This window comes from Actinomycetospora straminea (assembly GCF_028737255.1).
Taxonomy (GTDB): Bacteria; Actinomycetota; Actinomycetes; order Mycobacteriales; family Pseudonocardiaceae; genus Actinomycetospora; species Actinomycetospora straminea.
In genome coordinates, this window is the sequence record NZ_JAQZAN010000017.1 from 1 (window position 1) to 112,834 (window position 112,834).

Here is a 112,834-nt window from a genome sequence, read left to right on the forward strand (position 1 = left end):
TGTCCCGCCGGCGACCTACACCCAGGCTTATGTCCCGCCGGCGACCTACACCCAGACCCACACCTTGCCGGAGACCGACACGCAGGTGCCGACCTCGCCGACGGCGGGGAACCCCTACCAGGCGGGCGCGGCGACACAGTTCGAGGAGCCGGGGAACGAAGCCGACTTCAGCTCGCTCTCAAACGTCGTCGCCAGGCTCAATCAAGACGAGGCCCTCGCGCGGGACCTAATCGATACACGTCCGCCATTACTTCCCCGTGAGTCAGCATGGGGCGCGGGCGAGGGCCGTGACTACGGCAACAGGCAGGCAGCAAGGTACAGAAGGGAAGTCGACATGGACGGGGGGCCGACCATCCAAGCTGGCCACAGTGCCGCGGCCCGACATGTGGCCGAATCCAACATCTCGGAAGACGACTGGGACAGGCAACGTATGCAACAGTTGCACAGCCGGCTAGGGCAGGGTTTCGATGTCTCAGTAACCGATCAACACGATGATACTAGGACTAGGACACGACACACAGCCCAGGAAGGCTTGATAGACCAGGCAGTCGAGCAGGTTCGCGACGTGCAGGGCACTCTCACTCCGCAAGGCCAGTTAGACGCGGGAGACCAAGTTGTACTTGGCACGAGCAATGTTCCGCTTGACCAGCGGGCCATCGACTGGATACTAAGGAGCGGTCGAACGTCCAGTCCGGACTTGAGCGGGATGCCCCCGACCCAACCCAATGCTGAAATTGAGAACACTCTACGAGATGAGATTTCGCGCAGTAACATGAAGCAACAACGCCAAGGTGATGAGCGTCTCAGCGAATTGCCACTGCCCGGACCTGAATCGACCTGGCGAAACGATGAGCGGAGTCTTCCGGAGGCCTGGGAGGGCGGTGCGGGCGCCCCCTACTCTGAAGTACTCGACCATCTTGACGATGAGCAATGAAACCGCGGGATGAACGAATGGGTTACCGCCAGCCAGACCGAGCCCGCCGTGTCACAGCGCGTGGTCCGACTCTGGAATAGTGTGCCTGAGTCGCAGGGCAGCTCCTTTAAAGGTTCTCGAGGAGAGGCTCTACGCAGCCAAATCACTTTCGAGCCCGTCGACCATGTCATCGGTCGCTCCCGCGGCCACCAGTTCGGGCTCGGGTAGGTGGGCGCGGGCCGCGGCCTCGGTCAGGCGATGTTGTCGGGCGGCCTGCCGTCTGGCTGGGTGGGCCAGCGGGCGGCCGACCGGGTCATCACCGGGTCGGCGCTACTGGGACTCGCGTGGGCCCGCTGCGTCCTCGAGTCGGCCGGAGCATGTTCGTCTTCCAGGTCTGCTCTCCCGCGTCGGACGGAACAGAGGTGTCGTCAGGCAGCGAGGAACTGGTTAGCCACCTCCACGGCCGTCTCGAGCGCTCCCGGGGTCGCCCACCTAACCAGCGGATAGCCGCGGCTGTTGTGGGTGATGTTGGCCTTGCCCTCGGCGACTGTCTTGGAGCTCGTGAACAGCAGGCTCGTCGAGTTCATGTTGCCGAGGTTCTCGCCGTCGGGCCGCAGCACGCGCAGGTATGTGCTGTTCGAGTCCGTGTCGCTTCGCGAGTCCGGGAGCGCCAACGTGTATCCGAGGGCACGGAACCTGCGAACGACAGCGCTGACGACTTCGACCGTGCTCGGTGTGAACCCTGCCCAACGGCTGATCATCGCCTGGACTTGGGGGTCGTTCTCGCCGGGTCCGGCATCGATCCCGTTGGGTCTCGGCACCTGGTCGGCCGACAGTGCCGCGGACTCCTCGCGATAGGCGCGCTCGTAGCGCGCCACCCAGCTGGCCACCTCCTCGGGGCTGCTGGCTGGGGTGACGGTCAAGGTGATGCCGCACATCTCCGTACCCTCCCGTTCGTTCGACGTTCTACGATACACAACACCGGCCGTGCAGCTCGCGGGGATGCAAGAACCAGGGAGGGCTTGAGCTGCGGTGGCTCGACGTACCCATCTCGTCCGGTGCCCTGCGGGATCCATCTACACGCGGCGAGGACGTCGAGGGGACGGCCGACTGGGCCATCAAGTCAACCGTGAGAGTCGCGCTGCTGCCAGACGTGCTCCAAGAACGCCGTGGGCCGTCAGGTCCCGTTGGCTGATGCGATCCCGGTCGCTTCCCAGACTGGAGCATGACGACGTGGGCCGGACGGCCAGGCCGCGTGAGCCGGCGTCCTCTGTCGGGGCGCGGCCGCGACCGCCCTGCGTGCGGGCGAGCAGGTCGTTGAACCGCTCCCGGATGTGCTTGAGGTCGACGACGTGGACGCTCTCGCGGCTCCGCTTTACCGGCTCGCCGCCCCGGCTTCGACTCGCCACGTCGACGCGCCACATCCGAGCCCAAGGCCCTCGAGACTGCGGCGCGGCAGTCGATCTTCGCGTGGAGCAAGTCGTGGAGAACAGCGGTGTCAACTGGTGTGCGTGGAGGAGGTCAGCGAGGCTCGCGCCGCTAGCAGGGTCGCTGGTAGAGGCTGTGTGAGGTGGAGCACGGGAATCTTTTAATCCGTTGGTTGTGGGTTCGAGTCCCACGGGGCCCACCTGGTCAACGCGTTCCGCTATGGAACTGTCAAAGATCAGCTCACCGCTTATCCGCCGCTGCGCCCCTCGTCGTCGCGGTAGGCACGGTCCAAGGCCTCGGCGGCGGCCGAGGAGACCGCGCGCCGGCCGAGGTGGGTGTTCTGCGTCATCGACACCTGGGCGTGGCCCGACCTGGTCGGTGATCAGCCGCGCGCTGAGCCCCTGGTCGTCCAGCTCGGTCGCCGCCGTCTTGCGGAACACACGGGATGTCATCGAGGCGAACTCCTCCGAGCCCCGCGCCGCACGAAGCGCATTCGACGTGTTCGAGGGGTCCCGCCAACCACCGAAGGAGTCGGCGAGCGAGTATCACCCGTCGGATGCTCGGCGGCCGTGCATCCTGAGCGGGGTAAGGCGGTGATCTCTCGGCCTCAGGAGCCGATCCAGATCCTCACGATCGCTCCACGGTCGACCTCGGCGCCTGGATCGGGGTGCTGACGGCAGATGAGACCGCGGCCGGCGGCAGTGTGCGTCGCGTTCTCCGCAACAGCCAGCACGCCGGCATCTAGGGCCCGGTCATGCGCGTCGGTGGCCGGAACCCCGACCAGTTCGGGCACCCGTGCCTTGCGGACCGGCGTCTCTGAGGACGCGGGGCTGACATCGATCATCGTGGTGCTCTTCCTGACCGGTCGTTCCGGTCTGACGGGGGGGCTCGGCCTTGCAGCCGAGCGCGCTGCTCACCAGAACGTCGGGGCGCTCAGCGGTCATCCCGGGGCGCCGAGCATTTTCGCGGTGCGGGGCGGAGGTGATGCTGGGGTCGGCGCGACGGCGAGGGCGCCGCGGCGTGTGAGTCGTGGGCCAGTCGTGGTGCGACCGCGCAGTGGGGCCTGGTGGAACCGCCATTGGTGGCGGCCAGACCCGGTCACCGCGACCTTGACCAAGGTCGGGGGCGCACAGCGTTCGTCGTGTCTGGTGATCCGCGGGGCCGAGTGCTCTAGTTGACGTTCGCCCCCCAGTTGTTGGTGGTGATCACGATCAGGCCCGGTGAGGCGTTCCGAATGCCCTCGAAGCGCGGTAAGGCGCGCACTCCGAACTGTGCTGCGAGTGTGTGGGCGGCGCCCTCTTCGTCGGTGCCCGGGCGGAAGTAGACGGTGCTCTCGGGAATCACGCCGAAGGGGTAGTTGCCGACCTCGACCACGTTCCAGCCCCGCAGGCGCAGCTCCTCGGCTGCGCGCTGAGCGAGGCCGATGATCATCGAGTTGTTGTACACGCGGACCGACAACGCCGAGACGTCGAGCGGACCACTGAGGGCGGCACGGGGAACCGGACCAGGGCCGGGCAACAGCCCACCCGCACCGCCCGCACCAGGACTGCTTTGACCGGGCGCACCGCCGGGTTCGATCGGCGCGCCCACCACCAGCCCGGGCCCCGGCACTACCGCGCCGGGTACACCGCCGGGTGCCCCGCTCAACCCGCCGGCGCCGCCGGCTCCGGGCCCGGCGCCAGGACCGGGCGGAAGGCCGCCCGGAGCGGCGCCGCCGGGAGCGCCGCCACCGGGAGCGCCGCCACCGGGAGCGCCGCCACCGGGAGCGCCGCCACCGGGAGCGCCGCCGGGTGCACCGCCGGGTGCACCGCTGAACCCGCCGGCGCTGCCGGCTCCGGGCCCGGCACCAGGACCGGGCGGAAGGCCGCCGGGAGCGGCGCCGCCGGGAGCGGCGCCGCCGGGAGCGCTGCCGCCAGGAGCGTTGCCGCCGGGCACGACCGGGGTGCCCCCGATCGGGCTGCCGCCGGGTTGGGCGGCCGCTGGCGGCGAGGTGGGCGGGCCGGTCGAGGAGGTCGAGCCCGGCGTCGCCTCCGGGGGGAAGGCCGGCGGTGCCGCACTGTTGCTCGACGGCCCCTCGCCGACCAGCCCGAGCAGTCCCATGATGGCGGCGACACCGGCGATCGCGAGCAGCACGATGCCGGCGATGCGCCTGCGCGAGGCCTCATCTGACTCGGGCGCTGTCAACTCCTGCTCCCTTCGTCGACGGCGGTGCAGGGCCACCGGCGTCGCGATCACCCGATGGTGTGTCGTTTCGCGGGGCAGGAGACCATCAAGGCGGGCCCGCACGGAGGTGCCGCGCCGGATCCGGTGCGCGGTGCTATATCCCGGTGTCTCGGTGGTCGTGTGACCAGACTGGGACCCGGACCCTGGCGCGCGTCGATCCCGCTCTCGCTGTGGTGACGAACCCGCCCGCTGAGGAACGCCGTCCTTGCCGCCGCTCGAGGCGCTTCGCTCCCTTGCCCCGGTAGCGACAGTGGGTGCCGATCGGGTTGTTGGGTGCGCGCCCGCTCGCCCACCTGTTGAGGTGCTGGATGTACCAGGAGATGTCCGTCCACGAGCTCGCCGCGGGGCTCGAGCGCCGTGATGTCGTGCTGCTCGACGTTCGCGACGCCGAGTACTTCGCGGTCGGCCACATCCCGGGCTCCGTGCTCGTCTCACTGCCGGAGCTGCGGGTCGCCTCCGAGACCCCGACGACGAGCTCTGGGCGCGCCTGTTCGGCGCGCGACGCCCCGTGTTCTACCGTGCATCGTGGGCGATGCCGAGCACAGCGTCGATGCCGTCGCCGTCCTGGGCGAGGTCGGCATCGAGTCCTCCGTGGTGGCCGGCGGAACACGGGCGTGGAGCGCAGCCGGCCGCCCGCTCAACCGCCGTTGGTGACCGACCTCAGCTCTCTGGGGGCAGCGCGGCGAGCTCGTCGCCTGCACGGGCGACGGTAAAGCGCGTCCGTCCGATAAACGGGTTCTATGCCATCAGGACGCCTGCAACGATTAACCGAGCGTTAGTCAGCATGCGAAGAGGATGAGTGGTCACGGTTCGCCGTCGACTGCTTCTCCTCGCCGCTGGTGTCCTGGACGACGCGCTCGAGGTGTTGGACGACGCTGCTGTCTTCAGCGTCGGCGAGGACGGTGGCGCCGAGGCGCGCGGCTCGGCGGGCGACGTCGCCGTCGCGCAGAAGGCGCAGCTCCGAGTGCGCGATGACGTCGACGGTGGCGGTCGGCTTGAGCTGCAGCCCAGCGCCGTGGTGGGTGATTCGAGCAGCATTGTTTGGTTGGTCGCGGCTGAAGGGGTGACTAGTTGGGGGAGTCGGGCAGCTGGCGGAAGCTGCGCGTGCGCGACACTGCGGTCGTGGGCGGCGACCTAGGCCGCTTGGAGTATCGGCTCGGCCCCGAGCCGGCGGTGCTCGCGGCATCGGAGCTCGGCTGCGCGCGCCCAGCTGCGACATCTGGACCCCGGCGACGCTCTCCGCCTGCGGCTACGGACCGACCTCGCCATCGACGACTGCGGCGTTGACGAGGGCGTCATCGAGGTCGCGGCCATGCCGCCCGTCGAGGCCGTCCGCCGAGAGCTGCGGCTCACAGGCTCTGGCGCGGGCCCGCGCTCGCCGACCTGGGGAGGTCCTGCGGCCGTGCGGGTCGATCGGGCGCCTCAGCACCCGGGCCCCCGGTCGCCCGCCAGGTAAAGGGGCGGAAAGTACGTATCGCCCTCACGTCGTCCGCTGGATTCGATCGAACCGTTGGAGACGTCGCCTGTCAGAGGGGGCCGCATGAGCTCGGAGACGCAGGACCGGGTCCAGGCCGAGGGCGTCTCGCCCGCGCGCATCCTCGAGGTGGGATTGGGATTCTGGGCCTCGAAGACGTTGCTGAGTGCTGTGGAGATGGAGGTCTTCACGCTCCTTGCCGGGCGTCGCCTCGGGTTTGAGGAGCTGCGGGACCGGGTCGGTGTGCACCCTCGTTCGGCGCGGGACTTCTTCGACGCGCTCGTCGCCCTCGACTTCCTTGAGCGCCGCGACGGGCTGTACTCGAACGCCCCGGCCACAGACCTGTTCCTCGACAAGGCAAAGCCGTCCTACGTCGGCGGCCTGCTCGAGATGGCCAACGCCCGGTTGTTCCGTTTCTGGGCGGACCTCACCGCGGCGCTGCGGACCGGCGAGGTTCAGAACGAGGCCAAAGGCGGGGACACGTCGTTCTTCGCCGAACTCTACGCCGACCCGAAGTGGCTGGGTCAGTTCGCGACAGCCATGACCGGGGCCAGCCACGCCGTCAACGTGCACCTGGCTACGCACTTCCCGTGGCTTGGCTACAGCACGGTCGCCGACATCGGCGCCGCTCAGGGCGACACCGTCGTCCAGATCGTCGCCGCGAACCCCGGGTTGACCGGCTACGCCTTTGATCTGCCCCCGCTCGCCCCGATCGTCGAGAACCACGCTGCGCGGTGCGGCGTCGCCAACTGTGTCCACTTCGTGCCCGGAGACTTCTTCGTGGACGACCTTCCCAGCGCCGACGTAATCGTCATGGGCCACATCCTGCACGACTGGGACCTTGAGACAAAACGCATGCTGCTCGCCAAGGCCCACGCGGCCCTGCCCGAGGGCGGCGCACTAATCGTCTACGAGGCCATGATTGACGACGACCGCTCGAGCAACGCCTTCGGGCTGCTCATGAGCCTGAACATGCTGATCGAGACGCCCGGCGGCTTCGATTACACGCCCACCGACTGCGCCGGCTGGATGCGCGGCGCGGGGTTCCGCGACACCCGCGCCGAACCCCTCACCGGCCCCGACACCATGGTCGTTGCCATTAAATAGCTATCCCTAGCCTCTGCGTATCCTCCTACCCAACCGCCGTCGGAGGATTTCCAGAGGCGGCCACGCCGCCAGTGACCACGTCGGGCGCCCAACGACGCCGAAGCGTGGGGCATCATGCGGCTCCGCAAGGTCGACGCGACCACCCTCGCGGAAGGCGCTCGAGTCGCCCGCCCCGGGCGGCGCCTCCAGCTGCCTTCCCCTGTTCGACGAAACCGCGACGCGATCGGTGCACGCTTGGTACCCCGTCGGCCCGAGCACCCGGGCGCCCGCCCTCATCGCCTCGGCGTGCGGGCGGGCGCCTGGGACCATGCCGCGCCGGTCCAGGACCTGCTGGCCGCCGGGCCACGGAGTCGTGCGCTCGCCGAGCGCCACCAGAGGTCGGGGCCACGGGGCGCCAGGTCCGTCAAGATGCTGTGAGCCCTTGGACCCCGCCCTATTCGAGAATGCGCGGGGCCGGCGACTGCACGCGTGCGTGAACCGACAACCCCCAGTTATGGCTGGTCACCTCGGCGACGGCGCTTCCTTCGTGGCAGCGGCAGGCGCGTGTTGCCCGTGTAGCTCGGCGGGCACGATGGAGCTCTGCCTCGCAAGAGCCGCGCGTCGGTCCGGTCAACGGCGCGCAGGGTGAGGTCCGCTAGGACCGCTACTTGCCGACGGCGTCGCAGAACCGTTTGGTGTCAGCGAGTTGCTGGTATCGCGTCACCTTCCCGTCCTGCACCGTCCAAATGTGAACGAAGCGAGCGTCTACCGGCCCGCGGGTGCCTCTGCCGGCGTGGTGGCCCTGCGCGAACACGCGGTGCTCGTCAAGGGCGACGATCTCGTCCGGTTCGGCCGTGAAATCCTCTACGTCAGCTAGGATCGGGCCGAACACGTTGCTGACGATCTCGTCTCGGCCGTGATAGACGCCGCCGTAGGGCATGCCGGGGCTCTCGTCCCACTCGATGTTCTCGGTCATCGCCTCGAAGACGGCGTCGACGTCTCCGCGTCCGAACGCCTCGTAGATCGAGCGCACCGTCCTGACGTTGTCCCCGCTCACGTCGCCCTCCCAGTGTCCGAATTTCCGTCCGGACTCATCCCACGTCGCCATCTCGTCGAAGTAGAGCACCGGATGATGGCGGCAATCCAGAGGCACTTCCGTCTGGGTGCCACGGGCTGAGGCGGCGCACCGGGGTGGAGCAGCAAGCGCTCCCACAGTCTGGGGCGCCGGTCGCACGAAGCAGGCAGCGGCTATGGAGGCGTCAGGGTTCGGCGAGGCGGATGCCGTAGCAGGTGGCGGTGTCCTGCCTGCCGAGTCCGAGACGGCATCTGGAGCCGACCTCCGCTACCGACACCTCAAGCGCAGCGCCGACGAAGGTTCTCAGCTGCAGTTGAAGCGTCGGACTGTTGCATCGCCTGTGATCTCCAGGTCGTCGCCACTACGATCTATCAACACGAAAGCCGCACGCGAAAGGAGTTTGGGTTGACGACCACTGTAGCTCCGATAGCAGTAGCTATCGTGAGCGCACTGATCTCACTAACCTAGCCGTAGTAGTTCAGCGACAGAAGCGACGGTCTGACGTCCAACTGACGCAGCTGAAGAACGATCTGGACGCTCGGCGCGAGACAGATTTGGAGGTGCTGAAGAGGCGGCTGGAGCAGGAGAGCGCGGCGGCGACGAAGAAAGATCAAGCGAACGACCTAATGGTGAAGTATGCAAATCCTTTGGCTCGTTCGGCGTTCGACTTACAAAGCAGACTATACAACATCGCTAACGGTCACAGCGGAGGAGCGGACCCGGAGTACTTCCGCATGAACACCTTGTACCTACTCGCCGAGTTCCTGGGCTGGCTGGAGATTGTCCGCCGAGAAATCCAATTCCTCGACCTCGAGGGAGAGGCGTCGGCACGAGGCTTGAAGCGTCAGCTACATGAGCTGCAGCGGCGGCTAGCCCGGACCGGAACGGAGTCTACCGGGGACCTCATGTACCTGTACTGGGGTCAGCAGCGGGCAATCGGAGAGGTGATGATTGTTGCGCGCCCTGACGCACCTGCTCGCGGCGCTGGACCGAGCAGCGAGTGCATCGGATACGCCAAGTCTGTAGAGCGACAAGGTGAACCTAACTTCTCGAAGTGGTTTGACCGAATAGGAGGCCAGATCGATCAGCTGCGGCAGGCGCGCCAACCCGGAAAGAAGATTCAGCTCCCTCATCGCCTAGTATATCTTCAGAGCGACCTTGTCGATCTCATCAACCTATTGGACCCCAACAAAATTAGGCTACCAGGAGAGCGTGGGAAGCTGACGTCGTATGGCTTCCACGCAAACTCCTAGTGCCCGGCACCGGGGCGCAACTTGAGTGCCGGCTGTGAGCTCGTGCAACGGCGTTTCGCCTCTGGGTGCTACAGGCAACCCGATAACCGGCTTCTATGTCGACAGCGACGTTGGCGCTGGCCGGACCCGGTCCGCCACCGGCCTCGAGCCAGCCGGATAGCGTGACCTTGTGGCGGTGCGCGAGAATGAAGCGGAGATTCCTTACGCCGGAGAACGGCCTCGCTTGCTTCGGCCGCCCGTGCTCTAGCCGCCTGTGCTCGCGCCAGAGCAACTTGAACTGCCACGAACCTAGGCCCGTACCGTTCACCACCAGCCCAGCGGCCGCCAATATCAGGGTCCATGTGTTGTTCGACATGTCACCTCTCCCCTTGTCGCGTCCCTTGGTCAGGTGGTGGAACTCCGGGCTCATGAGGCGCTGGCACAGTCGGAGTGGGGCGAGAGCACCTTCCCACTCGAAGCGCCAGCCGATCCCGGACCGGTCACGCTGGGTACTCGAACCGGGCAAGGCGCGTCGCCATCAGAGGAGCCTGCTCGCGTCGAGCCGGCCCATCAACACCTCCGCAGGCCGACCCACGACTCACGCGTGGCCGCCGTCGGCGTCGTCGAGTCCGCCGACTGTGGCCCTGACCCTCGTCGACACCTCCGTTCGCGTCGCGGCACTGTCGCTGGCGCAGCACGCGCGGGTTCGGGCGAGCAGGACGCTGCGGTCTCGCTCGCCGAGGAGGACCAGTGGCGACTCGCCCGCGGCGGTGTATGCGAGATACCAGAGGTTCTACCTTCGGTGGATTGCTGGTGACCGGCGGTAGGACACCGACCGGAGGAGGCGCCGTGGAGATGCCGTTGGTGCAGGTCGAGCCCGCCGCTATCACGGGCGCTGCTGATAGCTCCTCACGGCCCTGAGCCTCGAAGACCCAGGAAGGAAGGATCCCCATGACCCTGCGCCTCCGAGTCGCCCACACCGGCGAGGACCTGTCATTCGCACCCGCCCGGCTGGTCGTGGCGGGCTACACCGCCCGGGATCAGGGGGCCGTGGCTGCTCACATCGCCGAGCTCGCCGAGATCGGCGTCCCGCCGCCGGCCAGCGTGCCCGCGTTCTTCGACCTCGACCCGGCCCTGCTCACCACCGAGGACGTCGTCCGCGTGTCCGGGGCCAACACCTCCGGTGAGGTCGAGCCGGTGCTGCTCCGCGCCGGTGGGCGCTGGTTCCTCGCCGTCGGCTCTGACCACACCGATCGCGACCTCGAGCGTGACGACGTCGCCGCCTCGAAGGCCGCCTGCCCCAAACCGATCGGAGCTACCGTCGCGCGGCTGGCCGACGAGCCGGGGTCGTTCGACCTCGACCACGTCTCGGCGGAGAGCACCGTCGACGGCGTGACGTACCAGGCGTCGAGCCTGGCCGAGCTGTTGCGGCCCGACGAGGTCCTCGCCCGGATGCGTGTCGCCCTGCCCGACAACCCGCTCGACACCGGGGAGGACTTCGCTCTCTTCGGCGGCACCACACCGCTCCTCGGTGGGGTCTTCGTGCCGGGCGCCCGCTGGGAGCTCGCGCTGCGCCTCACCGACGGCACGGACCTGACCCACACCTACGACACCAAGATCGACACTACGGGGGAGGACCCGCGATGACCGCCACCGAGCCGAACACGAGCGCCGGCGCTGGACACTCGCGGGCCGCGTCCGGTCTGCGTGACGGCAAGGCCTTCCTCGCGGCGCTACGCGACGATCGCGAGATCTACGTCGACGGCCTGCGCGTCGACGACGTCACCATGCACCCCGCGTTCGCGCCTGCCGCCCACACCGTGGCCGAACTCTACGACCTGGCCGCCGCACCGGCCTCGGACATGCGGGTGATCGATCCCGAGACCGGGGCGGAGACCAACCGCATCTACCTCACCCCCCGCAGCACCGAGGACCTCGCCGCCTTCCGGCGTGCGGTGCAGACCTGGGCCCGTCACACCCACGGATGGATGGGACGCACCCCGGATCACGTCGGCGCGTTCTTGGCCGGCTTCGGCGCCCACCCGGAGGCGTTCACGAGCGAGGGCCCCCGTGGGCACGACTTCGCCGCGAACGTGCGGGCCTACCAGCGCCGGCTGATCGCCGAGCAGCTCTACGTCTCCTACGCGATCATCCCGCCCCAGGTCTCGCGCGCCATGACGGCCCACGCCTGGGAGGGCGAGCACATCCAGGCCGGCGTGGTCGAGGAGCGCCCGGAGGGGCTGTTGCTGCGGGGCGCGCAGATGCTGGCCACCGGTGCCGCCGTGGCCGATGAGCTGCTGATCTCGTGCATCAAGCCGCTGACCGAGGACGACCGCGACTTCGCGATCAGTGTCGTGCTGCCGCTGGCCACGCCCGGTCTCAAGCTCTGCTGCCGCCGCCCGTACGCGACGGCCGCGTCCAGCGGGTTCGACTACCCGCTGTCGACGCGCTACGACGAGACCGACGCGCTGCTCGTGCTCGACGACGTGCTCGTGCCGTGGGAGCGCGTCTTCGTCGACCGCGACGTCGCCGGGCTACGGCGCCAGTTCTTCGACACCGGTGCCCACCAGCTCGGTAACTGGCAGGCCCAGATCCGTCTCGCGGTGAAGATGGAGTTCCTGGCCGGTCTCGGCCTCAAGATGGCGACCGTCAACGGCGTCGACAAGTTCCCCGGTGTCGTCGAGAAGCTGGGGGAGCTGGCCAGCCTCGCCGCCACCGTCGAGTCCGGGGTCCTCGCCGCCGAGTACACCGCCGCCCCCGACTCCGCCGGGATGTATCGACCCGCCGCGCGCCCGCTCTACGCGGCCATGGGGTTGCAGGCCGAGATCTATCCGCGGGTCCTGGCGATCCTGCGTGACCTCGCCGGCGGCGGCGTGCTCCAGGTCCCCGCCAGCGTCGAGGACCTGCGCAACCCGACCACCCGCGCCGACATCGACCGTTACGTCCAGTCTCCCGGCGTCGATGCTCGCGAGCGTGTCCAGCTGTTCAAGCTCGTCTGGGACGCCGTGGGCAGCGAGTTCGGTGGCCGCCACCACCAGTACGAGATGTTCTACGCAGGAGCCCCGTTCGTGGTGAAGGGCTATGCCTACCGCAACTACGACTTCGAACCCGCCGTCGGCGCCGTCGAGGCCTTCCTGGCCTCCTACGACGAGCACTGAGCATCCGAGCTCTCGAGGAGTCGCCATGCCCAAGCCAGAGCACGAGTTCTTCGACATCGAGAAGGTCCCCGACACGGCGTGCGCGGGCGCCGTGCCGACCCTGACCGAGCGCATCCTGGCCGCCGACGACGCGTCCGGCACCGCCACTCGCATCCTGCACTTCGAGCCCGGCACGGACACCACGCCCAACGGTGTGCAGGTCCACGACTTCTGGGAGGAGGTCTACATCGTCTCCGGGTCGTTGACCGACCTCGAGCTCGGCGAGACCTTCACCGCCGGTATGTACGCGTGCCGCCCGCCGGGAATGCGCCACGGCCCCTGGCGCAGCGACGAGGGCTGCACAACCTTCGAGGTGCGGTATCGCACCGACGGCCCGTGACCATGACCGACGCCACCACCGCCGAAGGCGCATCGGCGTCCACGGTCGATCCCACGGCCATGCGCCAGGCCATGGGCCGCTTCGCCACCGGGGTGGCCGTCGTGACCACCCGTCACGACGGTCACCCGCACGGCATGACCGTCAATTCTATGACCTCGGTGTCTCTCGACCCGCCGTTGCTGCTGGTCTGCCTGACCACCGGCGCGCGCACCACCGAGGCGGTCGTCGGCGCCGGCCGCTTCGTGGTCAACGTCCTCGCCGCCCGGCAGGGGCAGATCGCGCTGCGCTTCGCGCGCCGCGGCGAGGAGCACTTCGCCGGCCTCGACGCCGACCAGGCGGACAACCGCCACGATCTCCCGGTCGTCCCCGGCGCCCTCGTCCACGCCGACTGCACTGTCGACCAGGTCCTCACCGCCGGCGACCACCTCGTGGTCTTCGGCCGGGTCGACGCTCTGTGTCGCAGTGACGCCACGCCCCTGGCCTTCCACGGCGGCCGGTTCGCCGACCTGCGCCCCCACGGCGCCGAGCACGATCTCTGGTTCGCCTGACCCCACAGCGGATCCCGGGCCGACGCCGTCAGCCGGTCGCTGGGTACCGCGCGGCGGCCTGCGGGATCGCGGAGCGATGACGGCGTCCAGCCCACCCGCAGGCTGACGTTGGACGAGTCTGGTTCGTACGGCCGCGCTCGATCTCCTGGCCACCCTCGGGCAGTGCCGCGCGTCATCGACGCTTGCCGCGGACCTCCTCCCACTTCTCCTTGCCGGCTTCCAGCGCGCCACGGGTCTTGGTCTTGGCTACCTGCTTCGTTGCCGTCTCGGCGGCCTTGCCTGCTCCTCCCCCGAGGAGGTCGCCGAGGCCCTTGCCGCCCTTGGCGTGCAGGTCGAGCCGGTTGGTTGCCTCGGCGAAGCGCAGGTAGGTGTCGACACTCGCCACGACGATGCGCGCGTCGATGGTGACGATCTCGATGCCGACCAGGGAGACCTTGGCGAAGACGTCGATGACCAGACCCTTGTCGAGGATGAGGTCGAGGACCTCGGCCAGCCCACCCTGCGGGGAGCGCTGCACGCTGCCCCCTCCGGCTTGAGGAGTGATCGTCACAGAAGACCTCCGCGCCGTCGCGGACCACCGTCCCGGGACCGCCCGACCGGCATCGTCGCAGGACCGCGCCCGCAGTAGCCGGAACTGGAGCGAACTCCGTGCTGGATTCGACCAACTGCCTCGGTGCGGACCCCGCGATATCCGCCCCACGGGTGCAGACGCTGCAGTGGCTGGCTGCACTTCTCGAGCCGATCGTGGCGAGGCGCCGATGGTGGTGTTCGGGCACTTCCGCGTGTCCGGAGACCGGACCGTCTGAGGAGATCCTTGGGCCCTTCGGCCCTTCACCTATCAGACGAACGGCGCGCAACATCTGACCGCGTCGTGGTTCGTGGGGGGAGATGGCATGCCCGAGCTCATCCTGGAGTTTCAGCTCCGAGAGGAGGTCGGCACCATTGACCAGGTGGGCGACGGACCGTTCGGCCAGCGCATGATCGCTGCGCTGAGCGGCGGATCGTTCACCGGCGAGCGACTCACCGGCAGCGTGGTGGGCGCAAACGGAGACTGGCTCCTCGCCGGTCGCGACGGTTACGGGCGGACCGACGTCCGGCTGACGTTGAAGACCGTGGACAGTGCTGTGATCTACCTTCAGTACTGCGGCCTGGTAGAGATGACAGCCACCGTCACCGCGATCGTCGGCGGCGGCGCTGCGGCCACCGACTACGGTGATCAGTACCTGTTCAGCAGCCCTCGACTCGAGACCGGCGACGAGCGCTACGCCTGGGTCAACCAGACGATCTTCGTTGGTGAGGGCCGGTTGCTCCCGGGGCCGGTCGTCGAGTACCGCGTGTACCGAGTGGCGCATTGCTGACCGCTCGGCGCCGCCACCTTCCGGCTCCTGCGCCTCGAGTTCCAGGGCAAGCCAGTCCACGCCGAAAGCTGCGCGTTCTCTGCCAGCCGACGACTGATGTCCGAACTTTCAGGTCATCGAGCACCGCTCGAAGGAAGCCGGAACGAGGGCATCCTGTTCGACGACGGCAAGCCGATAACCGGCTACTCCAGCCTCACAGTCAGCGCAAGATGGTGCGACACTCTGTATCGCTGGGCTGACATCGCAGGCATCGAGCCGCTTCCGATGCCCTGTGCCTGAGTCGACGTCTTGTGCCGCCGGCTACGCCGCTTGATCGCCTGCAGGGAGCTGATCGGAGGCGACCGTGACCGACATCGACTGCCCGCGGGCCCGGACGTGGATGACCCGCTGCGTCGCCCGCGACGAAAGTCTGCGGTCGTCGAGGCCGGGGTCTGCGTCGGCTGCGGAGCGGCCCCGGACGCCCTGATGCGGGACCTCGCGACCCGCTACCTGCCCGCCCTCGCCGCCCTCCCGCGTGCGACGGACGCGGAGACGGCCGCGACCCTGCTCGCCGTCCACGTCGCCGCCTACGCCGAGGAGGGGATCCCGTGACGAACGACAAGCGCGACGAGTGCGGCATCCACCCGACGTGAACGATCCGGCTGGACGAGTGCGAGGTCCCGTGCGTGTGGCCCGCGTGCCTAACCCCGACGAGGACACCGCAGCGAGCTGGTGGCCATTCGCGACGCTACCGTCGAGAGTCGTGTCGCACCGCTGGTTGCGCCGCACGGCGACGGCGTGATGGGACGCTCGCGCTGCTTGGACCACCACTCGACGTGGTGCGGGTCGTGGTGCGAAACGACGGCTACCGGATGCCTGCGGTGCGCTTGGAGTGATCGGCTCCGACACTGTTGTTTCTGGTAGAGGTCTTGGCACTCGGAGCGCGGGCGATCTTCTAATCCGTTGGTCGTGGGTTCGAGTCCCACGGGCCCACCGACTCGAACCTTCGACGCGTGCCTGGCGAGTGCTCTGCTGTCTAGCGGTCCGAGTCGTCGGTCGTGCTCTGCGTCTTCGGCAGGTGGGGCGTGAGCGCGGTGGCGAGAGCGCGCAGGTCTCGAGTCTGGAGCAGTAGGTCGGCGGGGCCGGTGAATTCCGCGACCAGGCCCGCACCGGAGGTCATCGATCGGAACAGGCTGCGTGTCGCCTTGCGGATGGTGTAGTCGGTGTCGGCGGGCCAGGCGATGAGGTGCCCGGTGTCGACGAGGTGGCGCTCGCCGGGGGCGAGGGTGCGGTGGGCGAGGGCACCGAAGGCGGACAGCAGCACGAGGCCGGTACCGGAGGCCTGGAGGACGAAGGCACTCTGGGAGGCGAAGAACGACTTCGCGCCACCCCATCCAGTCTCGATCTCGACGCCGTCGGATGAGGCGAGGTAGCCGTGCGCGGCGATCGCGTAGGGCCGCCCGGTGAGCTCGACGGGGACGACATCGCCGGGAGCAGGTGGGGCGAGGGCGAGCTCGCCGGGACCGGAGAAGCGCGAGACGAACCCGGACCGCCCGCCTGCGGTGCGTTTGACCGCGCCCCAGAGTCCGCCCTCCATCGAGGAGTCCAGGGTGACGTCCCCGCCCATGGAGACCATGGCCCCGGACTCGGCCCGCACGGTGTGTCCGGCCGGCAGTGTGAGCGTGGCGAGGGCGGCCGTGGGGCGGAAGTCGATGCGGTAGCCCAGCCCGTGGGCCTGGCCCTGGTCGGGAAGCATCCTGACTGCGGTGTCCATCAGCCCACCCTCCCGCGTCGCGGCTCAGCCCCGTGAGTGAATCTCGGAGCCGGAGGAGAGAAGGCAGCCCTCGCCGGTGACCACCTCGGTGATCGAGGGCCGACGGGATCGAGAAGCGGGCACAGAGACTCCAGCGCTTGAGTTGACCATCGCACCGAGGGCTCAGTGGCGCCCCAGTCTCGGTGTCAAGAGATCGAGTCGACCCACGCGTACGCCTTCATGGCAATGTTCACGCCCTCGTTCAGCTCCACGACCGGCGTGATCTCCAGTTCGTCGTTGAGGTCTTTGAACTGGGCAGAGAATTCGAGGAGAGTCGCCACGTCGGCGACGTCCAGCAGCAGGAAGCCGCCGTCATTGCTGGCAGCCGTCCAGCCGGCCGTGATCTCGAGACCGGCAGGAGGCGTCCACTTGGCGAAGCGTTCGTAGGCTTGGCGGCCTGCCTCGCCGCCCCTGAATCGGTATCTCATCATCACGAGCATCACAGTCTCCGTCTTTCACCCTCGCGCGAGACGCGCATTCCCCAGACAACGAGCACCCGGTCGTCGGTGTCAGCGCCATGCAAGGGCTGCAGGACGAGATGCTCGCGGCCCTGCCCGGCGCGTTGAGTGCCGAGAAGTCGGCGGCCTGGCGGTCCTCGTCGACGATCGCCTCATCGTCCAGGGCATCCGGGTCGTCGTGAGTGCTCCTCCTCACCGGCCTGCACGCCCGCGACAGCCGCACTGTGCAGCCCGACGTTCCAGGCGACAAGTTCGTCTACTACGTACACCAGGCTCGACGCCGTTGGTGAGCGTCGTGGCCGTCCGGGGAGCTGCAGGCTCGAGAGACCGGACTACGGGTGCAGCCGACGTCGAATGCCCGAGAGTCAGGCTCATCGAGCAGATCCTTGAACCGCCCCGGCGCGTCCGGGGCACACCAGAGTGTGAGCACATCGAACGCGCCCGGCGTCGCGCAGAAGCCCCTGGTGGGATGTCGGCGAACGCCTTGAGGGTGTGGCCGGGGTCGTCGCCCACCCGGCGAGCCGCGCGAGGCGGTAATGCGGCTTCCGGGCCGGTCGTTCCACAGCAAGACATGAGGGTCGGTGTACGGGATCGACCGGGGGTCGCGGCCTCGGCGCCGATCAGGGCGTCGACGACCGTGGTCTCTCCGGCCTGCGGCGCGCCTCGGTCGTCGAGGAGACACCGCCCGCCGGCGGGCGACCGCCGGCGGGCGGTGTCTCCTCGACGGGGCGGTGCGGTCAGGCCGTGCTGGCGAGGTTGATGACGGTGACGCTGCCGTCGAGCAGGTTGGTGGCGTAGCCCTGCCGGCCGTCCGGGGACACCGCGATGCTCGTCGGGCCCCGGCCCGTCGGGACCTCGGCGGTGATCCGGTAGGTCGTGGTGTCCATGACCTGGATGGCGTTCGCGTCCACCGTGGCCAGGTAGGCGTGCTTGCCGTCGGCGCTGAGCGTGATGTCCTGCGGGTGGCTCGGCGTGGGGACGGTGGCGACGACGCGGTTGGTGTTCACGTCGGTCACCGAGACGCTGTTGTCGTCGTAGTTGACGTTGAAGACCAGGGGCTTGGTCGTGTGCCGGATGATCGAGTGCGGGCTCTTGCCGACCGCCACCGTGCCCATCACGGTGTCCGTGGTCGTGTCGACGGTCGTGATGACGTTGGACTCGTGGTTGGCGGCGTAGAGCCGGGTGCCGTCGGGGGAGATGTCGACCCAGTGCGGGTTCGGCGCGAGCGGGACGGTGTTGACGACGGTGTCGGTCTCGGTGTCGATCACGGTCAGCGAGCCCGAGTCGTGGTTGGGCACGTAGACCTTGCGGCCGTCGGGGGTCACGTCGAGCGCGAAGGGGCGCACGCCCGTGGGCACGCGGGCGACGAAGGTGCCGCTCTCGGTGTCCAGCACGCCGACCTCGTTGAGGCTGTAGTCCTGGTTGAAGATGCTGACGTAGGCGCGGGTCCCGTCCGGGGAGAACGCAACGAATTGGGGGCCGCCGTCGGGCACCGGGATGACGCCGGTGGGCTGGTTGCGCGTGGTGTCGAAGACGGTCAGGACGCCGGCGGCGCGGTTGGCGATGTAGCCGTAGTCCCCGCTCGGGGCGATCTCTATGTATCCGGGCGTCGACCCGACCTGGACGGTGGCGCCGACCGTGGGCCGGGCGACGCTGCTCGCGACCACGCGGGGCCCCGCACCCGGGTCGAACGGCGCCCCCACAGCGGCGCCGCCGGAGGAGCTCGCGCCGCCGGACCAGACCACCACCCCGATCGTGGCGAGGAGCGCGATCACCGCGACGACCACGATCAGCACCGTCGTCGAGGTGCGTGGGCGACGCCGCGGCGCGGCGCCCTCGGTGCCCCCGCCCGCAGGGCGGGCGGGTGGCGAGGGCGGTGTGGCCGGTGCGGAGAGTGGGGGCGGCGTGGGCGGTGGCGTCGCGAGCGCCGACGGTGACCGGGGCGGTGGACCGCCGGCCGCGTCGACGTCGCCCGCGCGGGGGGCCGGGATGGTCGTGGTGGTCTCGGCGGTGGCCGCCGGGGTCGCGAGGAGGGCAGTGGCCGCGGCCGGGGGCGCCAGCGGATCGATCGTGGTGGCGGCCGAGGTCATCGGCGCCGCCGCCGCGGACCCGTCGGTCACCCCGCCGTGCAGGGCGTCCCGCGCCGCGCGGGCGAGCTCGCCCGCGCTCGCGTAACGCTCGTCGGGGTCCTTGGCCAGGCCATGGGCGACCACCGCATCGAGCGCGGCGGAGACGCCGGGGTTGACCTGGCTCGGACGGCGCGGCTCGAGGTAGACGTGGGCGTACATCTGGGTGGGGAAGTCGCCGCCGGGGAATGGCTTGGTCCCGGTCAGGCACTCGAACAGCACGCAGGCCAGCGAGTAGACGTCGGTGCGGGGCCCGATGGTGCCGTTGGTGAAGCGCTCGGGCGCCATGTAGTCGAGGGTGCCGGCGGCGGCGCCGTTCGAGGTGGACTTCGTGTGACCCACGCTGTGGGCGATGCCGAAGTCGGCGACGTAGACGAAGTCGTGCGGCGTCACGAGGATGTTGGCCGGCTTGACGTCGCGGTGGATCAGGTCGGCCTCGTGCGCGGCGTCCAGCGCGTCGGCCACCTGGCTCACGAGCCCGACGGCCCGCTCCGGGGGCAGCGGGCCCTCGGTGGCCAGCAGCGTCGCGAGGTCCTGGCCGTCGACCAGGCGCATGTCGATGAACAGGCGCCCGTCGACCTCGCCGTAGTCGTGGATGGGGATCACGTGCGGCTCGCGCAGCCGCGCCGCCCGGTACGACTCGCGGCGGAAGCGGCGCTCGTACTCGGGGTCCTTCGCGAACCCTTCGGGCAGCAGCTTGAGCGCGACCTCGCGATTGCGTCGGTCGTCGTGGGCCAGGTAGACCTCGCCCATCCCGCCGCGGCCGATCAACGACTGGAGCTCGTACTGGCCAAAGCGCTTCATCTGGACCCCCCGAGAGCCCACGTCGTCGGCGCCACACCGGCACGACTCACCGATGTCGCGACTCAGGGTGACCAATGCTACAACGTTCGAGCAGCTCTTGTCCCTGGTCGATCCGCAGCGATCTCACGGTGAGTGATCGTTCGCTGGTCCGCGGCCGGAGACCTCGGCCCCGACACGGACGGGAGGCCTCGGTCTCGTGCGCGCCCAGGTGTGGGCGCCGTGGTGCGGGGGCATGCCCGCGTCCCGCGCCGCTGTCTCCCGACGGTCGCCGAGCCGACCCAGTGCGCGCCCACGAAGGAGTGCGACGACATGACCGACACGACCGCGCAGAGCGGTGCGTCCGTCTTCCGTCTGGCCTACCGCAGCAGCACGACCATGGAGCGCGAGAACCGGCCCGCGGAGCTCGAAGAGATCTTCGAGTTGTCGCGCCGAAAGAACACCGATCTGGGGCTCAGTGGTGCTCTGCTGGTCTGGGACGACACGTTCGTCCAGGTGCTCGAGGGTGACGAGACGACGGTGCGGGACCTGTACGCGACGATCGTCGCCGACCCGCGTCACGAGGACGTGGTCCTGATCGAGGCCGGCACCGTCGACGGCCGGGTCTTCGGGCACTGGTCGATGGCGCACGTGTCCGACGACGAGGGCGCCGACCTCCCGGCGGCACGGGGCGACGAGGCACCCGACGTCCCCCACGCGGTTCCCCGTCTCCAGGACGAACGCCAGGAGATGGTGCTCGACCTCATGCGCGAGTACGCGAACCCGGACATCACGCCGCTCTGATCCCGGTGGTCCCCGCCCTGCGCCCGTCGTCGCCGCCCGCATGACCGTCGACGCCGACGGACGTCGCGATCAGCGCACGGCCACCAGCACGAGGGTCACCGTTCGCCGACGCGCATCCGTCTCCGACGCGCGCGGGCGTGGATGGTCCGGCGCGCGTGGCTGGAGAACACCCACAGCCGCAGGAAGACGAACCGCACCAGACCGACCGCGCCGGTCACCGCGGCGATGAGGAGCACCTGCGCCCACCAGGCCTCGCCCACCACGGGATCGAGCACGGCGAGGGTGGTGGCGGTGGCCACCCACCCGGCCGCGGCCAGCCCGCCGCCCTCCCACTGCGCGGTCCACCATCCGACGCGGCCGCCGGCGTGGAACGTGAGCCGCCGGTGCAGCTCGTTGGCCAGCGCGGACGAGACGACGGCGCCGAACAGGTTGGCCAGCTGGCTGCCCAAGGGCCGTACCAGCAGGAACACGCCGAAGTAGACCAGCGAGCTAATGACGCCGACCGTGACGAAGCGGACGAGCTGCGCCGCCGGATCGTCGCCGTGCAGCCGGGCCCGGGTGCCGCACAGCGCGACCTGCCACGGCCGCGACCCCTCCGAGCACGGTCGGCACGAGCTCACGGCGGGCACGCGTCCAACGTACGGCGGACGGCCACTCGACGGCGCCGAAGAGCACGGCTTCCCCGGGTCGGCGCGCGGCGAGACCGTCACGGTGAGGCCCGGTGGCGGGACGGGTGAGCTCGTGCGGCCACCACCCCGAGCGGGATCACGAACCAGAACGGGCTGCGCGGCATCACCGCCGCACCGACGACGCCGGTCGCGGCGAGGACGAGGGCGGCCTCGCGGCGGGCGGCGACCTCGTCGTCGACGGCGCGCAGCATCCGCGCGGCGGCCCACACCGCCGGCGTGAACGCCAGGAACCAGAACGCGGTCGCCCGGGATCCGTGGTCGGGCACCGCGCCCACGACCCCGCGGCGGAGGATCTCCGCGACCGCGGCGCGGTGCAGCACCAGGCCGACGACCCCGTGCCCGGCCGCGAGCACCTGCAGCCACCGTCCGGCGACGGCGCGAGCGCGCGCGTCCGCTCCCGGCGCCGTGTCGTCGTGCGCGTTCCTCATGAGTGCCTCCGTCCCGACGTCCTCCGACGAGGGGACGGAGTCGGAGCCCCGCCCGTGACACGCGGGCGCACACCGGGATGTCACGACGTCGCCGCGTCCGACGTCTGGGGAGGACCACACCCTCGCGACCGTGGCCGCCAGCGCCACGTCCCCACCGGCCTCGGAGTCCTGATGGACATCGCCCACCTCGCCGTGACGCTCCTGACGATCGCGGCCAACGCCTTCGCTGCGGGCGCCGACTTCGCCCGCGCGCCGTTCGTCCTGAGGACCTCGGCTTCGGTCGGGGTTCCCGTGAGCTGGCTGACCCCGCTGGGACTGCTCAAGGCGGCGGGCGCGCTGGGGCTGGTCGTGGGCCTGCTGGGCGTACCCGCCCTGGGGACCGCGGCAGCGACGGGCCTCGTCCTGTTCTTCGTCAGTGCCGTCGCGGCCCACCTGCGCGCGGGGGACCACACGGCGGCCGTCGCGGTCCCGGCGTCCTTCCTCGCGCTCGCCGCCGTCTCCCTCGTGTCCGGTCTGCTCGTCGCCTGAACCGACGGTGCGTGTCAGGCGCTCCAGGCCCGGGCGCGCCAGAAGGCGGTGAGCACGCGGGCCGCGCGGGCCGGGTCCTCGGCCATCCACCAGTGGCCCAGATCGTCGAGCACCGCGACCTCGGCGCCGGCGCGCTCCGCGGCGCGGCGGCGGAGCTCCTCGGAGCCGCCGAAGGGGTCGGCGGTGGCGAGGAGCGCGAGGCCCGGGCGAGTCCTCAGCGCCGACAGCCCCTGGCCGAGCTCGCGCATGACCGGTTGGGCGGCGGACCGGTAGAGCGCCAGGATCGCCTGCATCATGTCCTCGTTCTGGACACCCGCCATCTGCAGGGCCTCGGCCCGGCCCACGCCGAACCCCTCCATCTGCTCGGCCCGCTGCTCGGGGGTGTCGCCGAGCATCTGCTCGAGATGGGCCTCGCCCTCGCCGGGCGTCTGCCAGGTCTGCGCGAGGTCGTGCCACACGTAGTCCGGCTCGAACAGGCTCAGCGCGTCGGTGGCCCAGCTGCGCACCAGCTCCGGGCGCGCCATGAGCGCGGTGACCAGGTGGCCGCCGCCCCAGTCGTGGCCCAGGAGGTCGACGGGCCGGTCGAAGCGTTCGAGCTCACCGATCAGCCAGTCGCGGTAGGCCGTCACGGTCGCGGGGAAGCCGGCGGGCAGCGGCACGCCGAAGCCGGGCGGGGAGAGCCGGACGACGTCGTCGACGCCCGCGCGGGCCAGCTCGGCCACGAGCGGGTCCCACAGCGCCGCGCTCTCCGGATTGCCGTGCACCAGTGCCACCGTCATGGCGCCGCATCCTGCTCCGTCGGCGCGGGCGCGGCAGGACGCGGCTCACGCGAGGCCCGGTCGGCGCGGAAACACCTCAGCCGAAGAAGACCGCGGCCTCGGCGTAGAGGGCCGGGTCGACGAGCTTGAGCTGCTGCGTCGCCTCGTGCAGGGGGACCGTGACGATGTCCGCGCCACGCAGGGCGGTCATCTGGCCCCACTGCCCCGCCGCGACCGCGTCGATCGCGTGCAGCCCGAAGCGGGTGGCGAGCCAGCGGTCGCGGGCGGTCGGGGTCCCGCCGCGCTGGACGTGCCCGAGCACCGTCGTCCGGGCCTCCTTGCCCGTCCGGGCCTCGATCTCGCGGCCCAGCCACTCGCCGACGCCACCGAGCCGGACGTGGCCGAACGCGTCCTTCTCCCCGGTGAGCAGCACTTCCTCGCCGTCCTTGGGCATCGCGCCCTCGGAGACGACGACGATCGGCGCGTACTCGAGCCGGAAGCGGCTCTGCACCCACTCGCAGACCTGGTCGATGTCGAAGCGGACCTCGGGGATCAGGATGGCGTTGGCGCCGCCCGCCATCCCGGCGTGCAGCGCGATCCAGCCGGCGTGGCGGCCCATGACCTCGACGATCAGCGTCCGGTGGTGGGACTCGGCGGTGGTGTGCAGGCGGTCGATCGCCTCGACCGCGATGTTGACCGCGGTGTCGAAGCCGAAGGTGTAGTCGGTCCCGGAGAGATCGTTGTCGATCGTCTTCGGCACCCCGACGACGCGCACGCCGGCGTCGTGGAGCTCGCTCGCGACGCCGAGGGTGTCCTCCCCGCCGATGGCGACCAGGGCGTTGACCCCGAGGTCCTGGAGGTTCTTCTTGATGCGCCCGACCCCGTTCTCGATCGCGAAGGGGTTGGTCCGCGACGACCCGAGGATCGTGCCGCCGCGCGGGAGCAGGCCGCGCACGGCCGGGATGTCCAGCGGCCGGGTGATCGCCTCCAGGGGCCCCCGCCAGCCGTCGCGGAACCCGAGGAACTCGTAGCCGTACTCGGGGACGCCGCGCCGCACGATCGCCCGGATGACGGCGTTGAGACCGGGGCAGTCGCCCCCGCCGGTGAGGATGCCCACACGCATGACGGGAGGTTCCCACGACATCGGTGCGAGCGGGTGGCACCCCCGACCGAAGAATCCGGAAGGAGGCGCGCTCCGGGCCGGCGGGAGTGTGCTCGAGCGCTCCACCCCGTCAGCGAGGCGTCCTGACCGCCTCGGCGGCGATGCGGGACAGGCCCTCGACGAGGTCGATGCCGGCGTCCTTGCTGGGTTGGTGCTCGGTGAGGACGGCGAGGAGGACGGGACCACCTCCCGCGGTGACGATGCCGACGGAGCCGACGACCCAGCGTCCGCCGTCGGCGTCGGCCGGCGTCCACCCGTTCTTCAGGGCGGTCGTCGTCCCCGGGTCCGCGGCCGCGCTGACACCCCAGCGCTGCTCCTCCACGACGCTGGTCATCAGGTCGTGGGCGAACCGGCGGGAGTCCGCGTCGAGGGGCCCCGGGGCGTGCAGGGCGGCCAGGAGCGCGAGCTGGTCGGACGCCGGTGTCGTGCTGCTGCCCCAGTGATCGAGGAGATGGGTGTCGCGCACGCCGAGACGGCGGTTGGCCGCGTCGAGCACCGGCACTCCGCCCAGGTCCTCCCAGAGGCGCGAGGCGGCGTCGTTGTCGCTCTGCTGGATCATCAAGGCGGCCAGCTCGCGCTCCTCGGCGGAGGGCGGGATTCCGTCGTCCTGGCTCTGCAGCAGCAGGGCCTCCAGGATGTCGAGCTTCACCACGCTGGCGGTCTGGATCGAGGTGTCGGCGGCGTAGCCGAACGACCGTCCCGTCGCGACGTCGAGCGCGGCGACCGAGACGTGGCCGACCGATGCGCCGGTCACGAGACGGTCGATGGCCGCGGTCGCGACACGTGCGGCGGTGGCCGGGTCGACGACCGGGGCGGTCGAAGAGGCCGAGGAGGTCGGGGCGCGGGACGGAGGTGCAGCACCCGGCGTCGGACCGACGTCGTTCGTGGCCGTCACGACGACCACGCCCAGCACCAGCGCGAGGAGCGCCGCACGTCCCCGGCGTCCCCGCGACCGACGCCGCGAGGCATGCGCGACCGGGGCACCGGCCGCGGTGCGCTCCGTCGGCGGAAAGGACGTGGGTCCCGCAGGTCGTGGTGCCGGGGACAGCGGCACGGTCGGCGGGTCCCGCGGCGGGGGAGCCGTGGCCCGCGGGACGAGTCGGACCTCGATCGTCCGCCGGTGCCCCGGGCGCTCCCTCGAGCGCACGGTGGGGACGACGGTGTCACCCGCCGGGCGCTCGCGATCGCCCTCGGAAGCGTGCGGCGCCGGTGACGCGCGGCGCCGCCCGCGGGGTTCGGAGGGGGTCACGTCACCGGGTCGCCCGGTGAGAGGGGTGACTCGGTGTCGCCGCGGCCCGGTAGGCGGACAGGAACGCGACGAGCTCGGGGATGGCCTGCCCGACGGCGTGGGCCATCGGCACGTGGGCGGGCGTGTACCCGTGACGCCCGAGGAGCTCGCCGAGCTCGAGCAGGAAATCGACCGACGGGAACTCATCAGGAGCGCGCGCCATGGCCGCCACCGTGGTGTGACGCCCCAGCGCGGTCACGTCGCCACGCCGTGGAGTCGGCGCCGCGGTGTCGGATCGCGCGATCCGGAGGGGTGGAACGCCGAGGACCCGGTGGGCTGGGCCGCCACGCCGAGCGCTCCGACCCGTCGCGGACCGTCACCTCCCGTCGTCGTCCGGCGCGAGGAGGGCGCAGCACAGCTGCTGGGCGAGCAGGGTCTCGACCTCGGCCGGCGACCAGCCGCGTTCGGTGATCAGCCGGTCGATGACCTCGATCGACAGCAGCGTGAAGACGATGTCGACGGCCCGCTGCCTGGTGAGGCCCGGGCGGAGTGCGCCACGCCGGGCGAGGTCGCGGGCGAGGCCGGCGTTGCCCGTGGCGCGTTCCCGCTCGGTCGTCGCGACCAGCTCGGCCAGGCCGGGGTCACCCGCGGTGGCCGCGCCGCGCAACCGCGCGTAGAGCGGGCCGACCCGCACGGAGAGCGTCACCGCCAGACGGGCGTAGAGCGCGAGCTTCTGCGCGGGGTCCTGCTCGGCGACGACCGCGGCGAGCTCCGGGCGGTCCCGGAGGGGCTCCGGCTCGTCGTCGCCCATGAGCGTCACGTCGTAGAGCCGCTTCGCGAGCGCCGCCTTGGTCCCGTAGGTCTTGTAGAGCAGCTGGGAGGAGACGCCCGCGCGAGCGGCGACCGCGGTCATGGTCATGCCGGTCCAGCCCTCGTCGAGCAGCAGCGTGTGCGCCGCGGCCAGCACCGCCCGCTCGGTCCGACGAGCCTGTTCGCGCCGCACGGGACTGTCGTAGGGCCGACGAGCCATTGCGCGCCTCCGGCTTTCGGTTTATCTTACCTCTACCCAAAAACTCCCACATCAGCGCAGGCACACCATGGTCGACCCGCTCACCACCACTCCCAGCGTCGCACCCACCGCTCGCGAGGTGCTGACCTTCTCCGGGCTGACCCTGGTGGTCCACGCCGACGCCGCCGCGACCGGCGGGGCCTTCTCCGTCATCGAGGAGTTGCCGCCGCTGACGGACACCCCGCTGCACGTCCACCGGCACGAGGACGAGTACTTCCACGCCGTCGAGGGCGAGCACGTCATCCGCATCGGGGACCGGGAGCATCGGCTGGCCCCGGGCGAGGGCGTGTTCGCCCCGCGCGGGACCCCGCACGCGCAACGCCGCGTCCGTCCCGGCGAGGGGCGGATCCTCCTCGTCGTCTCGCCGGCCGGGCTCGAGGGCTTCTTCCGCCGCCTCGCCGACGCGGAGGCCCGAGGAGCCCTCGACGACGAGGCCCGCCGAGCGGCCTCGGACGAGTACGGCATCACCTGGCTGTAGGACACCGCGGCGGTCCCGAGATCGCCCCACCGCGTCCCCGAGCGCGACGCCCTCCCACCCCGCCGACGACACCCGCCGGCGGCGTCGAACGCGCCCTCGGGGCGCCGCACCTCAGGAGACGCTCGTGGACACCGAAGCCGTCGTCGCCACCCGCCCCACCACGGGCCCGGCGCCCGACCTGATCGACTACCGGGTCGCGCACCGGGCGATGACCGTGGACATCGCCCGGCTGGCCACGGCCGCGGGCGAGCTCGTCGAGCGACCCGACCCCGCCAGGCTGCGCGCCCTGCGCCGCTACCTCGAGGGCATGCGGGGCGAGATCGAGAACCACCACCGCGTCGAGGACGAGCACGTGTGGCCCGCACTGGAGGCCGTCGCCGGCACGACGGTGTCGCTGACACCCCTCACCGAGGACCACGACCGGCTCGATCCGCTGCTGCGACGGGCGAGCGTCCTGGCAGCCGGCGACCGCGCCGGCCCGGAGCTCGCCGCGGTGATGCGCGAGCTCTCCGCACTGCTCGAACGGCACATCGACGACGAGGAGCGGAAGATCTTCCCGCTCATCGAGCACCACCTCAGCCGGGCGGAGTACCGGGAGCTCCAGCGCCACTTCCGTCGCGGGCTGGATCCCCGGCTGTTGGCGTTCGTCGTGCCGTGGATGGTCGGGCACGCCGACGCCGCCGAGCGGCGTGCGCTGCTCGCGGACGCCGGTCTGCCGTTGCGCCTGCTGCTCGCGCTGACCGAGCGCCCCTTCGCGTCCAGACGCAGACGATTGTTCGGCCCGCCGATTTCCCGCCGTGACCGCTGGATGGTCGGGCTCATGAGGCGGGTGGCCCGCGCCCACCGGCTCGTGCTGAGCGCGACCGGCGGGCGCGTCGGGCGGACCTGGCTGGGAGGGACCGACATCGTGCTGCTGACCGTGGTCGGGCGTCGCTCCGGTCGTCCGTCCACCGTGCCGCTGATGAGCCTCCGCGACGGCGCCGACCTGGTGGTCGTGGCGTCGCACGGCGGGGTCGACCGCGAACCGCCGTGGTGGCTCAACCTCCAGGCCGAACCCCGTGCGATGGCGCGGGTCCGTGGCGAGCGGTTCCCGGTGGTGGCCTCCCAGGTGCACGGTGCGGAACGGGACGCGCTGTGGGATCGGTTCGTCGCCGCGTACGCCGGGTTCACCGGCTACCAGGCCGGGGTCCGGCGGCAGATCGCGGTCGTGCGGCTGCGCCGGACCGGGTGAGCCGTCCCGCGGCGCCGGGATCCCGGATCGGCGACCTGTCGTGACATCCCAGGGCACGGGTGTCGGCGCCGCCACGGCCGGTTACCCGGGAGGACGCACCGCGCCCGGGGCCGATCGCGTCCGCACCGCCCACCGGTCCCCGTCAGGGCGCTCGCCGAGACACCGGGACGGGCGGGGCTCGCCGCGCAGAGCACGACGGCGTCGGCTCGCCCGGACTCCCGCCGACGGGACGAGGCATGTCCTTCCCCGCCCGCAGGGGCACCCGGCGCGCCGTCGTGCGGCTCGCCGTGGCCATCGCCCTGGGTCTCGGTGTGTCCGGCACGGCGTGTGCCGCCGCACCGCCTCCTCCGCTGCCCCCGCCCGCGCCGAGCGTGACGCCTGCCGCGCAGCCCGCCCCCCGCGCCGTCCCGGCCGGGCCCTGGGACAGCCTGGTCCGGTGCGAGACCGGCGGTGACTGGCACGCCGACACCGGCAACGGCTACCACGGCGGCCTGCAGCTCAGCCCGCGGACGTGGGCCGCGCACGGGGGCGGCGCGTTCGCGCCCCAGGCCGACGAGGCCAGCCGGGAGCAGCAGATCGTCGTCGGTGAGCGGGTCCGTGCCGAGCAGGGCTGGGAGGCCTGGTCGAGCTGCGCCGACGAGGTCGCACCGAACTGACCGGTCGCTCGGTCTGCAGACGCGACGAGGGGTGGCCCACCGCGGTGGGCCACCCCTCGCCGACTCCTCGTCCTGCCTCGCCGGGTCCGGTCCCGACCCCGCCGCGTCTCGCCGTGCTCTGCGGTGGCCTGGCTGCCGCACCCGAGGAGGTGGTGGCTGCCCGCCCGGCCCGAGAGCCAGAGGTCGGTGGGCAACCACGGGAAACGGTAGGGGCCCTGACCAGGGTCCGACCGAGCTCGTCGCGGAAGTAGTTCCCGCGGGCGACGTTGACGGTGGGGCCTCAGGCCGGCGGGATCGCCTCCCGGTCCTGTCGACGGATCTCGACACCACCCCAGAGGGCGAGGCCGGTGACGTGCAGCGCCGGCGCCCCCACCGGCGGCGGGGTCGTCGGCGGACCCGACAGGTCCCCGAAGCCGCCCATCACGCCCCGCCCGTCGCAGCGCACCTCGACGTCGGGCCCGACGATGATCACGACGCCGCCCATGACCGCGACGACCCGCAGGGTGGTGCCCTGCGGGTCGAGGCGGGCGTGGCGCAGGTCCAGCTCCGCGCCGCCCATGAACGCGAGCACCGAGTGCTCCGGGCCCGGCGCCCACTGCCCGCGCCGGATCGTGGCCCGCCAGAGGGAGACCGACGACGTCGGTGCCACCGGCCCGGTCGCCGGGGGCGGCACGCGGTCGTCGGGGTCGCGCCCGCTCACGCCCGGGGCCGGGTCATCGGAGCAGGCCGCGCGTGACGAGCTCGACGCCCTCGACCGTGATGTGGTGCGCCCGCCCCGAACCCCCGGTCACCCGGCTCCCGCTGCGGACCTCCACGGTCGGCTCGGTCGTGTCCTCGGCCCACCGGCAGGCGAAGCCGCCGTACATGCCGGGCACCCCGACCCACATGGTCGCCTCCGGGTGCTCCAGCAGCGGCCCGAGCTGCGGCGGCCGCAGGCGGCGGCCCAGCCGCCGCGTCCGCACCTCGACGAGCGCCCACAAGAAGATCTCGAGATCGGTGATCGTCTCGTCGTCCACCGCGGCGGGCTCGGGGCGGAGACGCTCGGCGAGCTCCGTGCGCCCGAGCCGGCGCGCCAGCGCCTCGGCGGTCTCCCCGTCCGCGGTGCGCAGCGTGCGCCACGCCCCACGCGCGACGAGGTCGTCGACGACGTCGGGGTGGGCGCCCTGCAGCGCCGCGTGGTGCAGCGGGGCCAGGCCCCTGTCGTCCCCGGCGCGGAAGGCGTTGGCGCTCAGCGCGGCGGGCAGGTCGTCGTCGGTCCGGTCGAGCAGCGTGGCGACGTGCGCCCAGTGGCCCTCCTCGACGGCGTCGGTGAGGGCGTCGCGCAGGGCGAGGACCTCGGGCGGGAGGTCGGAGCGTTCGAGGACGCAGTCCCAGGGGAGTCGCGTCTCGGCCGGGGCAGGGCGGACCATCGCGCCCACCCTCTCCGACGGCGAGCGATCTGTCAGTCCGCTGGTCGGACGGGTCGGTTGCTCGCCACGAGGTGGCCGGGCGGTCAGCCGGCGGCGCCTCGGACCGCCTCGGCGTCGGCGGCGAGGGCCGCGACGATGTCGGCGGCCGGACGGATGTCGGTGATCAGCGAGCAGGACTCCCCGGCGTAGAGCACCGACGAGTCCAGATCGCCCTCGAAGCCGTCCATCGGCATGAAGATGCCGTAGCGCGGGAGCTCGACGGTCTGCCCGCCGACCGGCATCTTGCCCGTGACCTCACCTTCGCCGGCCCGCTGACCGCTGGCGGGTGAACCGGCCGCCTCCCACTCGGCGACGATGCGGTTGCGCAGCACCCGGTGTGCCGCGTCGGGCCAGCCGACGTCGAAGAGCTTGGTGTGGACGGTGTCGGCGGCCGTGGCCGCGACGACCCTCTCCTTGTACGCCGCGCGTGACTCGTCGCTGCACAGGAACCGCGTCCCGAGTGAGACCGCCTGGGCGCCGAGCGCCAGGGCGGCGGCGAGCCCGCGACCGTCCGCGACGCCGCCCGCGGCCACCACCGGGAGGGGCGCGACGGCGTCGACGGTCGCGGGCAGGACGACCGACAGCGACTCGACGCCGCGGACGTGCCCGCCCGCCTCGACGCCCTGGATCATGACCGCGTCGACCCCGGCCTCTGCGGCGGCCGTTGCCTCCTCGGCGGACCCGACCTGCGCCACGACCCGCGTCCCGACCGCGTGCGCCCGCTCGACGTAGGGGCCCGGGTCGCCCCAGAACAGGACGAGGACCGGGACCCGCTCCTCGAGGCAGCACGCGACGGGCGCGTCGTCCTCGAGCAGCGGGAGGATGAGGTTGGCGCCGAAGGGGCGGTCGGTGAGCGCGCGCGTCTCGCGCACCTGCTCGCGCAGCACCGGCTCGGGGAGCCCGCCCATGCCGAGGACACCGAGGCCGCCGGCGTTCGAGACCGCGGCGGCCAGCGCGGGACCCGCGAGACCACCACCCATCCCCGCGTTCCAGATCGGGAGATCGACTCCCAGGGTGCGACAGAGGTCGGTGGTGAGCATCGGTGCTCCAGCGGGCTCTCGGGAGGTAGGCGCTGGGGGTGGACTGTCCGCCGGGCCCGGGCCGGCGTCAACGTCGCGCGGGTGACGGTGCCGCGTCGGGACGGTCCGCGCAGCGAGGTGGTGTCGGGCGGGCGGCACGCGTGGCGGCGGCGCCGGGACACGGAGCCGCGGACACCGGGACCGATCTCGACACCGCCGAGGTCCTCCGCCTCGTCGACGGTCCGCGGCCGGGCGCTCCCGGCGGGTCGCGGGAGACGAGTCGCGGCGCCCACCGGCGGGCGGGGTGCCCTCCGGTGAGCGCCGCGAGATCACACGGACCCGAGGCGATCGTGCCCCGGTCCGCCGGTCTAGCTGCTGGCAGCGGCCTGGGTGATCGGGATGCTGCCCTCGGCCTCGCCGCCGCCGGTCTCGCCGTCGCCGGTCTGCTCATCGCCGCCGGCCTCGCCGCCGCCGGTCTCCTCGCCGCCGCCGGTCTCCTCGTCGCCGCCGGCCTCGTCGTCCGCGGCCTCGTCGTCCGCGGCCTCGTCGTCCGCGGCCTCGGCATCCGCGGTGGGCGTCACCCCGGGGGCCTCGGAGCCACCGATGCTGACGTCGGCGGTGTTGCCGCTGAGGTTCCCGTTGAGGATGTCGTTGCAGACGATGTTGCCGACGTTCGCGCCGCCGATCGGGGCCTGGCCCAGCAGGTTCCCGGCCAGCGCGTCGCCGCCGATCCCGCCGTTGGCCTCGGCGCTGCCGCCGGTGACGTTGCACGACGACCCGGCGTCGCCGTGGTGCTGGTCCTCGTGGGCCGACTCGTGGGCGGAGGCCAGCGGCGCCGCCGCGGCCAGGCTCGCGGCCACCCCGATGGTCACTGCACCGAACTTCTTGAGCATGTCTCTCCTCGTTCACCGTGACGGACATGAGGTCGAGACGAAGAGCCCGCTCGCCAGGTGCGAGCGCAGGAACGTGAACCCCCCGCCCGCCACCACCGTCGAGGTGATCACTGACGTGATCGCTTCGCGGGGTGACGCAGCGGGCCCAACGAAGCCCTCCGTTGCTCGGTCACGAACAGATCACGGAGGGACTCGGTCATCGGCTCCCGGACTGACTCAGCGTTCGCGTCGCCCCGACGAGCTGCGCCGCGTGATCACTCGATGAGGGCGCTCCTCGGAAGGTGCACCCTGACGCCGTGCGATGTTTCGCGCGGGGTACGAGCTCCCGCTGTCCCCGATGCGGGTGAACCGCCGGCGGGACCGCAGCGATGCGTGCCGGACGTGGAGCCGGGTCGCGGGGTGGTGGGTCCGGGCCCTCAGGCCGTCGCCCACCCGGACACGGCGGTGAGGGCCTGCTTGTCGGCCGGGCCGATGCCGGGCTCGGCGGCGGCCTTATCCACCGCGGCGCGGCGCTCCTCCGGGTCGGGGGACGTCAGCGCGTGGACGTGGTCGACCAGGGTCCAGAGGTAGCCCTTGGGGTCGCGCCGGCCACCGGGCTTCCGGCCCAGCGCCGCGCGTAGCGTCTTGACGGAGGGCTTCTCGGCGTCGGGGAGGAACTGCGCGTCGACGCCGCGCAGGAGCCGGTCGAGGTCGGACTCGGCCAGGCGCCCGTCCTCGGCGAGCGCCGCGAGGGACGCGAGGACCTTGGCGCGGCTGCCGCCGGCGGCGTCGTCGTCGACCATCACGCACCAGGTCACGACCGTGCCGACGGTGCTCGCGGTCCCCGGGTCGAGGGCGCCCTCGCGCCACCACTCGCCGAGCGTGCCGGCCCAGGGGCGGCGGTCGTCGCGGTCGTCCGAGGACAGCGCGTGGAGGAGCTGGCGGAGTCGCTCGGGATCAGGTGTCGCTGGCATCGCGGTGATCCTGACAGCGGATCCCCGGCACAGGAAGCCTCCGACCCGACGAGCCGACGACGCCGTGGCCGTCCGCCGCCGCGCGTAACCTGGATCACACGGCAGGAGGGAGCCGACGATGACGAGCGCCCGGGGACACGTCCGCACCCAGCCCGACGACGAGGTGCCGCCCACGCCGCCGCCGCAGGTGCCACGCCTGGCCCAGCGGGAGGTCCCGGAGTTCCCCGAGGACGAGCTGCCGGACGTCCCCGAGGACGAGACGGTCGAGCCCCCGGAGCCCGCGTTGCCCCCGGTCGACGCCCGGCGCCCGCCGGAGACCGAGGACGAGCCGACGCCGACGGCGGCGGGACCGACCGCCGGGAGACGCTGATCGACCCGGAGAGAGGCGGTCTCGCCGGCTCATGACGTTGAACCGGCGAGACCTGGGTCGACGATCGGCCCGCGGGCGCCCTGTCGACCTGGCGCGATGGTCCCCGGTGGATGCGCCGACCTAACGTTCGTCGGCCCGTGGTCCCCGGACGCACGACGGCCCCGGACCGAGGCGCGGTCCGGGGCCGTGTGCGGGTGGCCGACTACTGCTGCTTGCGCTGGTCGGCTTCCTTCTCGTCCGCCTCGGCGCGGGCCTTCTGGGCCTCCGCCTCCTTCTGGCGGGCGGTGTCCTCGGCGTCGGCCTTCTTCTGCTGCTCCTGGCCCTCGCGGGCCCAGTCGTCCTGGCCCGTGATGGCGCCGACGGCCTCCTTGGCGCGGCCCTTCAGGTCCTCGGCGGAGGTGTCCTCCGGCACGGCTGCCTCCTTCGTCGAGCGAGTCGTGGTCGAGGCCGACCTACCCGATCGTCAACCCGTCTCACACGCTCTCGGCTGAGACAGTCCTTACGCCGTTCGGGGCACGGGAGCCACCCGTCCGGGGTGGTGTCACGACCGCTCGTCGTGCCGGACCCGGACCTTGGGCGGACGGGCGGCCGGGGTCTCTCAGCTCCGGGGGTGCGCCCGCGGGCGGCCCCTAGCGTCGCGGCGTCGATCGACGACCAGGGAGGTGTCGCCCGTGGCGACCGACGTCGCGGAGAGTGCGGGACCGGCTGAGGCGACGGCGGGGACGGCGGACGCCCCGCGCGTCACCACCGAGCTCGCCGTCACCGGGATGACGTGCGGGACGTGCGCGGCGCGCATCCAGCGACGGCTCGGGCGCCTGCCCGGGGTCGAGGCGAGCGTGAACTACGCGAGCGGCCGCGCCCGCGTCACGCACCCGCCCGAGCAGGACCCCGACGAGCTCGTCGCCGCGGTCACCGCGATCGGCTTCGGTGCCTCGCCGGTCGCGCCGCTCGTCCCGGCGTCCGTGCCGTCGCCGCGACCCTCGTCGGAGCGCGCCGCGACCCCCCGGGCGACGCCCGACGCGGACGCCCCCGATCCGGAGCTCGCCGAGCTGCGCCACCGCGCGCTGGTCTGCCTCGCGCTGACGATCCCCGTCGTCGCGGTCGCGATGAACCCCGACTGGCAGTTCCGGTACTGGCAGTGGTTCTCGCTCGTGCTGACCGCGCCGGTCGTCGTCTGGGGTGGCTGGCGGTTCCACCTGGCGGCGGCGAAGAACCTGCGCCACCTGGCCGCGACGATGGACACGCTGGTGTCGGTCGGGACGCTCGCGGCCTTCGGCTGGTCGTTGTGGACGCTGTTCTTCGGCGGCGCGGGACTCGGCGGCATGCGCCACGGGCTCTACCTCCTCCCGCAGCCCGACCAGTTCGACGGCGCGCGCACCATCTACCTGGAGACCGCCGCGGCGATCACCACCGCGGCCCTGCTCGGACGGTGGATCGAGCGCCGCGGGCGACGCCGCGCCCTCGGGGTGTCGGCGGCCCTCATGGCCCCGCCGGCGGCGGAGGCGCGCGTGGTGGTCGGTGACCGCGAGCTGCCGGTGCCCGTGGAGGGCGTGCAGCCCGGCGACCGCATCGCCGTCGCGGCCGGCGAGCCGTTCCCGCTGGACGGGCGGGTCGTCGAGGGCCGTTCGAGCATCGACGCGGGCGCGATGACGGGCGAGTCGACGCCGGTCGACGTCGAGCCGGGCGACGAGGTGCTCGCGGGCACCCGCAACGAGACCGCGCGCGTCGTCGTCGAGACCACGCGGGCGGCCGCGGACACGCAGTGGGCCCGCATGGCCCGCCGCGTGGAGGAGGCGCAGGCCGGCAAGACCGCGATCCAGCGCCTCGCCGACCGCATCTCGGCGTGGTTCGTGCCGGTCGTGATCCTCGTGGCCGTCAACACCCTGCTGTTCTGGGGCGTCGCCGGCGCCGGGTGGGGCTTCGCGATCGCCGCCGGGATGGCGGTGCTCGTCGTCGCCTGCCCGTGCGCGCTGGGCCTCGCCACGCCCACCGCGCTCGCCGTGGCGACGGGCCGTGGCGCCCAGCTCGGCATCCTGCTGCGCGGTCCCGAGGTGCTCGAGTCGAGCCGGCGGGTCGACACGATCGTGCTCGACAAGACCGGCACCGTGACCACCGGCCGCATGACCCTGCGCGCGGTCCACACGACGCGCGAGGTCGGCCGCGAGGAGGTGCTCGCCCGCGTCGGCGCGCTGGAGGCGGAGCTCGAGCACCCCGTGGCGCGGGCGATCGCGGCCGCGGCGCGCGACGAGCTCCCGCCGCGCACGGCCGAGGTCCGCGACGTCACGGCCCTCGACGGGCTGGGCGTGGCGGGCACGGTCGACGGCGTCCGCGTGCTCGCCGGCCGCCGGCGGCTGATCGACGAGCAGGACGTGGCCGTGCCCGCCGAGCTCGCGCGCGCCCTCGACGCCGCCGCCTCCCACGGCGCGACCACCGTGCTCGCGGCCTGGGACGACGGGTCGGGCGCGATGGTCGCGCGCGCGGTGCTCGAGGTGGCCGACGGCGTCCGCGAGGGTTCCGCCGAGGCCGTCGCGGAGATGAAGGCCCGCGGCCTGCGCCCGGTGCTGCTCACCGGCGACAACCCCGCCGCGGCCGCCGCCGTCGCCGCCGAGGTGGGCATCGCCGCCGACGACGTGGTCGCCGAGGTGCTGCCGACCGAGAAGGCCGACGAGGTCCGCCGGCTCCAGGAGCAGGGGGCGACCGTCGCCATGGTCGGCGACGGCGTCAACGACGCCGCGGCGCTCGCCCAGGCCGACCTCGGCGTGGCGATGGGCACCGGTACCGCGATGGCCATCGAGGCCGGCGACGTCACGCTCGTGCGCGACGACCTGCGTGCCGTGCCCGTCGCCCTGCGTCTCGCGCGCCGCACGCTGGGCACGATCCGCGGCAACCTGTTCTGGGCGTTCGCCTACAACGTCGCCGCGCTGCCGCTCGCGGTCGGCGGGCTGCTCAACCCGATGATCGCCGGCGTGACGATGGCGCTGTCCAGCGTCTTCGTCGTCGGCAACAGCCTGCGCCTGCGCCGCTTCCGTACCTGAGCGTTTCCGCGCGCCCCGGATCGGCAACGCCGCACTGTTGCTCGTTCGGAAGGGGTGCGCAGGTGTCGCAGGATCCGCAGGAGCTCGCGAAGTCGGTGTCCGAGGCGGCGTCGCGGGACGGGCGCCGGCTCGCGATCGTCGAATCGCTGACCGGCGGGCTGGTGTGCAGTGACCTCGCCGCGTCGCCGGGGTCGAGCGAGTGGTTCCGCGGTGGCGTCGTCGCCTACGACCGCACGACCAAGCACGGCGCGCTGGGCGTCCCCGACGGCCCGGTGGTCTCGGAGCCGGCGGTGCGCACGATGGCGGAGAAGGCCGCGGACCTGCTGGGCGCGGACCTGACCCTCGCGGTCAGCGGCGCCGGCGGCCCCGAGCCGCAGGACGACCAGCCGCCGGGCACCGTGTGGTTCGCCGTCACCGACAAGGGCGAGACCGAGGCCTGGCTCGAGCAGACCGACTCCGACGACCCGCAGGACGTCCTGCGGTTCACCCGCGAGCGCTCCCTGCAGGCACTGCTGGACCACCTGGAGAAGTAGCGGATCATGGTGGTGTGGTGGACCACGTCGTCTGGGACTGGAACGGCACGTTGCTCGCCGACGTGCACGTCGTCGTCGACGCCACGGCGGCGAGCCTCGCCGCGGTCGGCGTCGACGCGGAACTGGACCTCCAGCGGTACCGCTCGACGTTCCGGCGCCCGCTGCGGACGTTCTACGAGGAGATCGTGGGGCGCCGCGTGGACGACGCGGAGTGGGCGCGGGTGAACGCCGCGTTCGGCGAGCACTACCTGGGCCGCGAGCCCGCGCTGCCGCTGGCGGACGGTGCGCTCGACGCGCTCGAGCGGTTCGCCGGCGCCGGGTTCGGCCAGTCGGTGCTCAGCATGCTCGGTCACGACGCGCTGCACGCAACGCTCGGGCGGCGCGGGCTGCACGACTGGTTCGTCCGCGTCGACGGCGACCACCACCACGACGGGCGGAGCAAGGCGGCCGCGCTCGCGGAGCACCTCGACGTGCTCGGGCTCGACCCGGCGCGCGTGGTGCTCGTCGGCGACACGCTCGACGACGCGGCCGCGACCGCGGCGGTCGGCAGCGCCTGCGTGCTCGTGGCGGAGCACTCCACCCACCACGCGGCGGACCTGCGCGCGGTCGCCCCGGCCGTCGACACGTTGCCCGAGGCGGTCGAGCACGTGCTCGCGTTGCGCCGATCCGCGTCCTCCTCGTCGTAGTTCGCCCCCGTGGCCCTGCCGTCCGAACCGTCCCCGGAGCCCGCGTACGACCGCGTCGTCCTCGTCTACAACCCGCAGAGCAGCGGGGACGGCGAGCAGCGCGCCGAGAAGGCGCGGGCGACGCTGGGCGAGCAGGCGCCGCACCTCGCGGTGACGGCGGTGCCGACGGAGTACCCGGGTCACGCGCAGGTGATCGCCGAGGAGGAGGCGCGCGCGGGGCGGACGCTCGTGGTCTCGGTGTCGGGCGACGGCGGCTACCACGAGGTCGTGCAGGGCGTCATGGCCGCCGGCGACGGGACGAGGTCCGGGGCCGCGGCCGCCGTCATGCCCGCGGGCAACGCCAACGACCACCGGCGCGCCACGGCCCAGCGCCCGCTGGTCGACGCGATCGCCGCCGCGCAGATCAGCCGCATCGACCTGCTGCGCGTGCAGGTGGTCGGCGAGGACACCCCCCGGTGGGCCCACTCCTACCTGGGGCTGGGCATCACGCCGACGGTGGCGCTCGAGCTGGAGCGCCGCGGCAAGGGCTCGCTGCGCGAGATCCTCACGACCGTGCGCGCGTTCTCGCGGTTCCACCCGTTCGCCGTCGACGTGGAGGGCGAGGGCCGGCGGCGGTTCGACAGCCTGATCTGCGCGAACACCACCGAGATGGCCAAGTACGTGACGCTGTCGGACGGCGACCCCGCCGACGGGCTCTTCGAGGTCATCACGCTGCCGCACCGCTCGAAGCTGCGGCTGCTCGCCTACGCCGTGCGCGCCGCGGTGTCGGGCCTGGGCCCGCAGCCGCGCACCGACCGCTTCGCGTTCACCACGACCTCCCCGATCCCGGTGCAGCTCGACGGCGAGGTGCTGGAGCTCGAGGGCGACCGCGGGGTCACCGTCGAGATCGCCCAGCACGCGCTGGCGACGGTGGTGTGACGCTCGAGGAGGCCCGCGCGGAGGCGGCGGCGCGGGTCGCGGCGCTCACCGCGCAGCTCGCGGGGATCGTCGAGACGGCGTCGGCGAGCTCCGGCGACGACGAGCACGACCCCGAGGGCCAGACGATCGCCTACGACCGCGCCCAGGTCGCCGCGCTGCTCGCGGCCGCCCGGCGGGACCTCGAGGAGGTCGACGCCGCGCGGGCCCGCGTCGAGGCCGGCACGTACGGCGTGTGCGAGCGCTGCGGGCGCCCCATCGCCCCCGAGCGCCTCGAGGCCCGCCCGGCCGCCCGCACCTGCGTGCCGTGCGCCGACCGTCGTACGTGAGTGATCTTCTCAGTCATAGCTCAGAAGATCACGCACGTCCTAGGGGCGGCGGAACGGGACCGACGGGTCGCGGACGGGGCGCTCGCCGCCGGCGGCGGTGAAGCGGTCGCGCGCCGCGCGGGCGGTCTCGCCGTCCTCGCGCAGCCCCGGGGCCATGGCGTCGCGCACCGGTGTGAGGAGCAGCTTGCGGTCGGGGTCCACGACCGACGCGAGCCGCAGGCGCGCGCGCATCCAGGCGCTCAGCCGCTCCTCGTCGGCCTTCGTGAGCACCACCTCGGCGGCCCAGGTCGGCGCGAGCGCGAGCTCGTCGAGCAGCAGCCCGGCCAGCGCGCGGCGCAGCGGCGAGACCCCGGTGCGGTAGAGGTCCTGGCGCGTCACGCGGTTGCGCAGCATCGTGGCGTCGCCGACGTCGAGCAGCACGTGCCCGGTGTCGGTGGGGTGCGCCGGCCCGTCGACCGGCACGTCGGTGCCCCACCACGCCACGAGCCCCGCGTCCCGGCCCAGCCCCGCGACCGCCTCGTCGAGCGGCAGCAGCGGCACCGACAGGGCGGCCACGATCTCGTCGACGGTCACGACCGCCTCGCCCCCGCCGGCCGCAGCGACCCGGCCAGCACGAACGCGGCCACCGCCGCCACCGGCACCAGGACGAGGCCCGCGCCCACCGACGCGCTGTCCGCGACCGCGCCGATGATCGGCGGGAACGCCAGGAACCCGAGCCGCGCGAGCCACCCGACCACGGCGATCCCGTCGCCGGGCCGCACGCCCGGCACCGTGCCGGCCGCCGCGAAGCCGAGCGGGAAGATCGTCGCCACCCCGAGGCCGGTGAGGGCGAACCCCGCGACCGCCGCCACCGGGTGCGCCACCAGCAGCGTCCCGGTCATCGCCACCGCCGCCAGCGCCGCGCCCGCGCGCGCGACGGCGACGGGCCCGACGCGGTCGACGACCCGGTCGCCGGCCAGCCGCCCGAGCGTCATCGCGGCCTGGAACGCGACGAACGGCAGGCCGGCCACGAACGCACCGCCGCCCAGGTCGTCGCGGACGTAGAGCGCGCCCCACGACGCCGCGGAGTCCTCGATCCCGCCCGAGGCCACGAGCAGCGCCGACAGCGCGAGCAGCGGGCCGGCGGCGATGACCACCGCGCGCCACGGCCCCTGCCGCGCACCGCCGTCGGCGGCGGCCCCGACCGGCTCCGCCTCGGGCTCCGGCCCCGGCAGGGACCAGCGCCACGCCAGCACCGACACGACGACGAGGACCGCCGCCACGATCCCGAGGTGCACGGGCAGCGGCACCCCGAGGCCCGCCGCGGCCGCGCCGAGCAGGCCCGCCCCGACCGCCGCCATGCTCCACACCGCGTGCAGCCCGTTGACGATCGAGCGCCCGTACCCGGTCTGCACCCGCAGCCCGTGGGCGTTCATCGCGGCGTCGGCCCAGGCGTCGGTCAGGCCGAGGACGAACAGGGCGGCGGCGAGCGCGATCCACGACGGGGCGAGCGCCACCGCGGGCAGCAGGACCGCGCCGGCGAGCCCGACGCCCGCGCCCGCCCGGCCGCTGCCGACGCGGGCGATGAGCGGGCCGGCGAGCACCCCGAAGACCAGCGCGGCCGCCGGGAACGCCGCGATCGCGGTGCCCAGCGCGGCGTTGGACAGGCCGAGCTCGTCGCGCAGGGTCGGGAACCGCGGGACGATGCTGTTGTACGTCGACCCGTTGACGACGAACATCCCGACGACCGCGACGCGCGCCCGGCGCAGGCCGGCGTCCGGGCGGGTCAGGGGCTCCACGTCACCGACCGGCGGGCCACCTCGTGGATCTGGGCGACGGCGAGGTCCGACAGCGGGTCGCCGAACGCCGACAGCAGGCGCGGCAGCTGCCCGACGCGGGTGACCGTGACGCCGCGCGGACGCCCGTGCCCGGACAGGATCGCCCCGACGACGGCGACGACGGGGTGCACGGCCGGCGGATCCAGCGTCTCCGTCGCGCCCGCGGCGCGGGCGAGGGCGATCGACACGCGCTCGCCGACCTCGAGGCCGATCCGGCGCGGGCGCAGGAGGTCGTGCTTCTCGCCGCCGCCCAGGTCGAGCGCCTCGTCCTCGATGGTGATCCGGCCGCCCGGCTTGTTCAGGACCTCGATGACGAACACGCCCGGCGGCCCGATGAGCACGTGGTCGAGCACCACGTCGCCCTCGGCGAACGCCATCGGGATGCTGTGCAGGATGCGCCAGCGTGCGCCCCGCCCGCGGCGCAACGTCGGGGGGCGGGTGAGCTTCGCGACCGCCTCGGCGACGGCGTGCTGACCGTCGGCGTGCAGCCGGTGCGGCCGGTCGGCGTCACGACCCCGGGTCGCACGCGCCGACGCGGCCTCCTCGAGCACCCCGTGCCCGGGCCGGTGCAGGGCGAGGTCGTCGAAGCCCGGGTCCCAGCCGCCCTCCGGGGGCTCGACGCCCGCGTGCAGCGCGGCCGGCTCCGCCTCGGCGGGTCCCATCGGCGGCAGGCCGTTCTGCCACAGCCAGGCGTTCGCCTCCTGCGCGAACCGCTCGCGGTAGCCGGCGGGGACGTCGTGCGCGATCCGCGAGACGAGGTCGAGGTGGCCGAGGGGCAGGCCGTCGGACGACGTGACGTAGAGCCGGTCCGACCCGGGACGGCGCTTGCGGCGGGCGGGCATCAGCCGGCCCGCCCGGCGCGGTCGAGCCAGTCCGAGATGCGCTCGTGCTCGGTGCCGGTGAGGCCGCGGATGCCCGTGACGACGGCGCGCTCGATGCCCCCGCCGAGCAGCGGGATCGCCGCGGTCACGTCCAGGTCGACCGAGAGTCGGCTGCCCTCCCCGGCGCCGTCCCCGGTCCCTTCCCCCACCACGGACATCGTCCCCTCCGCGCTGATCGGTGTGCCCGGCACCGCGACGTACGCCCGACCCTGGCACCGCTCCGGCGTGAGCCTCCACTCCTCGGTGCGCTCGATGACGAGCACCCCGGACAGCAGGCGCTCGACGACGGCCGGCACCTGCCCGGGCGGCACCGGCTGGCGCAGCACCACCCGCACCCGCTGCGCACCGTCGGCGGGCGAGGCCCGGTCGAACGCGACGACGTCGATGCGCCCGGACCCGTCGACGTCGAGCTTGACGCGGTGGAACTCGGGGTCGGCGAGCGCGGCGGCGAAGACGGGGACGCCGTAGGGGTAGGCGCGGCTCAACGCCAGCCGGGTGCTCACGTGGGGCGAGGGTAATCGCGGTCCGGAGTTCCCTCAGAACGCGTAGCGGATCGTCAGCCACGGCGCGTGGCGGGCGACGAGCTCCCGGAACCGGGCGACGGCGCGGCACTTGACGTCGACGCGGTAGCGCACGACGTCGCCGCCGTGCTGGGTGCGTTTGGGCTCCTGGGCCTCGGGGCGCCACAGCACGTCCTCGGCCTGCGGGTGCCAGCCGAGGTTCACCTCGTGCAGCCCGGCGTGGTGGGTCAGGAGGATGACCTCGCACGCGGCCTGGGCCCGTGCCCGCTCGGGCAGGCGCTCGGTGAGCTCGTCGAGCAGCAGCGCCCACTCCGACTGCCAGCGCTCGCGCAGCACGACGGGGGAGAAGTTGAGGTGCACCTCGTAGCCGGCGTCGACGAAGTCGTCGACCGCGGCGATGCGCTCGTCGATCGAGCTCGTCCGGATGTCGAGGAGCTTCGCGTCGCGCCGCGGCATCAACGAGAAGCGCACGCGGGTGCCGCCGCGCGGGTCGAGGGCGAGCAGGTCGCGGTTGACGTGCTTGGTCGCGAACGAGGCCTTGGCGCCGTCGAGGCGCGCGAACTGGGCGACGAGGTCGGCGACGTTGTCGCTGACCCGGGCGTCGACCGAGCAGTCGGAGTTCTCGCCGAGGTCGTAGACCCAGTCGGCGGGGTCGCACTGGTTCGGTCCCGGCTTCGGGCCCTGCCGGGCGACGTGCCGGGCGATCGCGCGCTGGATCGCGTCGATGTTCGTGAAGACGGTGATCGGGTTGGCGTAGCCCTTGCGACGCGGCACGTAGCAGTAGGCGCAGGCCATGGCGCAGCCGTTCGCGGTCGACGGCGCGATGAAGTCCGCGGAGCGCCCGTTCGGCCGGACCGTCAGCGACTTCTTCTCCCCGAGCACCAGGTGCTCGGCCTTGACCCGCACCCAGCGCGCGACCTTCTCCTCGGCGCCGTGCAGGTCGGGGATCGCCCAGTGCGAGTCGATCTCGACGACCTCGGCGTCGGGGAACCGCGCGAGCACCTCCTGGCCGCGCAGGGACGCGAGCGACGCCGGCTCGGCGTGGATCGTCGCGACCTCGAGCAGCGGCCGGGCTGTGGTCACGACCCCAGGGTGCCGATCAGCGCCCGCGCCCGCCCGCCGGCCCGGAACACCTCGACCGGCCGGCCGTCCCCCTCGCGGCGGGCGAGGTCGGCGAGCACGGGCGCGACGTGCTCGGGCCCGCCGAACTGGAACCCGACCTGGGTGGCGTACGCGCCGGCCGCCTCGGTCTTCGCCTCGAGCACGGAGGCGACGTCGACGGCGACGTCGGTGCCGCCGACCTCGGGCGCCCCGCGTGCCTCGGGGTGGCGCACCGCGTAGGGGGTGTCCCGCCACCACGCGGTCCGGTCGGCGTCGGTCAGGTCGGCGACGACGGCCGTCACGATCTGGTGGTCGACGTGGTCGCCGACGGCCTGGGGCGCGAGGACGAGGTCGGCGCCGCCGACGTGATCGCGGATCGCGTCGCCCACCGCCCCGGCCACGTCGTCGCCGTCGTGGCGCCCGGCGAACAGGGCCGCGGGCGAGTCGTAGCCCCGGTGCGGGGCCTCGAGCAGCCCGAGGTGCGCGCCCCGCACGCCGAGGCGGCCGAGCGCGGCGTCGTCTTCGTCGCGGCGCAGGGCCATGTAGTCGACGTCCGGCGCGAGGCCCTTGTCGGTCTGGCACGCGAGCGCGAATCCGCTCGGCGCGGCGACCGAGCCGGTGAAGACGGTGAGCACGAGGACGTCGTGCCCTGCCTGGGCCAGCCGCGTGAGCGTCCCGCCGGCGGAGAACACCGCATCGTCGAGGTGGGGGCTGATCGCGACGATCCGGCTCACGAGGCCCCCGTGATCGAAGTACCGATACGGACACTCCACGTCAGCATCCTGTTGAGCACGCCGATGGGGGCACGTCGCTGACACTCACAGCAGGTGCGGCGCCGCGCGGAAGCGGCAGTCGGGGTCGACGGGGACGTCGTCGATCGCGGGCACGGGCACGTCGCGGACCTGGTCGTAGACGTCGGTGAGGCGGTGGGCGATCACCGGCCAGGACCAGCGCTCGCGGACCTCGTCGAGGGCCCGGCGGGCGATCCCGGCGCGCAGGTCGGTGTCGTCGAGGACACGCGCGATCCCGTCGGCGAGCGCCGCCGGGTCCTTGGGCGGCACGAGCAGGCCGTTCTCGCCGTCGCGGACGCAGTCGCGCACGCCGACGACGTCGGTGGACACCACGGGCAGCCCGGTCGCCATGGCCTCGAGCACCGTGTTCGAGAACCCCTCGGCGTAGGTCGGGCTGACGAAGACGTCGCCGCGCCGGTAGACCTCGTGGGCGTTCTCGTAGGCGGTGTAGCCGAGCTGCGTGACGTGCTCGTCCAGCCCGAGCTCGGTGACCCGGTCGGCGACGGTGCCCGTGTCCGGGCCGATGCCCGACACCACGAGGTGCGGGCGCCGCCCCCGGTCGAGCAGGTCGACGACGGCGTCGAGCAGGTCGAGCACGCCTTTCCGGGCGTCGACGCGGCCGTGGTAGAGCAGCACGGGTGGGTCCGACAGGGCCCCGGGCTCGCGGGCCGGGGTGAACCGCTCGGTGTCGGTGGCGCCGGAGACGATCGTCCAGCGGCCGGGGTCGACGCCGTGGCGCTGCGAGACCTCCGCGGCGAACGACGACGAGCCGATGACCAGCGCGGGGGCGTGCGCGAACACCGCGCGCACCAGGGTCTCGTGGGTGGCGCAGCACGTGCCCACCCAGTGCCCGTCGCCGCCCTGGACGCTGACCACGGCGGGCAGCCCGAGGTCGTGCGCGGCGCGCATGACCGCGAGCCCGTTGGGGTAGGCGTACTGCGCGTGGAGCATGTCGAACGGCGCGCGGGCGTGCTCGGTGGCGATCGCCCGGCGCATCGTCTCGACGTCGGCCTCGAAGTCGGCCGGGCGGCCCTCGACGACCTCCTGCTCGCCGTGCGCCTCGAGCGCGACGACGTGCACGCCGTCGGGGACCCGCTCGGGCGGCGGCGGCCCGCCGCCGTACACCGCGCGGCCGGCCTCGTCGCCGCGGTACTGCGAGATGAGCACGACGTCGTGGCCCTCGCGGACCAGGTGGCGCAGCAGGTTCTCGGCGTAGGCGCTCATGCCCGACACCGCGGGCCAGTAGCGGCGGGAGACGAAGCAGATCCTCACGCGGCCACCTCGAGCTTCCGCATCGTCTCCAGCGCGCCGGGGACGAGCGTGTCCGCGCGGTGCGAGTCCCGGGACAGTTCGAAGGAGACGAGTCCCGGGTGCCCGACGGCGCGCAGCGCGCCGAGCACCACCGGCAGGTCCATGTCGCCCTCGCCGGGCGCGCGGTGCTCGTGCACCCCGCGCGGCATGTCCTCGACCGCGACCGCGCCGAGCAGGGGCGCGAACTCGCGCACCGCGCCCTCGGGGGTCCAGCGCCCGGAGACGATGCAGTGCCCGGTGTCGAGCGCGAGGGTGACCTCGGGGACGTCGACCGCCAGGCGCATCCAGTCGTCGCAGTCCTCGACGAGCATCCCGGGCTCGGGCTCCACGGCGCAGACGACGCCCTTCCCGCGGGCGTGGACCACCACCTCGCGCACCCCGTCGACCAGCCAGGACCAGGCCTCGTCACGGTCCAGCCCCGTCGCCGGCACCCCGGCCCAGAACGAGACCGCCTCGCTGCCCAGGTCGGCCGCGACGTCGACGCAGGTGCGCAGGAAGGCGACGCGGCGCGCGCGGCCCTCCGGGTCGTCGGTGACGAGCGTCGGCTGGTGCTTGCGGCGCGGGTCGAGCAGGAAGCGCGCGCCGGTCTCGACGACGCTGTCCAGACCGAGCCCGCGCAGGCGGTCGGCCAGCGCGGCGGTCCGGCGCCCCAGCTCCGGGGCGAACGGGTCGTGGTGGGCGACGTCGAGGGTCAGGGCCACGCCGTCGTAGCCGCAGTCGGCGAGCAGCGTGAGCGCGTCGTCGAGACGGTGCGAGGTGAGCCCGTTGGTGTTGTAGGCGTAGCGCAGCGCTCGGGGGGCCGCGTGCGGGGAGGACTGCTCCGGACCGGACATCCCGGCCGAGGTACCACCGGAGACGCCGAGCAGAACCACCGCTCGTCCGCCGCTCGTCGACGGCGGCGCCGGTGATCCACCGAGCCGGGCGGTCCACGGGGTGCGGCCTGCGGTTGGTGCAGCATCTGCACGTGCAAACAGTGATGTTGACCACAGAGGTCCAGGCCGCGTTCAGTGACCTCCACACGACGGCGAGCGAGCAGCCGGTCGGACCAGCACGGATCCGCGAGAGCCACCTGTCGGGAGGAGGGCACCGCATGACGGACGCGCGTCGTCCCGGGTCCTCCGGTCGCGGCGGGGGCGGGGGTCGCTCCCTCAAGACCGCCGCGGAGGCGCTGGCCGCCCTGCGCCTCCTCGGTGCGTCCCCGGACGGTGTGACGGCCGAGGCCCTCGGCGAGGAGCTCGGCAAGAGCACCGCGACCGCCCGGTACCTGCTCAACACCCTCTGCCAGGAGGGCTTCGCCGTCCGCGACCGCCAGACCGGCCGGGTCCGCCTCCAGGAGTCCCCGCCGTGGGGCGGGGCGTGGGGTGCGATGTGGGACGGCGCGGAGGCCCCGCAGGACCTGACGCGCCACGAGCTGCCCGAGCGGCTCTCCGACGCGGTCACCGAGCTGTACTGGCGCACCCGGCAGCGCACCTACCTCGCGCGCTGGGAGGACGAGGACGCGACGGTGATCGTCGACGCCCGCGGCCACCAGGGCCTCGCCCGCATCCCCGACCTCGCCGAGCGCATCCCGCTCGCGTCGGCGCACGCGCTGGCCGTCACCAAGGCGCTGATCGCGTCGTCCGGCCCGCACGCCGCGGCGCTGCGCGAGCGCTCCGACCTCACCGCCTTCACCGGCACCACGATCACGAGCACGCCCGCCATCGAGCTGGAGCTCGAGCGGGTCCGCCGGCGCGGCTACGCGGTGGACCGCGAGGAGTACGCCGAGGGCTTCTGCTGCGTCGGCGCGCCGATCTTCGCCCCGGACGGACGGGTCGCCGCGAGCATCGCCATCTCGACGCCGGCGAAGCGCTTCGAGGTCGAGGCCGAGGAGCTCACCGGCGCCGTCCGCGACGTCGCCAGCACGGCCACGCGCAGCTGGCGCGAGGCGGAGGTCGTCGCGGGCGACCTGCCCCCGCCGCGACCGGCCGACCCCGTGCCCCCCGGGCACTGACGCGGGCCGAGAACCGGCCGTGCCGCACCGGATCCCCACCGGCGCGGCCACCACCACGGACCACGGCTGCGGAACCCCGTAGGCCGAGCACGAACTCCACAAGGAGAAGAGATGAGCCGTCAGAGTTTGGCGAAGGCTCACCAGAAGATCCAGGAACTGTCCTGGGAGCCGGTGTACCACGAGCCGTACATGAAGTACGGGACGGACTACACCTTCCGCAAGGCGGCCAAGAAGGACCCGCTCAAGCAGGTCCTCCGGTCCTACTTCCCCATGCAGGAGGAGAAGGACAACCGCGTCTACGGAGCATCCGACGGTGCGATCCGCGGGAACATGTTCCGCCAGGTCCAGGAGCGGTGGCTGGAGTGGCAGAAGTTGTTCCTGTCGATCATCCCGCTGCCGGAGATCTCGGCCGCCCGGTCGATGCCGATGCTGTTCCAGGCGGTTCCGAACCCGGAGCTGCACAACGGCCAGGCGATCCAGATGATCGACGAGGTCCGGCACAGCACGATCCAGCAGAACCTCAAGCGGCTGTACATGAACAACTACATCGACCCGGCGGGCTTCAACAACACCCTCCGGAACTTCCACTCGGACTACTGCGGCACCATCGGCCGTCAGTTCGCCGAGGGGTTCATCACCGGTGACGCGATCACCGCGGCCAGCATCTACCTGACGATCGTCGCCGAGACGGCGTTCACGAACACCCTGTTCGTGGCCATGCCGGCCGAGGCGGCGGCGAACGGTGACTACCTGCTGCCCACGGTGTTCCACTCGGTCCAGTCGGACGAGTCGCGGCACATCTCGAACGGCTACGCCACGCTGCTGATGGCGCTGTCGGACGAGGACAACCGCCAGCTGCTCGAGCGCGACCTGCGCTACGCGTGGTGGAACAACCACCGCGTGGTGGACGCCGCCATCGGCACGTTCATCGAGTACGGCACCAAGGACCGCCGCAAGGACCGCGAGTCCTACGCGGAGATGTGGCGCCGCTGGATCTACGACGACTACTACCGGTCCTACCTGCTGCCGCTCGAGAAGTACGGCCTGGTGATCCCCCACGACCTCATCGAGGAGTCGTGGAACCAGATCTGGAACAAGGGCTACGTCCACGAGGTCGCGCAGTTCTTCGCCACCGGGTGGCTCGCGAACTACTGGCGCATCGACGGCATGACCGACGAGGACTTCGAGTGGTTCGAGTACAAGTACCCGGGCTGGTACGACAAGTACGGCAAGTGGTGGGAGAACTACAACCGCCTCGCGAAGCCGAACGGCCACCACCCGATCGTCGCCGAGGACGTCGACTACGTGTACCCGCACCGGTGCTGGACCTGCATGGTCCCGTGCCTCGTGCGTGAGGACATGGTCGTCGACCAGGTGGACGGCCAGTGGCGGACGTACTGCCACGAGGCCTGCCGCTGGACGGACGCCGAGGCCTTCCGGCCCACGTACCAGGGTCGCGAGACCCCGAACATGGGCAAGCTCGTGGGTCACCGCGAGTGGGAGACGCTCTACCACGGCTGGAACTGGGCCGACGTGGTCGCCGACATGGGCTTCGTCCGCGACGACGGCAAGACCATGACGGCGCAGCCGCACCTCGACCTCGACCCGAAGAAGATGTGGACGCTCGACCACATGCGGCGGATGCCGCACGTGGCCAGCCCCAACGTGATCCTCAACGAGATGAGCGACTCCGAGCGCGAGGCGTTCGTCGAGGACTACAACAAGCAGGGGCCCGCCGGTCGTCCTGCCGGGATCGGTGGTGAGGCGCTGAAGTCCTGAGCACCCCGATTCCTCGTAGTCGGTGAGCAGGGGGAGGGCCGGGTCCGCCCGGCCCTCCCCCGTCCTCCCTCCCGGACCGGATCCGCGGTCCGACGTCGTCTTCCGACACCACCTCCCGAAGGAGCGCCCGCACATGGGTGACAAGCACCGGGTCCGTTTCGAGCCCGTCGGAATCGAGATCGAGGTCGACGAGGACCAGACGATCCTGCGTGCCGCCTTCGAGCAGGGCGTGCAGCTGATGCACGGCTGCAAGGAGGGGCAGTGCGCCGCCTGCAAGTCCTTCGTCCTCGAGGGCGATCTGGACGAGATCGAGCTGGACCGGTACTCGACCTTCGCGCTCCCGGACATGGAACGGGAGGAGGGTCAGACGCTCCTCTGCCGCGCCCACGCCTACGACGACCTGACGATCGAGCTCCTCAACTACGACGAGGAGATCCTGCGCAGCGGTCTCCCGGTCCGGAAGGGCACCGTCGAGGTGCTCGCGAACGACGAGGTCACCCACGACATGCGGCACCTCGTGGTCAAGCAGGTCGCCGGCGAGGACATCAAGTTCTTCCCCGGCCAGTACATGGACTTCACCGTTCCGCACACCGGTGCGGTCAGGTCGTTCTCCATGGCGAACACCCCCAACCGCGAGGGCGTGTTCGAGTTCGTCATCAAGATTTATCCGGACGGCGCGTTCTCGCAGTACCTCGCGAAGGAGGTGGAGGTCGGCGACCGCATCGAGGTCGAGGCCCCGTTCGGCACCTGCACCCTGCGCGAGAACCGCACGTCCGACATCGTCTTCATCGGCGGCGGTGCCGGGATGGCGCCCCTGCTCGGCCTCCTGCGCGCTCTCGCCGAGAAGGGCACGGAGCGCAAGGCGCGGCTCTACTACGGCGCCCGCACGAAAGCCGACCTGTGCTTCGAGGAGGAGCTGCGCGCGTTCGAGGGGAAGATTCCCGGCTTCCGCTACGTCCCCGCGCTCTCGGAGTACGACGGCGATGACTGGGACGGCGCGACCGGGCTGATCACCGAGGTGGTGCGGGAGCACGAGCCGGAACTCGAAGGGATGGATGCCTATGTGTGCGGTCCGCCGCCGATGGTCGACGCGGCGATCGCCCTCCTGAGCCAGCGCGGGATGAACACGCACAACATCTTCTACGACAAGTTCACCACCACCGGAGAGCCGGAGGACGAGGGCCCATGACCACCACCGAAGAGCGACCGGAACGCAGCGTCCCGAAGCCCGCCTTCACCGACGCCGAGGCCGGCGCCAAGGAGTTCCCCGACTCGGGGCCCTCCGCGCGGCACTACAACTACTTCAAGCCGGCGAAGCGCAAGCAGACGCACTACGAGGACGTGACGGTCGAGGTCCAGCCGGACCCCCGGCACTACCTGACCCAGGGCTGGATCTACGGCTTCGCCGACGGCTCCCGCGGCTACCCGCTGACCTGGACCAAGCTCAAGGCCTGGGGTGTCGACGAGCCCGAGCCCGAGCGGGGCCCCGGGTCCGGCGGCAAGCCGGTGGAGAACTGGCCGGCCCACGGGTGGCACGAGTTCCGCGATCCCAACGAGGAGTGGGAACTCACGATGTACCGGTACAACGCGAACGTTGTCCGGCAGATCAACCAGAACGTCGAGAACGCGCGCAACGCGAAGGCGTTCGACCAGTGGAGCCAGAACTGGGTGCGCTTCGTCGAGCGCAACGTCGGCGCCTGGATGCACATCGAGCACATCCTCGGCCTGTACGTGTTCGCCGCGAACAACCGCTCCGGTCCGACGAACATGCACAACACGGCGATGGCCGTGAACAGCGAGCACAAGATCCGCTTCGCGCAGGACCTGGCGCTCTACAACCTCACGCTCACCGAGGAGATCGAGGGCTTCGACGGCGCCGCTCACCTCGACGCCTGGAACAACGACCCGGCGTGGCAGGGCGCGCGGAAGGTGTGCGAGGCACTGCCGGCGATCCGCGACGACTGGGGCGAGTCCATCTTCGCGACGAACGTCGTGTTCGAGCCGCTGATCGGCGAGCTCTTCCGCTCGAACCTCGTCATGCAGGTCGCGGCTCGCAACGGCGACTACGTCACCCCGACCGTCGTGGGCGCGGGCGAGTACGACTTCGACCAGCGGGACCTGCGCTGGACGGTCGCCTGCTTCGCTCCGCTGACCCAGGACCGCGAGTTCGCCGACCACAACAAGGAACTGATGAACGGCTGGCTGCAGCACTGGGTGCCGCAGTGTCTCGAGGCGGCCCGCACGATGCAGCCGCTCTGGTCGCAGGCCGACGCCAAGCCGCCGCGCTTCGAGGACTCGCTCGACAAGGCCAAGAACCGCTTCGCCGGGATCCTCGCCGATCTCGGGCTCGAGACCCCGAAGGAGCTCAGCCAGTGACCACGCAGGAGATGAAGTTCGGCGCCGAGAACGCGACCGCGTCGAACATGTGCGGCTTCACGCTGATGAACAACCAGGTGGGCGTGCTCATCGCGAACGTCCTGTCGCGGCTGCCCAACGTGAAGGTCGAGCACCTGCCCTCGATGATCCGCGTCGACGGGGAGGGCAAGTTCGAGACCGTCTACGCCGACATCGACGAGGAGGCCGGCGAGGACGAGAACTGGTTCGACGCGGCCGAGTTCGAGGAGAACATGTCGACCCACTACGGGCGCATGGTCCACCTCGACGACCGCACGATCATGTTCGCCAACCCCGAGGACGCGGCCGAGTACATCGACTTCGACCTCAAGCCCGTCACCTGACCGCGTCAGCCGGGCCGCCGCGGGAGCTCGTCCCCACGGCGGCCCGGCTGACCTCGCGTGCGGCGCCCGACACAAGTTCTCGACACTCCACGGAGAAGTGAGGAAATGGCCAAGGAACTGCGATTCGGTGCCGACGCGCGCCGGGCCCTGCAGGCCGGTGTGGACCAGCTCGCCGAGGCGGTCAAGTCGACGCTCGGTCCCAAGGGGCGCAACGTCATCCTCGAGAAGATCACCGGGACGCCGGAGGTCACGAACGACGGCGTGACGATCGCGCGGGAGATCTTCCTGCGCGACCAGTTCGAGAACATGGGCGCGCAGGTCCTCAAGGAGGCCGCGGTCAAGACCAACGACGTCGTCGGCGACGGCACGACGACCGCGACCGTACTGGCGCAGGCGATCGTCCGCGAGGGGCTCAAGGCCATCGGTCAGGGCGGCAACCCGGTGCTGGTCAAGCGGGGCATCGACGCGGCCGTGGCCCGCGTCGTCGACCACCTCTCGACGGTCGTGCACCCGGTCGACGACGTCGAGTCGCTCGCCCGCGTCGCGGCCATCTCGGCCAACGACGACGACGCCATCGGTCGCGTCGTCGCGGAGACGCTGCACACGGTCGGCGACGACGGCGTCATCACCGTCGACGACGGCCCGCGCCTCGGCCTGCACGTCAACTTCGTCGAGGACTTCGAGTTCGACAACGGCTACGTCTCGCCCTACCTCGTCACCGACCCGGGCTCGATGCTCGCGGTGCTCGACGACCCGTACCTGCTGTTCAGCGCGGAGAAGATCAGCGACGTCCGGCTGCTCATGCCGGTGCTCGAGAAGCTCATGCGCGACCCGCGGCCGCTGGTGATCATCGCCGAGAAGGTCGAGGGCACCGCGCTGCAGATGCTCGTGCACAACCACGTCAACGGGCACCTCAAGGTCACCGCGATCCAGGCCCCGGGCTTCGGCGAGAAGCGCGTGCACATGCTCGAGGACATGGCGGCGCTCTGCGGCGGCAAGGTCCTGTCGAAGGCGTCCTCGTTCGCGCTGGAGCAGATGGGGATCGAGCACCTCGGACGCGCCACGCAGGTCCGCGCCACCAGCGAACAGACCGCGATCATCGGGGGCCACGGCGACCCGACCGCCCGCGAGACGCGCGTGCAGCAGCTGCGCACCGAGATGGAGCGGGCGACGATCGGGACCGACGAGGACTGGTTCTCCGAGCGCATCGCGCGGCTGTCGGGCAAGGCGGCGATCCTCGAGGTGGGCGCGCCGACGAACGCGGAGCTCAAGGAGGTCCGCCACCGCGTCGACGACTCCCTGCAGGCGACCCGGGCGGCGATGGCCGAGGGCATCGTCGCCGGCGGCGGCGCGGCGCTCCTGCACGCCGAGGCCGCGCTGGGCAACCTGGACGCCCTGACCGGTGACGGGCGGATCGGCGCGGAGATCGTGCGTGCGGCGCTGTCGGAGCCGGCGAACCTCATCGCCACGAACGCGGGCTTCGAGGGGCCCGACGTCGTCAAGCAGACCCGCGACCTCGGCGTCGACGAGGGCTTCGACGCCCTCGAGGGCCGCTTCGGCAACATGCTCGAGCTCGGCATCATCGACCCGCTGCGCGTGGTGCGATCCGCGCTGCAGAACGGCGCCTCGGTGGCCGGCCTGATCCTCACGACGAACTCGCTGGTGGCCGAGGAACAGACCCCCTGGAACAAGTCCCTCATGACAGAGTTCGGCCAGCTCGACGAGGGACTGCCGCAGCCGGCGCCCGACGCGAGCACGCCCCAGTCACTGGGCCTCGGCCCGTCGATGGGGTGACCGCGCTGTGACCACCGAGAGGAGCTCGTCGTGAAGGCCGTTCGCGTCCACGGTTACCAGCAGGACCCCAGCCTCGACGACATCCCGGAGCCGAAGCTGCAGGGCCCGCTCGACGTCATCGTGAAGATCGGTGGCGCGGGGGTGTGCCGGACGGATCTGCACATCGTCAACGGCGACTGGAAGGACATCCAGAACCCGGACCTGCCCTACGTCATCGGCCACGAGAACGCCGGCTGGGTGCACGAGGTCGGCGACGCCGTCACCAACGTCAGCGTCGGCGACACCGTCATCCTGCACCCGCAGCCCTCCTGCGGGCTCTGCCTCGCCTGCCGCGCGGGGCGGGACATGCAGTGCACGGGGGACGCGTTCTTCCCCGGCCTGTCCAACAACGACGGCGGGATGGCCGAGTACCTGCGGACCACCGCCCGGGCGTGCGTCAAGCTCAACCCGGACACCAACCCCGCCGACGTCGCGGCGCTCGCCGACGCGGGCATCACGGCCTACCACGCCGTGCGCAAGGCGGTGCCGTACCTGTACCCGGGCACCTCGGCGGTCGTCATCGGCGCCGGCGGCCTCGGCCACATCGGCATCCAGGCCCTGGCCGCGCTGACCGCGACGAAGATCATCGTGGTCGACAAGAACAAGGACGCCCTCGAGCTGGCCAAGCAGATCGGCGCCGACGAGACGGTCCTCGCCGACGGCGACCAGGTCGGCACGGTCCAGGAGCTGACCGGTGGCGGCGCCACCGTCGTCTTCGACTTCGTCGCCGAGCAGGGCGTCGAGCTCGAGGCCTGGCAGATGACCGGTCCCGCCGGTTACCAGTTCGTCCTGGGGTACGGCGGACAGTTCCAGGCCCCGACGCTCGATTTCGTCGCCGGGGAGAAGAACGTCATCGGCAACATCGTCGGGACGTACAACGACCTCGCCGAGCTCATGGTCCTGGCCCAGGCCGGCAAGGTCACGCTCCACACCCAGCAGTACTCGCTCGACAACGCCCTCGACGCCCTGCACGACCTGGACGCCGTGAAGGTGCGCGGCCGGGCGATCCTCGTCCCGTAGGAAGGACACCACCACATGTACGAGAAGGACGGCGAGAAGTACTTCATCGTCGATTCCCACATGCACTACTGGGACGCGTCGCCCGAGAACTGGGTGCAGGGCGCGGAGCAGTACGCCAAGGGCTGGATCGAGTGCTTCCACGCCTACCAGGGACTCGGCCCCGCCGACACGCACCAGCCGCTCGAGGAGTTCCAGAAGGTCTCCGAGCAGCAGCTGATGCGCGAGGAGTTCGAGGAGGGCCACGTCGACGTCGCGATCTTCCAGTCGACGTACCTGCGCGAGTGGTACAAGGAGGGCTTCAACACCACCGAGCGCAACGGCTACCTCGCCGAGAAGTACCCGGGCAAGTTCATCCTCAACACGCGTTTCGACCCGCGCGACGGCGACGCGGGCATGCGCGAGTTCGAGGAGAACGTCAACAAGTACGGCTGCACCGGGGCGAAGATCTACACCGCGGAGTGGAACGGCGACTCGCGGGGCTTCAAGCTCACCGACCCGGAGGCCTACCGCTTCCTGCAGCGCGCCGAGGAGATCGGCGTCAAGAACATCCACGTGCACAAGGGCCCGACGATCTGGCCGCTGGACAAGGACGCGTTCGACGTCTCGGACGTCGACCACGCCGCCACGGACTTCCAGGGCCTGAACTTCATCGTCGAGCACGTGGGCCTGCCGCGCATCGAGGACTTCTGCTTCATGGCGACGCAGGAGCCCAACGTGTACGCCGGCCTCTCGGTGGTCATCGGCGGCCTCATGCACGCCCGTCCCAAGTTCTTCGCCAAGGTCATGGGCGAGCTGCTGTTCTGGGTCGGCGAGGACAAGATGACCTTCGGCTCGGACTACAACATCTGGGAACCGAAGTGGCAGGTCGAGGGCTTCGTCGACTGGACGATGCCCGACGACGACCAGTTCGCGGACTACCCGCGCCTGGACACCAACGGCAAGAAGAAGATCCTCGGTCTGAACGCGGCGAAGCTCTACGGCATCGAGGTGCCGGCCGAGTGCCAGATCAGCGAGGGGCAGCCGGCCGCGCAGGACGACGCCCAGCTCGTCGAGGACCGGTCGGTGGCCCAGGCATGACCGCCGTCTCCGACACCCCGGCCACCGTGGTGGCCGGGGTGTGGGAGGCGCTGCGCACGGTGCGCGACCCCGAGCTCGACACCGACGTGGTGAGCCTCGACTTCGTGGCCGACTGCTCGGTCGACGAGGACGGGATCGCGCACGTGCGCCTGCGCCTGCCCACCTACTTCTGCGCCCCGAACTTCGCGTTCCTCATGGTCGCCGACGCGTGGGACGCCGTGTCGCAGGTGCCGGGGCTCGCCGACGTCGACGTCGAGCTCATCGACCACTTCGCGTCCGACGCCATCAACGCCGGCGTCGCGGCGCGGGCGGGCTTCGTGCACTCGATGGCGGGCAGCGAGGTCGGCGAGGCCGTCGACGAGCTGCACGACCTGCGGCGCACGTTCACCGAGCGGGCGATGATGGCCGGCACCGACCTCGTCGTCCGCCCCCTGGTCCGCGCGGGCACGACGCCCGAGCAGATCGCGGCGATGACCCTGGGCGACGCCCCGGACAGCCCCGACCTGCGCCGCCTGCGCGCCCGGCGTCGCGAGCTCGGGATCCCCGACGGCGACGACGCGCCGCTGGTCGTCGACCCCGTGGGCCGCACCGTCGGCGTCGACGCCCTGCCGCTGCACCTGCGCAAGGCGCGGTCCTACCAGGTCGGTGTCGACGCCAACACCAGCATCTGCCGCGGTCAGCTCGCGGCCCGTTACGGGCTGTAGAGCGGGCTCGCATCGAGAGGAGAGCCCTCGCCATGCCGGCTGATCCGGTGCGGCTCGAGCCCGGCAACCACGTCGACCCCGGGACCGGCCGCTGCCTCATGGAGCACGTGTCGGTGCTGGCGGGGGAGCCGTTCCGCGCGTGGCCGCGGTGCACCCACCCGGCCGTGGCCGCGCTCGCGGCCCAGGTCAACGACCGGTGCTCGCCGGCGGGCCGGGCGGCGCTGGTCCGGCGGGCCGAGGCCCTGACCCGGGCCGACAGCGACGACCCGGCGCTGACCTGGCGCCTGGTCGGGCACACCGCCGAGGCCGCGCTCGCCCTGCGTCCCGGTGACCCGGCGGCGCGGCGGCGTCTGGCCCGGGCCCGGCGTGCCCGGCGGGCGTGGAGCACCGCCGTACCGCGCCGGCTCGCCCGGCGGCTGCCGCGGTGGGCCGTCGTCGGCTGCGGGCTCGCCGCGCTCGACGAGCTCGTCGCGGCCGTGCACGCGCTGCTCGCCGTGGCCGGACCGCCCGGCTCGCCGGAGCGCGACATCGTCCTGGTCGCCCTGCTCGACACGGTGCTCGACGACATGCTCGACGACGTGCTCGACGACCTGCTCGACCCCGTCGCCGGTCCCGTTCCCGATGACGTGCCCACCCCCGCCCTCCCCGTACCGCGGACCCCCGTCCGAGAGGAGCAGTACGCATGAGTGCGCCCAGCGAGACCCCCCGCACCGTCCGTCGGATCGGGTCGCCCGCGGCCGCGGCGCTGGCCGACCTCGCCGCGATCTTCGACGACCTGCAGACCGTGCTCCTGTGCTGCGAGCGCCTGGTGACGCAGCTGAGCGTCCCGGAGCCGGACCCGGTCGTCGTCGAGTCGCTGTGGACGACGGCCCTGCTGTCCTACAGCCGCTGCTTCGCCCCCGGCGGGCGCGGCATGGGCCTCACGGAGGCCGACGTGACCGGGCTGCAGCTCGAGGGCGAGGTGCTCGGCTGGCACCAGATGCTGCGCCGGCTCAGGAAGCACTACGCCGACCCCGCCACCAACCCGCGCGAGACGTTCGAGGTCGGCGTGGCCGTCGGCGACGGCGTGCCCCAGGGCGTCGCGATCACCTCCACGCGCCAGTCGCTGCCCGACACGATCTCGGTGCACCAGACCGGCGCGATCGCCTACCAGCTCAGCCAGCTCGTCGACCAGCGCATCGCCGAGCACCAGGGCACGGTCCTCGAGGGGGCCCGCAGCCTGAGCCCCTCGGAGCTCGAGACGCTGGACGAGGTCGAGCTCACCGACACCCCGGGGGGTGACGAGTGATCGAGAAGTACAACCCCTGGACCGTCGTCAACGTCGTCTTCAACCACCTCGCCGAGCAGGGACTGCACCCGGTGCTGGGGGAGTCCGGCGACCCGTCGGCGGCGGCGTCGCAGCTGCTGGAGGCGCTGGGGATCACGCCCGGGGACCCCTCGTGGGGCGAGGGCCAGGACGCCGAGCGCGTGCGCGACGACCTCGCCCGCATCCGGGCGGCGTTCGACACGGACGCGCCCGACGACGCGCGGGGCTGACCGTGGTCGCGATGCGCGTCGCGCGCCTCGTCGTGCACAGGATGACCCGCGAGCCGCTCGCGCTGCTCGTCGAGGAGGGTGCCGACCGGTGCCTGGTCGTGTCGGTGCGCGGACCCCAGGCCGAGATCATCGACCGCGGGCCGCGGCCGGCCGAGCCGTCCGACGACGACCGGCTCACCCAGGACCTCCTCGGCGAGCTGGCCGTCCTCGTCGGCCACCGCCTGGACCACGGCGCGATCACCGACCTCGTCGACGACCGCTTCCGGGCCGAGCTCGTGCTCGAGGACGGGTCGCGGCTCCCGGCCCGCCCCAGCGACGTGCTCGCGGTCGCGGTGCGCGAGGCGCTGCCGATCGAGGTGGCCGACGCGGTGCTCGACGCGGTCGGCCAGTCGTTCAGCGAGCTCGGGGGCGACAGGCCGGAGCCCGCGCGCGAGGCCGCCGAGCAGGTGGCCGAGCTGCGGGCGTTCCTCGACCAGGCCACCGCGCAGGACTTCGGGCGTCCGCCCGACGGCGGGGAGGGTCGCTGAGCGCACACCCCCGGGCACGTGCCGGCCGCTCGGCGGACCGGTCCTGACCTGCGCACTCGTCTCGATCCGAGACACGGGAAGGCCACTGCGGGAGCCGCTCGGGCCGTACGATGCCGTGTTATCCATCACTTCTCCCCGTGGTGGTCGACGGCGAGGTGGCCCATGGACGGACGCGCCCAGAGCGCTCTCGGTCGTGCGCGGGAGTACTTCGTCGACCGGGGCTCCGTGAGCGCCTCCGGCATCGTCCGGCCCGAGATCGTCGACTCCTGGGAGCGCTCGCGGCGCGCCGGGGTCGACGCGACCCACCTCGACCTCCCCTACGAGCCCGACCTGGACTTCGACGGCAGCCTGGCCAACTGCGCGCGCCCGGTGCTCGACGACCTCGCCGAGCGGCTCTCGGGCATGTCCGTGGCCGTGGTGCTCACCGACGCCGACGGCCGGGTGCTCGAGCGGCGGGTCGGCGAGGGCGAGCTCCAGCGCCGCCTCGACGCGATCTCCCTCGCGCCCGGGTTCAGCTACGCCGAGGAGTTCGCCGGCACCAACGGCGTCGGCACCTCGCTCGAGGGCGCGATCCCGGCGCTCGTCGTCGGCGCCGAGCACTTCAGCGAGCGCCTGCAGGCCTTCGCGTGCGCCGGGGCGCCGGTGCGCGGCCCGGACGGCGCGCTCGCCGGCATCCTCGACGTCACCTGCCTGCGCTCCGAGGCCAACGACCTCATGCGCTTCCTCGCCCAGCAGGCGGCCACCGACATCGAGGACGTGCTGCGCGAGCGCGGTGGGGTCGGCATCCGGCGGGTCATGGCGGCCTTCCGGGCGACCTGCGCGCGCACCCGCGGGCCGGTGCTCGCGCTCACCGACGACCTCGTCATGGCCAACCGCGCCGCCCGCGCGCTCTCCCCGCTCGACCAGGACCGGGTGACGATGCGCGCGCTCGAGCTGGGCGAGACCGCGCGGCCCCACCAGGACCGGGTGCTGCTCGCCGACGGGCCGGCGCGCCTGATGATCACCCCGGTGCCCGCGGAGCGGCCGGTCGGCGTCGTCGTCGAGGTGGTGCCCAGCCGCAGCAGCCTGCGCCTCGCCGGGCGCGAGGACCTGCCGCGGGACCTGCCGGCCCCGCCCGGCCCCGAGCTGCCGGGCCCGTCGTCGGTGTCGACGTGGGCGCCGCCCGCGCCCGCCGCGGACCGCCCGCTGCCCGGCCTGCCGGGCGACTCGCGGCCGTGGCGCTCGGTCGCCGCCGCGCTGCGCACGGCGGCGGCCGCGGCGCGCAGCACCGTCGTGGTCGGCGAGCCGGGCACGGGCAAGACCGCCGCGGTGCGCGCCGTGCACGGCGAGACCCGCCCCGGCGCGCGCTGGATCGCGATCGACGGCACCGACCCGGAGGCTGCGGTGACGCTCGCGGGCTACGCGGCCGAGGCGTCGACGGACGAGCCGGGGCCGGCCACCGTGGTCGTGCGGCACACCGAGGCGCTCGACGAGGCCGGCCCGGGCGCGCTCACCGCGCTGCTCGGCGAGGTCCCGTCGACGTGGTGGGTGGTCGGGCTGATCACCGCGGAGCGCGCGCCGGAGGAGGGCCCGGTCAGCGGGGTGCTCGGCGGGTTCGCGACCTCGGTGCTGGTCGAGCCGCTGCGCCGCCGCCCCGACGACGTCCCGGTGATCGCCGCTGCCGTGCTCGCCCGCCTCGCGCCGTCGCGCCGCGCCCGCTGCACGCCCGAGACCGCGGCCCTGTTGATCGGCGCCCGCTGGCCCGGCAACGTCACCCAGCTCACCGGGGTGCTGCGCCGGGCGCTCGCCGCGCGCCCGGCCGGCGACATCGAGCCCGGCGACCTGCCCGCCGAGTTCGCGAGCGGCACCCGTCGGCGCCTCACCCCGCTGGAGACCGCCGAGCGCGACCTCATCGTGTCCGCGCTGCTCGAGGCGAACGGCAACCGCAAGCAGGCCGCCGAGGCGCTCGGCATCGGGCGGGCGACGCTCTACCGGCGCCTGCGGGCGTTCGGGATCAGCGACGTGGGCCGCTGACCAGCGGCTCGCCGTGCGGGTGCACCGGGGACGGGGCCTCCACCGGCAGGGCGGGCACCGGGCGCGCGCCGATCTCGCCCGCCCACTGCGCGCTCGCGCGCCGGGCCACCGCCCGCACCGCGTCGACGAGCTCGTCCTCGTCGAGCGCCAGCCGCCGCGCCGAGCACGACAGCCCGAGCGCCACGGTGACGGCGCCGGACGGCGAGACGACCGGGGCGGCGATGGTGGCGAAGCCCTCGGCGAACTCCTCGCGGTCGAGCGCGACCTGGTCGCGGCGCACGGCGTCGAGCTCGGCGCGCAGCGCGGCGAGGTCGGTGACGGTCGCCGGGGTGAGCGCGAGCGGTTGCCCCTCCTCCTCGACGACCTCGCGGTACGCCGCCGACGTCGCGAGCAGCACCTTGGTCATGGCGAGCGCGTGGGCGTGGGCCGGCGGCACGTGGTCGCCGAGGCCGGGGTGCTTGGCGAGGCCCTGGTGCCCCCGCGAGTCGGTGACCGACGCGACCACGGTGCCCGTGCGCCGCACGAGGTAGGAGCGCTGGCGGGTGCGCCGGTAGAGCTCGGTGGCGGCCTCGGCGAGCACGGCGCCGGGGTCCGGGTCACCGGGGACGGGGCTCGGGGACCCGGCGGCCTCGACGGACGCGGTGCTCGCGCCCCAGTGCCCCCACGGCGGCGCGTCGGAGAGCCGGCAGCGGCCCGACGCCGCGCGCTCGGCGTAGCCGGCCTCGCACAACGTGTTGATCATGTATCGGGCGGTCGCGGCGCTCTTGCCGAGCTCCTTGGCGAGGTCCGCGGCGCACAGGCCCTCCGGGTGGTCCCCGAGCAGGCGCAGCGCGCGCAGGACCGTCGCCGCGGTCTTCAGCGACCGCGACCCACCGCCCCCGGGCACCACGTCGTCGTCCACACCACGAGACGGTAGGGCTCGCGGGACGTGACGCCTGTCTCAATGTGGGACGCCCGGCGAGCTCTCCCCAGGTGAGTGATCTTCTGAGTCATGACTCAGGAGATCGCTCACGAGGCCGTCAGCGCAGGTCGACGGGCTCTCCGGCGGCGGCGCGGGCGCGGGCGTGGCGGGAGGGCTCGCGGTAGAGGGGGTAGAGCTCGCCGACCGTGCGGTCCACCGCGGCGCGGTCGAGCCACGCCGGCCCGCCGAGGCGCTCGCGGCCCTCAGCGGTCAGCGCGACGGGCTGCGCGCCGGGTCGCGGTGGGTCGCCGAGCCCGACGAGGTCGCTGCCGCGCGCGAGCAGGCGCTCGACGCCCCGGGCCCCGATCCGCCCGTACGACATCGTCTCCACCTCGAGCCCCGGGACGATCACCTTCGCGGTCACCGCCGACCCGGCGTCGGCGACCACCGTGAGCACGTCGAACCCGTCGAGGCGCGCCAGCAGGTCGTCGAGCAGCGCGCCGGGCTCGTCGAGGCCCGGGGTGTGCGGGAGGTCGGTGAACGCCACGCGGCCCCGGCGCGCGAGCACCGTGGGCTCGAGCAGCTCGCGCAGCTCGGCGGGTCCGCGGGCGATCCAGTCCGCCATCGCCTCGAACGCCCGGCGCTCCTGCGACGGCACCGGGTGGGCGCGCTCGCGCTCCCAGTAGCGGTCGTCGAAGAGCGGGCCGACGGTGTCGAGGTCGGCGTGGGCGACGAGCTTCCGCACCCGTGCGGAGCAGAACTCCAGCAGCGCCTTCTGCAGCGCCTCCTCGCGGTCCGGGTGGGCGGCCTCGCCGCACGCGGTGACCGAGATCGGGTGCGGGGCGTCGGCGGGGTCGGTGTCGTAGCCGACGACGTGCAGGTCGGTGACGCCGAACGCGGTCGACGCGAGCTTCGGCACCACGGTGATGCCGGCGTCGGCGAGGTGGTCGAGCAGCCGGCGGGTGTCCGGGTCGGTAACGCCGTCGGTGTCGATGACGATCCCGCGGTCCAGGGCGCGGAAGGCGGTGGCGTTGCCGTCGCGCTGGAGCACCTCGCCCAGGGCGTGGCCGACCGCGCGCTCGGCGGTGTCCCCGGCGCCGCAGCCGTTGGTGATGACCGTGATCAGCCGCTCCTCGGCGGGCTGCCAGTCGAGGTCGACGGGATAGGCCGCGGCGAACTCGGCGGGGACGAGCACCTCCTCGCCGGTGCGCCACCGCGTCGTCGGCAACCACCAGCGTGCCGCGTCGGGGTCGTACCCGGTGCCGGCGGGCAGGACGAGGGCGACGGGGTCGACCACCCCGTCGTCGCCGCGGGCGGCGCGGAGCTCGGTGTAGGACCCGCGGACCGGCTCGAGCTCGCGCAGGCGCCGGGCCAGCAGCATCTCCTCGGCGAGCTCGGCGTGGGCCGCGACGCGGGCCCGCTCGACCGTCAGCCCGTACCCGAACGCCCCGCTGCGGGGCCACTCGCCCGCCGGGTCGGCGTGGTCGGCGGCCACCACGGCGACGCCGGTCCGGTCGGCGGCCGACAGCTCGACGTCGCCCACCTCGCCCGGGGGCAGCGCCGCGTCGAGGGCGGCGGTGACGTCGTCGAACGACGTGGTCACCGGAGCTCCTCGAGCGGGATCGGCCCGGCCACCGGCTGGGCCGAGAGCAGCCGGTCGTAGAGCGCGAGGACGGTCTTGGTCGAGATGCCCGAGGCGTACTCGAACGGCGTCGCGACGGCGTCGAAGTCGAGCCGCTCGATGACGGCGTAGGCGTCGCGGATCTCCTGGTGGGACAGCGGGATCTGCGCGTGGTACGCCTTGTGCGCGCTCAGCCCGACCGGGGCGCCGTCGGCGTCGAAGCTCGCCTTGAGCATGTCGCCGCAGAACAGGATCCCGCGGCGCTCGTCGTGCAGGACGTTGTGGCCGTCGAAGTGCCCACCGGTGCGGTGGGCGACGAGCCCCGGGGCGAACTCGTGGCGGTCGTCGAGGGGCCAGGTGACGCGGAAGGCCTTGGTCCACTCCAGGTCGCGGACCCCGATCCCGAGCACCGGCGGGGCGAGCTCGTCCTGGAGCTGGAACAGCGCGCCGTAGCCGTGCACGTGGCTCGCACCGAGCGCCGCCAGCCCGCCGCGGCGGCGGATCTCGGCGATCGCGGCGTCGGGGTAGAAGCCGGCGGCCTCCCAGCCGACGAGCCCCCGGTCGGTCTCGATGACCCAGCCGCACGTGCCCAGCCCGACCTGCGGCTCGCACCAGAAGCCGGTGACGCCGGGCGTCACCTCCTCCCAGCGGGCCTCGCGGCCCTCGGCGAGGTCGGCGAACGACCGGAACTCCCAGCCGTCCTCGGGCAGGGCGTTGCGGACGTCGACGCACACCGGGCACTGCGGCGGGACGTCGAACCAGCGCTGCCAGTGCCCGCAGTTGGTGCAGGTCCAGGGGCTCAGGGGCATGCCGCCTCCATCAGCAGGGTGTGCAGGGCGAGGTCGCGCTCGAGCGGGAACGGCCAGGCGGCCTCCCCGCGGACGGCGGCGCCGAACGCGGCGAGCTGGCGGTCGAACGGGCCGGCGTCGGCGTCGAAGGGCACCGGGGCGGCCTCGCCCGTGGTCGCGTCGATGCGGGTCAGCGTGCCCCCGGCGTCCTGCCCGAGGGTGTTCTCGGCGACGAGCTGCGCGCGGGTGCCGACGACCTCGAGCCGCCGCCGGGGCAGCGGGTCGGCCGTCGAGAAGCTGACGTGGTGTGACAGCAACGTGCCGCTCGGGGTGCGGCCGGCGAGGACGGCGGTGTCGTCCGCGGTGCGGTCGACGTAGTCGTGGACGCGGGTCGCGGTGAGGGCGACGAGGTCGACGACGTCCTCGCCGAGCAGGCGCCCGGTGAGGTCGATGCCGTGCGGGGCCAGGTCGATCATCGCGCCGCCGCCGGCCCGGGCCGGGTCCACGCGCCAGTTGTCCCGGCCGCCGACGGGGGTCGCCCAGTCCGGCGGCAGCCAGCAGCCGTAGACGATGCGCACGGTGGTGACGACGCCGAGGTCGCCCGCCGCGATCATGCCGGCCATCACCTCGTGCGCCGGGTGGAAGCGCTGGTCGAACGCGGTGCCGGCGAGGAGGCCTCCGGTGGCCGCGACGATCTCCTCGGCCGCCGGCACGTCGTGCGCCAGCGGCTTCTCGCTGAGCACCGGGAACCCGGCGGCCGCGACGGCGGTGACCACCGGGGCGTGCGCGTGGTTCGGGGTCGCCACGTAGACCGCGTCGAGGCCCGGCGCGGCGAGGAGGTCCGCGAGGTCCTCGAACGCCGGCGCGAGCCCCTCGAGGGCGGCCGGGTCGCGGTCGTGCACGCCGACCAGGTGCGCTGCGGGGTCGGCGGTGATGGCGGGCAGGACGTGGTCGCGCGCCACCCACCCCAGGCCGACGACGCCCCAGCCGGTGCTCACCAGCGCTCCGGGAGGTCGACGACGAGCCGGCGCGCGGTGGCGTCGGCGGGCAGGGGGTCGGGCCAGCGCTCGGGGAGGTAGGTCGCCGCGCGCGGCCCGTACTCGTCGCCCCAGACCTCGTCGGGCCAGCGCCGCTCGCCGTCGGCGTAGAGCGGGTTGGGGCGCAGGTCCGCGCCCTCCGGAGGGTCGAGGAGCGCGGGGGCGGCCGGGACGTCCCCGCCGTCGCGGGCCAGCGCCACGGCCTCGGTGTCGCCGAGGTCCTGGGCGTCGGCGGCCCGCGGGAGGCGGCGCTCGAGCGTCGCCGAGGTCAGCTCCTCCTCGGCGTACGTCGTGGCGCCGGGCAGCAGCGCCGCCCACGCCTCCGGCGGGCGCGGGTGCCCCGGCTGGCCGAGGTTGTGGCAGTGGGCGGCGACGACGGCGCCGCGGTCGCCGGCGTGCCGGGTGGCCGTCGCCAGCACCGCGGCCGGGTCCTCGAGGAAGTAGAGGACGTCGTGGACGGCGACCCAGGTGTCCGTCCGTGGCGGCACCGGCCAGGGGTGGGCGAGATCCGCGCACACGAGCGCCACGTGCTCCGGGACGAGGAAGCGGCGCGCCAGCCAGAGCTTGGCGAACACGACGTCGACGCCGGTGAGGTCGCGCTCGCCGTGGTCGGCGAGGCGGCGCAGGAGGTGCCCGGCGCCGCACGCGAGGTCGAGCACCGGGCGCCCGGCCGGCGGGTGGGCCGCCGTGAGCGCGAGGACCGCGAGGCCGGACGGGTCGTGGTCGCGGTGCAGGAAGTAGTCGCCGACCCGCCCGAGCCCCAGCCCGGCGACGGCCTCGCGCAGCGTCGTGGCCCCGAGCGTCGCGCGCAGCTGGTCGGCGGGCGGCGGGGGCTGGTCCCACCAGTCGTCGTTGTCGGCGAGCAGCACCGCGGCGGCGTCGTCGGGACGCCCGTCGTCGAGCGCGGCGAGTGCCGAGTCCCGGACCTCCTCGCGGCCCGCGCGCAGGTACGGGATGCCCTCGAGCACCGGCCAGCGCGCCGTGCCGTCGTCGAGGCTGTGCGGGGTGTCGGCGCGCAGTGCCTCCCCGTTGCCGGGGCTGCGCAGGTCCGAGCGAAGGTGCCCTTCGCTCGGCACGGCCGCCGCGCTCACGGCAGCAGCCCCGCCGCGTCGAGGACGGCGTTCTGGTGCTCCTGGACCGGCGAGGCGTGCACCAGCTCGAGGTCGACGAGCGCGGCGCGGGCGGTGAACGCCGCCGCGCGGGCGTGGTGGTGGGTCTGCAGGACGCGGTCGAGGACGTCGGCGGCGTGGAAGGTCGCGCCGAGCGGGGTGTCGGCGTCCGCCCGGGCGCCGAGCAGCCCGCGCACCCGCCCGGCGAGGCCGTCGGGCAGCGTCGCGAGCACGCGCTCGGTCAGCCGGTCGACGACGCCGTCGAGGTGCTCGCCGAGCAGGGTCTCGCCGGCGAACCCGGCGTCGGGCAGCACGGCGTTGTGCAGGTGGTGGGCGAGCCCGAGGAGGAACGCCTCGCCCCGGTCGGCGCCGTGGTCCTCGGCCAGCAGCGCGCCGTACACGGCCACCGCCCAGCAGTGCTCGCCGTGGTCCTCGGGCGGTTCGACGATCAGCCGTGCCTGCCCCGGCGCCGTCGCCCCCGCGCGGGGCTGGCGGCAGAGCGCCCCGACGAACGCCGGCGGCGCCACGTGCCCGGCCTCCGGGAGCGGCGCCGCGTGCAGCCGGTCGAGCGTCGCCGGGTGCACCACATCCGCGGCGACCTCGTCGATCGCCCGGCGCAGGACGTCGCGGGCCTCGTCGGCGGACAGGCCCGCCTCGTCGAGCACCGTCGCGTCGATCCCGGCCAGGCGCGCCCCCGCCACCGCGGCCGCGGTCTCGGCGTCGGCGACCGCCGTGGGGTCGGCACCCGAGACGAGTGCCGACCAGGCCCGGACGAACGCCCGCGCCGCCATCGACCCGTCGGCGTCGGCGGTGCGGACGCGCTTGAGGTCGCCGACCTCCCGGAACAGTCCGCCGACCGCCGCGTACCGGGCGATCGGCGCGACCAGACCGGTCGTCACGCGGCGCCCGCGCTGATCCAGTCGCGCAGCACGCGCTCCTGGACGTGCAGGGCGTGCTCCGGGCGGCGGCCGTCGCGGGTGGTCGGCGCCTTGAAGAAGTAGCCGAGCTGCTCCTGCGCCCCGCCCTCGCCGCGGCGCTGCGCCTCGACGACCAGCCGCACGAGCTCGAGCACGAGCGGCGCCGCGAGGACGGAGTCGCGGGCCATGAAGTCGACCTTGATCTGCATCCGCTGGCCGAGGAAGCCGGTGAGGTCGATGTTGTCCCAGGCCTCCTTCTCGTCGCCGCGCGGGCGGTAGTAGTCGATGCGCACGACGTGGTCGCCGACCTCGTAGCCGAGGATGTCGTCGAGCACGGAGCCCTTGGTCTGCACCTTCGACGACAGCGAGTCCGGGTCGTCGAGGATCTCGCCGTCGCGGTTGCCGAGGATGTTCGTCGAGTACCAGCCGTCGACGGTGAGCGCGCGCGAGCGGAAGGCCGGCGCCAGCACCGTCTTCATCATCGTCTGCCCGGTCTTGCCGTCCTTGCCGGCGACCGGAACGCCCCGCTGCTCGGCGAGCTCCAGCAGCGCGGGGACGTCGGCCGCGGCGCTCGGGGTGAAGTTGACGTACGGGCAGAGCTCGGTGATCGCCGCGTACGCGTAGAGCATGCCCGGGGTGATCGCGCTGTCGTCGACGTCGAGCGCCTTCTCGAAGCCCTCGGCGGTGGCCAGGGCGGGCAGGGTGAGGTCGGGCCAGCGCTCGGTGGAGGCCAGGTTCACCACGACGACCGAGTCGAGGTCCTGCTCGGCCTTGAAGCGACGGAGGTCCTCGGCGATGTGCGCGACGCGATCGCGCAGGGCGGCCACGGCGACGAGGTTGGTGCCGCGGGCGTTGCGGCAGTACTCGGGGTCGGCGACGGCCGGCCACGGCTCGATGCCCGAGAGAGCCGACCCGACGGCCTCGATCTGGCGGTCGTCGAGGACGCGGTGCACGTGCGCGGCCTTCGCGAGGTCGTCGCCCTGGACGTCCCAGCCGGCGAACACCAGCGAGGTGTACGGCACCAGGCCCGGCTCGTCGGCGAAGGGGAGCCCGCCCGTGCCGACCGTGCCCAGCTTCATCATCTCGACGCCGCCGACCGCGGTGGTGGCGACCGCGCCACCGAGCCCGACGATCGCCACTCCCGTGCGCCCGTTGTCCGCCACGTGGTCCTCCTCGACCTGTCATTCGGCCCGGTGTGGACCCCGGCCGACGTACCAACACCGCTCGGAGCCGAAACCGAGGACGAGCGACGAGTGGTCGGGAAGCCTCGGTGAGCGGCGTCACGGCGACCCCGGCAAAGTCCGGGGTCGGGCACTCGCGACCCCCACCGTTCGTTGCGGCAACGTCGGTGGTGTCCAGCCGCGACGAGGGAACGGAGGCGTCATGGCCACGCTGACCAGGCCGCAGAACAACAAGGTGATCGCCGGGGTGTGTGCCGGGCTCGCGGAGCGCTTCGGGATGTCGGCCGGGGTGGTGCGGCTGCTGTTCGTGCTCTCGTGCCTGCTGCCCGGGCCGCAATTCATCATCTACATCGCGCTGTGGGTGATCATGCCGAAGCGGTGACGTCCCGGCGGCGTTCCGGTCGCCACCGGGCGCGGGCCGGCGGTGGCGAGGACCCTGGGGGCTGACGCACCGGAAGGGGGCGGGCATGGAAGGCCTGCTGATCGTCCTCATCGTCGTCGGGCTCCTGGCCCTGATCACGGGGGGCGCCGCGCTCCAGGCGGTCCAGCAGTACCAACGCGGGATCGTGCTGCGCTTCGGGCGCCTCCTGCCGCAGGTCCGCGAGCCGGGCCTGCGGGTGATCGTCCCGTTCGTCGACCGCATGCGGAAGGTGCCGATCCAGACCACGGTGCTCGACGTGCCGTCGCAGAACGCGATCACCCGGGACAACGTGACGATCGGCGTCGACGCCGTCGTCTACTTCCGTGTGAGCGACCCGGTCCGCGCGGTGATCAACGTCGACGACTACCTGCGGGCGACGTCGCAGGTCGCGCAGACCTCGATGCGGTCGGTCATCGGCCGCGCCGACCTGGACACGCTGCTCTCCGACCGCGAGGCGATCAACTCCGAGCTCAAGGCCGTGATCGACGCGCCCACCGAGGACTGGGGCGTGAGCATCGACCGCGTCGAGATCAAGGACATCGCGCTGCCCGAGGGCATGCGGCGCTCGATGTCGCGCCAGGCCGAGGCCGAGCGTGACCGCCGCGCCCGCGTGATCTCCGCCGAGGCCGAGCTCGAGGCCTCGGAGAAGCTCACCCAGGCCTCGGAGCGCATGAGCGCCGCCCCGGGCGCGCTGCAGCTGCGCCTGCTGCAGACCGTCACCGACGTGGCGTCGGACAAGAACTCGACGCTGGTCATGCCGCTGCCGGTGGAGCTGCTGCGGTTCTTCGAGAACACGACGGCCGGGGCCGCCGGCGCCGCGGGTCAGGCGAGCGGGGACACCGGCGAGGCGGTCCGACGGGCGATCGAGGCCGCGGCCGAGCCGGCGGCCCGGGAGGCCGCCGAGCCGGTCACCGCCGATTCGGGCACCGCCGATTCGGGCACCGCCGAGCCGGGCACCGCCGAGCCGGTCACCGCCGAGCCGGTCACCGAGAACGGCACCGACGGCGCGGCGGCCGAGCCGGTCACCAGAGGTGACCGGGCAGATCGCGGGTGAGGTCGGCGAGCTCGCCACGGGTCGTCGCGGCGTAGGCCGCGGCGGCCCGTTCCTCGAACTCCTCGACGGTCAGGCGCCCGTTGCCGACCGCGCGCTGCAGCCGCTCGACGACGAGCTCGCGCTCGGCGTCCGATGCCCGTACGTCCCGCACGCCCCCATCATCCCCGCCTCGTCAGGCGGGCTCCGGCTGGGCGACCCGACCGAACCGCGAGTCCGCCGGGTCGGCGAACACGTGGAGGCCGAAGGTCTCGGACAGCTCGCGGCAGAGCGCGACCCCGCGCACGGAGTTGCCGTGCGCGTCGAGGCCCGGGGAGAACACCCCGAAACCGAAGTAGCGCGGCAGGACGCAGACGATGTCGCCGGACACCCCGCTCTTGGCCGGGATGCCGACCTCGTTGGCCCACTGGCCGGCGGCGTCGTACATGCCGCACGTCATCATCACGCTGACGATGTCGCGGACGTACTCACGGGCGACGGCCCGCTCGCCGGTCAGCGGATTGATCCCGCCGTTGGCGAGGGTGGCGCCCATGACGCTCAGGTCGGCGGCGGTCACCGTGATCGAGCACGCCGACAGGTAGGTCTCGACGACCTCGTCGATGTCGCCCGTGACCATGCCGAGCGACCGCATGATGTAGCAGAGCCCGAGGTTGCGGTCGTTGCTGCGCAGCTGGGCCCGCAGGATCCGCTGGTCGACCGCGAGCCCGGGGTTGCCGGCGTAGGCCCGGTAGCGCTCGAGGATGCGGTCGACCTTCTCGTCGACGTCCTTGCCGGCGACGAGGTTCGCCGCGACGAGCGCACCGGCGTTGATCATGGGGTTGTAGGGCCGGTGGTGGACCTCGTCGAAGCTGATCGAGTTGAACGGGTCGCCCGACGGCTCGAGGCCGACACGGGCGAGCGTCGCCTCCATCCCGTTGTCCTCGAGCGCGAGCCCGTAGGTGAAGACCTTCGACACCGAGTGCAGCGGGAACGGCACCGTGCAGTCGCCGGCGCGCCACTGCGTCCCGTCGACGTTCGTCCCCGCCAGCCCGAAGAAGTGACGCTGGTCCTCCGGGGCGTCCTCGGGGTAGTAGCTGACGACCTGGTCCTCGCCGAAGTCCCGGTACTCGGCGTGCAGTTCGTCGAGCTGCTTGCGGACGAGCTCTTGTTCTCCCACCGCGACCACGATCAGCATCCTGCCGTGTCATGCCCGGGTCAGGCGAGGCCCTCCCGTGCGGCGCAGGCGCCCGAAGCGGGTCTGGTCCGGGGTGGCGAACATGTGCAGCCCGTAGCGCAGCGACAGCTCGCGGAACACCGCCTGGCCCCGCACCGAGTTGCCGTGGGCGTCCAGGCCGGGCGAGAACGTCGCGAGCCCGAGCCGTCCGGGCATGACGGCGACGATGCCGCCCGAGACGCCGCTCTTGGCGGGGATGCCGACGTCGGTGGCCCACTCGCCGACGGCGTCGTACATGCCGCAGGTCATCATCACGCTGACGACGTCGCGGACGTGGCTCGCGTCGAGGGCTCGCCGGCCGGTCAGCGGGTTGAGGCCGCCGTTGGCGAGCGTCGCGCCGACGGTCGAGAGCTCGCAGGTGGTCAGGCGCACCGAGCACATCGACAGGTAGACCCGCAGGTTCTCCTCGATGTCGCCGGTGAGCATGCCCAGCGAGCGCATGAGGTAGCTGATCGCGAGGTTGCGGTCGGCGGCGGCGAGCTGGTCGGCGAGCAGCTCCTGGTCGACCTCGATGTCGGGCGCGCCCGCGAAGGCCCGCATCCGGTCGAGGATCCGCTCGATCTTCTCGTCGGCCGTGTCCCCGTGGACGAGGTAGGCGGCGACGAGCGCGCCGGCGTTGACCATCGGGTTGTGGGGGCGATGGTGCTCGTCGTCGAAGGTGATCGAGTGGAACGGGTCGCCCGACGGCTCGACGCCGACGTGGCGCAGGGTCGTCTCGCGGCCGTTGTCCTCGAGCGCGAGGGCGTACGTGACGACCTTCGAGATCGACTGCAGCGGGAAGCGGAACTCGCAGTCGCCGACGGTCCACTGGGTGCCGTCGACGGCGGTCCCGGCCAGCCCGAAGACGTCCTCCTCGCCCTCGGCGGCCGGCAGCGCGATGGAGACGATGTCGTCCTCGTGCTCGTCCGCGTGGTGGTCGTGCAGCGCCTCGAGCTGCTCCTGGACCAGTGCCTCCTCGGCGTCGCTCACCACGGGGCGCATCCTCCCTCACCGAGGCGGAGCGGAGCGGAGCCGGACCATCGACTCCGCGGTGGGTGCGCCCGAGGGGGATCCCGGGCATGCTTCCCCAGGTCGACACCGCCGTCGTCCGAGTCACACGAGGTCGCCGTGGAACGCCTGCCCGAGCCCCCGCACGGACCGCTGACCGAGCGCGAGCGGGCGGCGCTCGCCCGTCTCGCGGAGTGCGAGGCGGCGGCCGATCCCCGCTTCGCGCGGCGGCTGGGCGGCCGCCCGGCCCGGCGCGCCGGCAGCGTGCCGTGGCTCGTGGTCGGCGTCCTCGCCGTGGTCGGGGTCGCGCTGCTCGTCGTGCCCGGGGTGTGGGTGCTCGCCGGCGTCGCGACGGCGATCATCGTCGTCGTCCCCGTGGCCCTCATCGCCTGGGCGCTCAAGCAGGGGGACCCGCCGCCCCGCATGTGAGTACTCCCCACGGCCACAGCCGCGGAACTCACGAGAGCTTGGCGAGCGCCTTCGTGATCCGCTGCTCCGAGACCGGGCCCGGGGTGCCGACCTCCTGGGCGAACAGGCTCACGCGCAGCTCCTGCAGCATCCAGCCCACGGCGTCGTAGGCGTCGCGGTCGAAGCTGCGCGGCTCGGCCGCGGCCCGCGTGCGCCGGGCGCGGTACTCGCCCTCGACCCGGTGCGCGGTGGCCATCGCCTCGGCGTCGCGGCCCGGCGCGGTCGGGAGCTTGTCGAGGCGCCAGCGTGCCGCACGGAGGTAGCGCGCCACGTCGAGCAGGCGCGCCACCGGCGTCCGCGCGACGAACCGGTCGCCGACGAGCACGCGGCTCTGCTCCCGGACGTCGTCGAGCGCGTCGGTGAGCAGGCTGCCGGGGCGGGCGGCGAGCTCGTCGAGCGCCAGCGCCACCTGCCCGGCCTCGCCCAGCGCCGTCTCGGCGCGGGAGAGGACCTCGGCGGCCGCGGCCGGCAGGCGCGCCGCGACGTGGGCGCGCAGCGTCTCGAACGCCGCCGGGTCCCACGCCGGGCCGCCGCCCGTGGCCACGAGCGCGTCGATCGCGGCGTCCACGCAGTCCTCGGCCAGCGCGTCGACGTCGCGGTAGCCGCCGGCGGTCATCGCCCCGCGCAGGCGCAGCACCGCGCGGTTGTCCAGCGAGCGCACGAGCGAGCGCGCCGGCGAGGCGACCGCGAGCCGCAGCAGGCGCCGGGTGCCGCCGCGCATGGCGTCACGCGCCTCGACGGCCGAGTCGAAGACGCGCACGTCCACGGCTCGGCCGGTGTCGACCAGCGCCAGGTGCGCGGTCACCGTGCCGCCGGCGCGCCGCTGCTCCCGGGTCCTCGGGAGCTCACCCACGCCGTCCGGGCCGCCGAACGACGTCAGCCCGCGCCGCTCGGCCCCGTCGGCGACGGCCGCCACCGCCGCCCGCGTCGCCGCGGCGTGCCGGCGGCGCAGCGCGCCGAGGTCGGGGCCCTCGGCGACCGTGCCGCCCTCGTCGTCGGTGACACGGAAGGTCAGCCGCAGGTGCGACGGGAGGCCCGCCACGTTCCAGGCGTCGACGGGCACGTCGAGCCCCGAGAGCCGGCGGACCGCCGCGGACAGGGCGGGCAGCAGCGGCTGGTCCGGCGCGGGCTCGCCGTCGTGTGCCAACCGGGCCAGCAGGGCGCGCGCGGAGTCCGGCGCGGGCACCAGCGAGCGCCGCAGGTTCTTGGGCAGCGAACGCACCAGCGCGGTGAGCATCTCCTCGCGCAGCCCTGGGACCTGCCACGCGAGGTCCTCGGCGCGCACCTGCCCGAGCACCGCCAGCGGCACGCTGACCGTGACGCCGTCGGTCTCGGCGCCCGGCTGGTAGGCGTAGGACAGCGGGAGCGTCAGCCCGCCCGAGGTCCAGGTGTCGGGGTACTGCTCGGCGGTCGGCGCCTCCCCGGCGAGCAGGGCCTGCGGGTCGAGGTCGAGCAGGTGCGGGTCGCGGCGCGACGCCTTCTGCCACCATCGGTCGAAGTGGCGCACCGAGACGACGTCGGCGGGGACCCGCGCGTCGTAGAACGCGTAGATCGTCTCCTCGTCGACGGCGAGCTCGCGGCGGGCGCGGCGCTCCATCTCCTCGACCTGCTCGAGCCGCTCGCGGTTGCGGGTGACGAAGGCGTGGCGGGTGTTCCACTCGCCCTGGACGAGCGCGTGGCGCACGAAGAGCTCGCGGGCCACCTCGCCGTCGATGCGGTGGTAGTCGACGGTGCGGTCGAGGGTCAGCGGGACGCCGAACAGCGACACCCGCTCGGTGGCGACGGCCGTGCCGCGACGCTTCGACCAGCGGGGCTCGGAGTGGGTGCGGGTGACGAGGTCGCCCGCCGCCTCCTCGACCCACGCCGGCTCGACGGCCGCGACCGTGCGCGCCCAGAGCCGCGAGGTCTCGACCAGCTCGGCGGCCATGACCATCGTCGGCGGCCGCTTCGCCAGCGTCGACCCGGGCCAGATCGCGAACCGGGCACCGCGCGAGCCCTCGTACTCGATGAGCGCCCGCCGCCGGGGCTTGCCGGTCTTCGGGTCCGTCGGCGGCTCCTGCGCCAGCCCGATCTGCGAGAGCAGTCCGGTGAGCAGGGCCTGGTGGATCCGGTTGCCCAGGTCCTTCGTCATCTCGGCCGACGGCTCGTTGCGGGTGAGTCCGAGCTCGTCGCCCAGCTGGCGCAGCTGCGCGGCCAGGTCCTGCCACTCGCGGATGCGCAGGTGGTTGAGGAACTCCGCCTGGCAGCGCTTGCGGAACTGGTTGGACGACAGTTCGCGACGGCCCGCGCGCACGTGGTCCCACAGGTGCACCCACGACAGGAAGTCCGAGCGCGGGTCGGTGAAGCGGGCGTGCGCGGCGTCCGCCTGGTCGGCCTTGTCCGCCGGCCGCTCGCGCGGGTCCTGCGCGGACAGGCCCGCGGCGATGACCGTGACCTCGTGCAGGCAGCCCAGCTCGTCGGCCGCGAGCACCATCCGCGCGATCCGGGGGTCGACGGGCAGGCGGGCGAGCCGGCGGCCGGTGTCGGACAGGCGTGTCGCGTCACCGTCGACCAGGGCGCCCAGCTCGGTCAGCAGCCGCACGCCGTCGCGGACCGCGAGCCGCTCCGGCGGGTCGACGAACGGGAACTCCTCGACCGGCCCGAGCTTCGCGCCCGCCATCTGCAGGATCACCGAGGCGAGGTTCGTCCGCTGGATCTCGGGGTCGGTGAACTCCGGGCGCGCGTCGAAGTCCTCCTCCGCGTAGAGCCGGATGCAGATGCCGTCCGCGACGCGCCCGCACCGCCCCGCGCGCTGGGTGGCCGACGCCTGCGAGATCGGCTCGATCGGCAGGCGCTGCACCTTCGTGCGCCGCGAGTAGCGGGAGATGCGCGCGAGGCCGGGGTCGACGACGTAGCGGATGCCGGGCACGGTCAGCGAGGTCTCGGCGACGTTCGTGGCCAGGACGACCCGCCGCCGCCCGCCCGGGGCCGGCTCGAAGACCCGGTGCTGCTCGGCGGACGACAGCCGCGCGTAGAGGGGGAGGACGTCGAGGTCCTCGACGTGCGCCTGCTCCGCGTGCTCGCGCAGGGCGTCGGCGGCGTCGCGGATCTCCCGCTCGCCGGAGAGGAAGACGAGCACGTCCCCCTCCGGACCCTCGCGGCGCAGCTCGTCGACCGCGTCGACGATGCCCTCGACCTGGTCGCGCTGCTCGCCTTCCTCGTCCACCAGCGACCGGTAGCGGATCTCGACCGGGTAGGTCCGGCCGGACACCTCGACGATCGGGGCGTCGCCGAAGTGCCGGCTGAAGCGCTCGGGGTCGATCGTCGCCGAGGTGATGACGACCTTGAGGTCGGGGCGGCGCGGCAGGAGCTGGGCGAGGTAGCCGAGGAGGAAGTCGATGTTGAGGCTGCGCTCGTGGGCCTCGTCGATGATCAGCGTGTCGTAGCGGCGCAGCAGCCGGTCCTGCTGGATCTCGGCGAGCAGGATGCCGTCGGTCATGAGCTTGACCAGCGTGTCCTCGCTCGCGCGGCTGGTGAACCGCACCTGGTAGCCGACGGTGTCGGTGCCCGTCGTGCCCAGCTCCTCGGCCACGCGCTCGGCGACGGTGCGCGCGGCGATGCGGCGCGGCTGGGTGTGGCCGATGGTGCCGAGGACCCCGCGCCCGAGCTCGAGCGCGATCTTCGGCAGCTGCGTCGTCTTGCCCGAGCCGGTCTCGCCCGCGACGACGACCACCTGGTGCGACTCCAGCGCGGCGCGGATCTCCCCGACGCGCTCGGTGATCGGCAGCGCCTCCGGGTAGGTGATCGCGGGGACCGACGCCCGCCGACGCGCCAGCCGCTGCTCGGCCGCGGTGACGTCGCCGGCGATCTTCTCGAGCGTGCCCGCCCGCCGGCCGTCGTCGCCGATGCGCTGCGCGCCCGCGATCCGCCGCCGCAGGCGGTGCTCGTCGGCGGGTCCGAGCGCGGCGACGCGGGTCGCGAGGTCGGTCCCGACGTCGCTGCCGACGCCGGTCGCGGCTGACACCGTGCGGACTCCTCCTGACGCGGGGCGGGTGATCGCTCGGGACGCGTGTCCCGGCGCTGTCGTGACGACGGCGGCCGTCGACGGGACACCGGTCACTGGGGGCCGGCGGACGGCTCGACCCACCATTGTCAGCGTACGGGCGGCCCGCGGTGTTCCCGACCGGCGTGGTCACTCACCGAAGCTGCCACTAAGCTGTACGAGTGAGTCGCTTGGCCGGGGGGTCGACGGAACGTAACCTCTGGCCCGGCGGCTCGGGGTCGTCGTCACGGTCGGTAGCGACGAGTGACGACGTGGTCCAGGAACACCGAGGAGGGGTCGTGGGCGCAGCAGGCGTGACCGGCGAACGGCCGGACACCGAGCTCGCGGTGCTCGCCGCCGGCGGCGACCAGGCCGCCTTCGCGGAGCTGATGACCCGCCACCGCCCCCGCCTCTACGCCGTGTGCCGCCGGGTGACCTGCCACGACCAGGACGCCCAGGAGGCGCTCCAGGAGACGATGATCCTGGCCTGGAAGCGGCTCGGGGAGTTCGACGGCCGCTCCGCGGTCGGCACCTGGCTCTACCGCGTCGCCACCAACGCCGCGATCGACGAGGTCCGCCGCCGCAAGCGCGCCCCGGAGCCCGCGGAGGAGGTCCCAGAGCCCACCCCGGTCCGGGCCGCCGACGGCGGGGTCATCGCGCGCATGGACGTCGACCGCGCGCTCGCCCAGCTGCCCCCGCAGTACCGCGCGGTGGTGGTGCTGCGCGAGATCTGCGACCTGTCGTACACCGAGATCGCCGAGCTGCGCGACATCCCCGTCCAGACCGTCAAGTCCCAGCTCTCCCGGGGGCGCCAGGCCCTCGTCGAGCTGCTCACCGACCGTCCGGCGGTCCGCTCGGCATGACAGGCCCGGTCGGTCCCGTCACCTCGCGGCTCATCGCGCTCTGCGCCGGCACCCGGGACCGGCTGCGCACCCCCGAGCTGCGCGAGCGCCTCGACGGGCTGGTGACGCGCCTGTCCGAACCGCGCATCCGCGTCGCGGTCGGCGGGCGGATGAACGCCGGCAAGTCGACGCTGGCCAACGCCCTGCTCCAGGAGCGGCTCGCGGCGACCGGGGCGACGGAGACGACGCGCCTGGTCACCTGGTTCCGCCACGGCCACCAGGCCCGGGTCCGCGTGCACCACCGCGACGGCACCGAGCGGGTCCTGCCGCTCGCCGCGACCGGCGGGGTCGGCGCGACCGTCGGCGGGGGCGATGCGGAGATCGGGCACCTCACCGTCGAGACCCCCAACGACGCGCTCACCCGGCACACGCTGATCGACACCCCGGGCATGGACTCGCTGTCGAAGCTGGACCCCGACTCGCTCGCGGCGCTGGCCGACGCCGACGCCGTCGTCTACCTCATGCCCCACCCCGGCGAGCGCGACGCCGAGGCCATCGAGGCCGTCCGCGGCTGGTCCGGGGGCCTCCGGCTGGGGGCGGCGAACATGATCGGCGTCCTGTCGCGCATCGACACGCTCGCCGACGACGACGACCCCTGGCCGACGGCGCGGCGCGTCGCCGACCGGTACGCCCGCGAGCTGCGCGCCGTGCTCTCCGACGTCGTCCCGGTCGCCGGGCTGCTGGCCGAGACCGCGCGCGGCCCCGACTTCTCCGAGACCGACGCCCGCGCCCTGCGCGCCCTCGCCGAGGCCGACCGCGGCGGCGTGGTCCGCAAGCTGCGCACGGTCCAGCGGTTCCGGGCCTGGGAGGAGGCCCCGATCCCCGGCGACGACCGCGAGCGCCTCCTCGAGCTGCTCGGCCTGCACGGCATCCGGGTCGCCCTCGAGCTGCTCGACGAGGGCCGGCGCGCGACGCCCGCCCTGCTCGCGGGGCTCGCGCAGCGGTCGGGGGTCGCCGAGCTGATCGAGCGCATCGAGACCGTCTTCGTCGCCGGCGCCGATCGGCTGCGCGCCAGCGCCGGCATCGCCGCGCTCGAGCACCTCGGGTGGGACGCCGCCGACGAGGTCGACCGGCGGGCCCTGCTCGCGCTCCAGTCCGAGCTCGACCGGCTGCGGCTCGAGCCCGCGCTGCGCCAGGTGGACCTCGCGTCGGCCCTGGTCGACCTCGAGGCCGGCCGGATGCGCCTCGGGGACGAGGACACCGCGCGGCTGCGCGACCTCGCCACCGGCGCCGACGACGCCCACCGCCTCGGGCTCGCCGCCGACGCCGACCCGGCCGCGATCGCCGCCGCGGCCGCCGCCCAGATCCCGCAGTGGCGCCGCCTCGAGGCCCGCCCGTCGCGGGTGCTGCAGCGCCACGTCCGCACCGCGCGGGAGCTGTGCGAGCACATGCTCTTCACGGGGCGAGCGGCAGCGGAGGCCGGGGCGAGCTGGCAGGCTCGGACACCGACCCGATGACCACGCTGTCGGGCAGCTCGGGCGGAGGGGAGGTCACGGTGGGGGTGCCGTCGGGGGTACCGCCCCGCGCCGGTCCGCCGCGGGCCGTCCTCGGGCCGTACGTGGTGCAGGACGTCGTGCACCGCGGGCGGTCCGGCGAGGTGCTGCGCGCCCACGACACCGCCCACGACCGCGTCGTCGCGCTCAAGCTGCTCGCCGCCGAGGACGCCGACCGCGAGTACCGCGCCCGCTTCGACCGCTCGTGCGGCATCGCCCGCACGCTGCGCGAGCCGCACGTCCTGCCGGTGCTCGACTACGGCGAGACCGGGGGGCGGCTGTTCGTCGCGACGCCGCTGCTCGGCGGCCCGGACCTCGGCGCGGTGCTCCACCGCGAGGAGGTGCTGGACCCGGCGCGCGCGGTGGCCGTCGTCGAGCAGGTCGCGCGCGCCCTCGCCGCCGCGCACGCGCGCGGACTGGCGCACCGCAACATCAAGCCCGCCAACGTCGTCTTCACCGACCCGGGCGCCGGCGAGCTGCGCGTCGGCGACTTCGGTCTGGTCTCGCGCAACGGGCTCTCGCTCGACCACACCGCGCCCGAGCGCTTCCGCGGCGGCGCCACCGACCACCGCGAGGACGTCTACGCCCTGGGCTGCGTGCTCTACACGTGCCTCACCGGCGCCCGGCCCTATCCCGGGCGCAGCCTGCCCGAGCGCATGCGCGGGCACCTCGAGGGCCCGATCCCGCGGCCGTCGGAGCAGCGCCGGGGCGTGCCGGCGGCGTTCGACGCGGTCGTCGCGGGCGCGCTGGCGAAGACACCGGGCGACCGGACGCCGACCGTCGGCACGCTCGCGGCGGGCGCCCGCGCGGCCCTCGCCTAGCGCTCCACGACGAACGCCGCGAAGAACTCGCGGAAAAGTCGGCGGCCCCCGGAACATCCGGGCCCGGTCGCGCCGTCACAGACGCGAACGGCCCGCGACCCCGCGGGCCCCGCCCCGCGGGAGCGACCATGAGCGGCACGACCGACACGGCCGGCGAGACCTACTTCAGCGCCGACGGCGGTGTCTACGACGCGAACGGCACCATGATCGGTACGTACGAGACCGACGCGGCCGGTAACGTCGACTTCGTCACCACCGACACCGACGGCGACGGCCGGCTCGACACCTCGGTCGCCGACACCGACCACAACGGCACCTTCGAGACCGGCATCGTCGACACCGACGCCGACGGCTACTACGACACGATGGTGCTCGACACCGACGGCGACGGGGACTTCGACACCGCCGCGGTCGACACCGACGGCGACGGCCAGGCCGACACCACGGCCCACGACCCGAACGGCTTCTGATCGTGACCGGCCACCTCGGCACCACGGCCGAGACCCCGGCGACCCCGGTGGTCGAGCGGGCGGCCCTGGTCGAGCTCTGCATCGACCTCGCCGACCGCCTCGACACCGCCGGGCCCGGCCTCCGGGCCCGGGTGCACCGGGGCCTCGCCGACGTCGGGGTGGTCGCGGTCGAACCGGACGGCCTGCCCTTCGACGGCACCCAGCACGACGCCGTCGACCGGGAGCCGACCGACGACCCCGCCCGCGACCGCACGGTCGCGAGCACCGAACGTGCCGGCTACCTCGACCGGGGCCGGCTCCTGCGGCGGCCCGAGGTCGTCGTCTACGCCCTGACGCCCGGGAGCCCCCGATGAGCACCGCCGCCTCCACCGACGAGCGCCGGCCCCACCCGATGGCCGACGAGGTCCTCGCGCTGGTCGCCGCCGTGCGGAAGGTGGCGGTGGAGGACGACGAGGCGGCCGCGGCCGAGGGCCTCGACGTCGACGTCGCCCGGGTGCGCAGCGGCAGCGCGGCCGTCGTGGTGGTCGGGGAGAAGAAGCGCGGCAAGAGCTCGCTCATCAACGCGCTGGTCGGGCGCCCGGGCCTGCTGCCCGTCGACGCCGACGTCGCCACCTGCGTGCACGTCGTCGTCTCGTACGGCCCCGACGGCGCGACGGTCGTCGAGGGCGGCGGACCCACCGGGCGCGAGGTGCCGCTCGACGCGGTCGCCGAGTACGCCGCGCTCGACCCGGGCGCCCGCGTCCCCGAGCACGAGGACGTCAGCCAGGTGCAGGTCCGCGTCCCCGCCCCGCTGCTCGCCGGTGGGCTGGAGCTGATCGACACCCCCGGGGTCGGCGGGCTGGTCGCCGGGCACGCGGCCCTGACGCTCGCGACCCTCGACCGGGCCGACGCCCTCGTGTTCGTCCTCGACGGGTCCAGCGAGATCACCGCCTCGGAGCTCGCGTTCCTCGAGCGCGCCACCGCGCGCATCGCCACCGTGGTCTTCGCGCTCACCAAGATCGACCAGTTCCCGGCGTGGGAGCAGGTGCGGGCGCGCAACGTCGAGCTGATCGCCGCGCACGCCCCGCGCTACGCCGATGCGCCGTGGTTCGGGATGTCGAGCCGCGCGGCCGCCGACGCGATCGCCGCCGAGGCCGACGGCGAGCCCGAGGAGGCCGCACAGGAGCGGGCCGCGAGCGGGATCGTGCCGCTGGCCGAGCACCTCGCGGGCCTCGCCGAGGGCGCCGACGGGCTGCGCCTGGCGAACCTGCTGCACCAGGCGTCGGTGCTGGTCAAGCGCCTGTCGGCGCTGCAGGTGCGGCGGGCGATGTCGCTGTCGCTCTCGCCGGAGTTCGCCGAGCTGGTCAAGCGCGAGAAGGAGGCGCTCACCGCGCTGCAGGGCCAGAACGCGACGTGGCGCCAGACGCTCTCGGAGCGCTCGGTGCGCCTCGAGCAGCGCATGCGCACCGAGCTCGCGCGGCGGCTCGAGGACCTGCGCAAGCAGGTCGGCGACAGCATCGCGGCGGGCTCGTCGAAGATCTTCGACGAGGTCGCCACCGACCTGCCGCCGCGGGCGCAGGCGCTGTGGATCGAGCTCGACACGCTGCTGCGCCGCGAGCTCACCGCCCTCGGCGAGGCACTGCTCGCCGACCTCGAGGGCGTCGAGGTGGACCTCGCCGGCGTCGTCCCGGACGCCCCGGAGCGCCTCGCGCAGCTGCCCGAGGCCGCCCGCGGCCAGGGCAGCACGAGCTTCGCCGAGCAGGGGATCATGGCCGCGGGCCTCGGGATGGGGCTCGGGCACCTCGTGGCCCTCGTCGTCGCGCCGCCCGTGGGCATCCTCGCCGGGCTGGGTGCGGTCGGGTTCTTCTCCTGGCGGCGCTGGAGCAAGGAGCGCGGCGCCCGGAGCCGCGAGGACGCCCGCCGCTACCTCGGCGAGGTCACCACGCGCCTCAACAACGAGATCCCGCCGGTGGTCGCGCAGGCCGTCCACGGCGCCCGCGACGTGCTGGGCCGCCAGATCACCGCCGCACTGACCGCGGAGAAGGACCGCTTGACCGCGAGCCTCGCCGAGCACGAGAAGAACCTGGCCAGCGAGAAGAGCGCGCTGGCCCGGCGCAGGGCCGAAGTGGACGCGAAGCTGAAGCGCCGCAACGAACTGAGGGAGACCGCCGAGCAGCTGGCCCGCCGGCTGCCCGCCCACCGATCCACCGAGGAGGAGTCGTCGTGACCGCGCCCCAGGGAGCCGGGGGGCCCGACGCCGCCTGGCTCGACATGTCCCGCTACCCCGACACCGACCCCGACACCGTCCTCTCCGGCGACGAGCAGGGCCTGCTGACCTCGGCGCTCGCCGTCGACGACGGCGCGCTGCCCGACGCCGTGTGGGAGCACATGCTCGCCGTGGTGACGGGCGAGGCCGGCGAGGACCCGGCCGTCGACGACCCGGCCGCCGACGACCCCGCCGACACCGACGATCCCGCCGCCTGGTCCGCCGAGCCCGCGCTCGACGAGCACGGCCACGACGACCCGGGCGCGCCCGACACCCACGGCGGCTACGAGGCGCACGGGGACTGGGACGCCACCGACCCGGCCTGGGACGGCGGCGCGGTGTGACCGACTGGCACCTCGCGATCGACTTCGGGACCTCGTTCACCACGACCGCCACGCTGGCGGGCGGGCGCGCCGAGGTCCTGGAGATCGACGGGTCGAAGTACGTGCCCTCGCTGGTCTGCGTCGACGACGACGGCACGGTCCTCACCGGTCGCGACGCCGTCAACGAGGCGGCGATGGCGCCCGACCGGACCGAGCGGGTGCCCAAGCGCGCGCTCGTCGCGTCCGAGCAGGTGCTGCTGGGCAGGCGCACGCTCGGCACCGTCGAGCTCGTCGCGGCCGTGCTGGCCCGGGTCGCGGGCGAGGCCGGCCGGCGCTTCTCCGGCAGCCGCCCCACCCGCGTGGTCCTGACCCACCCGGCACGCTGGCAGGCCGGCGGCACCGAGCTGCGCCGCCTCGCCGAGGCCGCCGAGCGCGCGGGCCTGGGCGAGCCCGACCTCGTCGCCGAGCCCGTCGCCGCCGCCCACCACTACGTCCGCACCGGTGACGACGTGCCCGACGGCGGCATGATCGGGGTCTACGACTTCGGCGGCGGCACCTTCGACACCGCCGTCCTGCGCCGCCGCGGCGACGGCTTCGAGCTCGCCGGCTCGCCGGGCGGCGACGTCGCGCTGGGCGGCGAGGACCTCGACGCCGCGTTCATGGAGATCCTCGCCGAGCACGCCGAGGCCCTCGACCCCGACACGTGGAACGAGCTCTGGGAGGCCGAGGGCCGCGTCGCCGAGCGCCACCGCACGCTGCTGCGCCGCGACGTCACCCAGGCCAAGGAGGCCCTGTCGCGCCTGCCCGCGGTGAACCTGTGGGTCCCGGGCTACGACGACGAGATCCGCGTGACGCGCCGCGAGTACGAGAAGGCCGTCGAGCCCCTGCTCGCCCGCAGCGTCGCCGAGCTGCAGGACACCGTCACGCGCGCCGGCACCACGCCCGACGCGCTCGTCGACGTCTACCTCACCGGCAGCACGAGCCGGACCCCCCGCATCAGCACCCTGCTCGCCGACCTCCTCGGCCACGTCCCCGGCATGCGCGACGACCCCAAGGCCGTCGTCGTGCTCGGGGCGCTGTCCACCGTGCCCGGGTCGGTGAGCGCCACCCGGCAGGTCCGCGTGCCCCCGCGCGCCCGCCGGGGCGGCCCGCCGGCGGCACCCCCGGCCGAGCCCACGCCCCCGCTGACGCCGGCGGGGTTCGCGATCCCGTCCGCCCCCGAGGGCGCGACCGAGACCGTGCGCCGCGCGCCGCGCCGCCCCGAGCGGATCCCGGAGCCGCGGGGCCGGCACCACGCGCGCAGCACCGACGAGGCCGGTCCGCGCGAGGCGGCCGACGGGCTCGCCCGGGAGATCGCCGCGATCGCGGAGGCGGCGGGCGTGTCCGACCTGGTGGGGGCGATGGCGCCGACCGTGCGGGCGGGCGACGGGGTGGAGGCGCTGCGCCGGCCGCTCGTCGTCGCGCTCGAGGGCGTCGGCACGGCGATCGGGACGCGGCACTCGCCGTTCCCCGGTCTGCCGCCCGGGGTTGCGCTGCAGGTGCTGCGCGAGGGCCGCGCGGAGCTGGGGACGCTGGGCCGGTGCCTCAGCCGGCTCGACGAGGTCGCCCGACGTGTGGAGGCGCTGTGAGGGCTGATCGCGCCGGGGTGAGTGGGCCCGTCGGGGGGTAGACGGGGCACGACCACCACGAAGGGATCACCATGACCCACACCGTGACCGGGCGGACCCGCACCGCGCCGGCCGTGCTCACGGCCCTGCGCGTCCTGGCGGTGCTCACCGTCGTCGTCCTGGCCTGGCAGTTCCTGACGGCCGGGTCGCTGGTCGGCCCCGGCGGCGCGGAGGGCGCGGAGGCCCTGCACGCCACCGGCGCGATCGTGCTGCACGTGGTGAGCGGCCTGACGATGATCGCCGCCGCGCTGGTCCGGCGGGGCGGCGCGGCGAGCCGGCCGATGATCGTGGCCGCCCTGGTCTTCGTGCTGAGCTTCGTCCAGGCCTACTTCGGGGAGGGCGCGACGCTGTGGATCCACGTCCCGGGCGCGATGGTGCTCACCGTCGGCGCCGTCCTCGTGGCCGCCTGGGCGTTCACCCCGGGCGTCGGCGGGCGGCGGTGAGCCTCAGCGCTTGCGGGCGCTGATCACCCCGGTGTCGAAGCCCGCGAGGTGCAGCCCGCCGTGGAAGCGGGCGTGCTCGACCTTGAGGCAGCGGTCCATGACCACGGTCAGCCCGGCCTCGACGCCGCGCTCGGCCAGCGCCTCGTCGTAGAGCCCGAACTGCGTCCAGAACGTCTGCGCGCCGGCCTCGATCGTCGCGTCGAGGACGTCGGGCAGGTCCTCGGGGCGGCGGAAGACGTCGACGAGGTCGGGCGTCACCGGCAGCGCGTCCAGCGACGGGTACACCGGCCGCCCGAGGATCTCACGGGCGTTCGGGTTGACGAAGAAGACGTCGAAGCCGGTGGAGCCGAGCAGGTAGGTCGCGACGAAGTTCGACGCCCGCGCCGGGTTCGGCGAGGCGCCGACCACGGCGACGGTCCTCGTCCTCCGCAGGATCGCCTGGCGCTCCTGCGCGGACGGCGGTGTCCAGGTCACTGGCCGGCCTCCTTCGTGGCCTCCGTGAGGGCCTGGTCGAGGTCCCAGAGGATGTCCTCGGGGTCTTCGATACCGACGCTGATGCGGATGAGGTCCGGGCGCACGCCACCCTCGCGCAGCTGGTCGGCGGTCAGCTGCTGGTGGGTGGTCGACGCGGGGTGCAGGACGAGCGTGCGGGCGTCGCCGATGTTGGCGAGGTGGCTGCACAGCTGCACGGACTCGATGAACCGGCGGCCGGCGGCCCTCGCGGCGTCCTCGTCGTCCCCCCGCACCCCGAAGCTGAACACCGCGCCCGGGCCCTGCGGGAGGTACTTCTTCGCCCGCTCGTGGTGGGGGTGGCTCGGCAGGCCCGCGTAGCTGACCCACGCGACGCGCTCGTCGGTCTCGAGCCACTCGGCAACGCGCTGGGCGTTGGCGACGTGGGCCTCCATGCGCTGGGGCAGCGTCTCGACGCCCTGGAGCAGCAGGAACGCCGAGTGCGCCGACAGCGTCGCGCCGACGTCGCGCAGCTGCTCCGAGCGGACCTTGGTCAGGAAGCCGTACTCCTGGAAGTTGCCCCACCACGTCAGCCCGCCGTAGGACGGGATCGGGTCGGTCATCTGCGGGAAGTGGCCGTTGCCCCAGTCGAACCGGCCCGACTCGAGGATCACCCCGCCGAGCGTCGTGCCGTGGCCGCCGAGGAACTTCGTCGCCGAGTGGATGACGATGTCCGCGCCGTGCTCCATCGGCCGGCAGAGGTACGGGGTCGCCATCGTCGCGTCGATGATCAGGGGCAGGCCGCGCTCGTGGGCGACCTCCGCCAGCGCGGCGACGTCGGTGACCTCGCCCGACGGGTTCGCGATGATCTCGGCGAACACGCAGCGGGTCTTCTCGGTGACGGCCCGGCGGAAGGCGTCGGGGTCGTCGCCGGCGACGAACGTCGTGTCGACCCCGAAGCGGCGCAGGGTGACGTCGAGCTGGGTGACCGTGCCGCCGTAGAGCGCCGACGACGCGACGATGTGGTCGCCGGCGCCGGCCAGGGTGGCGAAGGTCAGGAACTCCGCGGCCTGCCCGGAGCTGGTGGCCACGGCCCCGAGCGCGCCCTCGAGGCTGGCCAGGCGCTCCTCGAGCGCGGCCACCGTCGGGTTGGCGATGCGGCTGTAGATGTTGCCGTACTTCTGCAGCGCGAAGAGGTTCGCGGCGTCGGCGGTGTCCTCGAAGACGAAGCTCGTCGACTGGTAGATCGGCACGGCCCGCGCGCCGGTGGCCGCGTCGGGCACCGCGCCGGCGTGGACGGCGCGCGTGCGGAAGCCCCAGGGGCGGTCGTCTGCCACCCCGCCGTTCTACACCGAACGGACCGGCCGCGAGGGATTGCCCGACGTGCATGGGTGGGAAGGCCTGCGCGGTCCGTCACCGAGGAGAGGGGTAGTCCCATGGCCGTCTGCGAGACCTGTGGCAACGACTACGAGATGGCGTTCGAGATCCGCGCGCAGGGCGCGACGCACACCTTCGACAGCTTCGAGTGCGCGATGCACAAGATGGCCCCGCGCTGCGAGCACTGCGGCGTGATGATCGTGGGCCACGGGCACCAGGTCGACGGGAGCTTCTACTGCTGCGCCCACTGCGCGTCGGCGGCCGCGGGCGCGTCGACGGTGGACCATGCCTGAAGGGGCCTGAGCCGCGCTCAGCGGAAGTACGCGTTCGCGGGGGCCTGGTAGGAGCACAGGATCGCCGCGACGATCAGCGCGGCCTGCCCGAGGCTCAGCACCGTCGACACCCAGCCGAGGCTCACCCCGAGCCCGGCGGTGAGCAGCACGCCGACGACGGTGAACACCGCGCTGACGCCACCGAGGACGGCGAGGACCAGCCGTGCCCAGTGGTCGCCCTGGCGCATCCGCAGGGCGAGGTAGACCAGCGCGGCGAGGAAGAGCAGGCCGATGACGGCGCCGGCGATGCCGCTGCCGGCCGCGAAGCCGCTGGGCACGGTGGCCGCCGTCGCGAGCGAGAAGGCGCTGCCGAGGACGCCGACGACGACCGCCGCGACCCAGAGCCGAAAGGACCACTGCACGGAGGGCGGGGGCGTCACGGGGGCAACCTAGCCACCCGTGACGGGGCGCAGGTCCCGGACCCAGCGCCACACCGTGCCCTCGTCCGGATCGGTGGCCTCGCCGTCGAGGACGAAGCCGTGGCGGCGCAGCACGGTGGTCGAGGCGTTCTCCTGCGGCAGCGTGTGCGCGCGCACGCGGCGCACGCCGCCGCGCTCCGCGCGCTCGAGCCACTGACCGACCGCGGCCGTCGCGATGCCCCGGCCCTGGCGCGACGGGGCGACCGAGTACCCGATCTCGATCTCGCCGTCGGTCGGCGGGCCGGTGAAGCCGCCGAGGCCGACGACTTCGGTGCCGTCGACGACGAGGTGGGTGAACCAGCTGGGGTCGACCCCGCCCTCGAGCGCGGTCACCGTCGGCTCCAGCGCCTCGGGGAACGCGAGGTAGCCGTCGACGAGCACCAGCCCGAAGCGCTCGGTGAACGCCTCCGGCTCGGTCAGCAACGTGACCGCCTGCTCCGGCTGCAGCGGCACGACCGTGACTCCCATGTGAGCGATATTCACGGCTATAGCCGTGAATTTCACTCACATACGCCGAACGGCCCTACATGCCGTGCATCTTCGCGATGACCTGGAGCATGACCTCGTCCGCGCCGCCGCCGATGGACGTGATGCGCATGTCCCGCAGGAAGCGCGCGGTCCACGTCTCCTCCATGTAGCCCAGGCCGCCGTGGTACTGCAGGCAGGTGCGGGCGACGTCCTCGCACAGCCGGCCGATCGCGAGCTTGGCGATGGTCGCGAACCGCGACGTGTCCTCGCCGCGCATGTACGCCTCGGCGCAGGCGTAGTTGTAGTGCCGGCACATGTCGACGCGGGCGTAGAGCTCGGCGAGCTGGTAGCTCAGGTACTGGTTGCCGATCAGTGGACCGCCGAACGCCTCGCGCTGCCGCAGGTAGGCCGCGGTGCGGTCCAGGGCCCGCTCGCACGCACCGACCCGGCCGTAGCAGGCGACCATCCGCTCGTTCTGGAACTGTGCCATCTGCTGCTGGAACCCGCGACCGGCCTGCCCGATGGTGTTCGCGACCGGCACCCGCGCCCCGTCGAACGACAGCTCCGCGGTGTCCGAGCAGCGGTTGCCGAGCTTGTCGAGCGTCCGCGACACCGACACCCCGGGCGTGTCCGTCGGCACGACGATCTGCGACATCCCCCGCGCCCCACCCTCGTCCGAGGTGCGCGCGAGCAGGCAGAGCCAGTCGGCCTGGACGCCGTTGGTGATGTAGAGCTTGGACCCGTGGATCACCCAGTGGTCCCCGTCCCGCACCGCGCGGGTCTTGAGCCCGGCGACGTCGGAGCCGGCGTCGGGCTCGGTGACCGCGATGGCGGTGACGTGCTCGCCGCGGATCGCCGGGGCGAGGTAGCGCTCCTTGAGCTCGTGGCTGCCGAAGCGGGCCAGCGACGGTGTGGCCATGTCGGTCTGCACGGCGATCGCCATCCCGACCCCGGCCGCGTCCGCGCGCCCGATCTCCTCGGCGAGGACCACGGAGAACAGGTGGTCGGCGCCGCCGCCGCCGTAGGCCGGGTCGTACTCCAGGCCCAGGAAGCCCAGCTCACCGAGCTTCGCGAACAGCTCGTGGGTGGGCATGCGCCCGTCGCGCTCCCACTGGTCGACGTACGGGTCGATCTCCCGCTCCACGACCGTCCGCACGGTCTTGCGGAACGCCTGGTGCTCCTCGGTGAACGCGACCATCAGTGGACTCCCTGCAGGTGCCGGAGCGCGGCGCCCCAACGGTCGGTCTGGCTCCCGGTCGGCGCGTAGAGAGGGATGCGCTGGGCGACGCCGCCGAAGCGCCGCTCCAGCGCGGGGCCGACCTGGTCGGGCTCGGCGACGATGGCGATGGTGTGCAGGACCTCGTCGTCGACGGCCTCGCCCATCGCGTCCCACGCGCCCCGCTTCGACAGGGTGTTGAGCTCGCGGGCCAGGTCGCCCCAGCCGTGCAGCTCGAGCACCGGGTGGTACGCGGGCGTCGAGCCGTAGAACGCGACCTGCCGGCGGACGTCGCGGACCGACTCGGCGAACTCCTCCTCGGTGTTCCCGGTCGCGATCAGCGCGGTCGCCGAGAACTCGAAGCCGCTGCCGTCCTTGCCGCCGCGCTCGAAGCCCTCGCGCAGCGCGGGCAGCGTCACCTCGTGCAGGTAGCGCTCGGTGGAGAAGGCGTGGGCCATGAACCCGTCGGCGACCTCGCCCGCCACCGCGGTCATCCGGGGGCCGACGCCGGCGAGGTGGATCGGCGGGTTGCCGTGCGGGTTCGGGCCCGGCGAGAAGAACGGCGTCATCAGCGTGTGGGTGTAGAACTCGCCGCGGAAGTCGAGGCGCTCGCCGGTCGCCCAGGCGTCCCAGATGGCGCGGACGGCGCGGATGTACTCGTGCATCCGGTCGGCGGGCCGCGACCACGGCATCGAGAACCGCTTGGTGACGTGCGGCTTGATCTGCGTGCCGAGCCCCAGGACGTAGCGCCCGCCGGTGACCCCGTGCAGGTCGTTGGCGGTCATCGCCGTCGTCATCGGGGTGCGGGCGAACGCGACGGTGATGGCGGTGCCGAGGGTGATGCGCTCGGTGCGGGTGGCCGCGAGCGTGATCATGACGGCCGGGTCGTGCTGGGTCTCCGACGCCCAGACGGCGTCGTAGCCCGCCTTCTCCGCCGTGACCGCGTCGTCGGCGAAGCTCGTCAGCCCCCCGGTCACGACGGTGGCGTCGACCTTCATCGCAGCAGCTCCTCGGGGATGTCGACGTGACGGGCCCGGACGAACTCGCCGAGCCCCTTGGCCTGCGGGTCGAGAGCGAGGTTGTCGGCCACCCCGCGCCCGAGGAACCCCACGACGGTGACGCCCACCGCGCGCAGGTGCGGGAACGCCCAGAGCCGCAGCGGGCAGCCGGCGGCGTCCTCGCCGAGCAGCCAGGCCACGTGCTCGTCGTCCCACCAGCTCCGCAGCCAGCCGTACGCGGCGTCCTCGCGGGCCCAGAGGCCCAGCGTCGCGTTGCCGCCCTTGTCGCCCGAGCGCGCGCCGACCAGCCGTCCGAGGGGGGCGCGGGTGGTGGGCGCGCCGGCGTCGGGCGCGGTGGTGTCGGGGGCGGTGGCGTCGGGCGCGGTGGCGTCGGGCGCGGTGGCGTCGGGCGCGGTGGTGGAGCGAGGGACGCCGTCGCTGCCTGCGAGGCACTCAAGGCGTCCCTCGCTCCACGATGGCGAGCTGGGCGCGGGCACCGTCCACGTGCGGTCGTCGAGGCCGACGAGCTGGGGCAGGTCGGCGGCGGGCAGCAGGAGCGGCCAGAACACGCTGGCGGCGCTGCCCGGGCCCGGCGGGGTGGTGGCGAAGAGGCCGGCGTAGCCGGCGAGCGCCGTCTCCACGGCGGCCCGGGAGAGCCGCGCGCAGGCCTCCTTGCCGCCCGCGACGGCGACGGTGAGCAGGGAGACGGCGTCGGTCATGCGCGCGGGGTCGGGCCGGTCGGCCCGGAGCAGCCGGGTCTCGACGCGCTCGAAGGCCTCGCGGCCGCCCGGGACGCCGGCCCAGAGTGCCGCGAGGGCGTGGTCCGCCTTGGCCTCGACGTCGAGGCCGGTGAGCACGAACGTCATCTCGTTGTGCCAGCCCGCGGGCACGATCGCGCCGACCTTGACCGTCGCCGGCGGCGGCTCCCCGACGGTGCCGGCGAGGCGGACGCGGTCGGGGCCCTCCGGCGTGAGCACGGTGGTGTCGAGGCGCGCGACGACGTCCGGGGTCAGGTAGCGCGGCCCGTCGACCTCGTAGAGCAGCTGCGCGGTGACCGTCTCGACCGTCACCGCGCCGCCCGTCCCCGACGCCTTGGTGATCACCGCCGAGCCGTCGGCCTCGATCTCGGCGATCGGCATGCCGACGTGCTCGGTGCCCGTCAGCTCGCCCGCGAACGAGTAGTTGCCGCCGGTGGCCTGCGCGCCGCACTCGATGACGTGGCCGGCGGCGACGGCGCCGGCGAGGGCGTCGAGGTCGTCGGGACCCCATCCGTGGCGCCACGCGGCCGGCCCGACGACCACGGCCGCGTCGGTGACCCGCCCGGTGACGACGACGTTCGCCCCGGCCGCGAGGGCCTCGACGATGCCGCAGCAGCCCAGGTAGGCGTTGGCCACCACGGGTTTCTCGGGCATCGGCTCGCCGGTCTCGAGGTGCGTCGCCCGGTCGCCGAGGGTGCGCACCTGCTCGGTGACGTCGTCGCCGCCGACCCAGGCGACCCGCGCGCGGTCGTCGATCGCCGCGATCTCGGCCGCGCAGCCCGCCGGGTCGAGGCCACCGGCGTTGGCGACGACGAGGATGCCGGCGTCGAGGCAGTCGACGAGGACGTCGCGCATCTGGTGGACGAAGGTCGTGGCCCAGCCGCCCTGGCCGCGGTCGCGCTGCTTGGCGAGCAGGCCCATCGTCAGCTCGGCGAGCCAGTCGCCGGTGAGGACGTCGACGTGCGCGCGGCCCTCGAGGTGCGCGTCGACGACCTCGCGGGCGGCGGCCAGGCGGTCGCCGTAGAACCCGGAGACGTTGGCGATGGCGATCATCCGGCGGTCCCCAGCGTGACGAGCGTGGCGTGGGCCTCGACGTACTGGCCGACCGCGACGTGCACGGTCTCGACGACGCCGTCGGTGGCCGCGAGCGCCGGGTGCTCCATCTTCATGGCCTCGAGGACGACGAGCTTCTGCCCGGCGACGACGTGCTCGCCCTCGCCCACCAGCACCTCGACGACCGTGCCCGGGACCTCGCTGACCGGACCCGCCCCGCCCGCGGCGGCGTCCGGCGCGGGCAGGCGCGGGACCTCCCGCCAGGCGCTGTGGCCCTCGCCGTCGTCGACGTGGGCGGTGCCGTCGTGGTGGGCGACCCGGCAGCGGTGGGCGACGCCGTCGTGGGTGACGCGGACACCGTGGGGCGTGAGGTCGCGCAGGCCGAGGGTCTGGTCGGCGAGCTGGAGGGCGTCGGCGGTCAGCCGGGGGGCGACGTCGACCGGGCCGTCGGGGCCCTCCCACGTGACGTGCGGCCGCGGGGCGCCGCGGAGCGTGCGCCAGCCGGGCGGCGCGAGGCCGGCCAGGGGGTCGTCGGCGCGTCGGGCCGCGCTGGTGCACGCGATCGCGGCCGCGAGGTGCACGACGCGCGGGGTGGCGGGCGCCGGGGTGCGCAGGTCGGGGTGCCGGTCGAGGAAGTCGGTGCGCGTGGCGCCGGCGAGGAAGTCGGGGTCGCGCAGGACGGCGACGAGCAGGTCGCGGTTGGTCGCCGGGCCGTGGATCTCGGCGTGCGCGAGGCCGGCGGCGAGCCTGCGGGCGGCCGCGGTGCGGGTCGGTGCGTGGGCGATCACCTTGGCGATCATCGGGTCGTAGAAGGCGCTGACCTCGCCCCGCTCGCCGAGGGCATCCTCCCAGCGCAGGTCGTCGTCGTGGCGGTAGCGGTGCAGCGTGCCGGGGCTGGGGCGGTCGCCGGCGGCCGGGTCCTCGGCGTAGAGGCGCACCTCGATCGCGTGCCCGCGCGGGACCAGCTCGTCCTGCGTGAACGGCAGCCGCTCGCCGTCGGCGATCGCGAGCTGCAGCGCGACCAGGTCGACGCCGTAGACCTCCTCGGTGACGGGGTGCTCGACCTGCAGCCGCGTGTTCATCTCGAGGAAGAAGAAGCTCTCTGGTGCCGGCGGCTGTGTCAGCGTGGCGTCCACGCCGGCGTCAGACGCCAGGAAATCCCCCACCTCGTCGAGCAGGAACTCCACCGTCCCGGCGCCCACGTACCCCAGCTTCTTCGCCAGCGCGACGGCCGTGGCGCCCATCCGCGCGCGCAGCTCCGGCGTCACGACCGGCGACGGCGCCTCCTCGACGACCTTCTGATGTCGCCGCTGGATCGAGCACTCGCGCTCGCCGACGTGCACGACGTGGCCGTGCGCGTCGCCGAGTACCTGTATCTCGACGTGCCGGGGCGCGACGAGCAGGCGCTCGAGGAAAACGGTGTCGTCGCCGAAGCTGCGCGCGGCCTCGGCCCGCGCGGAGCGGACGGCGTCGGCGAGCAGGTCGGGCGAGGCGACCTCCCGCATCCCGCTGCCCCCGCCGCCCGCGCTGGCCTTGACCAGCAGCGGGAACCCGACACCCTCGGCCGCGCGGGCCCAGTCGTCGGGGTCGTCGGTCGCGAGCAGCGCGTCCGGCAGCGTCGGCACGCCGGCCTCGCGGGCCAGCGCCTTCGCGGTGTGCTTGACGCCCATCGCCTCGATCGACGCCGGGTCCGGGCCCACCCACGTCAGGCCGGCGGCGGCGCAGGCCCGCGCGAAGGACGCGTTCTCGGAGAGGAAGCCGTAGCCGGGGTGCACGGCGTCGGCGCCCGTCGCGCGCGCTGCGGCGAGGATCTGCGCGGTGTCGAGGTAGGTCTCGGTGCTCGTCGACCCGCGCAGCGCCACGGCCCGGTCGGCCTCGTCGACGTGCGGGGCGTCGGCGTCGGGCTCGGAGAACACCGCCACCGTGCGGACGCCGAGCGAGCGCGCCGCGCGGATCACCCGGCGCGCGATCTCGCCGCGGTTGGCCACGAGCAGCGTGCTGATCACCGGTTCACCTCGAGATGGGGGATTTCCTGACGTTGGACGTCAGCGTGGACGCCAGGCTGGCAAAGCCCGAGCACCCCGCTCACATCCGGAACGGCGCAAAGCGGGTCGCGCCGGTGATCGGGGCCGAGTGGACGGCCGCGAGGGCGAGGCCGAGGACCGTGCGGGTGTCGCGGGGGTCGATGACCCCGTCGTCCCACATCCGCCCCGACGCGTAGACGGCGTTCGACTGCGCCTCGACGGCGTCCTCGATCGCCTTGCGGGTCGCGGCGTCCGCCTCCTCGGAGTACTCCCGCCCCGCCCGCTCCGCCGACCGGCGCTGCACCATCGACATGACGCCCGCGAGCTGCGTCCCGCCCATGACGGCGATGCGGTGGTTGGGCCAGGTGAAGACGAAGCGCGGGTCGTAGGCGCGCCCGGACATGCCGTAGTTACCCGCGCCGTACGACGCGCCGACCATGAGCGTCAGGTGCGGGACCTCGGAGTTCGACACCGCGTTGATCAGCTTCGCGCCGTCCTTGATGATCCCGCCGCGCTCGTACGCCGAGCCGACCATGAACCCCGTGATGTTCTGGACGAACAGCAGCGGGATCGACCGGGCGTTGGCGAGCTGGACGAACTGCGCGCCCTTCTGCGACTCCTCCGAGAACAGGATCCCGTTGTTCGCGAGCACGCCGACCGGGAAGCCGCCGATCGAGCCCCAGCCGCACACGAGCGTCGTACCGTAGAGCGGCTTGTGCTCGTCGAAGCGCGAGCCGTCGAGCACGCGGGCGAGGACGTCGCGGACCTCCACCGACCGCTTCGGGTCGCTGGCCGCGCAGGCGAGCAGCTCCTCGGCCGGGTACCGCGGCGGGTCGGGCGGTAGCGACGGGCCGGGCCCGCCGCGCCGCCAGCCCAGGTCGGCGACGATCCGGCGCCCGATCCGCAGGGCGTCGCGCTCGTCGGCGGCGAGGTGGTCGGCGAGCCCGGACTCGCGGGCGTGCATCTCCGCGCCGCCGAGGGTCTCGTCGTCGACGTCCTCGTTGATCGCCATCTTCACCAGCGGCGGTCCGCCCAGGTACACGGTCGCCTGGCCGCGGACGAACACCGTGTACTCGCTCATCCCCGGCATGTACGCCCCGCCGGCGGTCGACGAGCCGAAGACCAGCGCGATCGTCGGGATGCCCTGCGCCGAGAGCCGGGTCATCTCGCGGAAGGTGCGCCCGCCGGGCACGAACAGGTCGGCCTGGCGGGGCAGGTCGGCGCCGCCGGACTCGACGAGCGCGATCACCGGTAGGCGGTTGCGCTCGGCGATCTCGAGCGCCCGCAGCTGCTTCGTGACGCCGATCGGGGTGATCGAGCCGCCCTTCACGGTCGGCTCGTTGGCGACGACGAGGCACTGCACGCCGCTGACCGCCCCGATCCCGACGACCAGTCCCGCGCCCGGCGTCGTCAGGTCGGGCTCGTGGGCGCCGGCCAGCGCACCGATCTCGAGGAACGCGGCGTCGGGGTCGAGCAGCAGGTCGACGCGCTCGCGGGCGGTCAGGCGGCCGCGGTCGTGGTGCCGGTCGACGTACTTGGCGCCACCCGCGGCCAGGACCGTCGCGGCGACCTCGTCGACGCCGGCCAGCGCGTCGAGCATGGCCGCGCGGTCGGCGGCGTACTCCGGCGACGCGGGGTCCAGCCGCGAATGCAGGACGGCGGCGGGGGAGATGTCGGCGATCGTCACGCCCGCACCGGGTCCTTCCCGGGCGTCCCCGCGAACGCCTGGCCGACCAGCATCCACTCGCGCGCGGCGTCCCCCGTGACCTGCAGCGCGGTGTCGTCGACGTGCCGCCGGCGCACCAGCACGAGGCAGAACTCCTCGGCGTCACCGCGGACGACGTCGGAGGCGCCCTCGCCCCACGTCCACACCTCGCCCGACGGGCCGGTGAGCTCGACGCGCACGGGCACGTCGGGCACCGCCATCCCCCGCACCCGGTAGCCCTGCGCACGGGCCCGGACGGCGATGTCGGCGACGTGGCGCAGCCGGTCGGTCGGGGCGAGGCGCGCGCCGACGGCGTCGGCGATGTCGGTGCCGTGCGCCCAGGTCTCCATGATCCGGCTGGTGATCCCCGAGCGCAGCGACATCGGCGGGCCGTACCAGGGCAGGCGGGCCGTCGGGTCGCAGGCGCGGGCGGCGCGGTCGAACGCCCGGGCCGCGTCCTGCCAGTAGGCCAGCGCGGCCGGGCCGACCTCGGGGACGTCGGCGAGGGTGCGGTCGACGAAGCCCTCGAGATCGGTGATCGCGTCGCGCTCGGCGGCGAAGTCGTCGGGCGTGGAGATCGCGCGGGCGAAGGCGCCGTCGAACCAGCCGAGGTGCGCGACCTGGTCGCGGACGGTCCACGGCTCGGCGCGCGTCGGCAGCGTCCACGACGCGCGCGGCAGCTCGCGCACGATCGCCATCACCGCGGCACGCTCGGCGTCGAGGTCGTCCAGCAACGACGCCACGGTCGGGGCGCTCACCCGTCGAGCCCGATCCGGCCCGCGACGACCTCGTCCATGATCTCGGTCGTGCCGCCGCCGATCCCGAGGATCCGCGCGTCGCGGTAGTGGCGCTCGACCTCCACGCCGTGCATGTAGCCCATCCCTCCGTGCAGCTGGACGGCGCGGTCGACGACGGCGTCGCACGCCGCGACCGCGGTGTTCTTGGCCATGGCGAGCTCGGTGACCACGTCGTGCCCCGCCTGCCACCGGGCGAGGACGTCGCGCACGTAGGTGCGGGCGACGGTGGTGACGCGGGCCATCTCGGCGATCTGGTGGCGGACGACCTGGCGCTGTGCGAGCGGCGCGCCGAAGGTCCGCCGGGTGCGCGCCCAGTCGATGGTCAGGTCGACGCAGCGCTGGGCGGTGGCGTAGGCCTGCACCGCCATCGACAGCCGCTCGGCCGCGAAGTTGACCATGATCTGGCGGAAGCCCGTTCCCTCGGCCCCGACGAGGTTCGTCGCAGGCACCCGCACCCCGTCGAAGTGCAGCTCGGCGGTGTCGCTGCAGTGCCAGCCCATCTTGCGCAGCCGCGAGCGCGACACCCCGGGGCGGTCGGTCTCGATCACCAGCAGGGAGATGCCGCGGTGTCCGTCGCCGCCGGTGCGCACGGCGGTGGTGACGATGTCGGCGCGCGTGCCCGAGGTGATGAAGGTCTTCGCGCCGTCGACGACGTACTCGTCCCCCTCGCGGCGGGCGCGCGTGGTGATCGCCGCGACGTCCGACCCGGCGCCGGGCTCGGTGACGCCCAGCGAGGCGATCATCCGCCCGGCCAGGGTCGGGGCCACGAAGCGCGCGATCTGGTCGGGGTCACCGGCGGCGGCGACGTGCGGGACGCCGATGCCGTGGGTGAACAGGCCCGCGCAGACCCCGCTCGACCCGCCGGAGAGGATCAGCTGCTCGGCGACGAGGCAGGCGTCGAGGTGCTCGCCGACCCCGCCCGCGGCCGCGGGGAACCCCAGCTCGAGCAGCCCGAGCTCCCCGGCCCGCGCGTGCAGCGCACGCGGCAGGGCGCCGTCGTCCTCCCAGCGCGCGAGGTGGGGCACGACCTCGCGGGTCGTGAAGTCCGCGACCAGGTCGCGCAGCGCCCGGCGCTCCGGGGTCGCCCAGGCGTCGTGCGCCGAGCCGCTGGAGCGAGGGTGACCCTCGCTGTCTCCCACGCAGCCAGGGCGTCCTTCGCTCGCCACGCCGCTCGCCACGCCGCTCGCCACGCCGCTCGCCACGCCGCTCGCCACGCCGCTCGACACCCCGGGCTGCGCCGTCACCGGCTGACCGCCTCGGCGTGCCCGGCGTACTGCTCGCGCAGGACCCGCTTGAGGAGCTTGCCGGTGGCGTTGCGCGGCAGCTCGTCGACGACCTCGACGCGTCGCGGCGCCTTGAAGTGCGCGATCCGCTCGCGCGTCCAGGCGATCACCTCGTCCGGGTCCAGCGACCCGGACGCGACCACCACCGCCAGCACCGTCTCGCCCCACGTCGCGTCCCCGACCCCGACGACGGCGACGTCGGCGACCGCGGGGTGGCGGTGGAGCACCTGCTCGACCTCGACCGGGTAGACGTTCTCCCCGCCCGTGATGATCATGTCCTTCTTGCGGTCGACCAGCGTCACGAAGCCCTCGGCGTCGCGGATGCCGAGGTCACCGGAGTGGAACCACCCGTCGCGCAGCACCTCGGCCGTCGCCTCCGGGCGGTTCCAGTAGCCGGCGAACACCGTCGGACCGCGCAGCACCAGCTCGCCGACCTCCCCGACGCCGACCTCGTCGCCGCTCTCGGACACCAGCCGCGCGTCCACGTGCATGAACGGCCGGCCCACCGAGCCGGCGTGGGCGAGCACGTCGGCGGCGTCGAGGAAGAGCGCGGCGGGCGAGAGCTCGGTCATCCCGAAGCCCTCGGTGAACGTCCAGCCCAGCGCCGTGAAGTGCTCGATCACCGTGACCGGGCAGGGCGCGCCGCCGGAGATGGCCCAGCGCAGCGACGGCTGGGGCGGCAGCGACGGCAGCCGGGTGAGCGCCGCCCACATCGCGGGCACGAGGAACTGGGTGGTGACGCCCTCGTCGGCCATGAGCGCGGCGAACGCCGCCGGGTCGAACGACGGCACGACGACGACCGTGCCGCCGGCGTAGAGCAGGGGGAGCGCGGAGAGCCCCAGCGCGCCGATGTGGAACAGCGGCGCCGCGGCGATCGTGACGTCGGTGCTCCCGATGCCGGGGCCCGCGGTGACCATGTTCACCGCGTTCCACAGCATGTTGTCGTGCGTGAGCACCGCGCCCTTGGGGACACCGGTGGTCCCCGAGGTGTACATGATCACGCAGGGGTCGTCGCCGGCCGCCGGGTACGCGTCGACGGTGCCGCTGACGGGCACGCCCGGCTCGTCGGCGAGCTCCACGATCGTCGGCGCCGGCCCGTCGAGCGCGGCGAGCGCCCCCTCGGCGAGCGCCGCAAAGGTCGTGGAGCGCACCAGCACCGTCGCGCCGGAGTCACCCAGCACGTGGGCGACCTCGGCCGGCGCGAGGCGATGGTTGACCGGCACGGCCACGGCACCGAGGCGCGCCGCGCCGAAGAGCCACTCGAGGTAGGCGCCGGAGTTCTCGCCGAGCAGGGCGACGCGGTCGCCGACGTCCACACCGAGGCCGGCGAGCGCCGCGGCTCGGGCCGAGACGCGGGTGTCGAGCGCGGCGTAGGTGTGGCGAGCGCCGGTGGCGACGTCGACGAGCGCGGTCGCTCCGGGCCGGCGCGCGGCCCGCCGGGCCACCCAGTCGGCGATCCCACCGTCCATCGCCGTCCTCCTCGCCGTCCCCCACGTCCTCGTGACCTGCGCTACTCTGCCCGTACGTGCGGTCAGTTCACAAGGGGGGCGTCGTGACCGAACCGGTGGTGGCCCCGGGCCGCGCCCGCGGCGGGCGGCGCGACGAGATCCTCGTGACCTTCACCCGCCACGTCGCCGAGCGCGGCTACGACCGCGCCAACTTCGGCGACGTCGCCGCCGAGCTGGGGATGAGCAAGGGGACGATCGTCCACCACTTCGGCACCAAGGACCGGATGCTCGCCGAGGTGCAGGAGCGCTACATGCGCCGCCGCCTCGACGAGGCCCACGCCTTCCTCGGGCGCCTGTCCGCGCCGGACGAGCGGGTCGCGGCGTTCGTCCACGCCGGCGTGCGCTACTCCACCGACGAGCCGGCGACGACGGTGGCGTTCCAGCGGGAGGTCGTGCGCCTCACCGACGAACCGGGCATGGAGACCGCCCGCGCCCAGCGCGACGCCTACCGGGACCTGGTCGTCGCGGTGCTGCAGGACGGCGCCGAGGCCGGGGTGTTCGTGCCCGGCGACGCCCGGCTGCGCAGCCTGCAGATGTTCGGCTCGCTGCACTGGATGTGGACCTGGTTCGACCCCGCCGGCCGGCTGCGCCCCGCCGACGTGGCCGCGGAGTTCACGCGCACCCTGCTGCGCGGGCTCGGGGTCGGCGAGGAGCGCGTGGCCGCGGTCGCCGACCCCGACGGCCCGGTGGCCCGCTGCGTCGCCGAGGTGTGCGCTCCGCGCTCGTGAGCAGAAATCGGTGCTGCAGCACCGATTTCTGCTCACCTGCGCCTCAGCGCACCCGGCGGTAGGTGCAGACCACCACGCCGGTCGCCGCCTGCTCGACCGACACGGGAGGTCGGGAAGACGCCCTTGCCGCCGCCGAGCAGGATCGGCTCGATCATGAGGCGGTACTCGTCGACGAGGTCGGCGTCGGCGAGCGCGGTCGCGAGCGAGGCGCTGCCCTGCACGAGGAGGTCGCCGCCCGCGCGCTCACGCAGGTCGCGCACGGCGCCGACGGCGTCGCCGGTGTCGTCGGTGGGCAGCAGGTGCGAGTTCTCCCACGTCAGGTCGGCCTCGGTCAGCGTGCGCGAGGCGACGTACTTGGTGATGCCGTTGATGCGGTCGGCGAACGGGTCGTCGGTCTGGTGCGGCCAGACGGCCGCCGAGACCTCCCAGGTCCGCCGGCCGAACAGCATGGCCTCGGCGTCGCGCAGCGAGCGGTCCCACGTGGCGCCCAGGGTCTCGTCGAAGTAGGGCACGGACCAGCCGCCGTGGGCGAACCCGCCGTCGGTGTCCTCGTCGGCCCCGCCGGGGGCCTGGGTGACGCCGTCGAGGCTGGTGAACTGGGTGACGACGATGCGCACGGTGATCTCCTCGGGTCGTGTAGGGGGTGGTCAGCGGCGGGTAAAGGCCGGGATGAGCACGGCGGCCACGGCGAGGTGGGCGATCATCAGTCCGATGCGCGTGGAGGCCGTGGCCTCGACCAGGCCGATCGGGGTCATCGACACCGCCAGCACGCCGACGGCGAGGTACGTCCAGGCCGTCCGGCCCCAGGTGGCGACCCGCTCGAGGACCGCCAGCAGCGCCCAGCCGAGCAGGGCGACGACGAGCGTGGAGACGACGGCGGCCGGGATGTCGACGCGGGCGGTGCCCTGGGCGTCGGTGATCCAGTAGTCGGCGCCCAGCAGCGCGCCGACGGTCCAGCCGCCGAGCGCCGCGGCGCCGGCACCGACGACGGCCAGGCCGCGGGTGCGGGCCCGCGAGGCGGTGCGGGTGACCGTGACGTCGGCGGCGGGAGCGGTGGTGACGGACATGGTGACCTCCGGGGTGCGAGCGGTTCTCGCCCGGAGGTCGAACGGCGGCGCCCGCTTTTCGACACGCTCCCCGGAAACTTCTACTCGGGCCCGCCGATGTCCTCCAGCCACGCCTCGGGGTGGTCGGCGGCGAAGCGCTGCATGAGCGCCGCGCAGTCCGGGTCGTCGAGCACGGTGACCTCGACGCCCTGCTCGGCGAGCCAGGCGTGCTGGCCCCCGAAGTTCTCGGCCTCGCCGACGACCAGGCGCGGGATGCGGAACTGGCGGACGAGCCCGGCGCAGAACCAGCACGGCGAGAGGGTCGTGACCATCGTCGTGCCGCGGTAGTGCGGGCGGCGCCCGGCGGCGCGGAAGGCGGCCGTCTCGCCGTGGGTGGCGGGGTCGCCGTCCTGGATCCGGCGGTTGTGCCCGCGCCCGAGCAGCTCGCCGTCGGGGCCGAAGAGGGCGGCGCCGACGGGGACGCCGCCCGCCGCGGCCCCGGCCCGAGCCTCCTCGAGGGCGACGGCGAGCATGGCGGAGGGACTGATCGGCGGAGGGCTCACCACGCCGCCCACGCTCCCACGCCGCAGAATGGCCCGGTGCCGGAGCTGCCCGAGGTCGAGAACGCGCGCCAGGTCGTCGAGAAGGCGCTGGACCGGGTGATCGCGGGCGTCGACGACTCCGACGAGTACGTCTGCCGCCCGCACCACCCCGGCGAGATCGACCAGGCGCTCAAGGGCGGGCGCCTCGTCGCGGCCCACCGGCGCGGCAAGACGATGTGGTGCGACACGGTGACCGCCGACGGCGAGGAGGGCCCGCACCTGGGCATCCACCTCGGCATGGGCGGGCGCATCTTCGTCACCGGTCCGAGCGGACAGGCGAGCAGCCTCTACGCCGGGGGCGACCCGCACGTCGGCGGCATGCCGGAGAAGGCGGGGGAGCGGCCCGGGAAGCCGGAGTGGGACCGGGTCCGGATCACGTTCGACGACGGCGGCGAGCTGCGGCTGTTCGACAAGCGCCGGCTGGGCCGCGTGCACCTCGAGCCCGACGTCGACGCGCTCGGGCCCGACGCCGCCGAGATCTCCCGCGACGACTTCCGCGCCCGCGTCGGCAAGGGCACCGCGCCGATCAAGGCGCGCCTGCTCGACCAGTCGGTGCTGGCCGGCGTCGGGAACCTGCTCGCCGACCAGACGCTGTGGCAGACGCGCCTGAGCCCGTCCCGCCCGGCGGGCGACCTGTCGACCGAGGAGCTCGACGCCCTGCGCCGCGAGCTGCGCAAGGCCACCCGCAGCGCCATCGAGAAGGGCGGCGTGCACACCGGCGAGGTCATCGCCCACCGCGCGAAGGACGAGACCTGCCCGCGGTGCGGCGCCCCGATGGAGCGAGGCACGATCGGGGGACGGACCACGTGGTGGTGCAGCGCAGAGCAAGCGTGACATCACGCTGAGCCGCTGTGCTCGCGGTCACGTTAGCCCGGACGAGTGATGTCAGCCGACGTTGACGTCACCGAACGCGACATCGGGCTTCTTCTCGTTGTGCACAACCAAGCGCCGGCACTGCCGTCGCCAACCCTCGCCGCTCGCCGTCCTCCAGGGGACGCTGCGGGCCTCGCGGGTGGACCTCGCCCTCGCCGCAGCGTTCGCCCTCGGGACGCTCCCGGGGGCCGTGCTGCTCCTCGTCACCTGGCTGCCCGGCAGCCCCCTCCTCGGGCTCGCGCTGCTCCTGCCCGGAGCGGTCGCCGTCGGCGGTGAGCGCCTCAGCCGCCGCCCCGCGGGACCGGACATCCACGACCGCCAGCTCGACCACATCGTCGCCGCCCTCGTGGCCGTCGCCGCGCTGACGCTCGTCGCGGCGGGGCTGGCCGCCGGCGGGAGCACGCAGCGCACCGCTCTCGTGCTGGCGACGCCGCTCTTCGCCGTCGGGCTCATCACCGTCCTGCACGGGACCCGCCGGCTCTGGCAGCTGCGCGCCGCGCCGCTGCTGCTGCTCCTCGCATGGCCCGCGCCCTGGGAGGCCGCGCTGTCCCCGGTGACGGCGCGCGTCGGGCGGGAGGCGACCATCGCGGTCACCGCCCTGGTCCTCGCCCTGCTCGTCGTGCTGCTCGTCGTGCCGCGCCGCCGTGCGACCGCCGCGCGGGCCGCCGCGGTCCCGCGCCCCCGCGGCCTGGCCCTCGTTCCGCGGGAGCCGGCCCCGGCCGCGGACGCCGCGGAGTCCGTCACCTCGACGCGGACCGCGGCGTGAGCGCCCCGACCATCGCCGCCCGGTACGCCGTCGCCCGGCACGCGAGCCCGGCCGACCAGCTCGCGCTCGCCGCGGACGGGTTCGCCGACGCCCACCCCGAGCTCTCCGCGCGCCCCCGGCCGTCCCGGCGCCGCGGGCGCGCCGTGGCCCTCGCCGGGCTGGCCGTGGTCCGGGGTGTGCCTCGTCCTGTGGCCGGCGACCGTGGCCGCGACGGTCGTGGGGTTCTTCGTGCTGCTGCACTGCGCGACCACGCTGCACCGCCTCGAGCTCATCCGCCGCGCGGTGGCCGACGACCCGACGGTCACGGTCAGCGACGAGGACGCCCGGGCCGTCCCGGACGCGGCGCTGCCGCACTACACCGTTCTGGTGCCGGCCTACCGCGAGCCCGAGGTCATCGCGCGGGTCGTCGCGGGCATGACCGCGCTGGAGTACCCCGCGGACCGCCTGGAGGTGATGCTGCTGCTCGAGGCCGACGACACCGAGACCCTCGCGGCCGCCCGGGCCGCGCTCGGCGGTGAGCGGCGGGGACCGATCGCGATCGTCGAGGTCCCGCCGGGCGAGCCGCGGACCAAACCGAAGGCCTGCAACATCGGCCTGCTGCGCTCGCGCGGTCAGCTGGTGACGATCTTCGACGCGGAGGACCGGCCGGAGCCGCTGCAGCTGCGCCGCGCGGTGGTCGCGTTCGCCCGTCTCGGCCCGCGGGTGGCGTGCCTGCAGGCCCGGCTGAGCTACCACAACGCCGAGCAGAACCTGCTGATCCGCTGGTTCACCGTGGAGTACGACACGTGGTTCCGCTGGTTGCTCCCCGGGCTCATGGCCACCGGCGCGCCCATCCCGCTGGGCGGCACGTCCAACCACATCCGGCGCGGCGCCCTGGTCGCGGTCGGCGGCTGGGACCCGTGGAACGTCACCGAGGACGCCGACCTCGGGCTGCGCCTGGCCCGCTGCGGCTACGAGGTGGCGATGCTGGGCAGCACCACGGAGGAGGAGGCCAACTCCGACGCCATCAACTGGGTCAAGCAGCGTTCCCGCTGGTACAAGGGCTACCTCCAGAGCTTCGCGGTGCACGTGCGCCACCCCGTCGCCCTGACCCGTGAGATCGGGGTCCGCGGCGTCCTCGGGCTCGTGCTCTTCGTCGCCGCGACGCCCGTGCTCGCCATGGTCAACCCGCTGTTCTGGGGCCTGACCGCCCTGTGGATCCTCGCCCGCCCGCCGGCCGTCGCGGCGGTGTTCCCGCCGCTCGTCTACTACCCGGGACTCGCGGTGTGGATGGTGGGCGGACTCGCCGCGATCGTCGCCGGCGTCGCCAACGCCCGTGCGGCCGGCAAGCCCCACCTCGCCGCCGCCGCGCTCGTCTCACCCCTCTACTGGGTCCTCATGTCCCTCGCCGCGCTCAAGGCCGGGGTGCAGCTGGTCGCCGCGCCCTCCTACTGGGAGAAGACCACCCACGGCCTCGACACCACGCCCGAGAAGGAGGTGGTCGCGTGACCGACGTCGCGACCCGCCCGCTGCTGCCCGGGGCCCTGCCCCCGGCACCCCGGCCGCGCCGGCCCCGGCGCCGCCCGACCGCCGTCCTCACGTGGTTCCTCGGCGCCCTCGCCGTCTACGTCGCCGCCGGGGCCGTGCTCGTCCTGGTCCACGACGGGGTCATGGAGGACGCCCTCGCGCGGGTCTCCGCGGCCTCGTCGGTGTGGTCGTCGAGCGACCCCAAGCTCGCGGCCATCGGCTACGTGTGGACCCCGCTGCCGGCGCTGCTCATGGTGCCGTTCACGCCGCTGCGGGTCCTGTGGCCCGCGCTGGTGTCCCAGGGCTACCTCGCGGCGCTGCTCTCCGCGGTCGCCAGCGCCGCAGCCGTGGCCACGACCTGGGGGCTCCTGGGCGACCTGCGGGTCCGCCCGCTCCCGCGCGTGCTGACGACGCTGCTCTTCGCCCTGTCGCCGATGGTGCTGCTCTACGCCGGCAACGGGATGACCGAGGCGCTGCTCGTCGCGTTCCTGCTCGCCGCGGCGCGCCGCCTGCTCGCGTGGGTGCGCGACGGTGAGACCACGGCGCTGGTGGCTGCGGGGCTCTTCCTCGCGCTGGGCTACCTCGCCCGCTACGAGGCGTTGGTGGCGACCCTCGGCGCCGCCGTCGTGGTCACCGTCGTCACCGCGCGCCGCACCGGCACCCTGCGCCGTCCTGCTCGACGTCGGGACGCGGTCCTGGTCGACGTCGGGCTCGTGGCCGGCCCGCCGGCCGCCGCGTTCGTGCTCTGGGCCGTCGTGAGCTGGCTGGTCGTCGGCTCGCCGTTCGAGCAGTTCACCTCCGCCTACGGCAACGCGGCGCTGCTCGCGGGGGCCGACGCCGCCGCGGTGTCGATCGCCGTTCCCGCTCGCCAGTTGACGTGGCTCGCGCCGGCGCTCGTGCCCCTGCTGGTCCTGGTCCTCGCCCGGGCGCTGTGGCGTGCGCCCCGGGGCCCCGCCCTCGCGCTGGTCGCCGTGCCCGTGGCCCTGTTCGGCGCCGTGCTGGCGTTCGAGTGGGTCACCTACCTGTCCGGGAACCTCTTCGGCTTCCTCCGCTACCAGATCACCGCCATCCCGCTGGTCGTCGTGCTGCTCGGCCTGCTGCTGGCCCGTGATCACGACGACCGTCGCGACGACGAGCCGGGCACGGCCGCCGCCGTGCTGCGGGCCGGCGTGGGCGCGCTGGTCGTCGTGGCGGTGCTCGGTGCGGGGATCGCCACCTCGGCGCGGGCGATGGTCACCGAGCCGGTGGACGCGACGCAGGAGTACCACCGCGTCGCCCCGCTGGCCGGCGCGCCCACCGCGGAGTCCGCGCTGGGTATGTGGGCCTCCGACCGCGAGGTCGCCGAGCGCGTCGACGCGATGGACCTCCCGGCCGCGAGCGTGCTCGTCGACTCCGGCAGCGGATTCGCCGTCGTCGCCGCGAGCCGGCACCCGGAGCGGTTCCTCATCACCTCCGACGACGGCTTCGCGGCGGCGCTGGCCGACCCGCCGGCGCACGGCATCCGCGTGGTGCTGCGCTCGGAGGGCGGCGGCGTCGACGCCGTCCGGGCCCGCTGGGCCTCCCTCGGCACGCCCGCCGGGCCGGCCTGGGCCCGGCCGCTCGGTGCGGTGGCCCCGGCCACGCGGTTCTCGCCCACCTGGACGCTCTGGGAGGTGAGCGGGCGGCCGTGAGCGGGGGCCGCCCGACTACCGCGCGCTACCCACGGGTAGAACCGCAGCGCACCGCACGGGACGACGACGTACCGGAGGACGCGATGGCGCACGGGCAGGATGCCGAGCCGGACATGCCGGAGGCGGTGCGCCACGTGTGGCGCGACGTGCTGCGCCGCGACCCGCACCAGGAGCTGTTCCACGCCGACGTCCGCGGGGCGCTGCGCAGCATCGCGCCGGTGCTCGTCGAGCACCCGGAGTACACCGACGTCGTCGGGCGGCTGTGCGAGCCCGAGCGGGTCATCGTGTTCCGCGTCCCGTGGACCGACGACCACGGCCGGGTGCGGGTGAACCGCGGGTTCCGCGTCCAGTTCAACTCCGCGCTCGGGCCCTACAAGGGCGGGCTGCGGTTCGCGCCGACGGTCGACCTCGACGTCGTCAAGTTCCTCGGCTTCGAGCAGGTGTTCAAGAACGCCCTGACCGGCCAGGACATCGGCGGGGGCAAGGGCGGTGCCGACGTCGACCCGAAGGAGCTCTCGACGGGCGAGCTCATGCGGTTCTGCCAATCCTTCGCCACGGAGCTGGCCCAGCACGTCGGCGCCACGATCGACGTCCCTGCCGGCGACATGGGCGTGGGGCCGCGCGAGATCGGCTGGATCTACGGGCAGTACCAGCGCCTCGTCGGCCACCACGAGCCCGGCGCCTTCACCGGCAAGCCGGCCGTGCTCGGCGGCTCGGCGCTGCGGCCGGAGGCGACGGGGTTCGGCGCCGTCTACTTCACCCAGCGCATGCTCGCCGAGCAGGGCAAGGACCTCGACGGCGCCCGCGTCGTCGTCTCGGGCAGCGGCAACGTCGCGCTCTTCGCGATGGAAAAGGTGATCGCGGCCGGCGGCACCGTCGTGGGCTGCTCGGACTCGCGGGGCTCGGTGTCCGAGCCCGACGGCGTCGACGTCGACCTCCTGCGCGAGATCAAGGGCCAGCGCGGCTCGGTCGCCGACTACGCCGAGAAGCGGTCCGGGGCGACGTCGGGGTCGGACTCGGCGTTCCTGCTCGAGTGCGACGTCGCCCTGCCGTGCGCGACGCAGAACGAGATCGGCACGGACGAGGCCCGCGCGCTGGTCGACCACGGCTGCTGGGTGGTCGCCGAGGGCGCCAACGGGCCGGTCCGCCCGGAGGCGCGCGAGGTGCTGCGCGCGGCGGGCGTCGGCTTCGGGCCGGGCAAGGCCGTGAACTCCGGCGGCGTCGCGGTGTCCGCGCTGGAGATGCAGCAGAACGCGGGCCGCGAGCGGTGGACCGCCGAGGACGTCGACACGCGTCTCCAGCAGATCATGTCCGACGCCTACGACCGGGTCCGCGACGCCGGCGAGCGCTACCACGGCGACCCGGCCGACCTGGAGAACGGCGCCAACGCCGCCGGCTTCCTGCGGGTCGCCGAGGCGATGACGAGCCTGGGCGTCGTCTAGGCCGATGGGGTAGACCTCCGGGCATGCACAGCGCCTCGGTCACCCCCGCCCCGTTCAGCTTCACCGAGCTGACACCGACGGCGTTCCTCGACCGGTCCGCGCACGCCTTCGCCACCTGCGATGCGATCGTGGACGGCGACCGGCGCTTCACCTACGCCGAGTTCGGCGCGCGGTCCCGGCGGCTGGCCGGCGCCCTGCACGAGCAGGGCGTGGAGCCGGGGGACCGCGTCGCCGCGCTCGCCACCAACAGCCACGTCATGCTCGAGTGCCACCACGGCGTGCCCTACGCCGGCGCGGTGCTCGTGCCGCTGAACACCCGGCTCTCGGTCGACGAGATGGTCCACATCGTCGAGCACTCCGGGGCGCGGCTGCTCATCGCCACCCGCGAGCTGGTCGAGAACGCCCGCGCGGTGGCCGAGCGGACCGGCATCGACCTCGTCGAGGAGGGCGAGCGCTACGAGTCGCTGATCGCCGACGCCCCCGAGCGCGTCGTGCCCGTCGCCGACGAGCGGGGCCTGCTCGCGATCAACTACACGTCGGGCACCACCGGGCGGCCCAAGGGCGTGATGTACCACCACCGCGGCGCGAACCTCCAGGCGCTCGCGATGGCCTTCCACCTGCGCCTGCAGCCCGCGTCGCGCTACCTGTGGACGCTGCCGATGTTCCACTGCGACGGCTGGTGCTTCCCCTGGGCGGTCACCGCGGCGGGCGGGCTGCACGTGTGCCTGCGCGCGATCGACGCCGAGGAGATCTGGCGCCTGATCCGGGGCGAGGGCGTCACCCACTACTGCGCGGCGCCGACGGTGCTGACGATGATCGCCCACGCCGAGGCCGCGCAGGAGGGCCCGGCGCCGGAGCGGGTCACGGTCGCGACCGGGGGTGCGCCGCCCTCGCCGACGCTGCTGGCGCGGATGGACGAGCTCGGCATGGACGTCACGCACCTCTACGGCCTCACCGAGACCTACGGGCCGGCGAGCGTCAACGACTGGCACCCCGAGTGGGACGACCTCGACGCCGCCGAGCAGGCGCGGCTCAAGGCCCGGCAGGGCGTCGGGAACGTCGTCGCGCAGCGGCTGCGGGTGATCGACGAGCAGACCGGCGAGGAGGTCCCGTCCGACGGCGAGACGCTCGGCGAGCTCGTGCTGCGCGGCAACGACGTCATGCTCGGCTACTACCGCGACCCCGAGGCCACCGCCGAGGTCGACGCCGACGGCTGGTTCCGCACCGGCGACCTGGGCGTCGTCCACCCCGACGGCTACGTCGAGATCCGCGACCGGAGCAAGGACGTGATCATCTCCGGCGGCGAGAACATCGCGTCGGTCGAGGTCGAGCGCGTGCTGGACAGCCACCCGGCGGTCATCGAGTCGGCGGTCGTCGGCGCGCCCGACGAGCGGTGGGGCGAGGTGCCCGTCGCGTACGTGACGGTGTCGCAGGAGGTCGACCCCGACGAGCTGGTCGAGCACGTCCGGATCCACCTGGCCCGGTTCAAGGCGCCGAAGCGGATCGTGTTCGGCGAGCTGCCCAAGACCTCGACCGGGAAGATCCAGAAGAACGTGCTCCGCGACCGGGAGTGACCGGCGCCTACGGTGGCGCCGTGACGTCACCGCTGCCCTACGGCTCCTGGCCGACGCCGATCACCTCCGAGCTCGTCGTGGCCGCCGCGGTGCGCCTCGACGACGTGCGCCCGGACGGCCGCGGGGGTGTCGTGTGGGGCGAGGGCCGGGCGGCCGAGGGCGGGCGCACGCAGCTGGTGCACCGGGCCGCCGACGGTGCGGTCACCGAGCTGCTCGGGGAGGGCGCCAACGCGCGCTCGGCGGTCCACGAGTACGGCGGCGGCGCGTGGTGGGTGCACGAGGGCGTCCTCTGGTACGTCGACTGGGCCGACCAGCGCCTGCGCCGCCTCGACCCCGGTGGCGAGCCCGTCGTCCTCACCCCCGACCCCGCCGTCCCGCGCGGCGACCGCTACGCCGACGGCGACGTCGCCCCCGACGGCACGTGGCTGGTGTGCGTCCGCGAGCACCATCCCCGCGAGCACGCGCCGGCGAGCGAGGTGGTGAACGAGGTCGTGCGCCTCGACGCCCGCGAGCCGAGCGAGCCGCAGGTGCTCGTCACCGGCCCGGACTTCGTCGCCGCGCCCCGCCTGTCACCGGACGCCACCCGCCTCGCCTTCGTGTCCTGGGACCACCCGTCGATGCCGTGGGACGACACGGTGCTCACCGTGCGGGACCTCGCGACCGGGGTCGACACGGTCGTCGCGGGCGGTCCCGGCGAGTCGGTCGGCGAGCCGGTCTGGCAGGTCGACCGGTCGCTGCACTTCCTCTCCGACCGCACCGGCTGGTGGAACCTCTACCGCTGGTCCCCCGACGACGGCGTCACCCCGCTGGTGGTGCTCGACGCCGAGATCGGCCTGCCGGCGTGGCAGCTCGCCGGCGCGCGGCACGCGACGGTCGGGGACCGCGTGGTGGTCGCGCGGTCGTCGCAGGGGTTCGACGCGCTGGCCGTCCGGGACGCGGACGGGACGGTGACCGAGCTGGACACCCCGTTCACGGCCATCCGCTCGGTGCGGGCGGACGGGGAGGACGGGGTCGTGTGCGTCGCGGGCTCGCCGACCGCCGAGCCCGGGGTGCACCGGATCGCGCTCGCCGGGACCGTCACCACGCTGCGCCCGCCCCGCGACCTCGGCCTCGACCCGGCGACGATCGCGGTGCCGGAGCCGATGACGTTCCCGTCCACCGACCCGTCGGGCGCGCCGCGGGAGGCGCACGCGCTGTACTACCCGCCGGCCGGGGAGGGGCCGGCGGACGCTCGGCCGCCGCTCCTCGTCGTCATCCACGGCGGGCCGACCGGGGCCGCGGCGCCGGTGCTGAACCTCGGCCTGCAGTACTGGACGAGCCGCGGCTTCGGGGTCGTCGACGTCGACCACGGCGGCTCCACGGGGTACGGCCGCGCCTACCGCGAGCAGCTCCGGGGCGCCTGGGGGATCGTCGACGTCGCCGACTGCCTCGCCGCGGCCCGCGCGCTCGCCGACGCGGGGCGGGTCGACCCGGCACGCCTCGCCATCCGCGGCGGCTCGGCGGGCGGCTTCACGACGCTGGCGGCGCTGGCGCGCGAGGACACCCCGTTCTCGGCGGGCGCCGACCACTTCGGGGTGGCCGACCTCGAGGCCCTCGCCCAGGAGACGCACAAGTTCGAGTCGCGCTACCTCGACGGCCTGGTCGGGCCGTACCCGCCGGCGCGGGACGTCTACGTCGAGCGCTCGCCGATCACGCACGTCGACCGGCTCGCGACGCCGCTGATCGTGCTGCAGGGCGACGAGGACGCGATCGTGCCGCCGAACCAGTCGGAGATGATCGTCGACGCCCTGCGCCGCCGCGGGGTGCCCGTCGCCTACCTGCTCTTCCCCGGCGAGCAGCACGGCTTCCGCCGGGCCGAGAACATCCGCCGGGCGCTCGACGCGGAGCTGGCGTTCTACGCGCGGATGTTCGGCTTCGCGCTGCCGCCGGGCGAGGACATCGCGCCGGTGGAGGTCGAGGTGGGCTGAACCGGGCAGGCGGGGAGTCCGTCCGGCGGATGCGCGCGATGTCCGCTTCCGTCCGGGGTCGGCCGGGTGCACCCTGGAACCGTCACGGCGGGTGAGGAGGGCACGTCATGGCTTCACGACTGGCCCGGCTGTTCGGGCGCCGGAACGAGGACCGTACGGCCGAGACCTCGCCCCCGGCCTACACCGGGGTGGGCGCGCCGCGGGAGTACGCGCCGCCGTCCGGGGCGCCCGGTCACGGCACGGCGCCCTACGGGCCCACGCCCGTGCGGACGCCGTACGAGGAGGCGGTGCGCCGGCGGCGCGCGGCCGACCACCACGTCGCCGAGTACGAGCGCTTCGACGCCCGGCTCTCGGCGCAGATCCACGAAGCCCAGCAGGCCGAGCGCACCGACTACGTGCGCGAGCTGCTCTCCCGCCAGCAGTCCGTCCGCGCCCGCCTGGAGGAGGCGACGCTGCTCCGCAACCGGCTGCTCGCGGCCGAGCAGGAGCACCAGCGGCAGCGGTGACCGGGCGGCGGTGATCGGGCTCCGGTGACCGGGCGGGCGGTGGGCTACCGCTGCGTGTGCGGCACCACGTAGACCGCGGTGCCGTACGCGGCGATCTCGCTCGCGGTGGTGGCGATCTCGTTGCAGTCGAAGCGCAGCGCGAGCACCGCGTTGGCGCCGTGCGCCATGGCCTCCTCCGAGAGCCGTCCGAGCGCCTCGTGGCGCGAGTCGGAGAGCAGCTTCGACAGGCCCTTGAGCTCGCCGCCGGCCATCGCCTTGAAGCCCGCGCCCATGGTCGAGAACATGTTCCGGCTGCGGACGGTCAGCCCGAAGACCTCGCCGAACACGCGCACGACCTCGTAGCCGGGCAGGTCGTTCATGGTCGAGAGCAGGATCGGGTACCGCTGTCCCTGGAACTGCCCCTGCTGCTGGCCCTGGGGCTGGCCCGGCTGCTGACCCTGCTGCTGCGGCTGCACGGCGCGGACTGTAGCGGCCGTCCGCGCCGCTCGGGCGTCACACGGGTGAGGCGCGCAGGGCCGCCCGGGTCATCGCGACGAGCACGGGCGCGGCGACCTCGGCGCGGGTGTGGCCGGCGCTGCGCGGCGTCGAGTTCATCAGCCCGAACGCGGCGTGCGCGGCGACGCGGGCGGCCTCCTCGCCCGCCGCGAGCCCGGCGCGCTGCAGGGCGTCGACCCAGATCTCCACGTAGGCGCGCTGCAGGCCGCGGACCCGGCGGCGCGAGGGGTCGGGGAGGTTCGCCAGGTCGCGGTCCTGGACGGTGATCAGCTCGGGCTGGCGCAGGGCGAAGTCGGTGTGGAAGGCGACGA

The 112,834-nt window shown here is 73.6% G+C and carries 116 protein-coding genes and 1 pseudogene (1 of these 117 cut by a window edge); 59 read left to right on the forward strand and 58 right to left on the reverse strand.

From position 1 onward, the window contains the following. Positions 1–934: hypothetical protein (locus tag PH190_RS21210; protein WP_274233516.1), on the forward strand; the 934-nt coding region annotated here is incomplete at its 5' end. Positions 935–1,341: 407 nt separating this feature from the next. Here PH190_RS21210 and PH190_RS21215 read toward each other — a convergent pair. The 4 genes from PH190_RS21215 to PH190_RS21230 all read right to left on the reverse strand — a co-directional run bounded on the left by PH190_RS21215 (position 1,342) and on the right by PH190_RS21230 (position 4,149). Then, the gene (locus tag PH190_RS21215; protein ID WP_274233517.1) at positions 1,342–1,851 is read right to left on the reverse strand and encodes a hypothetical protein; all 510 of its coding nucleotides are present in this window, start codon (positions 1,849–1,851) and stop codon (positions 1,342–1,344) included. Positions 1,852–2,948: 1,097 nt separating this feature from the next. Next, positions 2,949–3,185, reverse strand: coding sequence for a PASTA domain-containing protein (locus PH190_RS21220; protein ID WP_274233518.1), 237 nt, complete (start codon positions 3,183–3,185; stop codon positions 2,949–2,951). A gap of 326 nt (positions 3,186–3,511) precedes the next feature. Then, entirely contained in the window at positions 3,512–3,952 is a 441-nt protein-coding gene (locus tag PH190_RS21225; protein WP_337993843.1) for a LytR C-terminal domain-containing protein, read from the reverse strand. 32 nt (positions 3,953–3,984) lie between these two features. Further along, on the reverse strand, positions 3,985–4,149 hold the full coding sequence (locus PH190_RS21230) for a hypothetical protein (protein ID WP_274233671.1): 165 nt from the start codon (positions 4,147–4,149) through the stop codon (positions 3,985–3,987). Positions 4,150–4,884: 735 nt separating this feature from the next. On the opposite strand from PH190_RS21230, the pseudogene PH190_RS21235 reads away from it, so the two are divergent. The 4 genes and pseudogenes from PH190_RS21235 to PH190_RS21250 form a co-directional block, all read left to right on the forward strand. Continuing rightward, positions 4,885–5,001: pseudogene (locus PH190_RS21235) on the forward strand (rhodanese-like domain-containing protein); the annotation flags it as partial. 88 nt (positions 5,002–5,089) lie between these two features. Next, complete coding sequence (locus PH190_RS21240; protein ID WP_274233672.1) at positions 5,090–5,218, forward strand: hypothetical protein; 129 nt, start codon at positions 5,090–5,092, stop codon at positions 5,216–5,218. Between the two features lie 145 nt (positions 5,219–5,363). Then, a complete protein-coding gene (locus PH190_RS21245) occupies positions 5,364–5,702 on the forward strand; it encodes a hypothetical protein (RefSeq protein WP_274233519.1) in 339 nt (112 codons plus the stop codon). A gap of 402 nt (positions 5,703–6,104) precedes the next feature. Continuing rightward, positions 6,105–7,145 (forward strand): methyltransferase, encoded by a 1,041-nt coding sequence (locus PH190_RS21250; RefSeq protein ID WP_274233520.1) that lies wholly within the window; start codon positions 6,105–6,107, stop codon positions 7,143–7,145. Between the two features lie 643 nt (positions 7,146–7,788). Here PH190_RS21250 and PH190_RS21255 read toward each other — a convergent pair. After that, on the reverse strand, positions 7,789–8,250 hold the full coding sequence (locus tag PH190_RS21255; protein WP_274233521.1) for a nuclear transport factor 2 family protein: 462 nt from the start codon (positions 8,248–8,250) through the stop codon (positions 7,789–7,791). Between the two features lie 503 nt (positions 8,251–8,753). On the opposite strand from PH190_RS21255, the gene PH190_RS21260 reads away from it, so the two are divergent. From PH190_RS21260 to PH190_RS21280, 5 genes are all read left to right on the forward strand, one after another. After that, positions 8,754–9,452 carry a hypothetical protein gene (locus PH190_RS21260; protein ID WP_274233522.1) on the forward strand — a complete coding sequence of 233 codons (699 nt, stop codon included), beginning with the start codon at positions 8,754–8,756 and terminating at the stop codon, positions 9,450–9,452. Positions 9,453–10,382: 930 nt separating this feature from the next. Continuing rightward, the gene (locus tag PH190_RS21265) at positions 10,383–11,078 is read left to right on the forward strand and encodes a DUF2848 family protein (protein ID WP_274233523.1); all 696 of its coding nucleotides are present in this window, start codon (positions 10,383–10,385) and stop codon (positions 11,076–11,078) included. Continuing rightward, a complete protein-coding gene (locus tag PH190_RS21270; protein ID WP_274233524.1) occupies positions 11,075–12,589 on the forward strand; it encodes a 4-hydroxyphenylacetate 3-hydroxylase family protein in 1,515 nt (504 codons plus the stop codon). The genes PH190_RS21265 and PH190_RS21270 overlap by 4 nt, the downstream gene beginning before the upstream one ends. Before the next feature lie 25 nt (positions 12,590–12,614). Continuing rightward, complete coding sequence (locus PH190_RS21275) at positions 12,615–12,968, forward strand: cupin domain-containing protein (RefSeq protein ID WP_274233525.1); 354 nt, start codon at positions 12,615–12,617, stop codon at positions 12,966–12,968. A gap of 2 nt (positions 12,969–12,970) precedes the next feature. Beyond that, complete coding sequence (locus PH190_RS21280) at positions 12,971–13,516, forward strand: flavin reductase family protein (RefSeq protein ID WP_274233665.1); 546 nt, start codon at positions 12,971–12,973, stop codon at positions 13,514–13,516. Positions 13,517–13,688: 172 nt separating this feature from the next. On the opposite strand, the gene gvpJ is transcribed toward PH190_RS21280, so the two are convergent. Continuing rightward, a complete protein-coding gene (gene gvpJ / locus PH190_RS21285; protein ID WP_274233526.1) occupies positions 13,689–14,033 on the reverse strand; it encodes a gas vesicle protein GvpJ in 345 nt (114 codons plus the stop codon). Between the two features lie 376 nt (positions 14,034–14,409). Here gvpJ and PH190_RS21290 point away from each other — a divergent pair, with 376 nt between their 5' ends. Further along, complete coding sequence (locus PH190_RS21290) at positions 14,410–14,874, forward strand: DUF3237 domain-containing protein (protein WP_274233527.1); 465 nt, start codon at positions 14,410–14,412, stop codon at positions 14,872–14,874. Positions 14,875–15,339: 465 nt separating this feature from the next. After that, positions 15,340–15,465 (forward strand): hypothetical protein, encoded by a 126-nt coding sequence (locus PH190_RS21295; RefSeq protein WP_274233528.1) that lies wholly within the window; start codon positions 15,340–15,342, stop codon positions 15,463–15,465. A gap of 424 nt (positions 15,466–15,889) precedes the next feature. On the opposite strand, the gene PH190_RS21300 is transcribed toward PH190_RS21295, so the two are convergent. From PH190_RS21300 to PH190_RS21310, 3 genes are all read right to left on the reverse strand, one after another. Beyond that, the gene (locus PH190_RS21300; protein WP_274233529.1) at positions 15,890–16,627 is read right to left on the reverse strand and encodes a TIGR00266 family protein; all 738 of its coding nucleotides are present in this window, start codon (positions 16,625–16,627) and stop codon (positions 15,890–15,892) included. Positions 16,628–16,812: 185 nt separating this feature from the next. Continuing rightward, positions 16,813–17,106, reverse strand: a complete 294-nt coding sequence (locus PH190_RS21305; RefSeq protein ID WP_274233530.1) for a DUF3303 domain-containing protein — start codon at positions 17,104–17,106, stop codon at positions 16,813–16,815. 755 nt (positions 17,107–17,861) lie between these two features. Beyond that, positions 17,862–20,054 (reverse strand): serine/threonine-protein kinase, encoded by a 2,193-nt coding sequence (locus PH190_RS21310; protein WP_274233531.1) that lies wholly within the window; start codon positions 20,052–20,054, stop codon positions 17,862–17,864. Positions 20,055–20,363: 309 nt separating this feature from the next. Here PH190_RS21310 and PH190_RS21315 point away from each other — a divergent pair, with 309 nt between their 5' ends. After that, the gene (locus tag PH190_RS21315) at positions 20,364–20,834 is read left to right on the forward strand and encodes a BLUF domain-containing protein (protein ID WP_274233532.1); all 471 of its coding nucleotides are present in this window, start codon (positions 20,364–20,366) and stop codon (positions 20,832–20,834) included. A 95-nt stretch (positions 20,835–20,929) separates the two neighbouring features. Here PH190_RS21315 and PH190_RS21320 read toward each other — a convergent pair whose 3' ends face one another. Continuing rightward, positions 20,930–21,463: a GtrA family protein gene (locus PH190_RS21320; protein ID WP_274233533.1), complete on the reverse strand. Its 534-nt coding sequence runs from the start codon at positions 21,461–21,463 to the stop codon at positions 20,930–20,932. Between the two features lie 77 nt (positions 21,464–21,540). Next, positions 21,541–21,951: a DUF6463 family protein gene (locus PH190_RS21325; RefSeq protein ID WP_274233534.1), complete on the reverse strand. Its 411-nt coding sequence runs from the start codon at positions 21,949–21,951 to the stop codon at positions 21,541–21,543. 171 nt (positions 21,952–22,122) lie between these two features. On the opposite strand from PH190_RS21325, the gene PH190_RS21330 reads away from it, so the two are divergent. Beyond that, a complete protein-coding gene (locus tag PH190_RS21330; RefSeq protein WP_274233535.1) occupies positions 22,123–22,479 on the forward strand; it encodes a DoxX family protein in 357 nt (118 codons plus the stop codon). Positions 22,480–22,493: 14 nt separating this feature from the next. On the opposite strand, the gene PH190_RS21335 is transcribed toward PH190_RS21330, so the two are convergent. The 5 genes from PH190_RS21335 to PH190_RS21355 form a co-directional block, all read right to left on the reverse strand. Beyond that, positions 22,494–23,258 (reverse strand): alpha/beta fold hydrolase, encoded by a 765-nt coding sequence (locus tag PH190_RS21335; RefSeq protein ID WP_274233536.1) that lies wholly within the window; start codon positions 23,256–23,258, stop codon positions 22,494–22,496. A gap of 76 nt (positions 23,259–23,334) precedes the next feature. After that, positions 23,335–24,360 carry a 6-phosphofructokinase gene (locus tag PH190_RS21340; protein ID WP_274233537.1) on the reverse strand — a complete coding sequence of 342 codons (1,026 nt, stop codon included), beginning with the start codon at positions 24,358–24,360 and terminating at the stop codon, positions 23,335–23,337. 109 nt (positions 24,361–24,469) lie between these two features. Further along, the gene (locus PH190_RS21345) at positions 24,470–25,153 is read right to left on the reverse strand and encodes a serine hydrolase (RefSeq protein WP_274233538.1); all 684 of its coding nucleotides are present in this window, start codon (positions 25,151–25,153) and stop codon (positions 24,470–24,472) included. A 496-nt stretch (positions 25,154–25,649) separates the two neighbouring features. Beyond that, the gene (locus PH190_RS21350; RefSeq protein ID WP_274233539.1) at positions 25,650–25,886 is read right to left on the reverse strand and encodes a hypothetical protein; all 237 of its coding nucleotides are present in this window, start codon (positions 25,884–25,886) and stop codon (positions 25,650–25,652) included. Positions 25,887–26,003: 117 nt separating this feature from the next. Continuing rightward, the gene (locus PH190_RS21355) at positions 26,004–26,630 is read right to left on the reverse strand and encodes a TetR/AcrR family transcriptional regulator (RefSeq protein WP_274233540.1); all 627 of its coding nucleotides are present in this window, start codon (positions 26,628–26,630) and stop codon (positions 26,004–26,006) included. Between the two features lie 94 nt (positions 26,631–26,724). On the opposite strand from PH190_RS21355, the gene PH190_RS21360 reads away from it, so the two are divergent. From PH190_RS21360 to PH190_RS21370, 3 genes are all read left to right on the forward strand, one after another. Next, a complete protein-coding gene (locus PH190_RS21360; RefSeq protein ID WP_274233541.1) occupies positions 26,725–27,174 on the forward strand; it encodes a cupin domain-containing protein in 450 nt (149 codons plus the stop codon). Between the two features lie 124 nt (positions 27,175–27,298). Further along, positions 27,299–28,405: a nitroreductase/quinone reductase family protein gene (locus PH190_RS21365; protein WP_274233542.1), complete on the forward strand. Its 1,107-nt coding sequence runs from the start codon at positions 27,299–27,301 to the stop codon at positions 28,403–28,405. A 236-nt stretch (positions 28,406–28,641) separates the two neighbouring features. Further along, positions 28,642–29,061 (forward strand): transglycosylase family protein, encoded by a 420-nt coding sequence (locus tag PH190_RS21370; protein ID WP_274233543.1) that lies wholly within the window; start codon positions 28,642–28,644, stop codon positions 29,059–29,061. A gap of 280 nt (positions 29,062–29,341) precedes the next feature. Here PH190_RS21370 and PH190_RS21375 read toward each other — a convergent pair whose 3' ends face one another. From PH190_RS21375 to PH190_RS21395, 5 genes are all read right to left on the reverse strand, one after another. After that, the gene (locus PH190_RS21375; RefSeq protein WP_274233544.1) at positions 29,342–29,761 is read right to left on the reverse strand and encodes a hypothetical protein; all 420 of its coding nucleotides are present in this window, start codon (positions 29,759–29,761) and stop codon (positions 29,342–29,344) included. 13 nt (positions 29,762–29,774) lie between these two features. After that, positions 29,775–30,470 (reverse strand): hypothetical protein, encoded by a 696-nt coding sequence (locus PH190_RS21380; RefSeq protein ID WP_274233545.1) that lies wholly within the window; start codon positions 30,468–30,470, stop codon positions 29,775–29,777. Positions 30,471–30,553: 83 nt separating this feature from the next. Next, entirely contained in the window at positions 30,554–31,549 is a 996-nt protein-coding gene (locus PH190_RS21385) for an NAD(P)H-dependent flavin oxidoreductase (RefSeq protein WP_274233546.1), read from the reverse strand. Positions 31,550–31,896: 347 nt separating this feature from the next. Next, a complete protein-coding gene (locus tag PH190_RS21390) occupies positions 31,897–32,421 on the reverse strand; it encodes a hypothetical protein (RefSeq protein WP_274233547.1) in 525 nt (174 codons plus the stop codon). A 416-nt stretch (positions 32,422–32,837) separates the two neighbouring features. Beyond that, the gene (locus tag PH190_RS21395) at positions 32,838–33,374 is read right to left on the reverse strand and encodes a hypothetical protein (RefSeq protein ID WP_274233548.1); all 537 of its coding nucleotides are present in this window, start codon (positions 33,372–33,374) and stop codon (positions 32,838–32,840) included. A 118-nt stretch (positions 33,375–33,492) separates the two neighbouring features. On the opposite strand from PH190_RS21395, the gene PH190_RS21400 reads away from it, so the two are divergent. Continuing rightward, complete coding sequence (locus PH190_RS21400) at positions 33,493–33,744, forward strand: hypothetical protein (protein ID WP_274233549.1); 252 nt, start codon at positions 33,493–33,495, stop codon at positions 33,742–33,744. Positions 33,745–33,946: 202 nt separating this feature from the next. Here PH190_RS21400 and PH190_RS21405 read toward each other — a convergent pair whose 3' ends face one another. Further along, on the reverse strand, positions 33,947–34,156 hold the full coding sequence (locus PH190_RS21405; protein WP_274233550.1) for a CsbD family protein: 210 nt from the start codon (positions 34,154–34,156) through the stop codon (positions 33,947–33,949). A 259-nt stretch (positions 34,157–34,415) separates the two neighbouring features. Here PH190_RS21405 and PH190_RS21410 point away from each other — a divergent pair, with 259 nt between their 5' ends. The 5 genes from PH190_RS21410 (at position 34,416) to PH190_RS21430 (ending at position 39,242) form a co-directional block, all read left to right on the forward strand. Then, positions 34,416–36,779, forward strand: a complete 2,364-nt coding sequence (locus PH190_RS21410) for a heavy metal translocating P-type ATPase (protein ID WP_274233551.1) — start codon at positions 34,416–34,418, stop codon at positions 36,777–36,779. Between the two features lie 62 nt (positions 36,780–36,841). Beyond that, positions 36,842–37,312: a CinA family protein gene (locus PH190_RS21415; RefSeq protein WP_274233552.1), complete on the forward strand. Its 471-nt coding sequence runs from the start codon at positions 36,842–36,844 to the stop codon at positions 37,310–37,312. 17 nt (positions 37,313–37,329) lie between these two features. Further along, positions 37,330–37,998 (forward strand): HAD family hydrolase, encoded by a 669-nt coding sequence (locus PH190_RS21420; RefSeq protein WP_274233553.1) that lies wholly within the window; start codon positions 37,330–37,332, stop codon positions 37,996–37,998. A 9-nt stretch (positions 37,999–38,007) separates the two neighbouring features. Next, the gene (locus PH190_RS21425; protein WP_274233554.1) at positions 38,008–38,916 is read left to right on the forward strand and encodes a diacylglycerol/lipid kinase family protein; all 909 of its coding nucleotides are present in this window, start codon (positions 38,008–38,010) and stop codon (positions 38,914–38,916) included. Further along, a complete protein-coding gene (locus PH190_RS21430; RefSeq protein ID WP_274233555.1) occupies positions 38,913–39,242 on the forward strand; it encodes a TraR/DksA family transcriptional regulator in 330 nt (109 codons plus the stop codon). Before PH190_RS21425 ends, PH190_RS21430 begins: the two co-directional genes overlap by 4 nt. A gap of 39 nt (positions 39,243–39,281) precedes the next feature. Here PH190_RS21430 and PH190_RS21435 read toward each other — a convergent pair whose 3' ends face one another. Genes PH190_RS21435 through PH190_RS21470 form a run of 8 tightly spaced genes read right to left on the reverse strand, consistent with a single transcriptional unit; the run spans position 39,282 to position 46,497 of the window. Further along, a complete protein-coding gene (locus tag PH190_RS21435) occupies positions 39,282–39,815 on the reverse strand; it encodes a GIY-YIG nuclease family protein (protein ID WP_274233556.1) in 534 nt (177 codons plus the stop codon). After that, positions 39,812–41,020 (reverse strand): MFS transporter, encoded by a 1,209-nt coding sequence (locus tag PH190_RS21440; protein WP_274233557.1) that lies wholly within the window; start codon positions 41,018–41,020, stop codon positions 39,812–39,814. The genes PH190_RS21435 and PH190_RS21440 overlap by 4 nt, the downstream gene beginning before the upstream one ends. Next, positions 41,008–41,901, reverse strand: a complete 894-nt coding sequence (locus PH190_RS21445; protein WP_274233558.1) for a nuclease-related domain-containing protein — start codon at positions 41,899–41,901, stop codon at positions 41,008–41,010. The genes PH190_RS21440 and PH190_RS21445 overlap by 13 nt, the downstream gene beginning before the upstream one ends. Then, positions 41,901–42,443, reverse strand: a complete 543-nt coding sequence (locus tag PH190_RS21450; protein WP_274233559.1) for a DUF2505 domain-containing protein — start codon at positions 42,441–42,443, stop codon at positions 41,901–41,903. The genes PH190_RS21445 and PH190_RS21450 overlap by 1 nt, the downstream gene beginning before the upstream one ends. Before the next feature lie 33 nt (positions 42,444–42,476). Next, positions 42,477–43,544 (reverse strand): spore photoproduct lyase family protein, encoded by a 1,068-nt coding sequence (locus PH190_RS21455; protein ID WP_274233560.1) that lies wholly within the window; start codon positions 43,542–43,544, stop codon positions 42,477–42,479. Continuing rightward, complete coding sequence (locus PH190_RS21460) at positions 43,541–44,335, reverse strand: PIG-L deacetylase family protein (RefSeq protein WP_274233561.1); 795 nt, start codon at positions 44,333–44,335, stop codon at positions 43,541–43,543. The genes PH190_RS21455 and PH190_RS21460 overlap by 4 nt, the downstream gene beginning before the upstream one ends. Positions 44,336–44,380: 45 nt before the next feature. Next, positions 44,381–45,625 carry a glycosyltransferase family 4 protein gene (locus tag PH190_RS21465; RefSeq protein ID WP_274233562.1) on the reverse strand — a complete coding sequence of 415 codons (1,245 nt, stop codon included), beginning with the start codon at positions 45,623–45,625 and terminating at the stop codon, positions 44,381–44,383. Next, positions 45,622–46,497, reverse strand: a complete 876-nt coding sequence (locus tag PH190_RS21470; protein WP_274233563.1) for a sugar phosphate isomerase/epimerase family protein — start codon at positions 46,495–46,497, stop codon at positions 45,622–45,624. The genes PH190_RS21465 and PH190_RS21470 overlap by 4 nt, the downstream gene beginning before the upstream one ends. Positions 46,498–46,754: 257 nt before the next feature. On the opposite strand from PH190_RS21470, the gene PH190_RS21475 reads away from it, so the two are divergent. The 14 genes from PH190_RS21475 (at position 46,755) to PH190_RS21540 (ending at position 60,881) form a co-directional block, all read left to right on the forward strand. After that, positions 46,755–47,654 carry an IclR family transcriptional regulator gene (locus PH190_RS21475; RefSeq protein ID WP_274233564.1) on the forward strand — a complete coding sequence of 300 codons (900 nt, stop codon included), beginning with the start codon at positions 46,755–46,757 and terminating at the stop codon, positions 47,652–47,654. Between the two features lie 111 nt (positions 47,655–47,765). Next, the gene (locus PH190_RS21480) at positions 47,766–49,433 is read left to right on the forward strand and encodes a ferritin family protein (protein WP_274233565.1); all 1,668 of its coding nucleotides are present in this window, start codon (positions 47,766–47,768) and stop codon (positions 49,431–49,433) included. 133 nt (positions 49,434–49,566) lie between these two features. Next, positions 49,567–50,622 (forward strand): NADH:ubiquinone reductase (Na(+)-transporting) subunit F, encoded by a 1,056-nt coding sequence (locus tag PH190_RS21485; RefSeq protein ID WP_274233566.1) that lies wholly within the window; start codon positions 49,567–49,569, stop codon positions 50,620–50,622. Next, entirely contained in the window at positions 50,619–51,809 is a 1,191-nt protein-coding gene (locus PH190_RS21490) for a ferritin family protein (protein WP_274233567.1), read from the forward strand. The genes PH190_RS21485 and PH190_RS21490 overlap by 4 nt, the downstream gene beginning before the upstream one ends. Positions 51,810–51,820: 11 nt before the next feature. After that, positions 51,821–52,171 carry a propane 2-monooxygenase effector subunit MimD gene (mimD, locus tag PH190_RS21495; RefSeq protein WP_274233666.1) on the forward strand — a complete coding sequence of 117 codons (351 nt, stop codon included), beginning with the start codon at positions 51,821–51,823 and terminating at the stop codon, positions 52,169–52,171. 105 nt (positions 52,172–52,276) lie between these two features. After that, positions 52,277–53,965 (forward strand): chaperonin GroEL, encoded by a 1,689-nt coding sequence (groL, locus tag PH190_RS21500; protein WP_274233568.1) that lies wholly within the window; start codon positions 52,277–52,279, stop codon positions 53,963–53,965. 30 nt (positions 53,966–53,995) lie between these two features. Then, complete coding sequence (locus PH190_RS21505; protein ID WP_274233569.1) at positions 53,996–55,024, forward strand: NAD(P)-dependent alcohol dehydrogenase; 1,029 nt, start codon at positions 53,996–53,998, stop codon at positions 55,022–55,024. A 15-nt stretch (positions 55,025–55,039) separates the two neighbouring features. Next, positions 55,040–56,101 (forward strand): amidohydrolase family protein, encoded by a 1,062-nt coding sequence (locus tag PH190_RS21510; RefSeq protein WP_274233570.1) that lies wholly within the window; start codon positions 55,040–55,042, stop codon positions 56,099–56,101. After that, on the forward strand, positions 56,098–56,805 hold the full coding sequence (locus tag PH190_RS21515; protein WP_274233571.1) for a metal-sulfur cluster assembly factor: 708 nt from the start codon (positions 56,098–56,100) through the stop codon (positions 56,803–56,805). The genes PH190_RS21510 and PH190_RS21515 overlap by 4 nt, the downstream gene beginning before the upstream one ends. A gap of 32 nt (positions 56,806–56,837) precedes the next feature. Further along, on the forward strand, positions 56,838–57,491 hold the full coding sequence (locus PH190_RS21520; RefSeq protein ID WP_274233572.1) for a hypothetical protein: 654 nt from the start codon (positions 56,838–56,840) through the stop codon (positions 57,489–57,491). Continuing rightward, positions 57,488–58,093 (forward strand): hypothetical protein, encoded by a 606-nt coding sequence (locus PH190_RS21525; protein ID WP_274233573.1) that lies wholly within the window; start codon positions 57,488–57,490, stop codon positions 58,091–58,093. Before PH190_RS21520 ends, PH190_RS21525 begins: the two co-directional genes overlap by 4 nt. After that, positions 58,090–58,341: a hypothetical protein gene (locus PH190_RS21530; protein WP_274233574.1), complete on the forward strand. Its 252-nt coding sequence runs from the start codon at positions 58,090–58,092 to the stop codon at positions 58,339–58,341. The genes PH190_RS21525 and PH190_RS21530 overlap by 4 nt, the downstream gene beginning before the upstream one ends. Before the next feature lie 11 nt (positions 58,342–58,352). Next, positions 58,353–58,868 carry a bifunctional nuclease family protein gene (locus tag PH190_RS21535; protein WP_274233575.1) on the forward strand — a complete coding sequence of 172 codons (516 nt, stop codon included), beginning with the start codon at positions 58,353–58,355 and terminating at the stop codon, positions 58,866–58,868. Between the two features lie 162 nt (positions 58,869–59,030). Beyond that, a complete protein-coding gene (locus PH190_RS21540; RefSeq protein WP_274233576.1) occupies positions 59,031–60,881 on the forward strand; it encodes a sigma-54-dependent Fis family transcriptional regulator in 1,851 nt (616 codons plus the stop codon). Here the strand turns inward: PH190_RS21540 and PH190_RS21545 are convergent. From PH190_RS21545 to PH190_RS21575, 7 genes are all read right to left on the reverse strand, one after another. Beyond that, the gene (locus PH190_RS21545) at positions 60,862–61,782 is read right to left on the reverse strand and encodes an IclR family transcriptional regulator (protein ID WP_274233577.1); all 921 of its coding nucleotides are present in this window, start codon (positions 61,780–61,782) and stop codon (positions 60,862–60,864) included. The two genes, PH190_RS21540 and PH190_RS21545, sit on opposite strands and share 20 nt — an antisense overlap. Before the next feature lie 118 nt (positions 61,783–61,900). Then, positions 61,901–63,385, reverse strand: a complete 1,485-nt coding sequence (locus tag PH190_RS21550) for a YcaO-like family protein (RefSeq protein WP_274233578.1) — start codon at positions 63,383–63,385, stop codon at positions 61,901–61,903. After that, positions 63,382–64,212 (reverse strand): MBL fold metallo-hydrolase, encoded by an 831-nt coding sequence (locus tag PH190_RS21555; protein ID WP_274233579.1) that lies wholly within the window; start codon positions 64,210–64,212, stop codon positions 63,382–63,384. Before PH190_RS21555 ends, PH190_RS21550 begins: the two co-directional genes overlap by 4 nt. Then, entirely contained in the window at positions 64,203–65,189 is a 987-nt protein-coding gene (locus tag PH190_RS21560; protein ID WP_274233580.1) for a Gfo/Idh/MocA family protein, read from the reverse strand. Before PH190_RS21560 ends, PH190_RS21555 begins: the two co-directional genes overlap by 10 nt. Continuing rightward, the gene (locus PH190_RS21565; protein WP_274233581.1) at positions 65,186–66,319 is read right to left on the reverse strand and encodes a class I SAM-dependent methyltransferase; all 1,134 of its coding nucleotides are present in this window, start codon (positions 66,317–66,319) and stop codon (positions 65,186–65,188) included. The genes PH190_RS21560 and PH190_RS21565 overlap by 4 nt, the downstream gene beginning before the upstream one ends. Then, positions 66,316–67,236, reverse strand: a complete 921-nt coding sequence (locus PH190_RS21570) for an HD domain-containing protein (protein ID WP_274233582.1) — start codon at positions 67,234–67,236, stop codon at positions 66,316–66,318. Before PH190_RS21570 ends, PH190_RS21565 begins: the two co-directional genes overlap by 4 nt. After that, positions 67,233–68,417, reverse strand: a complete 1,185-nt coding sequence (locus PH190_RS21575; RefSeq protein ID WP_274233583.1) for an inositol-3-phosphate synthase — start codon at positions 68,415–68,417, stop codon at positions 67,233–67,235. The genes PH190_RS21570 and PH190_RS21575 overlap by 4 nt, the downstream gene beginning before the upstream one ends. A 220-nt stretch (positions 68,418–68,637) precedes the next feature. Between PH190_RS21575 and PH190_RS21580 the strand changes: the two genes are divergently transcribed. Both PH190_RS21580 and PH190_RS21585 read left to right on the forward strand, forming a co-directional pair. Beyond that, the gene (locus PH190_RS21580) at positions 68,638–68,817 is read left to right on the forward strand and encodes a PspC domain-containing protein (protein ID WP_274233584.1); all 180 of its coding nucleotides are present in this window, start codon (positions 68,638–68,640) and stop codon (positions 68,815–68,817) included. Positions 68,818–68,902: 85 nt separating this feature from the next. Beyond that, on the forward strand, positions 68,903–69,910 hold the full coding sequence (locus tag PH190_RS21585) for a slipin family protein (RefSeq protein ID WP_274233585.1): 1,008 nt from the start codon (positions 68,903–68,905) through the stop codon (positions 69,908–69,910). Here PH190_RS21585 and PH190_RS21590 read toward each other — a convergent pair. From PH190_RS21590 to glsA (PH190_RS21600), 3 genes are read right to left on the reverse strand one after another with little or no spacing between them, the layout of a single operon-like run. Then, positions 69,879–70,061: a DUF1707 SHOCT-like domain-containing protein gene (locus PH190_RS21590; protein ID WP_274233586.1), complete on the reverse strand. Its 183-nt coding sequence runs from the start codon at positions 70,059–70,061 to the stop codon at positions 69,879–69,881. The genes PH190_RS21585 and PH190_RS21590 overlap by 32 nt on opposite strands. Positions 70,062–70,082: 21 nt before the next feature. Further along, positions 70,083–71,081 (reverse strand): glutaminase A, encoded by a 999-nt coding sequence (gene glsA, locus PH190_RS21595; protein ID WP_274233587.1) that lies wholly within the window; start codon positions 71,079–71,081, stop codon positions 70,083–70,085. A 9-nt stretch (positions 71,082–71,090) separates the two neighbouring features. Beyond that, the gene (gene glsA / locus PH190_RS21600; protein WP_274233588.1) at positions 71,091–72,089 is read right to left on the reverse strand and encodes a glutaminase A; all 999 of its coding nucleotides are present in this window, start codon (positions 72,087–72,089) and stop codon (positions 71,091–71,093) included. A 138-nt stretch (positions 72,090–72,227) separates the two neighbouring features. Here glsA (PH190_RS21600) and PH190_RS21605 point away from each other — a divergent pair, with 138 nt between their 5' ends. Further along, a complete protein-coding gene (locus PH190_RS21605; protein ID WP_274233589.1) occupies positions 72,228–72,536 on the forward strand; it encodes a DUF3040 domain-containing protein in 309 nt (102 codons plus the stop codon). A gap of 28 nt (positions 72,537–72,564) precedes the next feature. Here PH190_RS21605 and hrpA read toward each other — a convergent pair whose 3' ends face one another. Next, the gene (hrpA, locus tag PH190_RS21610; protein ID WP_274233590.1) at positions 72,565–76,578 is read right to left on the reverse strand and encodes an ATP-dependent RNA helicase HrpA; all 4,014 of its coding nucleotides are present in this window, start codon (positions 76,576–76,578) and stop codon (positions 72,565–72,567) included. 317 nt (positions 76,579–76,895) lie between these two features. Here hrpA and PH190_RS21615 point away from each other — a divergent pair, with 317 nt between their 5' ends. The 9 genes from PH190_RS21615 to PH190_RS21655 all read left to right on the forward strand — a co-directional run bounded on the left by PH190_RS21615 (position 76,896) and on the right by PH190_RS21655 (position 84,960). Then, entirely contained in the window at positions 76,896–77,459 is a 564-nt protein-coding gene (locus PH190_RS21615) for an RNA polymerase sigma factor (protein ID WP_274233591.1), read from the forward strand. Further along, positions 77,456–78,955: a dynamin family protein gene (locus PH190_RS21620; RefSeq protein WP_274233592.1), complete on the forward strand. Its 1,500-nt coding sequence runs from the start codon at positions 77,456–77,458 to the stop codon at positions 78,953–78,955. Before PH190_RS21615 ends, PH190_RS21620 begins: the two co-directional genes overlap by 4 nt. Then, on the forward strand, positions 78,952–79,812 hold the full coding sequence (locus PH190_RS21625; RefSeq protein ID WP_274233593.1) for a serine/threonine-protein kinase: 861 nt from the start codon (positions 78,952–78,954) through the stop codon (positions 79,810–79,812). The genes PH190_RS21620 and PH190_RS21625 overlap by 4 nt, the downstream gene beginning before the upstream one ends. Before the next feature lie 128 nt (positions 79,813–79,940). After that, the gene (locus tag PH190_RS21630) at positions 79,941–80,282 is read left to right on the forward strand and encodes a hypothetical protein (RefSeq protein WP_274233594.1); all 342 of its coding nucleotides are present in this window, start codon (positions 79,941–79,943) and stop codon (positions 80,280–80,282) included. A gap of 2 nt (positions 80,283–80,284) precedes the next feature. Beyond that, entirely contained in the window at positions 80,285–80,635 is a 351-nt protein-coding gene (gene grpE / locus PH190_RS21635) for a nucleotide exchange factor GrpE (protein WP_274233595.1), read from the forward strand. Beyond that, positions 80,632–82,488: a dynamin family protein gene (locus PH190_RS21640; RefSeq protein ID WP_274233596.1), complete on the forward strand. Its 1,857-nt coding sequence runs from the start codon at positions 80,632–80,634 to the stop codon at positions 82,486–82,488. The genes grpE and PH190_RS21640 overlap by 4 nt, the downstream gene beginning before the upstream one ends. Continuing rightward, complete coding sequence (locus PH190_RS21645; RefSeq protein ID WP_274233597.1) at positions 82,485–82,871, forward strand: hypothetical protein; 387 nt, start codon at positions 82,485–82,487, stop codon at positions 82,869–82,871. Before PH190_RS21640 ends, PH190_RS21645 begins: the two co-directional genes overlap by 4 nt. Continuing rightward, entirely contained in the window at positions 82,868–84,478 is a 1,611-nt protein-coding gene (locus PH190_RS21650) for an Hsp70 family protein (RefSeq protein ID WP_274233598.1), read from the forward strand. The genes PH190_RS21645 and PH190_RS21650 overlap by 4 nt, the downstream gene beginning before the upstream one ends. A gap of 71 nt (positions 84,479–84,549) precedes the next feature. After that, positions 84,550–84,960 carry a hypothetical protein gene (locus PH190_RS21655; RefSeq protein WP_274233599.1) on the forward strand — a complete coding sequence of 137 codons (411 nt, stop codon included), beginning with the start codon at positions 84,550–84,552 and terminating at the stop codon, positions 84,958–84,960. 3 nt (positions 84,961–84,963) lie between these two features. On the opposite strand, the gene PH190_RS21660 is transcribed toward PH190_RS21655, so the two are convergent. Beyond that, positions 84,964–85,434 carry a CoA-binding protein gene (locus PH190_RS21660; RefSeq protein WP_274233600.1) on the reverse strand — a complete coding sequence of 157 codons (471 nt, stop codon included), beginning with the start codon at positions 85,432–85,434 and terminating at the stop codon, positions 84,964–84,966. Then, positions 85,431–86,747, reverse strand: coding sequence for an O-acetylhomoserine aminocarboxypropyltransferase/cysteine synthase family protein (locus PH190_RS21665; protein WP_274233601.1), 1,317 nt, complete (start codon positions 86,745–86,747; stop codon positions 85,431–85,433). Before PH190_RS21665 ends, PH190_RS21660 begins: the two co-directional genes overlap by 4 nt. A 99-nt stretch (positions 86,748–86,846) precedes the next feature. Here PH190_RS21665 and PH190_RS21670 point away from each other — a divergent pair, with 99 nt between their 5' ends. Beyond that, positions 86,847–87,080: a hypothetical protein gene (locus tag PH190_RS21670; RefSeq protein ID WP_274233602.1), complete on the forward strand. Its 234-nt coding sequence runs from the start codon at positions 86,847–86,849 to the stop codon at positions 87,078–87,080. 17 nt (positions 87,081–87,097) lie between these two features. Here PH190_RS21670 and PH190_RS21675 read toward each other — a convergent pair whose 3' ends face one another. The 10 genes from PH190_RS21675 to PH190_RS21720 form a co-directional block, all read right to left on the reverse strand. Continuing rightward, complete coding sequence (locus PH190_RS21675) at positions 87,098–87,499, reverse strand: hypothetical protein (protein ID WP_274233603.1); 402 nt, start codon at positions 87,497–87,499, stop codon at positions 87,098–87,100. A gap of 9 nt (positions 87,500–87,508) precedes the next feature. Then, positions 87,509–88,006, reverse strand: a complete 498-nt coding sequence (locus tag PH190_RS21680; RefSeq protein ID WP_274233604.1) for a GNAT family N-acetyltransferase — start codon at positions 88,004–88,006, stop codon at positions 87,509–87,511. 55 nt (positions 88,007–88,061) lie between these two features. After that, entirely contained in the window at positions 88,062–89,204 is a 1,143-nt protein-coding gene (locus tag PH190_RS21685; RefSeq protein WP_274233605.1) for an acyl-CoA dehydrogenase family protein, read from the reverse strand. After that, entirely contained in the window at positions 89,204–90,220 is a 1,017-nt protein-coding gene (locus tag PH190_RS21690) for a TIGR03617 family F420-dependent LLM class oxidoreductase (RefSeq protein ID WP_274233606.1), read from the reverse strand. The genes PH190_RS21685 and PH190_RS21690 overlap by 1 nt, the downstream gene beginning before the upstream one ends. Continuing rightward, the gene (locus tag PH190_RS21695; protein ID WP_274233607.1) at positions 90,217–92,031 is read right to left on the reverse strand and encodes an acyclic terpene utilization AtuA family protein; all 1,815 of its coding nucleotides are present in this window, start codon (positions 92,029–92,031) and stop codon (positions 90,217–90,219) included. The genes PH190_RS21690 and PH190_RS21695 overlap by 4 nt, the downstream gene beginning before the upstream one ends. Continuing rightward, entirely contained in the window at positions 92,028–94,037 is a 2,010-nt protein-coding gene (locus PH190_RS21700) for an acetyl/propionyl/methylcrotonyl-CoA carboxylase subunit alpha (RefSeq protein ID WP_274233608.1), read from the reverse strand. Before PH190_RS21700 ends, PH190_RS21695 begins: the two co-directional genes overlap by 4 nt. A 79-nt stretch (positions 94,038–94,116) precedes the next feature. After that, the gene (locus tag PH190_RS21705) at positions 94,117–95,655 is read right to left on the reverse strand and encodes an acyl-CoA carboxylase subunit beta (protein ID WP_274233667.1); all 1,539 of its coding nucleotides are present in this window, start codon (positions 95,653–95,655) and stop codon (positions 94,117–94,119) included. 83 nt (positions 95,656–95,738) lie between these two features. Then, complete coding sequence (locus tag PH190_RS21710; protein ID WP_274233609.1) at positions 95,739–96,518, reverse strand: TIGR03084 family metal-binding protein; 780 nt, start codon at positions 96,516–96,518, stop codon at positions 95,739–95,741. Further along, a complete protein-coding gene (locus PH190_RS21715; protein WP_274233610.1) occupies positions 96,515–97,696 on the reverse strand; it encodes an acyl-CoA dehydrogenase family protein in 1,182 nt (393 codons plus the stop codon). The genes PH190_RS21710 and PH190_RS21715 overlap by 4 nt, the downstream gene beginning before the upstream one ends. Before the next feature lie 101 nt (positions 97,697–97,797). After that, complete coding sequence (locus PH190_RS21720) at positions 97,798–99,309, reverse strand: acyl-CoA synthetase (RefSeq protein ID WP_274233611.1); 1,512 nt, start codon at positions 99,307–99,309, stop codon at positions 97,798–97,800. Between the two features lie 83 nt (positions 99,310–99,392). Between PH190_RS21720 and PH190_RS21725 the strand changes: the two genes are divergently transcribed. Further along, on the forward strand, positions 99,393–100,076 hold the full coding sequence (locus tag PH190_RS21725) for a TetR/AcrR family transcriptional regulator (RefSeq protein ID WP_274233612.1): 684 nt from the start codon (positions 99,393–99,395) through the stop codon (positions 100,074–100,076). Between the two features lie 32 nt (positions 100,077–100,108). On the opposite strand, the gene PH190_RS21730 is transcribed toward PH190_RS21725, so the two are convergent. The 3 genes from PH190_RS21730 to PH190_RS21740 all read right to left on the reverse strand — a co-directional run bounded on the left by PH190_RS21730 (position 100,109) and on the right by PH190_RS21740 (position 101,655). Further along, a complete protein-coding gene (locus PH190_RS21730) occupies positions 100,109–100,693 on the reverse strand; it encodes a dihydrofolate reductase family protein (protein ID WP_274233613.1) in 585 nt (194 codons plus the stop codon). Between the two features lie 30 nt (positions 100,694–100,723). Beyond that, complete coding sequence (locus PH190_RS21735) at positions 100,724–101,143, reverse strand: DUF6069 family protein (RefSeq protein ID WP_274233614.1); 420 nt, start codon at positions 101,141–101,143, stop codon at positions 100,724–100,726. 80 nt (positions 101,144–101,223) lie between these two features. Further along, the gene (locus PH190_RS21740; RefSeq protein WP_274233668.1) at positions 101,224–101,655 is read right to left on the reverse strand and encodes a nucleoside deaminase; all 432 of its coding nucleotides are present in this window, start codon (positions 101,653–101,655) and stop codon (positions 101,224–101,226) included. Between the two features lie 66 nt (positions 101,656–101,721). Between PH190_RS21740 and PH190_RS21745 the strand changes: the two genes are divergently transcribed. The 8 genes from PH190_RS21745 (at position 101,722) to PH190_RS21780 (ending at position 112,028) form a co-directional block, all read left to right on the forward strand. After that, positions 101,722–102,558, forward strand: coding sequence for an Fpg/Nei family DNA glycosylase (locus PH190_RS21745; protein WP_274233615.1), 837 nt, complete (start codon positions 101,722–101,724; stop codon positions 102,556–102,558). 61 nt (positions 102,559–102,619) lie between these two features. Further along, positions 102,620–103,363 carry a hypothetical protein gene (locus tag PH190_RS21750; protein ID WP_274233616.1) on the forward strand — a complete coding sequence of 248 codons (744 nt, stop codon included), beginning with the start codon at positions 102,620–102,622 and terminating at the stop codon, positions 103,361–103,363. 174 nt (positions 103,364–103,537) lie between these two features. After that, positions 103,538–104,851 carry a glycosyltransferase gene (locus PH190_RS21755; RefSeq protein ID WP_274233617.1) on the forward strand — a complete coding sequence of 438 codons (1,314 nt, stop codon included), beginning with the start codon at positions 103,538–103,540 and terminating at the stop codon, positions 104,849–104,851. Next, positions 104,848–106,539: a hypothetical protein gene (locus PH190_RS21760; protein WP_274233618.1), complete on the forward strand. Its 1,692-nt coding sequence runs from the start codon at positions 104,848–104,850 to the stop codon at positions 106,537–106,539. Before PH190_RS21755 ends, PH190_RS21760 begins: the two co-directional genes overlap by 4 nt. 83 nt (positions 106,540–106,622) lie before the next feature. After that, positions 106,623–107,981: an NADP-specific glutamate dehydrogenase gene (gene gdhA / locus PH190_RS21765; protein ID WP_420791689.1), complete on the forward strand. Its 1,359-nt coding sequence runs from the start codon at positions 106,623–106,625 to the stop codon at positions 107,979–107,981. Between the two features lie 23 nt (positions 107,982–108,004). After that, on the forward strand, positions 108,005–109,555 hold the full coding sequence (locus tag PH190_RS21770) for an acyl--CoA ligase family protein (protein WP_274233619.1): 1,551 nt from the start codon (positions 108,005–108,007) through the stop codon (positions 109,553–109,555). Positions 109,556–109,575: 20 nt separating this feature from the next. Continuing rightward, positions 109,576–111,522 carry a S9 family peptidase gene (locus PH190_RS21775; protein ID WP_274233620.1) on the forward strand — a complete coding sequence of 649 codons (1,947 nt, stop codon included), beginning with the start codon at positions 109,576–109,578 and terminating at the stop codon, positions 111,520–111,522. Between the two features lie 107 nt (positions 111,523–111,629). Continuing rightward, complete coding sequence (locus PH190_RS21780; protein ID WP_274233621.1) at positions 111,630–112,028, forward strand: hypothetical protein; 399 nt, start codon at positions 111,630–111,632, stop codon at positions 112,026–112,028. A 44-nt stretch (positions 112,029–112,072) separates the two neighbouring features. On the opposite strand, the gene PH190_RS21785 is transcribed toward PH190_RS21780, so the two are convergent. Beyond that, positions 112,073–112,483: a YbjQ family protein gene (locus PH190_RS21785; RefSeq protein ID WP_274233622.1), complete on the reverse strand. Its 411-nt coding sequence runs from the start codon at positions 112,481–112,483 to the stop codon at positions 112,073–112,075. Positions 112,484–112,520: 37 nt separating this feature from the next. Beyond that, positions 112,521–112,834: the 3' portion of an SACE_7040 family transcriptional regulator gene (locus PH190_RS21790; RefSeq protein ID WP_274233623.1), read on the reverse strand. Its footprint extends 256 nt past the window's final position; the window shows 314 of its 570 coding nt (coding positions 257–570); the start codon falls outside the window, past its right edge; its stop codon occupies positions 112,521–112,523.

Excerpts from the sequence above, each read along its gene's own strand:
- PH190_RS21215 (WP_274233517.1), bottom strand. The coding sequence starts at position 1,851 with ATGTGCGGCATCACCTTGACCGTCACCCCAGCCAGCAGCCCCGAGGAG.
- PH190_RS21220 (WP_274233518.1), bottom strand. The coding sequence starts at position 3,185 with ATGATCGATGTCAGCCCCGCGTCCTCAGAGACGCCGGTCCGCAAGGCA.
- PH190_RS21250 (WP_274233520.1), top strand. The coding sequence starts at position 6,105 with ATGAGCTCGGAGACGCAGGACCGGGTCCAGGCCGAGGGCGTCTCGCCC.
- PH190_RS21265 (WP_274233523.1), top strand. The coding sequence starts at position 10,383 with ATGACCCTGCGCCTCCGAGTCGCCCACACCGGCGAGGACCTGTCATTC.
- PH190_RS21270 (WP_274233524.1), top strand. The coding sequence starts at position 11,075 with ATGACCGCCACCGAGCCGAACACGAGCGCCGGCGCTGGACACTCGCGG.
- PH190_RS21275 (WP_274233525.1), top strand. The coding sequence starts at position 12,615 with ATGCCCAAGCCAGAGCACGAGTTCTTCGACATCGAGAAGGTCCCCGAC.
- PH190_RS21280 (WP_274233665.1), top strand. The coding sequence starts at position 12,971 with ATGACCGACGCCACCACCGCCGAAGGCGCATCGGCGTCCACGGTCGAT.
- PH190_RS21290 (WP_274233527.1), top strand. The coding sequence starts at position 14,410 with ATGCCCGAGCTCATCCTGGAGTTTCAGCTCCGAGAGGAGGTCGGCACC.
- PH190_RS21295 (WP_274233528.1), top strand. The coding sequence starts at position 15,340 with ATGCGGGACCTCGCGACCCGCTACCTGCCCGCCCTCGCCGCCCTCCCG.
- PH190_RS21300 (WP_274233529.1), bottom strand. The coding sequence starts at position 16,627 with ATGGACACCGCAGTCAGGATGCTTCCCGACCAGGGCCAGGCCCACGGG.
- PH190_RS21305 (WP_274233530.1), bottom strand. The coding sequence starts at position 17,106 with ATGCTCGTGATGATGAGATACCGATTCAGGGGCGGCGAGGCAGGCCGC.
- PH190_RS21310 (WP_274233531.1), bottom strand. The coding sequence starts at position 20,054 with ATGAAGCGCTTTGGCCAGTACGAGCTCCAGTCGTTGATCGGCCGCGGC.
- PH190_RS21315 (WP_274233532.1), top strand. The coding sequence starts at position 20,364 with ATGACCGACACGACCGCGCAGAGCGGTGCGTCCGTCTTCCGTCTGGCC.
- PH190_RS21325 (WP_274233534.1), bottom strand. The coding sequence starts at position 21,951 with ATGAGGAACGCGCACGACGACACGGCGCCGGGAGCGGACGCGCGCGCT.
- PH190_RS21330 (WP_274233535.1), top strand. The coding sequence starts at position 22,123 with ATGGACATCGCCCACCTCGCCGTGACGCTCCTGACGATCGCGGCCAAC.
- PH190_RS21335 (WP_274233536.1), bottom strand. The coding sequence starts at position 23,258 with ATGACGGTGGCACTGGTGCACGGCAATCCGGAGAGCGCGGCGCTGTGG.
- PH190_RS21340 (WP_274233537.1), bottom strand. The coding sequence starts at position 24,360 with ATGCGTGTGGGCATCCTCACCGGCGGGGGCGACTGCCCCGGTCTCAAC.
- PH190_RS21360 (WP_274233541.1), top strand. The coding sequence starts at position 26,725 with ATGGTCGACCCGCTCACCACCACTCCCAGCGTCGCACCCACCGCTCGC.
- PH190_RS21370 (WP_274233543.1), top strand. The coding sequence starts at position 28,642 with ATGTCCTTCCCCGCCCGCAGGGGCACCCGGCGCGCCGTCGTGCGGCTC.
- PH190_RS21380 (WP_274233545.1), bottom strand. The coding sequence starts at position 30,470 with ATGGTCCGCCCTGCCCCGGCCGAGACGCGACTCCCCTGGGACTGCGTC.
- PH190_RS21385 (WP_274233546.1), bottom strand. The coding sequence starts at position 31,549 with ATGCTCACCACCGACCTCTGTCGCACCCTGGGAGTCGATCTCCCGATC.
- PH190_RS21390 (WP_274233547.1), bottom strand. The coding sequence starts at position 32,421 with ATGCTCAAGAAGTTCGGTGCAGTGACCATCGGGGTGGCCGCGAGCCTG.
- PH190_RS21395 (WP_274233548.1), bottom strand. The coding sequence starts at position 33,374 with ATGCCAGCGACACCTGATCCCGAGCGACTCCGCCAGCTCCTCCACGCG.
- PH190_RS21400 (WP_274233549.1), top strand. The coding sequence starts at position 33,493 with ATGACGAGCGCCCGGGGACACGTCCGCACCCAGCCCGACGACGAGGTG.
- PH190_RS21445 (WP_274233558.1), bottom strand. The coding sequence starts at position 41,901 with ATGCCCGCCCGCCGCAAGCGCCGTCCCGGGTCGGACCGGCTCTACGTC.
- PH190_RS21470 (WP_274233563.1), bottom strand. The coding sequence starts at position 46,497 with ATGTCCGGTCCGGAGCAGTCCTCCCCGCACGCGGCCCCCCGAGCGCTG.
- PH190_RS21475 (WP_274233564.1), top strand. The coding sequence starts at position 46,755 with ATGACGGACGCGCGTCGTCCCGGGTCCTCCGGTCGCGGCGGGGGCGGG.
- PH190_RS21480 (WP_274233565.1), top strand. The coding sequence starts at position 47,766 with ATGAGCCGTCAGAGTTTGGCGAAGGCTCACCAGAAGATCCAGGAACTG.
- PH190_RS21485 (WP_274233566.1), top strand. The coding sequence starts at position 49,567 with ATGGGTGACAAGCACCGGGTCCGTTTCGAGCCCGTCGGAATCGAGATC.
- PH190_RS21490 (WP_274233567.1), top strand. The coding sequence starts at position 50,619 with ATGACCACCACCGAAGAGCGACCGGAACGCAGCGTCCCGAAGCCCGCC.
- mimD (WP_274233666.1), top strand. The coding sequence starts at position 51,821 with ATGAAGTTCGGCGCCGAGAACGCGACCGCGTCGAACATGTGCGGCTTC.
- groL (WP_274233568.1), top strand. The coding sequence starts at position 52,277 with ATGGCCAAGGAACTGCGATTCGGTGCCGACGCGCGCCGGGCCCTGCAG.
- PH190_RS21510 (WP_274233570.1), top strand. The coding sequence starts at position 55,040 with ATGTACGAGAAGGACGGCGAGAAGTACTTCATCGTCGATTCCCACATG.
- PH190_RS21515 (WP_274233571.1), top strand. The coding sequence starts at position 56,098 with ATGACCGCCGTCTCCGACACCCCGGCCACCGTGGTGGCCGGGGTGTGG.
- PH190_RS21520 (WP_274233572.1), top strand. The coding sequence starts at position 56,838 with ATGCCGGCTGATCCGGTGCGGCTCGAGCCCGGCAACCACGTCGACCCC.
- PH190_RS21525 (WP_274233573.1), top strand. The coding sequence starts at position 57,488 with ATGAGTGCGCCCAGCGAGACCCCCCGCACCGTCCGTCGGATCGGGTCG.
- PH190_RS21535 (WP_274233575.1), top strand. The coding sequence starts at position 58,353 with ATGCGCGTCGCGCGCCTCGTCGTGCACAGGATGACCCGCGAGCCGCTC.
- PH190_RS21540 (WP_274233576.1), top strand. The coding sequence starts at position 59,031 with ATGGACGGACGCGCCCAGAGCGCTCTCGGTCGTGCGCGGGAGTACTTC.
- PH190_RS21555 (WP_274233579.1), bottom strand. The coding sequence starts at position 64,212 with ATGCCCCTGAGCCCCTGGACCTGCACCAACTGCGGGCACTGGCAGCGC.
- PH190_RS21580 (WP_274233584.1), top strand. The coding sequence starts at position 68,638 with ATGGCCACGCTGACCAGGCCGCAGAACAACAAGGTGATCGCCGGGGTG.
- PH190_RS21585 (WP_274233585.1), top strand. The coding sequence starts at position 68,903 with ATGGAAGGCCTGCTGATCGTCCTCATCGTCGTCGGGCTCCTGGCCCTG.
- glsA (WP_274233587.1), bottom strand. The coding sequence starts at position 71,081 with ATGCTGATCGTGGTCGCGGTGGGAGAACAAGAGCTCGTCCGCAAGCAG.
- PH190_RS21620 (WP_274233592.1), top strand. The coding sequence starts at position 77,456 with ATGACAGGCCCGGTCGGTCCCGTCACCTCGCGGCTCATCGCGCTCTGC.
- PH190_RS21625 (WP_274233593.1), top strand. The coding sequence starts at position 78,952 with ATGACCACGCTGTCGGGCAGCTCGGGCGGAGGGGAGGTCACGGTGGGG.
- PH190_RS21630 (WP_274233594.1), top strand. The coding sequence starts at position 79,941 with ATGAGCGGCACGACCGACACGGCCGGCGAGACCTACTTCAGCGCCGAC.
- PH190_RS21640 (WP_274233596.1), top strand. The coding sequence starts at position 80,632 with ATGAGCACCGCCGCCTCCACCGACGAGCGCCGGCCCCACCCGATGGCC.
- PH190_RS21655 (WP_274233599.1), top strand. The coding sequence starts at position 84,550 with ATGACCCACACCGTGACCGGGCGGACCCGCACCGCGCCGGCCGTGCTC.
- PH190_RS21670 (WP_274233602.1), top strand. The coding sequence starts at position 86,847 with ATGGCCGTCTGCGAGACCTGTGGCAACGACTACGAGATGGCGTTCGAG.
- PH190_RS21680 (WP_274233604.1), bottom strand. The coding sequence starts at position 88,006 with ATGGGAGTCACGGTCGTGCCGCTGCAGCCGGAGCAGGCGGTCACGTTG.
- PH190_RS21685 (WP_274233605.1), bottom strand. The coding sequence starts at position 89,204 with ATGGTCGCGTTCACCGAGGAGCACCAGGCGTTCCGCAAGACCGTGCGG.
- PH190_RS21690 (WP_274233606.1), bottom strand. The coding sequence starts at position 90,220 with ATGAAGGTCGACGCCACCGTCGTGACCGGGGGGCTGACGAGCTTCGCC.
- PH190_RS21695 (WP_274233607.1), bottom strand. The coding sequence starts at position 92,031 with ATGATCGCCATCGCCAACGTCTCCGGGTTCTACGGCGACCGCCTGGCC.
- PH190_RS21705 (WP_274233667.1), bottom strand. The coding sequence starts at position 95,655 with ATGCTCGACGCGCTGGCCGGCGTCGACGAGGTCGCCGCGACGGTCCTG.
- PH190_RS21720 (WP_274233611.1), bottom strand. The coding sequence starts at position 99,309 with ATGGACGGTGGGATCGCCGACTGGGTGGCCCGGCGGGCCGCGCGCCGG.
- PH190_RS21735 (WP_274233614.1), bottom strand. The coding sequence starts at position 101,143 with ATGTCCGTCACCACCGCTCCCGCCGCCGACGTCACGGTCACCCGCACC.
- PH190_RS21740 (WP_274233668.1), bottom strand. The coding sequence starts at position 101,655 with ATGCTCGCCGTCGCCCTCGAGGAGGCTCGGGCCGGGGCCGCGGCGGGC.
- gdhA (WP_420791689.1), top strand. The coding sequence starts at position 106,623 with ATGGCGCACGGGCAGGATGCCGAGCCGGACATGCCGGAGGCGGTGCGC.
- PH190_RS21770 (WP_274233619.1), top strand. The coding sequence starts at position 108,005 with ATGCACAGCGCCTCGGTCACCCCCGCCCCGTTCAGCTTCACCGAGCTG.
- PH190_RS21780 (WP_274233621.1), top strand. The coding sequence starts at position 111,630 with ATGGCTTCACGACTGGCCCGGCTGTTCGGGCGCCGGAACGAGGACCGT.